General features: G+C 27.3%; 111 protein-coding genes, 1 pseudogene, 1 riboswitch and 2 other annotated features (2 of these 115 only partly in view). Of the genes and pseudogenes, 80 read left to right on the forward strand and 32 right to left on the reverse strand.

All coding sequences use genetic code 11. The annotated features are described in order from the left end of the window. From IC218_RS01890 to IC218_RS02010, 25 genes are all read left to right on the forward strand, one after another. Positions 1-1,138, forward strand: the 3' portion of a protein-coding gene (locus tag IC218_RS01890; RefSeq protein WP_227482299.1) for a UbiD family decarboxylase. The gene continues 254 nt to the left of window position 1, outside the view; 1,138 of the gene's 1,392 nt are visible here — the last part of the coding sequence; its start codon lies off the left edge, out of view; its stop codon occupies positions 1,136-1,138. A 123-nt stretch (positions 1,139-1,261) separates the two neighbouring features. Beyond that, positions 1,262-2,731, forward strand: a complete 1,470-nt coding sequence (locus IC218_RS01895; protein WP_227823707.1) for a VanW family protein — start codon at positions 1,262-1,264, stop codon at positions 2,729-2,731. Between the two features lie 64 nt (positions 2,732-2,795). Further along, on the forward strand, positions 2,796-3,389 hold the full coding sequence (locus IC218_RS01900; RefSeq protein WP_227432784.1) for a GAF domain-containing protein: 594 nt from the start codon (positions 2,796-2,798) through the stop codon (positions 3,387-3,389). A gap of 130 nt (positions 3,390-3,519) precedes the next feature. Further along, the gene (locus IC218_RS01905; protein ID WP_227855086.1) at positions 3,520-4,920 is read left to right on the forward strand and encodes a tetratricopeptide repeat protein; all 1,401 of its coding nucleotides are present in this window, start codon (positions 3,520-3,522) and stop codon (positions 4,918-4,920) included. A gap of 180 nt (positions 4,921-5,100) precedes the next feature. Next, the gene (locus tag IC218_RS01910) at positions 5,101-5,472 is read left to right on the forward strand and encodes a CidA/LrgA family protein (protein ID WP_227432786.1); all 372 of its coding nucleotides are present in this window, start codon (positions 5,101-5,103) and stop codon (positions 5,470-5,472) included. Then, entirely contained in the window at positions 5,465-6,154 is a 690-nt protein-coding gene (locus IC218_RS01915) for an LrgB family protein (RefSeq protein WP_227432787.1), read from the forward strand. Before IC218_RS01910 ends, IC218_RS01915 begins: the two co-directional genes overlap by 8 nt. Before the next feature lie 511 nt (positions 6,155-6,665). Continuing rightward, positions 6,666-7,532: a YitT family protein gene (locus IC218_RS01920; RefSeq protein ID WP_227432788.1), complete on the forward strand. Its 867-nt coding sequence runs from the start codon at positions 6,666-6,668 to the stop codon at positions 7,530-7,532. Positions 7,533-7,777: 245 nt separating this feature from the next. Then, complete coding sequence (locus tag IC218_RS01925) at positions 7,778-8,587, forward strand: MORN repeat-containing protein (protein ID WP_227432790.1); 810 nt, start codon at positions 7,778-7,780, stop codon at positions 8,585-8,587. A 159-nt stretch (positions 8,588-8,746) separates the two neighbouring features. Continuing rightward, entirely contained in the window at positions 8,747-9,811 is a 1,065-nt protein-coding gene (locus IC218_RS01930; protein WP_227823708.1) for a CAP domain-containing protein, read from the forward strand. 27 nt (positions 9,812-9,838) lie between these two features. Continuing rightward, a complete protein-coding gene (locus IC218_RS01935; protein ID WP_227432793.1) occupies positions 9,839-10,558 on the forward strand; it encodes a polysaccharide deacetylase family protein in 720 nt (239 codons plus the stop codon). Positions 10,559-10,582: 24 nt separating this feature from the next. Continuing rightward, positions 10,583-11,167 (forward strand): anthranilate synthase component II, encoded by a 585-nt coding sequence (locus tag IC218_RS01940; protein WP_227432795.1) that lies wholly within the window; start codon positions 10,583-10,585, stop codon positions 11,165-11,167. A gap of 1 nt (position 11,168) precedes the next feature. Then, on the forward strand, positions 11,169-12,518 hold the full coding sequence (pabB, locus tag IC218_RS01945) for an aminodeoxychorismate synthase component I (protein ID WP_227823709.1): 1,350 nt from the start codon (positions 11,169-11,171) through the stop codon (positions 12,516-12,518). Further along, entirely contained in the window at positions 12,508-13,248 is a 741-nt protein-coding gene (locus tag IC218_RS01950; RefSeq protein ID WP_227432799.1) for an aminotransferase class IV, read from the forward strand. Before pabB ends, IC218_RS01950 begins: the two co-directional genes overlap by 11 nt. A 36-nt stretch (positions 13,249-13,284) precedes the next feature. Continuing rightward, on the forward strand, positions 13,285-13,986 hold the full coding sequence (locus tag IC218_RS01955) for a hypothetical protein (protein ID WP_227432800.1): 702 nt from the start codon (positions 13,285-13,287) through the stop codon (positions 13,984-13,986). Between the two features lie 25 nt (positions 13,987-14,011). Beyond that, positions 14,012-14,584, forward strand: coding sequence for a GTP cyclohydrolase I FolE (gene folE / locus IC218_RS01960; RefSeq protein WP_003429416.1), 573 nt, complete (start codon positions 14,012-14,014; stop codon positions 14,582-14,584). A gap of 66 nt (positions 14,585-14,650) precedes the next feature. Next, on the forward strand, positions 14,651-15,442 hold the full coding sequence (folP, locus tag IC218_RS01965; protein ID WP_227823710.1) for a dihydropteroate synthase: 792 nt from the start codon (positions 14,651-14,653) through the stop codon (positions 15,440-15,442). A gap of 10 nt (positions 15,443-15,452) precedes the next feature. Further along, complete coding sequence (gene folB, locus IC218_RS01970; protein WP_227432804.1) at positions 15,453-15,818, forward strand: dihydroneopterin aldolase; 366 nt, start codon at positions 15,453-15,455, stop codon at positions 15,816-15,818. Then, positions 15,811-16,317, forward strand: coding sequence for a 2-amino-4-hydroxy-6-hydroxymethyldihydropteridine diphosphokinase (folK, locus tag IC218_RS01975; RefSeq protein ID WP_227823711.1), 507 nt, complete (start codon positions 15,811-15,813; stop codon positions 16,315-16,317). Before folB ends, folK begins: the two co-directional genes overlap by 8 nt. After that, a complete protein-coding gene (gene aroF, locus IC218_RS01980; protein WP_227432807.1) occupies positions 16,298-17,083 on the forward strand; it encodes a 3-deoxy-7-phosphoheptulonate synthase in 786 nt (261 codons plus the stop codon). Before folK ends, aroF begins: the two co-directional genes overlap by 20 nt. 263 nt (positions 17,084-17,346) lie before the next feature. Further along, positions 17,347-19,137 carry a DNA primase gene (dnaG, locus tag IC218_RS01985; protein WP_227823712.1) on the forward strand — a complete coding sequence of 597 codons (1,791 nt, stop codon included), beginning with the start codon at positions 17,347-17,349 and terminating at the stop codon, positions 19,135-19,137. A gap of 17 nt (positions 19,138-19,154) precedes the next feature. After that, entirely contained in the window at positions 19,155-20,321 is a 1,167-nt protein-coding gene (rpoD, locus tag IC218_RS01990) for an RNA polymerase sigma factor RpoD (RefSeq protein ID WP_227432810.1), read from the forward strand. A 148-nt stretch (positions 20,322-20,469) separates the two neighbouring features. Continuing rightward, a complete protein-coding gene (locus IC218_RS01995) occupies positions 20,470-21,159 on the forward strand; it encodes a tRNA (adenine(22)-N(1))-methyltransferase (protein ID WP_227823713.1) in 690 nt (229 codons plus the stop codon). Positions 21,160-21,172: 13 nt separating this feature from the next. Continuing rightward, on the forward strand, positions 21,173-22,270 hold the full coding sequence (locus IC218_RS02000; protein WP_227823714.1) for a Nif3-like dinuclear metal center hexameric protein: 1,098 nt from the start codon (positions 21,173-21,175) through the stop codon (positions 22,268-22,270). Between the two features lie 62 nt (positions 22,271-22,332). Next, entirely contained in the window at positions 22,333-22,914 is a 582-nt protein-coding gene (locus IC218_RS02005; protein ID WP_227432814.1) for a flavodoxin family protein, read from the forward strand. A 142-nt stretch (positions 22,915-23,056) separates the two neighbouring features. Next, positions 23,057-23,578, forward strand: coding sequence for a GNAT family N-acetyltransferase (locus tag IC218_RS02010; protein WP_227823715.1), 522 nt, complete (start codon positions 23,057-23,059; stop codon positions 23,576-23,578). A 342-nt stretch (positions 23,579-23,920) separates the two neighbouring features. Here the strand turns inward: IC218_RS02010 and IC218_RS02015 are convergent, their stop codons facing one another. From IC218_RS02015 to IC218_RS02025, 3 genes are all read right to left on the reverse strand, one after another. Further along, positions 23,921-24,523 carry a TetR/AcrR family transcriptional regulator gene (locus tag IC218_RS02015; protein ID WP_227432817.1) on the reverse strand — a complete coding sequence of 201 codons (603 nt, stop codon included), beginning with the start codon at positions 24,521-24,523 and terminating at the stop codon, positions 23,921-23,923. Positions 24,524-24,767: 244 nt separating this feature from the next. Continuing rightward, positions 24,768-25,487, reverse strand: a complete 720-nt coding sequence (locus tag IC218_RS02020) for a hypothetical protein (RefSeq protein WP_227432818.1) — start codon at positions 25,485-25,487, stop codon at positions 24,768-24,770. Between the two features lie 298 nt (positions 25,488-25,785). Then, on the reverse strand, positions 25,786-26,253 hold the full coding sequence (locus IC218_RS02025) for a pyridoxamine 5'-phosphate oxidase family protein (protein WP_227432820.1): 468 nt from the start codon (positions 26,251-26,253) through the stop codon (positions 25,786-25,788). 146 nt (positions 26,254-26,399) lie between these two features. Then, positions 26,400-26,666, forward strand: a binding site (T-box leader). A 170-nt stretch (positions 26,667-26,836) separates the two neighbouring features. Here IC218_RS02025 and IC218_RS02030 point away from each other — a divergent pair. Then, positions 26,837-27,388, forward strand: coding sequence for a tryptophan transporter (locus tag IC218_RS02030; RefSeq protein WP_227432821.1), 552 nt, complete (start codon positions 26,837-26,839; stop codon positions 27,386-27,388). Positions 27,389-27,506: 118 nt separating this feature from the next. Here IC218_RS02030 and IC218_RS02035 read toward each other — a convergent pair whose 3' ends face one another. The 3 genes from IC218_RS02035 to IC218_RS02045 form a co-directional block, all read right to left on the reverse strand. Then, positions 27,507-27,983 carry an HD domain-containing protein gene (locus tag IC218_RS02035; RefSeq protein ID WP_227432822.1) on the reverse strand — a complete coding sequence of 159 codons (477 nt, stop codon included), beginning with the start codon at positions 27,981-27,983 and terminating at the stop codon, positions 27,507-27,509. A gap of 118 nt (positions 27,984-28,101) precedes the next feature. Further along, positions 28,102-29,199, reverse strand: a complete 1,098-nt coding sequence (locus IC218_RS02040) for a DUF5808 domain-containing protein (RefSeq protein ID WP_227482312.1) — start codon at positions 29,197-29,199, stop codon at positions 28,102-28,104. Then, on the reverse strand, positions 29,192-29,581 hold the full coding sequence (locus tag IC218_RS02045; protein WP_227432825.1) for a GntR family transcriptional regulator: 390 nt from the start codon (positions 29,579-29,581) through the stop codon (positions 29,192-29,194). The genes IC218_RS02040 and IC218_RS02045 overlap by 8 nt, the downstream gene beginning before the upstream one ends. Before the next feature lie 206 nt (positions 29,582-29,787). Between IC218_RS02045 and IC218_RS02050 the strand changes: the two genes are divergently transcribed. From IC218_RS02050 to IC218_RS02075, 6 genes are all read left to right on the forward strand, one after another. Then, positions 29,788-30,243 (forward strand): hypothetical protein, encoded by a 456-nt coding sequence (locus IC218_RS02050; RefSeq protein WP_227823716.1) that lies wholly within the window; start codon positions 29,788-29,790, stop codon positions 30,241-30,243. A gap of 268 nt (positions 30,244-30,511) precedes the next feature. Next, positions 30,512-31,216, forward strand: a complete 705-nt coding sequence (locus IC218_RS02055; RefSeq protein ID WP_227823717.1) for a response regulator transcription factor — start codon at positions 30,512-30,514, stop codon at positions 31,214-31,216. Continuing rightward, complete coding sequence (locus IC218_RS02060) at positions 31,203-32,453, forward strand: sensor histidine kinase (protein ID WP_227823718.1); 1,251 nt, start codon at positions 31,203-31,205, stop codon at positions 32,451-32,453. The genes IC218_RS02055 and IC218_RS02060 overlap by 14 nt, the downstream gene beginning before the upstream one ends. A 79-nt stretch (positions 32,454-32,532) precedes the next feature. After that, positions 32,533-33,210 carry an ABC transporter ATP-binding protein gene (locus IC218_RS02065; RefSeq protein ID WP_227432830.1) on the forward strand — a complete coding sequence of 226 codons (678 nt, stop codon included), beginning with the start codon at positions 32,533-32,535 and terminating at the stop codon, positions 33,208-33,210. Continuing rightward, entirely contained in the window at positions 33,211-35,775 is a 2,565-nt protein-coding gene (locus IC218_RS02070) for an ABC transporter permease (protein WP_227432832.1), read from the forward strand. A gap of 224 nt (positions 35,776-35,999) precedes the next feature. Next, a complete protein-coding gene (locus tag IC218_RS02075; RefSeq protein WP_227482316.1) occupies positions 36,000-37,274 on the forward strand; it encodes a 4Fe-4S dicluster-binding protein in 1,275 nt (424 codons plus the stop codon). Positions 37,275-37,349: 75 nt separating this feature from the next. Here the strand turns inward: IC218_RS02075 and IC218_RS02080 are convergent, their stop codons facing one another. After that, positions 37,350-40,394 carry a serine hydrolase gene (locus IC218_RS02080; RefSeq protein WP_227823719.1) on the reverse strand — a complete coding sequence of 1,015 codons (3,045 nt, stop codon included), beginning with the start codon at positions 40,392-40,394 and terminating at the stop codon, positions 37,350-37,352. 207 nt (positions 40,395-40,601) lie between these two features. On the opposite strand from IC218_RS02080, the gene IC218_RS02085 reads away from it, so the two are divergent. Then, positions 40,602-40,901 carry a rhodanese-like domain-containing protein gene (locus IC218_RS02085; protein ID WP_227823720.1) on the forward strand — a complete coding sequence of 100 codons (300 nt, stop codon included), beginning with the start codon at positions 40,602-40,604 and terminating at the stop codon, positions 40,899-40,901. Between the two features lie 299 nt (positions 40,902-41,200). On the opposite strand, the gene IC218_RS02090 is transcribed toward IC218_RS02085, so the two are convergent. Continuing rightward, positions 41,201-41,770 carry a TetR/AcrR family transcriptional regulator gene (locus IC218_RS02090; RefSeq protein ID WP_227823721.1) on the reverse strand — a complete coding sequence of 190 codons (570 nt, stop codon included), beginning with the start codon at positions 41,768-41,770 and terminating at the stop codon, positions 41,201-41,203. A gap of 200 nt (positions 41,771-41,970) precedes the next feature. After that, positions 41,971-44,199, reverse strand: a complete 2,229-nt coding sequence (locus tag IC218_RS02095) for a YhgE/Pip domain-containing protein (RefSeq protein ID WP_227432838.1) — start codon at positions 44,197-44,199, stop codon at positions 41,971-41,973. Positions 44,200-44,490: 291 nt separating this feature from the next. On the opposite strand from IC218_RS02095, the gene IC218_RS02100 reads away from it, so the two are divergent. The 12 genes from IC218_RS02100 to IC218_RS02155 all read left to right on the forward strand — a co-directional run bounded on the left by IC218_RS02100 (position 44,491) and on the right by IC218_RS02155 (position 56,397). Next, on the forward strand, positions 44,491-46,266 hold the full coding sequence (locus IC218_RS02100; RefSeq protein ID WP_227432840.1) for an ABC transporter ATP-binding protein: 1,776 nt from the start codon (positions 44,491-44,493) through the stop codon (positions 46,264-46,266). 12 nt (positions 46,267-46,278) lie between these two features. Next, on the forward strand, positions 46,279-48,102 hold the full coding sequence (locus tag IC218_RS02105) for an ABC transporter ATP-binding protein (protein ID WP_227432841.1): 1,824 nt from the start codon (positions 46,279-46,281) through the stop codon (positions 48,100-48,102). A gap of 118 nt (positions 48,103-48,220) precedes the next feature. After that, on the forward strand, positions 48,221-48,766 hold the full coding sequence (locus tag IC218_RS02110) for an NADH peroxidase (RefSeq protein ID WP_107594844.1): 546 nt from the start codon (positions 48,221-48,223) through the stop codon (positions 48,764-48,766). A gap of 164 nt (positions 48,767-48,930) precedes the next feature. Continuing rightward, the gene (locus IC218_RS02115) at positions 48,931-49,539 is read left to right on the forward strand and encodes a dienelactone hydrolase family protein (protein WP_227823722.1); all 609 of its coding nucleotides are present in this window, start codon (positions 48,931-48,933) and stop codon (positions 49,537-49,539) included. A 510-nt stretch (positions 49,540-50,049) separates the two neighbouring features. After that, the gene (locus tag IC218_RS02120; RefSeq protein WP_227432843.1) at positions 50,050-50,259 is read left to right on the forward strand and encodes a FeoA family protein; all 210 of its coding nucleotides are present in this window, start codon (positions 50,050-50,052) and stop codon (positions 50,257-50,259) included. Between the two features lie 12 nt (positions 50,260-50,271). After that, positions 50,272-50,493 carry a FeoA family protein gene (locus IC218_RS02125; protein ID WP_227432844.1) on the forward strand — a complete coding sequence of 74 codons (222 nt, stop codon included), beginning with the start codon at positions 50,272-50,274 and terminating at the stop codon, positions 50,491-50,493. Between the two features lie 99 nt (positions 50,494-50,592). Then, entirely contained in the window at positions 50,593-52,749 is a 2,157-nt protein-coding gene (gene feoB, locus IC218_RS02130; protein WP_227432845.1) for a ferrous iron transport protein B, read from the forward strand. Between the two features lie 25 nt (positions 52,750-52,774). Continuing rightward, positions 52,775-52,927 carry a FeoB-associated Cys-rich membrane protein gene (locus IC218_RS02135; protein ID WP_227432846.1) on the forward strand — a complete coding sequence of 51 codons (153 nt, stop codon included), beginning with the start codon at positions 52,775-52,777 and terminating at the stop codon, positions 52,925-52,927. 180 nt (positions 52,928-53,107) lie between these two features. Continuing rightward, positions 53,108-53,818 carry an AIM24 family protein gene (locus IC218_RS02140; protein WP_227432847.1) on the forward strand — a complete coding sequence of 237 codons (711 nt, stop codon included), beginning with the start codon at positions 53,108-53,110 and terminating at the stop codon, positions 53,816-53,818. An 88-nt stretch (positions 53,819-53,906) separates the two neighbouring features. Then, positions 53,907-54,677 carry an ABC transporter permease gene (locus tag IC218_RS02145; RefSeq protein ID WP_227482321.1) on the forward strand — a complete coding sequence of 257 codons (771 nt, stop codon included), beginning with the start codon at positions 53,907-53,909 and terminating at the stop codon, positions 54,675-54,677. Next, complete coding sequence (locus tag IC218_RS02150; RefSeq protein WP_227432849.1) at positions 54,670-55,401, forward strand: ABC transporter ATP-binding protein; 732 nt, start codon at positions 54,670-54,672, stop codon at positions 55,399-55,401. The genes IC218_RS02145 and IC218_RS02150 overlap by 8 nt, the downstream gene beginning before the upstream one ends. Positions 55,402-55,434: 33 nt before the next feature. Beyond that, positions 55,435-56,397, forward strand: coding sequence for an NrtA/SsuA/CpmA family ABC transporter substrate-binding protein (locus IC218_RS02155; protein ID WP_255612921.1), 963 nt, complete (start codon positions 55,435-55,437; stop codon positions 56,395-56,397). Between the two features lie 115 nt (positions 56,398-56,512). Here IC218_RS02155 and IC218_RS02160 read toward each other — a convergent pair whose 3' ends face one another. Next, positions 56,513-57,109: a DUF3793 family protein gene (locus IC218_RS02160; RefSeq protein ID WP_227432851.1), complete on the reverse strand. Its 597-nt coding sequence runs from the start codon at positions 57,107-57,109 to the stop codon at positions 56,513-56,515. 244 nt (positions 57,110-57,353) lie between these two features. Between IC218_RS02160 and IC218_RS02165 the strand changes: the two genes are divergently transcribed. After that, complete coding sequence (locus IC218_RS02165; protein WP_227432853.1) at positions 57,354-57,953, forward strand: hypothetical protein; 600 nt, start codon at positions 57,354-57,356, stop codon at positions 57,951-57,953. 179 nt (positions 57,954-58,132) lie between these two features. Here IC218_RS02165 and IC218_RS22130 read toward each other — a convergent pair whose 3' ends face one another. The 3 genes from IC218_RS22130 to IC218_RS02180 are packed head-to-tail and all read right to left on the reverse strand — an operon-like array spanning position 58,133 to position 59,619. Continuing rightward, the gene (locus IC218_RS22130; RefSeq protein WP_227824255.1) at positions 58,133-58,204 is read right to left on the reverse strand and encodes a cysteine-rich KTR domain-containing protein; all 72 of its coding nucleotides are present in this window, start codon (positions 58,202-58,204) and stop codon (positions 58,133-58,135) included. Positions 58,205-58,230: 26 nt separating this feature from the next. Then, positions 58,231-59,037, reverse strand: coding sequence for an alpha/beta fold hydrolase (locus tag IC218_RS02175; RefSeq protein ID WP_227823724.1), 807 nt, complete (start codon positions 59,035-59,037; stop codon positions 58,231-58,233). 15 nt (positions 59,038-59,052) lie between these two features. Further along, a complete protein-coding gene (locus IC218_RS02180; RefSeq protein ID WP_255630965.1) occupies positions 59,053-59,619 on the reverse strand; it encodes a TetR/AcrR family transcriptional regulator in 567 nt (188 codons plus the stop codon). A 658-nt stretch (positions 59,620-60,277) separates the two neighbouring features. Further along, positions 60,278-60,384, forward strand: a riboswitch (SAM riboswitch). 118 nt (positions 60,385-60,502) lie between these two features. Between IC218_RS02180 and IC218_RS02185 the strand changes: the two genes are divergently transcribed. From IC218_RS02185 to proC, 7 genes are all read left to right on the forward strand, one after another. Then, the gene (locus tag IC218_RS02185) at positions 60,503-61,468 is read left to right on the forward strand and encodes a methionine ABC transporter ATP-binding protein (protein WP_227432855.1); all 966 of its coding nucleotides are present in this window, start codon (positions 60,503-60,505) and stop codon (positions 61,466-61,468) included. Continuing rightward, positions 61,461-62,117, forward strand: a complete 657-nt coding sequence (locus IC218_RS02190; protein WP_227432857.1) for a methionine ABC transporter permease — start codon at positions 61,461-61,463, stop codon at positions 62,115-62,117. The genes IC218_RS02185 and IC218_RS02190 overlap by 8 nt, the downstream gene beginning before the upstream one ends. Positions 62,118-62,154: 37 nt before the next feature. Continuing rightward, positions 62,155-62,946: a MetQ/NlpA family ABC transporter substrate-binding protein gene (locus IC218_RS02195; protein WP_227432859.1), complete on the forward strand. Its 792-nt coding sequence runs from the start codon at positions 62,155-62,157 to the stop codon at positions 62,944-62,946. 148 nt (positions 62,947-63,094) lie between these two features. Continuing rightward, entirely contained in the window at positions 63,095-65,833 is a 2,739-nt protein-coding gene (locus IC218_RS02200) for a PAS domain-containing sensor histidine kinase (RefSeq protein WP_227823726.1), read from the forward strand. 114 nt (positions 65,834-65,947) lie between these two features. Further along, positions 65,948-66,556 (forward strand): DNA-3-methyladenine glycosylase, encoded by a 609-nt coding sequence (locus IC218_RS02205; RefSeq protein ID WP_227823727.1) that lies wholly within the window; start codon positions 65,948-65,950, stop codon positions 66,554-66,556. Positions 66,557-67,645: 1,089 nt separating this feature from the next. After that, a complete protein-coding gene (locus IC218_RS02210) occupies positions 67,646-68,236 on the forward strand; it encodes a helix-turn-helix domain-containing protein (RefSeq protein ID WP_413840640.1) in 591 nt (196 codons plus the stop codon). Between the two features lie 36 nt (positions 68,237-68,272). After that, complete coding sequence (gene proC, locus IC218_RS02215) at positions 68,273-69,076, forward strand: pyrroline-5-carboxylate reductase (protein WP_227432864.1); 804 nt, start codon at positions 68,273-68,275, stop codon at positions 69,074-69,076. 79 nt (positions 69,077-69,155) lie between these two features. Here proC and IC218_RS02220 read toward each other — a convergent pair whose 3' ends face one another. After that, positions 69,156-70,346, reverse strand: coding sequence for a DUF1002 domain-containing protein (locus IC218_RS02220; RefSeq protein WP_227482326.1), 1,191 nt, complete (start codon positions 70,344-70,346; stop codon positions 69,156-69,158). 267 nt (positions 70,347-70,613) lie between these two features. On the opposite strand from IC218_RS02220, the gene IC218_RS02225 reads away from it, so the two are divergent. The 7 genes from IC218_RS02225 to IC218_RS02255 all read left to right on the forward strand — a co-directional run bounded on the left by IC218_RS02225 (position 70,614) and on the right by IC218_RS02255 (position 77,428). Next, positions 70,614-71,090 (forward strand): type I restriction enzyme HsdR N-terminal domain-containing protein, encoded by a 477-nt coding sequence (locus IC218_RS02225; RefSeq protein ID WP_227432867.1) that lies wholly within the window; start codon positions 70,614-70,616, stop codon positions 71,088-71,090. A 290-nt stretch (positions 71,091-71,380) separates the two neighbouring features. Next, positions 71,381-72,265, forward strand: a complete 885-nt coding sequence (locus IC218_RS02230) for an RNA polymerase sigma factor RpoD/SigA (RefSeq protein ID WP_227823728.1) — start codon at positions 71,381-71,383, stop codon at positions 72,263-72,265. Positions 72,266-72,961: 696 nt separating this feature from the next. After that, positions 72,962-74,506: a murein biosynthesis integral membrane protein MurJ gene (murJ, locus tag IC218_RS02235; protein ID WP_227823729.1), complete on the forward strand. Its 1,545-nt coding sequence runs from the start codon at positions 72,962-72,964 to the stop codon at positions 74,504-74,506. Positions 74,507-74,541: 35 nt separating this feature from the next. After that, on the forward strand, positions 74,542-75,201 hold the full coding sequence (gene deoC, locus IC218_RS02240) for a deoxyribose-phosphate aldolase (RefSeq protein ID WP_227482328.1): 660 nt from the start codon (positions 74,542-74,544) through the stop codon (positions 75,199-75,201). Positions 75,202-75,388: 187 nt separating this feature from the next. After that, positions 75,389-75,757: a GntR family transcriptional regulator gene (locus IC218_RS02245; RefSeq protein ID WP_227432872.1), complete on the forward strand. Its 369-nt coding sequence runs from the start codon at positions 75,389-75,391 to the stop codon at positions 75,755-75,757. Between the two features lie 3 nt (positions 75,758-75,760). Then, positions 75,761-76,636, forward strand: a complete 876-nt coding sequence (locus IC218_RS02250; protein ID WP_227823730.1) for an ATP-binding cassette domain-containing protein — start codon at positions 75,761-75,763, stop codon at positions 76,634-76,636. Then, complete coding sequence (locus tag IC218_RS02255) at positions 76,637-77,428, forward strand: ABC transporter permease (RefSeq protein WP_227823731.1); 792 nt, start codon at positions 76,637-76,639, stop codon at positions 77,426-77,428. Between the two features lie 177 nt (positions 77,429-77,605). On the opposite strand, the gene IC218_RS02260 is transcribed toward IC218_RS02255, so the two are convergent. Further along, complete coding sequence (locus tag IC218_RS02260; protein WP_227823732.1) at positions 77,606-78,931, reverse strand: MATE family efflux transporter; 1,326 nt, start codon at positions 78,929-78,931, stop codon at positions 77,606-77,608. A 421-nt stretch (positions 78,932-79,352) separates the two neighbouring features. On the opposite strand from IC218_RS02260, the gene IC218_RS02265 reads away from it, so the two are divergent. The 3 genes and pseudogenes from IC218_RS02265 to IC218_RS02275 all read left to right on the forward strand — a co-directional run. After that, positions 79,353-79,937 (forward strand): TlpA family protein disulfide reductase, encoded by a 585-nt coding sequence (locus IC218_RS02265; RefSeq protein WP_227823733.1) that lies wholly within the window; start codon positions 79,353-79,355, stop codon positions 79,935-79,937. Continuing rightward, the gene (locus IC218_RS02270) at positions 79,930-80,079 is read left to right on the forward strand and encodes a CD1871A family CXXC motif-containing protein (protein WP_227432878.1); all 150 of its coding nucleotides are present in this window, start codon (positions 79,930-79,932) and stop codon (positions 80,077-80,079) included. The genes IC218_RS02265 and IC218_RS02270 overlap by 8 nt, the downstream gene beginning before the upstream one ends. Positions 80,080-80,089: 10 nt before the next feature. Then, a pseudogene (locus IC218_RS02275) lies at positions 80,090-80,941 on the forward strand (4Fe-4S binding protein); the annotation flags it as partial. A 917-nt stretch (positions 80,942-81,858) separates the two neighbouring features. On the opposite strand, the gene IC218_RS02280 reads toward IC218_RS02275, so the two are convergent. From IC218_RS02280 to IC218_RS02295, 4 genes are all read right to left on the reverse strand, one after another. Next, entirely contained in the window at positions 81,859-82,701 is an 843-nt protein-coding gene (locus IC218_RS02280; RefSeq protein WP_227432879.1) for a creatininase family protein, read from the reverse strand. Between the two features lie 563 nt (positions 82,702-83,264). After that, a complete protein-coding gene (locus tag IC218_RS02285; protein WP_227432881.1) occupies positions 83,265-83,912 on the reverse strand; it encodes a lactate utilization protein in 648 nt (215 codons plus the stop codon). Positions 83,913-84,357: 445 nt separating this feature from the next. Further along, complete coding sequence (locus IC218_RS02290) at positions 84,358-85,272, reverse strand: DUF2935 domain-containing protein (RefSeq protein WP_227432882.1); 915 nt, start codon at positions 85,270-85,272, stop codon at positions 84,358-84,360. A 232-nt stretch (positions 85,273-85,504) separates the two neighbouring features. After that, complete coding sequence (locus IC218_RS02295) at positions 85,505-85,687, reverse strand: hypothetical protein (RefSeq protein ID WP_227432883.1); 183 nt, start codon at positions 85,685-85,687, stop codon at positions 85,505-85,507. 421 nt (positions 85,688-86,108) lie between these two features. Here IC218_RS02295 and IC218_RS02300 point away from each other — a divergent pair, with 421 nt between their 5' ends. From IC218_RS02300 to IC218_RS02320, 5 genes are all read left to right on the forward strand, one after another. After that, on the forward strand, positions 86,109-88,211 hold the full coding sequence (locus IC218_RS02300) for a bifunctional diguanylate cyclase/phosphodiesterase (protein WP_227823734.1): 2,103 nt from the start codon (positions 86,109-86,111) through the stop codon (positions 88,209-88,211). A 234-nt stretch (positions 88,212-88,445) separates the two neighbouring features. After that, positions 88,446-88,595 carry a hypothetical protein gene (locus tag IC218_RS02305; RefSeq protein ID WP_227432886.1) on the forward strand — a complete coding sequence of 50 codons (150 nt, stop codon included), beginning with the start codon at positions 88,446-88,448 and terminating at the stop codon, positions 88,593-88,595. A 644-nt stretch (positions 88,596-89,239) separates the two neighbouring features. After that, complete coding sequence (locus IC218_RS02310) at positions 89,240-89,458, forward strand: hypothetical protein (RefSeq protein ID WP_227432888.1); 219 nt, start codon at positions 89,240-89,242, stop codon at positions 89,456-89,458. Positions 89,459-89,526: 68 nt separating this feature from the next. After that, complete coding sequence (locus tag IC218_RS02315; protein WP_227823735.1) at positions 89,527-89,754, forward strand: DUF2829 domain-containing protein; 228 nt, start codon at positions 89,527-89,529, stop codon at positions 89,752-89,754. Between the two features lie 6 nt (positions 89,755-89,760). Beyond that, positions 89,761-89,928, forward strand: a complete 168-nt coding sequence (locus tag IC218_RS02320) for a hypothetical protein (RefSeq protein WP_227823736.1) — start codon at positions 89,761-89,763, stop codon at positions 89,926-89,928. Positions 89,929-89,987: 59 nt separating this feature from the next. Here the strand turns inward: IC218_RS02320 and IC218_RS02325 are convergent, their stop codons facing one another. The 4 genes from IC218_RS02325 to IC218_RS02340 all read right to left on the reverse strand — a co-directional run bounded on the left by IC218_RS02325 (position 89,988) and on the right by IC218_RS02340 (position 91,604). Next, on the reverse strand, positions 89,988-90,305 hold the full coding sequence (locus tag IC218_RS02325; RefSeq protein ID WP_227432892.1) for a hypothetical protein: 318 nt from the start codon (positions 90,303-90,305) through the stop codon (positions 89,988-89,990). Between the two features lie 378 nt (positions 90,306-90,683). Beyond that, positions 90,684-90,884: a hypothetical protein gene (locus IC218_RS02330; RefSeq protein ID WP_227823737.1), complete on the reverse strand. Its 201-nt coding sequence runs from the start codon at positions 90,882-90,884 to the stop codon at positions 90,684-90,686. Positions 90,885-90,973: 89 nt separating this feature from the next. After that, positions 90,974-91,387 (reverse strand): hypothetical protein, encoded by a 414-nt coding sequence (locus tag IC218_RS02335; protein ID WP_227432894.1) that lies wholly within the window; start codon positions 91,385-91,387, stop codon positions 90,974-90,976. Next, a complete protein-coding gene (locus tag IC218_RS02340; RefSeq protein ID WP_227823738.1) occupies positions 91,371-91,604 on the reverse strand; it encodes a helix-turn-helix transcriptional regulator in 234 nt (77 codons plus the stop codon). Before IC218_RS02340 ends, IC218_RS02335 begins: the two co-directional genes overlap by 17 nt. A 252-nt stretch (positions 91,605-91,856) precedes the next feature. Between IC218_RS02340 and IC218_RS02345 the strand changes: the two genes are divergently transcribed. Further along, the gene (locus IC218_RS02345) at positions 91,857-92,081 is read left to right on the forward strand and encodes a BlaI/MecI/CopY family transcriptional regulator (RefSeq protein ID WP_227823739.1); all 225 of its coding nucleotides are present in this window, start codon (positions 91,857-91,859) and stop codon (positions 92,079-92,081) included. Positions 92,082-92,427: 346 nt separating this feature from the next. Then, on the forward strand, positions 92,428-93,246 hold the full coding sequence (locus IC218_RS02350) for a MerR family transcriptional regulator (protein WP_227432899.1): 819 nt from the start codon (positions 92,428-92,430) through the stop codon (positions 93,244-93,246). A 141-nt stretch (positions 93,247-93,387) separates the two neighbouring features. On the opposite strand, the gene feoB (IC218_RS02355) is transcribed toward IC218_RS02350, so the two are convergent. The 3 genes from feoB (IC218_RS02355) to IC218_RS02365 all read right to left on the reverse strand — a co-directional run bounded on the left by feoB (IC218_RS02355) (position 93,388) and on the right by IC218_RS02365 (position 96,528). Beyond that, a complete protein-coding gene (feoB, locus tag IC218_RS02355) occupies positions 93,388-95,508 on the reverse strand; it encodes a ferrous iron transport protein B (RefSeq protein ID WP_227432901.1) in 2,121 nt (706 codons plus the stop codon). A gap of 25 nt (positions 95,509-95,533) precedes the next feature. Continuing rightward, a complete protein-coding gene (locus tag IC218_RS02360) occupies positions 95,534-95,761 on the reverse strand; it encodes a FeoA family protein (RefSeq protein WP_227432903.1) in 228 nt (75 codons plus the stop codon). 326 nt (positions 95,762-96,087) lie between these two features. Next, positions 96,088-96,528 (reverse strand): GNAT family N-acetyltransferase, encoded by a 441-nt coding sequence (locus IC218_RS02365; protein ID WP_227432904.1) that lies wholly within the window; start codon positions 96,526-96,528, stop codon positions 96,088-96,090. 180 nt (positions 96,529-96,708) lie between these two features. Between IC218_RS02365 and IC218_RS02370 the strand changes: the two genes are divergently transcribed. Further along, positions 96,709-97,677, forward strand: a complete 969-nt coding sequence (locus tag IC218_RS02370; protein WP_227482336.1) for a DUF2232 domain-containing protein — start codon at positions 96,709-96,711, stop codon at positions 97,675-97,677. 151 nt (positions 97,678-97,828) lie between these two features. Further along, positions 97,829-98,081, forward strand: a binding site (T-box leader). Between the two features lie 71 nt (positions 98,082-98,152). Then, a complete protein-coding gene (tyrS, locus tag IC218_RS02375; protein ID WP_227823740.1) occupies positions 98,153-99,361 on the forward strand; it encodes a tyrosine--tRNA ligase in 1,209 nt (402 codons plus the stop codon). A gap of 56 nt (positions 99,362-99,417) precedes the next feature. On the opposite strand, the gene IC218_RS02380 is transcribed toward tyrS, so the two are convergent. Further along, entirely contained in the window at positions 99,418-100,299 is an 882-nt protein-coding gene (locus IC218_RS02380) for a polysaccharide deacetylase family protein (RefSeq protein ID WP_227482337.1), read from the reverse strand. Between the two features lie 370 nt (positions 100,300-100,669). Between IC218_RS02380 and IC218_RS02385 the strand changes: the two genes are divergently transcribed. The 5 genes from IC218_RS02385 (at position 100,670) to IC218_RS22135 (ending at position 105,973) form a co-directional block, all read left to right on the forward strand. Beyond that, the gene (locus IC218_RS02385; RefSeq protein WP_227432908.1) at positions 100,670-101,614 is read left to right on the forward strand and encodes a DMT family transporter; all 945 of its coding nucleotides are present in this window, start codon (positions 100,670-100,672) and stop codon (positions 101,612-101,614) included. Positions 101,615-101,837: 223 nt separating this feature from the next. Further along, entirely contained in the window at positions 101,838-102,383 is a 546-nt protein-coding gene (locus IC218_RS02390; protein WP_009889371.1) for an NADH peroxidase, read from the forward strand. Positions 102,384-102,483: 100 nt separating this feature from the next. Further along, positions 102,484-103,632 carry a DUF362 domain-containing protein gene (locus IC218_RS02395; protein WP_227432909.1) on the forward strand — a complete coding sequence of 383 codons (1,149 nt, stop codon included), beginning with the start codon at positions 102,484-102,486 and terminating at the stop codon, positions 103,630-103,632. A gap of 52 nt (positions 103,633-103,684) precedes the next feature. Then, complete coding sequence (locus IC218_RS02400) at positions 103,685-104,950, forward strand: dihydroorotase (protein WP_227432910.1); 1,266 nt, start codon at positions 103,685-103,687, stop codon at positions 104,948-104,950. A 27-nt stretch (positions 104,951-104,977) separates the two neighbouring features. Beyond that, positions 104,978-105,973 (forward strand): GNAT family N-acetyltransferase, encoded by a 996-nt coding sequence (locus IC218_RS22135; protein ID WP_227432911.1) that lies wholly within the window; start codon positions 104,978-104,980, stop codon positions 105,971-105,973. 179 nt (positions 105,974-106,152) lie between these two features. Here IC218_RS22135 and IC218_RS02410 read toward each other — a convergent pair whose 3' ends face one another. The 5 genes from IC218_RS02410 to IC218_RS02430 all read right to left on the reverse strand — a co-directional run bounded on the left by IC218_RS02410 (position 106,153) and on the right by IC218_RS02430 (position 111,124). Next, a complete protein-coding gene (locus tag IC218_RS02410; protein ID WP_227432912.1) occupies positions 106,153-107,388 on the reverse strand; it encodes an ABC transporter permease in 1,236 nt (411 codons plus the stop codon). A 2-nt stretch (positions 107,389-107,390) separates the two neighbouring features. Then, on the reverse strand, positions 107,391-108,065 hold the full coding sequence (locus IC218_RS02415) for an ABC transporter ATP-binding protein (protein WP_227482338.1): 675 nt from the start codon (positions 108,063-108,065) through the stop codon (positions 107,391-107,393). A gap of 7 nt (positions 108,066-108,072) precedes the next feature. Further along, positions 108,073-109,305, reverse strand: coding sequence for an efflux RND transporter periplasmic adaptor subunit (locus IC218_RS02420; RefSeq protein WP_227823741.1), 1,233 nt, complete (start codon positions 109,303-109,305; stop codon positions 108,073-108,075). Positions 109,306-109,421: 116 nt separating this feature from the next. After that, entirely contained in the window at positions 109,422-110,426 is a 1,005-nt protein-coding gene (locus tag IC218_RS02425; protein WP_227432915.1) for a HAMP domain-containing histidine kinase, read from the reverse strand. Positions 110,427-110,449: 23 nt separating this feature from the next. Next, positions 110,450-111,124 carry a response regulator transcription factor gene (locus IC218_RS02430; protein WP_227432916.1) on the reverse strand — a complete coding sequence of 225 codons (675 nt, stop codon included), beginning with the start codon at positions 111,122-111,124 and terminating at the stop codon, positions 110,450-110,452. Positions 111,125-111,411: 287 nt separating this feature from the next. Here IC218_RS02430 and IC218_RS02435 point away from each other — a divergent pair, with 287 nt between their 5' ends. The 3 genes from IC218_RS02435 to ggt all read left to right on the forward strand — a co-directional run. Further along, the gene (locus IC218_RS02435) at positions 111,412-112,179 is read left to right on the forward strand and encodes an ABC transporter ATP-binding protein (RefSeq protein ID WP_227432917.1); all 768 of its coding nucleotides are present in this window, start codon (positions 111,412-111,414) and stop codon (positions 112,177-112,179) included. Next, positions 112,166-114,097, forward strand: a complete 1,932-nt coding sequence (locus IC218_RS02440) for an ABC transporter permease (RefSeq protein WP_227823742.1) — start codon at positions 112,166-112,168, stop codon at positions 114,095-114,097. The genes IC218_RS02435 and IC218_RS02440 overlap by 14 nt, the downstream gene beginning before the upstream one ends. A gap of 194 nt (positions 114,098-114,291) precedes the next feature. Beyond that, positions 114,292-115,343, forward strand: partial view of a gamma-glutamyltransferase gene (gene ggt / locus IC218_RS02445; RefSeq protein WP_227432919.1) — the 5' portion only. 562 nt of this gene lie beyond the right edge of the window; the window shows 1,052 of its 1,614 coding nt (coding positions 1-1,052); its start codon is at positions 114,292-114,294; the stop codon falls past the right edge of the window.

The following is a 115,343-nucleotide window of genomic DNA, read 5'->3' on the forward strand; positions in this document are numbered from 1 at the left end:
TAATAAATCCATTTCTAAAAAAATAAATAAATTATTATTAAATAGTGGTGACAAATATTTAGATGGAGATATAAGTCAAGAAAGTTTTATTGGATTAATAAATACAGTAAAATCATTAGATAAAATAAATATAAATGTAGATGATTTAATAACTCAAGCTAATAGAGTTGGAGAAATGTATAAAGAAGAAAATATTACTTACAATGTGGCAATTTCTTACATAAATACTATTTCAATTTTAAATGGTATAGGTGGCAACTTAGATGTATACAAGCAAAATGTAGAAACAATTAAAGAATCTAGAGATGTTTATGACTCTGCAGTAAAAGACCAAAAAGTATATAAATATTATGATGCTATTGAAAAATATAATAAAGTATTAAAAGAAGACGAAAAATATTATAACCTAGCTCAAAATGCTAAAAAACAATGTGTTGAAGAAATGTATGATTACTATATAAGTAAAGCAGAAGAAGCAAACACTTCTGGTGATTATGAGAAAGCATTACAGTATATAGACTATCTAAAAGAAGACTATTCAGACGATGAAAAGGTACAAAGTTTAGAGAAGAAATATAAAAAGAATTTATCATTGTATACTTTAACATCTGATGACATTATAAATATAATCTCTAAAAAAAGTGGGAAAGAAAAGGCAAATCTATCTATAAACTCACTTCCACAAATGGTAAAAAACGATAAATACTATTATGCTGAGGTATATGAGTATGATAAATTAATAAATGAAGTTTTAATAAGTGCAAAAACTAAAGATTTATATTCATATAAAGATGGTAAAAAAGATTATAAGGTGGACTATGGAGAAGGATATTTTAGAATACTAGAAGATGGAAGCTATCAATTTGGTATTACTAAAGATAAAGCTAAATTTGTGTTGACTAATACTCTTGATGAAAAAGAAAATAAATATAAAAAGATTGATATATTGGATATAGAAAAAGCTGATAAATATGTAAAAAGTAAAAAAAGTTTAGAAGAATTATTTGGAAAACAAAAAAATATTTATTATTATGCTGTAGTAAACAAAGGTTTATTTAGAGGAAAAGAAGTTTATGCTATCAACATATACAATGAAAAAATATATTCTATATCAGAAAAAGGATTGAGTGAATATTAGTTATTTATATTGATAATGTTAAATTATTATATAATTAAAAAATTTTTAGGTTTTTAAGGCACATTATGTAGTAATATAATAGTAGGTGTATATAAATAATTTTATTGTAAGGAGAAGTAAGGGATGATTAATGTGAACAAAAAGCTAGTTATAGCTATTGGAGCTGTAGCATTATTATTAGTAATATTTGTAGGTATAATGTGTATACAGTTTAAAGGGGAGAAAATAGCAAAAAACACATATGTTAATGGCATAAGTGTTGGAGGATTAACTAAATCTCAGGCTAAGCAGGAATTAGCTAAAAAATACAATTTAGATAATGTTGAATTTAATTACAACGATAGAAATTGGAAAGTTAAAAGTCAAGACCTAAATTTATCTGCTGATTTGGATAAAACTGTAGAAAATGCATATAATTTAAATAGAAAGAATGGTTTCTTTAGCAACCTATCAAAAACTATTTCAGCAAATTTTGGTAAAAAGAGTGATTTAGTAGTAGTAACAAATTATGATAAAAATAAGTTAAAAACAGAAATGGAAAAAATAGCTAAAGAAATAGATGTAGAGGTAAAAGAGGCAACAATTGATATAAGTAGTGATAAGGTGAAGGTTGTACCAGATTCTGATGGTCTTAAAATGGATATTTCTAAGAGTATGAATAGTTTTGACAGTCAGATTAAAAAAGGAAAGTATACAAATAAGTTAGTAGTAAAAGCTACTTCAGCAAAAATAAAAAAAGAGCAACTTGCTAATATAGACACAAATTTAGGTAAATATGCAACAACATTTAAAACTTCTCAGGTAAATAGAAGTATAAATATAAAATTAGCAACAGATAGTATAAGTAATATTTTACTTATGCCAGGAGAAACTTTTTCGTTTAATGAACATACAGGAAAAAGAAGCAAAGCGAATGGCTACAAAAGTGCTCCTGTTATAGTAGAGGGAGAAATGGAAGAGGATTATGGTGGAGGAGTTTGTCAAGTTTCATCAACTCTATATAATTCTGTTTTATATGCAGGCTTAGAAATTACTAATGTAAAAAATCATACTATACCATCAAGTTATGTTCCAAAAGGAAGAGATGCCACTGTTGCAGACAGCGGAATAGATTTCTTATTTAAAAACAATCTTAAGCATCCAATTTACATAAAAAATTACGTTTCAGGAAATCAAATTGTTTGCAATATATATGGAAGCGCAGAGGATAAACAAAATATAACAATATCAACAAAATTAGATGGAGTTTCACAAACTACAATGAAGAGGGTCAATGATTCTTCAATGCCTAAAGGAAAAGAAAAAGTAGATAAGAGTGGAAGAAATGCATACTCTGTATCAACATATAGAACATTTAATGATGCAAATGGCAAGAAAATTAAAACTGAAAAAATAGCTAATTCATATTATCCTAAGAAGGAAGGTATTATATTAGTTGGAACTATGGAACCAAAACCAGAAGAAAAGCCAAAGACAGATGAAAATAAAGATAATCAAAATACAAATAATCAAAATACAGATAATAAACCAAAACCAGAAACACCACCAACTGATAATAAACCTAGTGAGACACAACCACAACCACAAGCTTAAAGTTCTCAAGAATAGGATTTATGTAGAGTATTAAAAAATATAAATCTAAATAGGAGGGATTACTTTGAATTTAAATAATATAACTAATTACGTTCAAAGTATTTGCGAGAATATTTCTAATGTGTTAGATGTAGATGTTACTTTAGTTACAAAAGATTTGACTAGGATAGCAGGAACAGGAATATTCAGAGGTAAAATAGGAGAAACAATATCAGAGAAATCTGTGTATTCTCTTGTTTTAAAAGATGGAAAATCCTATGTTATAAATAAGGAAATAGAAGAGAACTGTAATAAGTGTGCAAATAGAGAAAACTGTAAAGAGTTAGCAGATATCTGTACTCCTGTTAAAATGGGAGAACATATACTTGGAATATTGGGTATAGCTGCATTTAATGAAGAGCAAAAAGAAAAGATACTTTCAAAAGATAAGGAATTAACTGCTTTTGTAAGGAGTATGTCTGATTTAATATCTTTTAAATTGGATGAACTATACAAACAAGAGGTTAAGACTATGGATGACCTTGAAAGAGAAGCTATAGAAAATGCTATCAAAAAATATGGCAGTAATACAGAAGGAATGAAAAAAGTAGCAGAAGCATTGAATATAGGTATAGCTACTCTTTATAGAAAAGTAAAAAAATTCAACATTAAAAGTTAGTAATATTGTAAAAAAGGTAACCTTTTCATAAAAAGAATTGGATTACCTTTTTTATTGTGAGAATAATGGCAAAAAATGTATAGTTTTGACTTGACATATTAAATATGTTATCTTAAATATATATTTTGAAGTGGAGGTGATTATTATTTTAGTAAAAGATATAAAACAAGATATAGAAAACATGCCTAGAAAAATTTTAGATATATCTTTGATAGAAGAAAATAAAAGCGATTTAACTTTTTTTAACATAGAAGAAGAAGATGGTGATGAGACACTAAAAGCATTAAAACAAAGCTATGTGACTACTAATTATAAAGAAGAGACTCTTTTAAATTTACAAGGAGCTTTGAAGTCAAAGTCAGACACAACATCAAAGGAGTTGAAATTAGAATCATATAAGAGGTACAATAATGCATTGGACTTAGCGTATAAAGACTATATAACTAGTGCTGTTAATATGGTAAATAAAGCTTTAGAAATAAATCCTAAAGATATTGATATATTAAATCTTAGAGGGCTTCTAAAGTTATTAAAATGCGATTTTGCTAAATCATTTGAAAGTTTTTATACTGCTCTATGTTATGAAAATAATCATATATCAAGAAAATATGTTAATTTAATTTCATCTGAAGATTTCAAAACATTTTTAGGCAGATACAATCATTCTATAAGGTTTATAAATGAAGAAATGAATTATGAGTCAATACATATTTTGGAGAATATAGTAGAGGAAGAACCACAACTAATAGAACCATATGTAATCTTATCTTTATTGTATGATAAACTAGGTAATGTAAAAAAGAGAGAAGGATATTTGGATAGACTCAAAGAGATAGATAAAGATAATCCAGTATTTGAAAAAGAAGAAGAGAAACCAGAAGATACAAGTAAAAAAGAAGAGGAAAAACGAGTTAAAAAGAAGAAGAAAAATAGCTTACCATATATTATATTTGCTTGTATTGTAATTGCAATGGGTGTATATTTTATTCAAAGTAAAAAGAGAATAGAAACCTTGAATAATCAGATAAGTAAGAAAGATGAGAAGTTAACTGAAACTGATAAAAAACTGGGTGAAACAAATAAAGAATTAGAAAAAACAAATAAAGAGTTAGATGAAGCTAAAAATAAAGAACCAGAAAAAGAAATCACTGTAGCTAATGAGGAAGACTTATACTATAAGGCTTTAGATTTAAAGAAAAATAAAGAGTATGAAAAAGCGATAGATAGTTTCAAAAGTATAGTTTCCTCAGGAAAAACTAAAAAATACATTTCTGAATCAATATATCAATTAGCAATAACAAATAAAGCATTGAAAAATAAGGATGAAGCTATAAAGTATTATAAGAAGTATATAAATACGTATACTAAAAATGACCAGTACTATGATGATTCATACTATGAGTTAGGCATGCTATATTATGATAATGGAGATTTAGAAAATGCAAAAAAAACTTTTTATAGTTTAAGAAGTGAAGTTCCAGATAGTATGTATAACAATTCAAAAATAAAAGAAATTTTAAGCAAAAAATAGATTTATATAATTAAGTTTTTTGAAACAACCAAGTATGTATTTTATTAAATTAAAATAAAAATAAATTTAAAGAGAGATTGTATTAAATCATAACTTTCTATTTGAAGAAAGATATTTGCTTGTTTATAAGACTACAAATATATGGTTTGAAACAATCTCTTTAGTTTTTGGAGGTGGAAAATGAAAGTTTTCAATCAATTAGTAATAATTTTATGTATATGGGTAATAGGAGAGTATATAAGTTCATTTATACAAAGTGTTATACTTATTCCTGGGAGTATAGTTGGTATGCTATTATTATTCCTATTGCTACAATTTAAAGTGTTGGATTTAAGCAGTATAGAAAATATAAGTGGATTTTTCCTTGATAATATGGCTGTATTTTTTATACCAGCGGGAGTGTCTCTTATAAAATCACTAGACCTAATAAAAGAAAATGTATTAGTACTTTTACTAGTTATATGTCTAAGTACATTAGTAGTAATGTACACCACTGGAATTATAGTGGAAAAAATGATAAAAAAGAAGGAAGAAGGACAAAAGAATGTATAATGTATTACAAACACCAGTATTTGGTATAATAGTAACAATCGTGTTTTTTAATTTAGGGAGATACATTCAGCGAAAAACAAATAATCCTATATGTAACCCTATGTTAATTGCTATTGTAGGAATCATATTATTTCTAAGCATAACAAAAATTCCGTATGAAAATTACAAGATAGGAGCAGATAGCATAAATTTCTTTTTAGGACCTGTTACAGTAGTGCTTGCAGTTCCACTTTATAAACAGTTTGAATTATTTAAAAAGCATATGCTTGAGATTGTTATAGGAATAGGTTGTGGTATAATAATTTCTTTTGCATCTGTATTAATAATTGGTAAAATAGCTAATTCAGATGTAAGTATAATAAACTCACTTATTCCAAAATCTATAACAACACCAATGGGAATATCTTTAGCAAATTCTTTAAATGGTGTAGAGTCAATAACAGTAGTAGCTATAATTTTTACAGGTATTTTTGGTGGGATGGTTGCTTCAACTGTATTTAAACTTGGAAATATAAATCATCCAGTTGCTAAAGGAATTGCACTTGGGACATCAGCACATGCTCTGGGAACAACTAAAGCTTTTGAACTTGGAGAAGTAGAAGGAGCAATGAGTGGAGTTTCTATTGGGGTTTCTGGTACGATTACAGTAATATTAATCCCAATTATAATGAATTTTATGTAAAAATATAAAGTAACAATAGGCGTCTTTGAATACTTAAAACAAAATAAAATAAAAAAATTTTAAAGTAAAAACTGAATGAAAAAATTGCAAATAATGAAATAAAAAAATCATGTACTGAAATTATAAAAATAAAAATTTCATTTAAAACTTAATTATGAATAAAGAATTATATGGTTAAGTTTACTAAAATACTATAAAAATAAATATTTAAGAAAAAATACTATAAATTTACTATATTGCAAGTTGCATAATATATAGTATCATATTGTGCTAGAAGAATTTTAATTTGGAGCATAAATGAGAGAATTTAAGTACTTTGAAATTTTGGAATATAAAAAAATGCACTAGACATATATATAAAAGATACTATAATAGATGATGTAATAGATGACAGTTCAAGAAACTCTATGAAAAAATTTGCTTGAAATATTATCTATTACATCAGTAATAATATATATAAAAGTAAGTTTTTAAAATTCTAAAGATTTATAAGAATTGAAGGGAGAAAGAAATGAGTGAAGTTAAGAATACCCTACAAAAACATCCAGCTTTAAGATATTCAACAATGCTACTGGGGATGTTGATGACATCTATAGGAATAAATGGGTTCTTAAGACCAGCACATCTATTAAGTGGAGGTGCTACAGGTATAGCAACATCTATAAACTATTTGACAAATATCAATGTGGGTCTATTAACATTTTTAATCAATATTCCAATATTTATTTTAGGTTTTATATACCTAGAAAAAGAATTTTGTATTTCAAGTTTATTAAATATGATTGTATTTTCATTATTATTAGGTGCAACTCAGGAAGTAAGTAATATCATACCTATCAATGATATATTACTTCAAAGTGTGTATGGAGGTATATTATCTGGTTTAGGAGTTGGTATTGTATTTAGAACTAGGTCTTCTCAAGGTGGTACAGACATTATAGCTGCAATACTAAAAATTAAGAAAAATATAGAAATGAAAGATACTGCTTTAGCAATAAATGGTTTGATAGTACTTACAGGAAGCTTTTTATTTGGTTTAGATTTAGCATTATATACTCTCATAGGATTATTTCTAAATGCATATTCAATGACTTTTATTAAAGATGCAATGAATTATCAAAAATCTGTTATGGTAATGTCAACTGAAGTCGATTTGATAGCAGAAGACATAATGAGAAGTTTAGTTAGAGGTGTAACTTTCTTGGATGCAGAGGGTGCATACACTCATCAAAAAAAGAAGATTATATATACAATAGTTGCATCAAGTGAGATACCAAAGATAAAGGATATAGCTTTAAAATATGATAAAAAAGCATTTATATCTGTAAATGATGTTACAGAGGTAAAAGGAAGAGGATTTAAAGCAAAAGACTTATAAACTATAAAAATATAAGCTGAGGGTTTGTAATATGTAAATTTATATATTATAGTCCTCAGCTTCTTTTATTTAAAAATATAATAAATATGGTTTATTTACTATTTGTGTATCACTTTAAAAGAGGTTATTTTAAAATTAAAATTGAAAAAATTACTCAATGTGTAGAAAACATGACCAGTATTAGGATATAATAAATTTAATAGATTTAATAAAATATCTATGAATAACGTTGGAGGAATGGCATTATGAATTTATCTAAAGAATATGTTGATTTGTATGATAATTATTTAAAATATATAAATGAAGTAAATAAAGAGATTAAGAGCATAAAAAATATGAAAAAACGTGTTTTAAAAAAGGGTGATTTTGCATCAGAAAGTGAAGTCTTGGAATTAGAAGGAAAAACAATTCGTGATATAGATGATGTCGATACAAAAAAGCCAAAAAACAAAATATATAAATTTTCTAATGGAGATGTATATGTAGGAAAGTTTTTAGAAGGAAAGATGGAAGGTCAAGGTTCATATACTTTTTTTGTTGATGAAGGAACTGATATGGAGTACATAGGAGAATTTAAACAAGATAAAAAAAATGGAAAAGGAAATTTTGTATTTTCAAACGGTAATGAGTATATAGGTTATTTTGAGGAAGACATGATGAATGGCATTGGGAATATGCTCTATAACAGTAAAGATGAATATATTGGAACTTGGAAGAATGGCAAAAAAGATGGAAAAGGTATTTATAAATGGAATGATGGATGTATATATGCAGGAGAATTTAAAGGTGGAAAGATGGAGGGATATGGTATTTGTTATAATAGTGAAGGAGAAATACTTTATGAAGGAGAATGGAAAAATAATTTGATTCATGGAAAAGGAACTTACATATGGTCAAAAGGAAAGAAGTATGTAGGAGAGTTTATGCATGGTAAAAAACATGGTCAAGGTACTTTTTATCTAAATAATGAATTAGTTTATGAAGGAACTTGGAAATTTGATAAGCCATCTATCTTTGATAGAACTTTAGATGAAATATTTTCATTAAGATTGTAGCTTTATCTATTAATAGGTAAAGCTTTTTTATAATACTTATTAAATAAAAAACATATAAAGAGATGTTAATAGGATTTAATTAGTATATATTATCAGTATTAATACATGATAATGTATATATTAGAAATTTTTAGTGAAGCTTTTTAAAGGAGGAATATATTGAAAAAATTAATTGCTTTAGTATTAGTAATACTTATTGTTTTATTTTATAGTCCTGAATTATTGAGAGAAGTAGATGATTTGAAGGAAAAATTTTTTCAAAGCGAAATATGGAATGAGTTTTTAGACAAAATAAACTTAAGTGATAATTCAAAGAAAAAGGAAGATGAGAAAAATCAAAGCTCACAACTAAATAATAATGGAGAGAATAATTTAAACGAGACTAATATAAAAAATTTTGAAAAACTAAATTTAGGAGAAAACTTAAATCAAGTTTTAGCTAATATTGGAAAGCCTGGTAGAATTGATACTAGTGAATATGGATTTGACTGGTATGTATATAATCAATATGGAAAAGATTTTGCAATGGTTGGTGTTGAAAATGATGAGGTAGTTGCACTTTACAGTAACTCTATGAACTCATGTGAAAATCAAGATATAAAAATAAATCAAGATAGACAAACAGTAAGAAACAAGATTACTCCATTAAAATATAAGAAAAAAGGAAATACTAGATATATAATAAATTCAGAAAATCAATATGATATAATAAATAAGGAAGGTAAATATATTACAATTTTCTACGATATTCATGAAAAAAATAGAGTTTGTTCATATTTAATAATTGATAAAAGTACAGAAGATGAGTTCAAAGAATTATATCCAACTGATAAAGAAGAACTTAAAAAATGCTTTGAATTTGAAATTATAGACCTTGTAAATAGTGTTAGAAATCAAAGAGGATTGAATTCACTAAGATACAGTGAGCAAGCCACTTTAAGTTCAAGAAAACACAGTGAAGATATGAGAGATAATAATTTTTTTGACCATATAAACAAAAACGATGAAACTCCTTTTGATAGAATGAAAAGAGAAGGAATAATATATACTTCAGCAGGAGAAAACATAGCAGCAGGACAGATTAATGCAATATATGCACATGAAGCTTGGATGAATTCAGAAGGACATAGAAAAAATATTTTGGGGAATTATAATAATATTGGAGTTGGAGTAATATTTGGAGGAAGTTATAAAACGTACTACACTCAAAATTTTTATAAATAACTAAAATATTTGAAAGGAAGTTTAAAAATGACACCAGGGAAAAAAAAGACAATATTTAAGAGTTTAATAGCAGTAGTCTTGTTTTGTGGAATAATACTAATAGCCAATTTTAGTAAAGTTTCTGCTTTAATGATGGAAACGAATGAAAATATTTTAATTAAACATGGTTCAAGGGAAAAGAAACTAATAGCAATTACCTTTGATGATGGACCTCATCCTAAAGAAACTGATCAAGTTTTAGATGTGTTAAAGAAGTATAATGTAAAGGCTACATTTTTTATAGCTGGAAAACATGCACAGTGGTATAAAGAACCACTGGTAAGAGCAAGTAAAGAAGGGCATGAAATAGGAAATCATACTTTTAATCATCCTGATATAAGCAATTTAACTTCTAGTCAAATTGAAGAGGAGATTGTTAAGTGTGAAGAAATTTTAAAGAAAGTTACTGGAAAGAAACCTACATTATTTAGACCCCCATTTGGGAGTTACAGAGAAAAGGATTTAGTAGAAATTGCAAAAAAGCATGATTACAAAGTAGTTTTATGGACAGGCGTAGATGTGAGGGATTGGAAAAATCCTGGAGCTAATAGTATCGCAGATAAAATAATTAATAAAGTACAAAATGGAGATATAATACTTTTACATGACTATGCAACTGATGATACAGTCAAAGCTTTGGATATATTTATTCCAAAGATGATAGAAAAAGGTTTTAAGTTTGTTACAGTTTCTGAATTAATTAAATAATTTTTTGGGGGGGAGATTTATAGTATGATTCTCATGATAGACAATTATGATTCTTTTGTGTATAACTTAGTACAATACATAGAAGAATTGGGGGAAACAGTTATAGTAAAAAGAAATAATGAAATAACATTAAGAGATATTGAAGAACTAAATCCAGAGATAATTGTGTTATCTCCAGGTCCATGTTCTCCAAAAGAAGCTGGGGTTTGTATAGATATTGTTGAATATTTCAAAGATAAAAAGCCTATACTAGGAATTTGTTTAGGTCACCAAACTATTGGACATGTTTTTGGTGGTAACATAATAAAAGCACAACAACCTGTTCATGGAAAAGTATACAGTATAAACCATAGTAATAAGGGAGTTTTTAGTAGTCTTAAAAATCCTTTAAATGTTACTAGGTATCATTCGCTTATAATTGATTCTGATACAGTTCCAGATGAACTTGAAGTTACAGCAACAACAAGTAAAGGTGAAATAATGGGAATTAGACATAAGAAGTATTTAATAGAAGGAGTACAATTTCATCCAGAAGCTATTTTATCAGAGTATGGTCATGAAATGCTGAAAAACTTTATAAAAGAAGCTAGGGAAAGGATACATAGATAAAATGATAAGAGAAATAAAAACTAAATTAAATTCTTTTGAGATATTTACTATTTTTAGAAATGAAAATGATAGTTTTATATTAGATAGTGCTATGGACAAAGAAAAGTTAGGAAGATATTCTTTTATAAGTAGCCAGCCATTTAAAGTGTTAAGATATAAAAATACTGATGAAAATCCATTAGAAAATTTGAAAAAAGAATTAGATAAATATAAAGTTGTAAATAAAACTGACTTACCGTTTATAGGTGGAGCTGTAGGATATTTGTCTTATGATTTGGGAAATTATATAGAAAAATTACCTAGAACTGCTATAGATGATATTGAGATGCCTGATATGTATTTTGGATTTTATAACCATGTTATAGTAATAGACCATTTGAAGGGAAAAACTTACATAGCCACTCCAGATATAGATATAAAAGTAGAAGAAAAAATAATAGCTGATATAGAAGAAAAAATATTAACAGGAGAGAAAAAAGGAATAGATAGTATATGCTATCAGGAAAAAGATGTAAAACCTATTCAACTTAAATCTAACTTTACAAAGGAAGAATTTAAAAATGCAGTTGGAAATGTTAGAGAGTACATAAGACAAGGTGACATATATCAAGCTAATTTGACACAAAGGTTTAGTGGGGAAACAGAATTGACAAGTTTTGAGTTATATAGAGATTTAAGAAGATTTAGTCCAGCACCATTTGGAGCATTTTTAAATTTTGAAGAAGCACATATCTTATCAAATTCTCCAGAGAGATTTATAAGATGTATTGATAAAAAAATAGAGGCAAGACCAATAAAAGGCACTCGACCAAGAGGTAAAAATAAGGAAGAAGATTTAAAGCTTCAAGAGGAACTTAAAAATAGCGAAAAAGATAGAGCAGAGTTACTTATGATAGTGGATTTAGAAAGAAATGATATTGGTAGAATATCCAAAACTGGAAGTGTCAAAGTTCCAGAGTTGTTTGTAATTGAACCTTATGCAAATGTAAATCATCTGGTTTCAACAGTTGTAGGTGAACTAAAAGATGATAAGGATGCTACTGATATAATAAAAGCAACTTTTCCAGGTGGTTCTATAACAGGAGCACCTAAAATTAGAGCAATGGAAATCATAGACGAACTGGAACCAACACAGAGAAATGTATATACTGGTTCAATTGGATATATAGGTTTTAATGGTGATATGGATTTTAATATAGCAATTAGAACTATAATAAAAAAAGAGAAAAAAGTATACTTCCAAGTTGGAGGAGGCATGACTTGGGATTCTGACCCAGATGAAGAATACCAAGAAACACTAGATAAAGCAAAATCTATAATGAAAGCCTTGAGGGGATATTATGAAGAATAATTTAAGCTTTAATAGTAGCTTGAGTAAATTTGGAATTGGGTTATTTGAGACTATTAAAGTTAAAGATGGTATAGCTATAGATTTAAATACACATATAGATAGGATGCTCAATTCGATAACATGTTTGGATTTGAATATAAATTATGAAAAGCGATTTCTAATAGATGAAATTATTAAATACATAAAAAAAGAAAATATTATTAATAAAGCACTTAGGATTACCGTTTTTGATGAAGGTTACAATATATCTATTAGAGAAATTCCATATAATAAAGAAGCATATAATAAAGGTTTTAAATTGACTATATCTCCTATAGTTAGGGGAGATAGCCTAATTTATAGACATAAGACTACTAATTATTTTGAAAATATATATACTAAAAATATTGCAAATAAGAATGGATACAATGATGGTATATTTATAAATTCAGATGGTGTGATTTTAGAATGTTCTATGAGTAATATATTCTTTATAAGAGGAAGTAAAGTATATACACCCAGTAGTAAATTACCAATTTTAAATGGAACAATAAAAAAAAGGATTATAAAGATTTGTGACGAATTACATATAGAGTTGATGGAAAATGAAATTAACATATCAGAAATTAGTAGTTTTGATTTTGTTTTTGTCACAAATAGTCTTATGGGAGCAATGAAAGTTACAGAAATTGACAAGACAGAATTTGGCAAAGAAAATATTATTTTTAATAAAATAATAGAGTGTTTGTAATAAATTAAAATATTAACAATTTATTGGAGATAAGAGATGGCAAGTCATACTTATAAAGTATATAGTGAAAATATTAAAAAAATAATAGACAATCCAAATACATTAGCAGTATTTCTAGTGGGTTCTAGTAAAGATGTAGATTTTAGTTTTTATAATGTAGAAGTTAATGATATTGATGTATTCGTTTTTGTAAAAGAAGGGGAAAAACAAGAGCGAGTACTGTTTGAACAAAAGGGAATAGAATTTGATATAAATTATTTTTCAAAAGATGGTGTAAAAAAATTATTGTCAGATAGAGAGTACTTCTTTGTGAAAGAGATGAAGGATGCTAAAGTACTATTTGATATGGAGAATATATCCAATACTATAAAAGATATGAGCAGAGATATTTACTTAAAAGGTCCTAGCAAATTGTCTTTAGAAGAAAAGTCTTTTTTAAAACAAGATATTGAAACAAAAATATCAAAGTTGAAAAATAAAGAAAAATTTGATGTTTTTGAATATCATTTTTTGACGAATTTATATTTAAAAGATATAATAATTGGGTACTTTAATATAAATGATAAATGGGTACCAAAAGATAAAAAATTGCTAAAAGTTTTGAAAAAAGAAAATAAGGAACTTTTTAACCTAGTATCAAAGGTAAGTGAAAGTTATGACTATCAAAAACTTTTAGATGTTTATAATTATATTTTTAAAGAAATTGAGACAAAAAAGATTATAAAATTAATCTTCTAGTCACGAGTCAATGGGGGGAGTTTAAATGAATAAAGTAGATAAAGAAAAAATACAACATGCAGTAAGAGAAATATTAGAAGCAATTGGTGAAGACCCAGATAGAGAAGGTCTAATAGAGACTCCAAATAGAGTTGCTAGAATGTATGAAGAGATATTCTCTGGTCTTAGTGAAGAACCAAGAGACCACTTAAAAGTTCTTTTTGCAGATGAAAAGCATGAAGAACTAGTACTAGTAAAAGATATTCCATTTTATTCATGCTGTGAGCATCATTTGGTTCCTTTTTTTGGAAAGGCACATATCGCTTATTTACCAAAAGGTGGAAGACTTACAGGGCTTTCTAAGCTTGCTAGAGTAATAGACACATTAGCAAAAAGACCTCAATTACAAGAAAGAATTACTAAAAATGCAGCAGACATAATAATGGAAGAGCTACAGCCATATGGTGTTTTAGTAGTAGTGGAAGCTGAACATATGTGTATGACAATGAGAGGTGTAAAAAAGCCTGGTTCAAAAACTGTTACATCAGCAGTTAGAGGTATATTTGAAAAAGATATTGCATCAAGAGCTGAGGCTATGAGTTTAATTACTATGAAGTAGTAAATTATTGTAGATAAAAATCGTTTGATAAGATATAAATTTTAATTTAAGGGAGTGTCATTAACTGTGTTTGATTATGGTAAAAGAACTTATATAATGGGTATATTAAATGTAACTCCAGATAGTTTTTCTGATGGAGGAGACTTTAGTAATTTAGACATAGCAATAAAACATGCAAAAGAAATGGTTGAACAAGGTGCTGATATAATTGACTTAGGTGGTGAATCTACACGTCCAGGTCATAGCTATGTAGATTCAGAGGAAGAACTAAGAAGAGTAATCCCTGTGATAAAAAAACTTAAAAAAGAATTAGATATACCAATATCAATAGATACTTACAAGGCAGATGTTGCAGAAGAAGCTCTAAAATTAGGTGTCACTATGGTAAATGATGTTTGGGGGCTTAGAAGAGATAAGAATATGGCTTCTGTGGTAGGAAAATATGATGCAGAAGTATGTATAATGCATAATCAAGATGGGACAAACTATGACAAAGATATAATGGAGTCAATAAAGGACTTCTTTAAAGAGAGCATAAAAATGGCAATAAACTGTGGTGTAAAAAAAGAAAAAATAGTTCTTGATCCAGGGATAGGGTTTGGGAAGACATTTGAGCAAAATATAGAAGTATTAAGAAGATTAAATGAATTGAAAGAATTAGACTATCCTATTTTACTTGGAACATCTCGAAAATCAGTAATAGGAAAAGTACTTCCAGTTGAACCTAAAAAGAGATTGGAAGGAACAATAGCTACTACTGTACTTGGAATAAGAGATGGTGTAGATATAGTTAGAGTGCATGATGTTTATGAAAATTTAATGGCAGCTAAAATGACTGATGCAATATATAGAAAGTAGGTGTAGTATAATGGATAAAATATTACTTAGTAATCTAGGATTCTATGGATATCATGGTGTGCTTAAAGAAGAAAATTTTCTAGGTCAGAAATTTTTTGTCGATATGGAACTTTATGTTGATTCAAGAGAAGCAGGACTTAGTGATGATATAAATAAATCTGTAAACTATGCTGAAGTTTATAGTGTTGTTAAGGATATTACAGAAAATAAACAATTTAATCTTTTGGAGGCTTTGGCAGAGAATATTGCTGAAGAAGTCTTAAATAAATTTAACCTTGTAAATGGAGTTATGGTTAGAGTTAGAAAGCCAGAAGCTCCTGTAAATGGAATTTATGACTACTTTGGTGTTGAGATAAGGAGAACAAGAGATGAATAAGGCTTATTTGGGAATAGGGACGAATATGGGCAATAGATTTGATAATCTATCAAAAGCATGTGAACTTTTGAGAGATAGTGATTCTATATATGAAGTAAAAGAATCAAAATTATATGAAACAAAGCCATGGGGATATACAGAACAAGCAGATTTTCTAAATATGTGTGTAGAGATAGAAACAGAGTTTGAACCTTATGAGTTGTTAGAATATTGTCAAAAAATAGAAGAAGAATTGCATAGAGAGAGAATGGTACATTGGGGTCCAAGAACTATTGATGTAGATATACTATTTTTTAATGATGTAGTTTCAACTGATGAAAGATTACTAATACCACATCCAAGGATTCAAGATAGAGCTTTTGTTTTGATACCACTTATGGATTTGAATGAGGAACTTTTAATAAATAAAAAATCAATAAAAGAATATTTAAATCTCCTATCTGCTAAAGAAATAGAAGAAGTAAAGGAGCTTGTAGGTTATGAGAAAAAACCTATTTAATGATAATTCAAAGATAGTGATAAATACAAATAATAAAGAAATAACTGTAAAAGAAGATAAACTTGTAATAGCTGGGCCATGTGCAATAGAAAGTTATGAGCAACTTTTAAAGACTGCTAAATTTGTAAAAAGTCATGGTGCAAATATTTTAAGAGGAGGAGCATATAAGCCAAGAACATCACCAAACTCATTTCAGGGATTAAAAAAAGAAGGTCTTGAAATATTAAAAGCAGTTAAAGAAGAGGTTGGGATAGCTGTTATTACAGAACTTATGGATATAAGAGATATGGATGAATTATATAGTATCAGTGATATAATTCAAATTGGCTCAAGAAATATGCAAAACTTTACTCTTTTAAGTGAAATCGGAAAACAAAATAAGCCTGTTATGTTAAAAAGAGGAATCGCATCAACAATTACTGAATGGATAGGTGCAGCAGAATATATAGCAATAGAAGGAAATAGTAACATTATAATGTGTGAGAGAGGTATAAGAACATACAATGATTATACTAGAAATACATTAGACTTAGCGGCTGTACCGATTATTCAAAAAGAAACGGGACTTCCTGTTGTAGTAGACCCAAGTCATGCTACTGGAGTTAGATATTTAGTAAAACCTATGTCAATGGCATCACTTGCATGTGGAGCAGATGGAATAATGGTAGAAGTTCATCCAGACCCAGAAAATGCTCTATCAGATGGGATTCAATCTCTCTGCTTTGATGAATTTGAAGATTTGATGAAATCAATTAGTGTTTATTAAAAAGAGGCAAGAGCCTCTTTTTTATTCGTGATAGTTTTGATGTAAATTTATAAGATAATAGATATATAATTTAATAGTTAGATTATTTGACATAAATAAAAATCTAATATTGATGTAATTAACATAAAAAATAAAAATTTTTTGATTAATAAGAAGGATATCAATAAAAAAAGTCGAATTCTGTATATTGAGTGATTGACAAATTTAGAATATAGTGTAGAATAGAAATGTTAACACAAAAAATTACACCAGAAGGTGATAATATGAATGATATAAAAGACGTTATCGAAGAAATAAAAGCTAGATGTGATATAGCAAGTATAATATCTGAATATATGAATATAAAACAATCTGGAGCTAATTATAAAGGATTATGTCCATTTCATGGAGAAAAAACTCCATCTTTTTATATAAATACATCAAAACAAATTTATAAGTGTTTTGGCTGTGGTGAAGGTGGAGATGTGATAAATTTTGTCATGAAAATGGAAAATTTAGATTTTATGGATGCTGTAAAAATTTTAGCAAATAAATGTGGTATAGAAATTAATACCAACATGAATGAAGAAACTAGAATGAAAATAGAGAAATCTAAAAAGTTTCAAGATATTCATACAGAAGCTGCTAGATTTTATCTTTCAAACTTATTGGGAAGTAAAAATCTTGGGTATGAATATTTAAGGATTAGAGGATTAGATGATAAAATAATTAAAAAATTTGGTCTAGGATTTTCTTTGGATTCATGGAATTCTCTTATGAATGCTCTTATTAATAAAGGGTATACAAAACAAGATTTATTGGAGTGCGGTCTAATTGCAAGAAATAGAGATGGAACTAATTGCTATGATAAATTTAGAAATAGAGTTATGTTTCCTATATTTGATTATAGAGGAAATATAATTGGATTTGGAGGAAGAGTACTAGATGATTCTTTACCAAAATACTTAAATTCTCCAGACACATTAATTTTTAATAAAAAACAAAACTTATATGGACTAAACTTTGCTAGAAAAAATTTAGATAATAAAACTATAGTCTTAGTTGAAGGATATATGGATTTAATTTCACTTTATCAGTATGGTATAAGAAATGTAGTAGCAACCCTTGGAACAGCCTTGACTGAACAACAAGGTATTTTAATAAAAAGATATGCGGATACTGCTATTATATCTTATGACTCTGATGAAGCTGGAATAAAAGCGACTTTAAGAGCTATAGATATACTTATTAAATTAGGTATTACTGTAAAAGTTTTGGATTTGAAAGACTCTAAAGACCCAGATGAATTTGTAAGAAAGTACGGACTTAGTGATTATAAAAAGGCAATGGATGTTTCTACTCACTACATAAAATATAAAATAGATCATCTTAAAAAAGAATTCAATATTCAAAAAGATGAAGAACGAGTGAAGTTTGCAAAAGAAGCTTCTAAGATTATAAAACAATTGACAAGTCCTGTAGAAATTGATTTTTATACAAAATATCTAAGTAATCAAATAGATATTAATGTCGAGTCTATAAAAAGGGAAGTGTATGGTAAAAACTACAATAAGCCATATAATAATAAAAACCAGAAAAAGATAGAAGAAAAAGTAATTGAAAAAGTCGAAGTTAGACAAGATGGAAAACAATTAGTTGAAGAAACTCTAATAAAAATAATGTTAGAAGACAAAAAAATTAGAGAAATAGCTCTACTTAAAGTAGAAGAAAGTGATTTTTTATTGAATGAAAGTAAAGAAATTTTAAATTACATGATTAAAAATCAAGAATTGGACAAAATAACTATTGACAAATTGAAAAGTTTAAACATATCCGAAGAATACTTAAAAGAATTAAATTCAATTTCTTTGAATAGTATAAACTTAGAGAACACAAAAGAAATAGAAGGAATAATAACAAATATCAGAAAGAACTCATTAGAAGAACAAATTAATAACTTGTTGAAAGAACAACAGGAATTAGAAAATAATAATGATATGAAAGAGGTAGATGGTAAAGTTATGGAAATTGCTTTAAAAATAGTTGAGATAAATAAAATTTTAAAAAGCTTGTAGAGAAAGGAGGTTTGAGTGTGGAAAATAAGTCGAATAAAAAAGAGTTAAAAAAAGTTACCGCTAAGACACTAATAGAAAAAGGAAAAAAGCAAGGTTCATTGACGCTTGCAGAAATAATGGAAGCTTTTTCTGAAACTGAACTTGATAAGGATCAGGTAGAAAATCTTTATGAAACTTTAGGTAATTTGGGAATAGAAATAACAGAAACAAAGAACTATAAAGCTGATATAGACTTTTCGGCTACTGATGACGATTTAAATATGAGCCACATAGATGAAGATGCAGAAGTAATTTCACATGAGGACTCTTCTGCAATAGAAATAGAAACTGTGGATTTATCTTTACCAAAAGGGATAAGTATAGACGACCCTGTTAGAATGTACTTAAAAGAAATAGGAAAAATTCCTCTACTTAAGCCACATGAAGAGGTAGAATTTGCTAGAAGAATGCATGAAGGTGATGAGATAGCAAAGCAAAGATTAGTTGAAGCGAACTTAAGACTAGTTGTAAGTATAGCAAAAAGATATGTAGGTAGAGGTATGCTTTTCTTAGACTTAATACAAGAAGGAAATTTAGGTCTTATAAAAGCTGTTGAAAAATTTGACTATACAAAGGGCTATAAGTTTAGTACTTATGCAACATGGTGGATAAGACAAGCTATAACACGTGCTATAGCAGACCAAGCGAGAACTATAAGAATACCAGTGCATATGGTAGAGACTATAAATAAATTAATAAGAGTATCAAGACAACTACTTCAAGAACTTGGAAGAGACCCAAAACCAGAAGAAATTGCAAAAGAAATGGAAATGACAGAAGATAAAGTAAGAGAGATAATGAAAATAGCTCAAGACCCAGTGTCTTTAGAAACTCCAATAGGAGAAGAAGAGGACAGTCATTTAGGAGATTTTATTCCAGATGATGATGCACCAGCTCCAGCTGAGGCAGCAGCATATTCTTTACTTAAAGAACAAATAGAAGATGTACTTGGATCATTAAATGATAGAGAGCAAAAGGTATTAAAGCTTAGATTTGGTCTTGAGGATGGAAGAGCTAGAACTCTTGAAGAAGTTGGAAAAGAGTTTGATGTAACTAGAGAAAGAATAAGACAAATAGAAGCAAAAGCACTAAGAAAATTAAGACATCCAAGTAGATCAAAAAAACTTAGAGATTATTTAGATTAAAAAGATACATCATTAATGTTTTTGCAATAAAGGCCATGGGATAAGTGATATCTCATGGCTATTTTGTGGTAGAGATTTTATATTATTTTTTATCTTGGTTTTAGTTTAAAATCAAGAACAAATAAAAAGATTGAAAGGAGATATATCTTTGAAACTAACAGATAGATTATTAAAAATAGCATCATTGGTGTCAGATGGTAAAAAGATAGCTGATATAGGAACGGACCATGGATACATACCAGTTTATTTGCTAAAGGAGGAAAGAGTTCCATTTGCAGTGTTGGCAGATGTTAATAAAGGACCTCTTGACAATGCACGAAAAGAGGTCATACAGAACAATCTTTTAGAGAAAGTCGATTTACGATTGGGTTCTGGCATAGAGGTACTAGAAATAGGTGAAGTTGAAGAAGTAATAATTGCTGGTATGGGAGGTATATTGATAAGTGAGCTTCTAGAAGCTAAAAAAGAAGTAGCACATAGTATAGAAAAATTGATATTACAGCCTATGCAGGCACAAGAAGAGCTTAGACGCTATCTTCTGAATAACGGATATGAAATTTTAACAGAGGTTTTAGTGAGAGAAGATTTTAGGATATATGAAATAATAGTTGCCAAATATACAGGTAAAAATACTATAATAGAAGATGAGATACAGTTTGAAGTTGGAATAAAACTTTTAGAAAATAAAGATTCTCTTTTTTATGACTTTGTAGAAAAAAAAATAAAAACATATAGTGCTATAGTTAATCAACTAGAAGATAAACATGGAGAAGAAATAGATAGGAAGAGAGAAGAAAGTAAGATAGCAATAAGAAAACTTGAAAATTTAATAAAATAAATAGGAGGTAAATATGTTACTGAAGAGTCTTACTAGAAAAATTGAAAAAAAGTATCCTCTAAGCTTAGCTGAAGATTGGGATAATGTAGGTCTTATAGTTGGAGATTTTGATATGGATGTAAAGAAGATTCTGGTATCCTTAGAAGCCAATGAAAATGTAATCAATGAAGCTATATCTCAAAATGTTGATTTAATTGTTACACATCATCCTTTTATATTTGGAAAAATTAATAAGATTAATAGCGCGGACTTAAAAGGTAGACTTATACAAAAACTCATTAAAAATGATATAGCCCTTTATTCTATGCATACCAATTTTGACATAGCATTTGATGGTCTAAATGATTATTTCATGGAAATTATGGAATTTAATAACTCAAAAGTTTTAGATGTCACTGAAAATGAGACTTTATACAAACTTGCAGTATATGTTCCATGTAATTATTCAGAAGTGTTGAGAAAGGCACTAAGTAATTCAGGAGCAGGCCATATAGGAAATTATAGTAACTGTACATTTTCGATAGAAGGAGAAGGTCAATTTAAGCCATTAAAAGGCTCAAATCCGTTTCTTGGAAGTATAAATGATATAGAAAGTGTAAATGAGGTTAAAATTGAAACTGTAGTACCACAGAAGCGTTTAGGTGGAGTGATAAGTTCTATGATAGATGCACATCCTTATGAAGAAGTTGCTTATGATTTGTACAAGCTAGAAAACAAAGGAAAAACATTTGGATTAGGTAGAATAAGTAAACTTGATGAAAGTACAACATTAGAAAATCTTTCTAATAAAATAAAAGAAAAATTAAATATGAAGCATATAAGGGTAGTTGGAAGTCTTAATACCGAGATAACAAAAATTGCTGTTGTAACAGGAGCTGGTTCTGAGTTTGTGAAAAAGGCTAAGAGACAAGGCGCAGATGTTCTAATAACTGGTGATGTAAAATATCATGAGGCACAAGATGCACTTGATATGGGAATATGTATAGTAGATTGTGGACATTTTGATACAGAAGATATATTTAAACATGTTATGAAGAGATTTTTGGATGAATTTGAAGAGATTGAAACAATAAAAAGTAATGTATATTTAAATCCATTTAGTATCATTTAATGGTACTTGATAATAAAAGCACTATATAGAAAATAAATTTGATTTTGATTAGGGGGATAAAAATGAAAGTAGCAGTGATTTTTCATAGCGTTTGTGGAAGTACATATTTATTAGCAAGGGAGTATAAAAAGGTACTTGAAGAAATGAATATAGAGGTAGATATATTTAAAGTAAGTGATGAGGTTGCAAAAACACTTCCTCAGTACTATTTGATAAATTCAAAGGAACATAAAGATGAATTTGAAAGTATAAATGTAATTAAATCTGGAAAAGAATTACTAGATTATGATGCAATATTTATGGGTTCACCAACATATTATGGAAATGTATCTGGTCAAATGAAGATGTTTATGGACAGTTTTTCTGATGTATGGGTAGGAGCACCTTTAAGTGGAAAAATATTTGGTTGTTTTGCTACTGCAGGTTCACAACATGGAGGAGGAGAACTAGCTTTACAATCAATGAATATATTTGCTCAACATATGGGGATGACGCTTTTATCAGTTCCATGTACAGTAAGAGGAGGTCATCCAGCATATGGAATACTTCATATAGCAGGAGATAACTCTGATATAAGACCAAGTGATGATGTTAAGTTTGGTATAAGAGATTATCTAAACAGTCTTAGTATATATAAAAAATAGATATATTTTCAGCAATGGTTTAACCTTACAATTCATTTTATACTTGGACAGATATTATAATCTAAATAAGAGCTAATTAGAGTTTCATTAGACTAAAAAGATGTGGTGCGAAGGTTGTTTTATATAATAGGAGGATAGCAAAATGCGCTTTGAGAGGCTAAGAACATATGAAGATAAATTGTATTTAGAGGCAATAAAGTTATACAATGTAAGTTTTCCTTTTCATGAACAGAGAAACCCATCTTTACAAGCAGAAATTATGGGTCATGAAGAATATCAATTTAACTTAATTTATGATGAAAACGACATGGTTGGTATCATTTTATGCTGGGAAACAGAGAATTTTATTTACGTGGAACATTTCTGTATCAATCCTGAAATGCGCAATAAAAAGTATGGAAAAAGAGCTTTGGAGCTGTTAAACCAGCGAGGCAAAACTGTTATTCTAGAAATCGACCCTCCCATTAATAAAATTTCCATCAAGCGACAAGGTTTTTATGAGAGGGTTGGATATAAGGTAAATGATTTTGAATATATTCACCCACCATACCATGAAGAATGCAATGGACATCAGTTAATTTTGATGTCTTATCCAGAAACATTGACAAAAGTTGAGTATGGTAATTTCAATCAGTATTTAAGAAGAACAGTAATGGGGTTATGATTCAGAGTAGGTATAATTTATATGTGCCTTATTGAGATATTTTACGAAACATCATTTTTGCTGTTTTTAAAAATGGCAAGCATGAAAGAGTGGTATATACCAGCCCATTCTTGCCAATCATATTTTCATGCAAGTCAAGAATAAGGAAAACACCAAAACTCGTATAAACACTACATTTTTATGAGTTGTTGGTGTTTTCTATATTTTTAACTCAGTTTTCTTTGCTTACTCATAATAACGAGTGCCAAATCTTATATCAGTTTTTAATGCCATTTTCTCTCAGATATACTTTTGATGTCATTGTTCAATTTTAATACATAGATGTTCATTGTCGATATTCTCTTATTCTTCAAACAAGCTATATGGAACTTGTAAAGTTCTGCATAGTAAATTTATAATTAAAAGCATCTGTTTTTCTTTGCTTAATTCAGCAAATGATTTATCATGTAATAATCCACTGATACCTTTTAGTACAAATGGCGCAAGCCATTTAGACTCACTTAAGTCTTTTTTATCTGCTAATCTGAGTATTTCAATAATCATTGTCCTAAAAGAGGGCAGAATTGCTTCTAAGGTTAAGCTGTGAATAGATGATAAAACTGACCAATGAATAGCTCCATCAGATAATTTCGAAAATTCATCCATTCCGCTGTCATAGCATTCTATAAGTTGTTCCAATCTCATTCGTGGGGAAATCTTATCGGATTTCTGACTCATCAGTTTAGAAGTTCGCTCTCCTTGCATTTTCATGAAGAGTCTTAAGGCTTCATCAAATAATTCTTGTTTGGAAGAAAAGTAATGGTAGAACATTCCAACTTCTCCACCAACCTCATTTAATATCATGCGAATAGAGGTGCTTTCATAACCGTTTTTTAGAAACAACTGTAAAGCGCATTTAAGTATTTCTTCTCTTTTACCACCTTCTAAAATAGGTTTTCGTGCCATTTATTTAATCCTCCCTTAAACAGAATGGTGTTTTGCTTAAAGAATATCACAATGTATAAATAACGTCAATAATAAAAAGAATAATGTTCTTATAATTATTATTTGTGGATGAGTAATATGTTCAATTTTACCTAGTGCTATGATATATGTACTCATATCCAAAAGGAAAAATAAACAATAAAATATAAATATGAATACAGAAAGTCAAAGAAAAAGAAGGCTAAAGTCTTCAATTTTTTATGTTTTAATCTCTAAAATCAACATTAGTAAATCCTGTTAGCGAAATGTCAATTTGATTTTTTCTCGTACCATTCTTATATTCAAATCCTTTATTCATCTTAGTAAAATAGTCTGGATAATTAATTAGACCATATTTAAGAAATTCTTTATCTGTTGCGGATAGAGAAATAGTGCTATTTTTGTATTGATTTTTTGAAGTAAATTCTATACTTGAATCTTTTGAAGTAACATTTATTGCATCAATACAATTTTCGGGTAAATCATAACTAAAGCTACCATCAAGCACATTTACATCCATATTGCATTTTATATTTGGAATATGGAGTTGAACATAGCTAGAATTGCCCATTTTAGCTGTTTTTCCTGATATAGATACAACCCATTTTCCGTTTTGTTCTATCATTTTAATATTGTAGTATTGGTTGTTGTAATTTGCTATTATTTTGTTGGATGAGGTTGGTAGTATTTCTACTCCTCCATTGCAGATGTCTAAAGAAACATTAAGGTTTTGTGCATTGTGAGGTAAGCTATCACTGCTTTTTTGTGAGTCTGCACCTACCTTGGAATTAGCAGAGGTATTGAAATTTCCTCTATTGCTGATATCACTATCACCATGTACTTGTGATGATGTATGGATTTCTAAAGCTGTTGCTCCTGTTGATAATATAGTTATTATTAAAAATGTAATGAGGAGTAAAAACTTTGGTTTTTTCTTGAATTTCATAATTATTTTCAACCTCTCTTTCAATAATTACTTACTTTTTTTGATAGTTTTAATGGCAAAAAAATTCTGTAATTTATGTTGATATTTGACATATATGACTGTATTATTTTCAAGTTTTTATATGGGTATGGAAAAATTTATGTCAGCTTGGATACAAGTAACTTTGTGTTGTATCTACATAGGTATTGAGGAAGTTTCTTAAAGTGTTTTGAGCATTTTCAATTAATAAAAATAATGATAAATAAATATATTTAAAGTGACCATACATATAGCCACTTTATTATATCGTATTAGATTATTATAAACGAGAAGCTTTACCAGAAATATGGTCTATTTCTATTTTAACTACAGTTGTCAAATTTATATCTTTTTCTATGTACTTCATACCTTCTTCAATAAAGCCCTTAGAATATTTTTTTATTATTTCTATAAGAGCATTTTTCTTTTCCTCATTGTCTACTGTTGAAGCTTTTCCAAATACTACAGCGCTAGCATATGTAGTACTAAATTTATCTGGAAGAACACTTTCATTAGCTACTACTAAGAAAGAAACCTTGTTATTTGCTGAGATATTATCTAATTTATGTCCACTTCTTGCACAATGAAAATATACAGAATCATTAAAGTATACATAATTTACAGCAACTCCATAAGGATAGCCATTTTCACTTATAGTAGAAAAAGTACCAAATTCACCATTTTTTAATACTTCTATAGTATCTTCTTTTGTCATTTCTCTCTTTTTTAATCTCATTTCTCTAAACATAATATCATCCTTCCTAATTCAATATTTAAATAAAAGTTTAAAGCATTTATAAAAATTATTCTACACTTTTTGTAAATTTTAAATAAAATAAAAAATACAGTTGACAATTATAAAAATTTAGAATATTATAATAGCAACAGCAAATTAAAAATCCTATGACAAGGAAGAGTAATTATGTTTAGCTTCAACATAGAGAGCTGAGGATGGTGGAATCTTAGCAAGAAGGAATATAGTGAATGGACCTTAGAGGAATAAATTGAAATCATATTTTTATGAGAGTAGACTTTATCGTCAGTCGCACGTTACAGCGAATAGGGTATGTAAGTACTTGATAATGAGATATATAAGAATTAAGTTTTAAGCTTATTTTTTATATAATTTAGGTGGCAACGCGGATAATCTCCGTCCTATTGATTTAGGACGGAGTTTTTTATTTTGCAAAAACTATTAATAAAGAAATTATATAATTTAAAATAAAAGGTGGTGAGAGAGATGTTATGAACTTCTAAAGCTAAAGAGAATGATATGGAAAATTGGAACGAAAATGAAATAAATATTAAACAAATTAGGGGGAAATATTACAATGAAAACAAATACAAAAAAATTAACTTTAAATGCAATACTTTTAGCTATGGGATTATTGATACATCAACTTACACCTGCTATAGGACTTCCAATGCAACCAGATATATCACTAGCAATGATGTTTATAATAATGATACTAAATAAGGATGATTATAAGATTTGTTTGGTAGCAGGAATTGTAACAGGAATATTTGCAGCATTAACAACTAAATTCCCAGGTGGTCAGATTCCAAATATACTTGATAAAACTATTACAATAAATATAATGTTCATGATAATGTATATAATTTATAAATTACCATTTATGAAAAAATTGAACAGTAAAAAACAAGATTTAATAGCTGCAACAATAATATTCCCAGTAGGTACAGTTATAAGTGGAACTCTATTTTTACTAGTTGCTCAAGCTATAGTAGGTCTTCCTGGAGGTTCATTCACAGCGTTATTTATGGTAGCAGTGGTACCAGCAATATTGATAAACTTAATAGCTGGTATGTTATTATTTAAAGTAGTAAGTATCTCTATAAGAAGAATAAGTTATCAAGGATAAGATTATATTTTATAAGCATATGACAAAAATAAATAATAAATTAATAAAGAGGTATTAAGTTAAATGTAATCTTAATACCTCTTTTTAAATTAAATTATAACAATATCAAAGACCTATTTTATATGTGGTAAGGAGAGAGTAGTGAGTGTATCCTTAGAGTCTCAACTAGACAACAAAATTTATCTAATAAGCAAACAATTAATGCTTCTTTGTATCTAGGAGGTCTAACAGTAAGTGGCCACATATGTTTTAAAATAATGTCTGTTTCTTTTTCATTTATTTGAAAGAATAAATTTGCGTTTTTTAGTGCTTCTTTAGGATGAGTAAAACCATGTAATCCCTTTCTATCACCTTTATAATGCCAGTCATAAAGAAAAAAATCATGCAGTAGAGCCCCTCTAATAACGCTTTGAATTTCAACATTTAAATGCAATTTTTTACATAATAGATAACTATAATATGCTACTGATAAACTATGTTCAAGACATGAAACATTGCCATGATGAGGAAATGTTCTCATAAGTTGTACTTTTTCAGATGAAAGTATCTCAGAAGCGCAATCATTAAAGTATTTAATTTCAGTTTTTGACAACATTATGCAAATCTCCATTCCTAGTAATATATAAATACTATATTTCAATGATAATATGAAATATTTCTTATCTTACAAAATATAATACCCAATAATACAAGTAAGATACCTTTTATGGTATTTAAAGTAAAAGAGATTTTATAACACTAAAAAGTGAAAAAATTAAAAATATAGCTATAAGAATATATAATATCTTTCCAATCGGATTTCCCAAATTTATAGTCCATCCTATGCCAAATCTTTTATCAACCATAAATGATGGGTCGTTTGGATTATTATATATAATACCTCCTATCCAGTACTTTTCATCATTATCTGGAGTATAAGAAGAATTGGATTTTAAATTTGGAGAATTAATATATGTTACCATTAAATAAATTATAACTAAAAGCATTATTATATTTATAACAGTTAATAAATTTGGATTTGTTTTTAATGATAAAAAAACGATAAAGAATTGTACTATCATCATAATCATCAATATAAAAAACAAATAACCAATTTTATTTAGATATTTAATGTTTTTAGTTTTACTTTCTTCAATTTTATTTGTATCTACTTTAATTCTCGCTTTTATAGCTCCAATAGAAGTTATATATAATAAAATCATTATACAAAACTCAAGACCTATTAATTTAAACACACCAAGATAGGATTTTTTCATAAATCCATCAGGTTTTCCTGTTATAGTAGAGTGCGTAGTAATTAAATCTGGTAATTGATTATAGTTAAGCAATATAAAAATACTTATTCCAAAAGTAAGTAATACTGGTATTAAATACAATATCTTAAATTTTTTTATTATTTTATTTTTTTCATTTATAAAATCCATATCTATTACCAATTTTGAGTCTGCACTTATCTGACTTAATTCAGTGAAAAACTTGGATTTAGTCATTTTAACTTCTTTATGAATATAGATATATAATATACTTTCATATAGTAAAAACCCTATAATACTAATAGAATAAGAAAATTCTATTTTATCAAACATAAAAACTAGAGCTAAAACTAAAATAAAAATCACAATGAATCCTATAGATAAAAGTTTTTTAAATTTTTTATCAAGTATTATAAAATCAGGATAGTTTCTATGTTCTTGGTTTATAGAAACACCATAAATGTGATTTTTGCCAATAAGATGTGGCATAAAATAAAAAGTAGCATACATCAAAATTAAGGTTGAAAATATTGTAAATAAACATTCAATCTTATTCATAGTATTTCACCTCATACTTATCAAATAGATTTTTACTTAACGTCAAGAACTCTTCTTTATTGATACCTGATAAATAAGATTTTGCTACTAAAAGTTCTAAATCAATTCTATTTTTTTGGCGAGTTGAATTTTCTGTTTCCATTGGAAGTTGAGCTACAATTGCACCTTTTCGCCTATCAATATTTAAAAATCCTTCTTCTTTTAGTTCATTATAAGACTTATTTACAGTATGTAGATTTACACCAATATTTTCAGCCATACTTCTTACAGATGGAAGTGATTCATTTATTTTTAATTCTCCTGAAGCTATAGCTTTAGTTATCTCTTCTTTAATTTGTACATAAATAGACTTATCACTATTAAAATCTAAATTTAAAATCATAAAAAACCTCCATAATATCGTTATAAATAAAAATACTTGTTATATATATAGTATAACACAAAAAACATTATCAAGTACAAAATATAAATTTATATTCTACAAGATGATTTATATTATTTGTAAAAATTGTAATTTAAAAATAACATAATTTTTATCAAAATAATACAGATACTATCTATAAATAGAAATCAGAAAGGAGAAAAAATATGTTAACATATTTAATTAAAAGACAAATGAATAAAAAAGATGATGGAATGAGTAAGCCAATGATGTTTGCAGGAGCCGTGATTACAGGAGTGGGTGCATATGCAACTTATAGGATGATAAAAAACATTAAATCTAAATCTCAAATGTCTCAAATGATTGATACAGAGTATTATGGAAATAATCAATACAATGACTATAAATATGATGAGTTTGGTTATGAATGTGATTGTAGTGATAAAAAACAAGATTATGAATATGAAGAATTAAAAAAAAAAGTAAGAGAATTTAATTCAAGAAGAATAAATTGTGAAAATTGTCCACATGTTTCTCAAGAAGAAATGATGCATTATGTAAATAGTGTTAAAAATAATAAAAAAGACATTGATTTACATGAAGATGACAAAAAAAATAATATTTATAAAGAAGAAGAATATAAAAAATATGAGGAAGAATAAAGTAAGCTTTAAATAGTTAAACAGATGAGAATACCAGTTTATATAAAATTAAATATCTAAAATGTGAGTTGTAGCTTAACTTGAGAAAAATCTATACTATTTTCAAAATAGTTAAGTGTCAACTTGCATTTTTATTTTTATGTTTTTTAGTAATTGTTTGTGACTATTTTGTAATTCTAAATATATTTTAGTATCTAAAACAATTGTGTATAATAAAAGTTGTATATGTAAATAGTTTAAAATTAAAATGTTAAGAAGGGAAATAGTTATGTTAAAGTTATTGATAGTTGAGGATGACAGTACTATCTCTTTTGGAATAAAGTATGCATTGGAGCAAGAGGGATTTAGTGTAGATATATCAAAGGATTTATCAAGTGGAAAAGAAATGATATCTTCTAATGAATATAGTATGGTACTACTGGATGTAATGTTACCAGATGGAACAGGATATGAATTTTGTGAGTATGTAAGAAAGTTTTCTCAGATTCCTATAATATTTTTAACTGCTTATGATGAAGAAGTAAACATTGTACTGGGTCTTGATATAGGTGGAGATGACTATATAACAAAACCTTTTAGAATTAGAGAATTAATATCGAGAATAAAAGCTGTTTTAAGAAGAAAAGGTGACGCTACAGAAGAAAATAAAAAGATACTTAAATATAGAGATTTAAATATATATACATTAGAAGCTAGAGTATATAAAAATAACAAAGAAATATTTCTGACATCTGTTGAATATAAGCTTCTTTTAATTCTTATACAGAATAAAAATACAGTTTTGAGTAGAACTCAAATACTAGAAAAGCTTTGGGATGTAACTTATGATTTTGTTAGTGATAATACTTTAACTGTTTATATAAAAAGACTTAGAGAAAAAATAGGAGATGACTTATGTAAACCAATTTACATAGAAACTGTAAGAGGACTAGGTTATAAATGGATAGGAAGTGAAAATAATGTTTCTATATAATCCTGAAGTAAAGAATTTTTTTAGTAAATATATTATTTTAATGTTGATGATAATTCTTATATCAACTGGATTTAGTGTAATCAATATAAATACAACTAAAAATATGATTGTAAAAAATAATCAAGCTATAATAGGAACCTTAGTTAACAAGTATCCAAAACTAGAAAGTGATATCGTAGATATAATAACACAAGGAAAGTCCATGCAAAATGTAGAATTTGGTGAGAAAATATTAAGTAAGTATAACTATGACAAAACTATTAGAATAAATTCTGAGCCTCTTACTTCCAAATTACTTTCAAACACTATAAAAATAAATATAATCTTAGTTTGTATAATTTTTATGATGATATTTATGTTGATACTTAAATATTTTAGAACTATGTATAATGATTTATCAGATATGACTAAGTATGTTTACTATAGTTCAGAAGGAAAAGAATTTGATATGAAAAATAGAAATCAAGAAGGGCAGATAGGTCTTTTAAAAACAGAGCTATTGAAGATGACAACAATTCTTAATGAAAAAGTTGAACTTTTAAATTCAGAAAAAATATTTTTAAATAATACAATTTCAGATATATCACATCAGTTAAAAACTCCTATGACTTCCTTAATCATACTAAGCGATTTATTATATAATGATGTACCATATGAAGTGAAAATAGATTTTTTAGACAAGATAAAAAATCAACTAAATCGTATGGACTGGTTGATTAAAAGTATGCTTAAATTATCAAAAGTAGAAGCTAAAGTTATAAAGTTTAAGAGAGAAAAAATAAAGTTTAGTGAACTTATACATAGAGCAATCCAACCAATGAAAATACCTATGGAGATTAAAAACCAAAAGTTAAGTATAGAAGGCAATGGTAATGTATCTTATGTTGGTGATATTGATTGGTCAGTTGAGGCTTTAGTAAATATAATAAAAAATTGTATAGAACATACTCCTGAGTTTGGAAATATAAGTATAATTTACAAAGAAAATCCATTATTTTCAGAGTTAATAATAAAAGATGATGGTGAAGGTATAGATAAAAAAGATATACCACATATTTTTAAACGTTTCTATAGAGGGAAAAGTAGTTCAAAAGAGGATAGTGTAGGTATAGGGCTTGCAATGGCAAAATCCATAATAGAAAGCCAAAATGGAGATATTTATGTAAATAGTGAAAAAGGTAAAGGAACTGAATTTCATATAGCATTTCATAAGATATATGATGATAATAGTGACTAATCTGTAATATTTAATTCACTTTATAGTAATAGCTTGAGTCTAATATATGAAGTATAGAATATAAATATTGGAGGTAGTTATGGAAATTTTAAGAGTAGAAAATCTGACTAAAAGTTATGGTAAAAATGAAACAAAAGTCGATGCAATAAAAAATGTAAGCTTGTCTATAGAAAAAGGTGAGTTTATAGCAATAACAGGTCCAAGCGGAAGTGGAAAGAGTACATTATTACATTTATTAGGAGGTGTTGATAGACCTACTAGTGGTAAGGTTTATATAAATGATGTAGATATATATAATCTAAAAACTAAGGATTTGGCAATCTTTAGAAGAAGAAATATAGGTCTTATATATCAATTCTATAATCTGATTCCAGTTTTAAATGTCAAAGAAAATATATTACTTCCAGCAGAGCTTGATAATAGAAAGATTGATAAAGAATACTTGAATGATTTGATGAAAACATTGGGTCTAAGCAATAGAGAAAATCATCTTCCTAATCAATTATCAGGAGGTCAACAACAAAGAACATCTATAGGACGTGCCTTAATTAATAGACCATCTATAGTATTAGCAGATGAACCAACAGGTAATCTAGATAGCAAAAACTCAAAAGAAATACTAGAGTTATTAAAATTATCAGTGAAAAAATATAATCAAACATTAATAATGATAACTCATGACAAAAATATAGCACTTCAGGCGGATAGAATTATAGGCATAGAAGATGGAATTATAAAAAGTGATGAGGTGATATAAATGAATCTATATACATCTCTAACTGTTAGATATTTAAAACAAAATAAAAGACGAACTATTGTAACTATAATTGGAATAATACTTTCCACTGCTCTAATTTGTGGTATAGGTAACATATTTGAAAGTTTTATGGATTATCAAATAAGAGAAACCATAAAAAATGATGGGAGTTTTCATGCTAAATTCTACAATGTAAACAAAAAAAATATAGACTATGCAACAAAATCGGCTGAAATAAAAAGTTATGCACTTACTAATCAACTTGGATACTCTAGAATAGAAGATACTGTAAATGGTATATTAAGCGTTAAGCAATATGATAAAAATGCTATGGAAGGATATAGAGTTTCTATAAAAGAAGGTAGATTTCCAGATAAAGATGGAGAAATTATTTTAAGTGAAAACATAGTTAATCTTATGGAGAAAAAGCTAAAAATAGGAGATAAGATAACCTTAAAAGTAGGTGATATGTTTGATAGTAATAACAAAAAAATTGATGATATGAGTGTATTTCATGAAGGTGATTATATTGCCAATGAAAAAGAAAAGACATTTAAAATTGTAGGTATAATCAAAAGGCCAGGATTTGAACTCACTGACCAAGTTGCTACTGGTTTAACTTACTTTAATCCTATAGATAATAATAAAGAGACAGTGAATATATCAATAACAGCAAAAAATCCTAAAGATATATATGAAATAACAAGAAAAATAAGTAATAATATATATACAAATAAAGATAAAGCATCAAACTCTGAAATGATAAAATACAATGAACATTTATTGAGATTACAAGGAGCTAGTAAGTATGCAAATATAAATAGTTCTATAAAAGCTATAATTACTATGGTAACTATTTTAGTAATTATATGTACAATTGCTACAGTATATAATTCTTTTAGTATTTCTATAACTGAACGAAAAAAGCAGTTTGGAATATTAAATTCTATAGGAGCTACTACTAATCAAATTAAAAGATTAGTTTTTATTGAAGGTATTATAATTAGCTGTATTGGAATACCAATAGGACTATTGTCTGGAACAGTAGCTATAGATTTAGTATTTAAAGCTATAAATAAATATCTTACAGAATCAGTTGTATCACAGATGGGTTTACAAATAGTATATAATCCATTAATAATAATTATCAGTATAATAATTGTTTTACTTACAATTTTTATATCAATTCTCCTACCTGCAATAACAGCCTCTAATATTTCTCCTCTTAGTGTAATAAGGAGTAGTGGAGATTACAAAGTAGGTAAGGTTAAAAATTCGAAACTTATTAAATTAGTTTTTGGAACAGAAGGTGTACTTGCATATAAAAGTGTAAGAAGAAATAGAAAGAAATTTATTGTGACACTTTTTTCTTTAATAGTAAGTATAGTAATATTTATATCTTTTAGCGGATTTATGGCGAATTTCTTAAAAGGTGAAGAAATCAGAAATTCTCAAAGAAACTACGATTTATATTTAAGTTCAAGACAAATATCTAAGTCTATGGATGATACTATAAATAAACTAAAAAATATATCTGGAATAAAAAACTTTGAAGTAGCTGTAGGAGAGTATATTTCTATAGGAGTAGATAAGGATAAAATAAATAAATCTAAAGAAAATCTAATTAAGGATTATTATCAACAACGTAAGGTTGGAGATAGTTATGTATATGAGTTTAACAACAACGAACTAATTTTTCCTGGAGAAACTGCAATACAAAATAAAACAAAAAACTTAATAAAAGGCTCTTTTGATAAAGAAAGAGCGATTAAAGAAAATGGAGTGATATTTGTTAGAAAAAGTTACTTTGAATCAAAGGGTAAGAAAGGCGTAATAGAGTTAACTAATTACAAAGTTGGAGATACTGTAACTTGTGAATATACTGGCGAAAATGATTCAAAGAAAAAAGTAAACATAAAAATTCTTGGTATAACAGATGAAAAACGTCTAGGAATGGGTTATCAAAATATGGGATTGCAATTTTTAACTTATGATGAGGTTGCTGAAAATATGGATTTAAAGTTAGAGAAAGGTATTGTCTTTATTGACTCAGGGGGAAGTGCTCAGACTAGGAAGAGTATAGAGTCTTTGGCTAAGAAAAATAATGTCAATTTTCATGATGAAAATACAAGTGACAAAAGTGAAAAGCAAAATTTAAAAGCTATTAAAGTTTTTGTATATGGGTTTATAGTAGTGATATCTCTAGTAAGTGTTACAAATATACTAAATACAATAAGTACAAGTATAAATCTAAGAAAAAGAGAACTAGCAATAATACAATCAATAGGTGTTACTCCTGTAGGTTTTAGAAAAATGATATACTTAGAAAGTTTTATCTATGGTATTTTATCTTTATTGTTTGGCGTACCAATTGGTATTGGGTTGATATTAATTATGAATAAATTAGTTTCAGGTGTAATTGAGTTTTCTACAGTTATACCATGGACAGCAATTGGCATATGCATAGTTAGTGTTTTTATAATAACCTTTATAGCAGCATATATACCTATGAATAAATTAAATAAGGAGAATATAATAGATAATATAAGAAAGGAAAGTATATAAAATACTATAAAAATAATTTATAGATATGTAAAATATTATTAAAATCGTTTAATTGGTATAAACTATAATTATGCTGATTAAACGGTTTTTATTTATATAAGAAATCTAATAAATAAATTGCTAGAGGTATTTAATTATTTAGAAAGAATTGGTATTATATAAAGTAGGAGTTTAGATAATAAAGAAAGATATTTGATTATATTGGAAAACAAAAGAAAAAGAAGGTGATTACTATTTCTCATATAACTGCTAAAAACATGTATAAAAGCTTAGAGGAAAGAATAAATAAATTTCCACAGGGTGCTCCACCCTCCGATACATTATATAAAATACTAAATGTACTTTTTACAGAACAAGAGGCAAAATTAGTGGCACAACTTCCAATAAAGCCTTTTAGAGTAAAAACAGCAGCTAAAATTTGGAGTATAAGTGAAAGTGAAGCATATAGGGTGCTAGATAAGCTAGCTAGCAGGGCACTAATACTAGATATAGAAGATAAAAAAGGTAAAAAATATATAATGCCTCCTCCAATGGCTGGTTTTTTTGAGTTTGCCATGATGAGAACAAGACACGATATAGACCAAAAACTTTTATCAGAACTTTACTATCAGTATATGAATGTAGAAGAAGATTTTATTAAAGATTTATTTTATTCAACAGAAACAAAACTTGGAAGAGTTTACGTTCAAGAAGAAGTATTGACTAATGATAATGAAGTAAGTATTTTAGATTATGAAAGAGCTACTCATATAATTGATGAATCGACTCATATAGGTATAAGCATGTGTTATTGTAGACATAGAATGCAACACGTTGGAAAAGCCTGTGATGCTCCTATGGATATATGTATGACATTTGACAATGTAGCTAATTCTTTAATAAACAATAAATTTGCAAGACGTGTAGATAAAGTAGAATGTAAGGAATTACTTCATCAAGCATATGAACATAATTTAGTTCAATGTGGAGAAAATGTTCGAAAAGGAGTTACATTTATATGTAATTGTTGTGGTTGCTGTTGTGAGGCGCTAGTAGCAGCAAAAAGATTTGGAAATCTTCACCCAGTACAAACAACTAGTTTTATACCAAATATAAACCATGAAAGTTGTGTAAAGTGTGGTAAATGTATATCTGCATGTCCAATAGATGCAATAAGTAAAGTAAAAGAAAATGATAAAGAATATATAAAAGTTGATGAGGATAGATGTCTAGGTTGTGGCGTTTGTGTTAGAAATTGTCACAAAAATAGTATTATGCTATTAAAGAGAGATGAAAAAATAATAACTCCTGCAAATTCAGTACATAGAGCAGTTCTCATGGCAATCGAGAAAGGGCAATTACAAAATCTAATTTTTGATAATAATGCCTTAGCTAGTCATAGAGCTATGGGAGCGATACTATCAGCTATATTAAAACTTGAACCAGCTAAAAAAGCTTTGGCTAGTAAGCAGCTAAAGTCAGTATACTTAGATAAATTACTAAGTATGAATGATAAATAAAGATTAATTTTATAATTGTAATAAAAACGGGCTATATTCAAATAAAATTATTTGAATATAGCCCGTTTTAAAATATTAAGCTATTTCTTTAATTTGTTTAAATGAATTTTCATTTCCATTTCCACCAATTTGTGTTACTGATTTAAATCTCATAGTTTTAAATAGTTCTTTTTGACTATAGTCTAGTAAATTTCCTACTAGTATTACAGGAGATTTAGTTTTTCCAGCTAAAACCCCAACAGATAAACCATCTATTAAATCATCTTGTTTATTGATTCCATTTTTAGCTACATATAGGTTATTTATATTAGAATCCTTGTAGAACTCTTTTATTACTTTTGCATTTGTTTCATTTCTAGTACTACCTGATATTCTTTGTGGATTTTTAAGTTTGTTTTCTATATTTTTAGAAACTGTGTATTCTCCACCTATTATATAAGATTTATCTATTTTTTTATCTTTGAATAAATTATTTATTTCAGTTATATTACTATTTTCATTAGTAAGTATTATAGGCATATCATTTTGAGCTGATGCTGCACCAATACTTACTGCATCTGCTAATCCTTTTTCACCGTTAACTACTGATATTTTTGATACATTACTAATTCCTTTTAATTCTTTAGCAAGATTTAGAGAAGTCTCATATCTATCATTTCCTGAAATTCTAGATACAGACATATTATCTGACTTTATAGTATCTAAAGATTTTTCGTTTACAGAAGCTTCACCACCGATTACATATACATTTTTAACTTTTAATCTCTTTAATTCAGCTAAAGTTTTTTCATTTATTTGAGAGCTTCCAGTTAGCAATATAGGAGCATCTTTTTTATATGCAAATGGTGTTGCAGCTAAAGCATCTGCAATTGCAGAATCATTTATTAAAACGGCATTTTCAGCATTTTCCCAACCTGCTTGGCTTATCTTAATAGAAGTTTCATATCTATCAGTTCCTGTTAATGCATTTGCATTTACTTCATCTTGGTATGTAACTTCAAATTTGGCATTTGGACTTCCTAAGAAAGCTATTACGCCTCCTTTTGGCAATCTAACTCTATTATTCTTTGTCACTAAAGAGTAATTTACAGGAGTTCCTTTATCATCATAAACTGCAAAAGATGAATTTTGAGGAAGATTAACTTCTATTTTTTTATTTGCTATATCATCGCCAATTTTGTACCATTTTGCATACCCCTTTGAATCTATTTGATATGTAAAAGATTTTTCTGATGATAAATTAGTTAGGGAATCTTCACTTACATATGTTTGTGTTGCAAATTTTAGGTATTCTGTACCATTTTCTTTATACAGTTTGATATCACTCAAATCACGACCCATTACACCAGGTATTTCTATAAAAGCATTTGAATTATTCTCATCTATTATTTTAGTATTAGCTAAAAAACCTGGAGTTTTATCAGAAACACCAAGAATTGCTTTAACAGAACCAAGCATATAGTGTTGAGAACTATATTTTTCATCCACTATATAGTAGCCTTTTTCACCTCTTTTTTCCCATGCTTCTTTGACACTATCTGATATATCATTGTCATCTACCTTTTGAGCTACGTAGTATAAACTTGCTGTCTGACCTAATCCAGGAACATCATCATAAGAGCTCATATTTAAATATGTGATATTATTTTTTTCTTTTACAAATTTTAGGCAACTATTACCTTTTTCAGATACAAATCTATCTTGACCTATGTATACATATTTATCTTCAGGTCCATTTTCTATGTATGGAGAAGATACTGTTAGAGTACCATTATCATTAACATCGATTTTTAGCATATTTGAAGAAGCATAAAGTCCACTATTTTCTTTTAAGTAACTTGGCATTTTGACTTGTTGTGGCTTACTAAATGTTTTATCAGGTTTTATTTCTTTAATTTTACCTTTTTCTTTTAATGCAGATAGTAAAAGTTCTTGACCGATTACTTCGTTAAGTTGACTACTTCCACCAGAAGAAACAACTGCAACTGCCATATTTTCATCTGGAAGCACTGTAAGATTACTATGGAATAATAAAGAATCTCCACCTTTTGTAAGTGCTTTTAGATTATATTGATTAAATGGATAAGTGTTGACACAATCCCATCCTAAACCATATCCAAGGATAGAGTCTTCTCCCTCAGGCCATAGACCATTTAAATATTCTTTATTTTCCATAGCTTTTACTGAAGCAGGAGAAAGAATTCCATTTGATTTTTTCATAAATGTTTGTGCAAATGTACATAGATTTTCTGCACTTGAATATAAGCCACCCATACCTATAGTATTAAAGTTATCTTGTGGAACTGCATCTTCCCAATAAGGTACATAGGCTTTTGCAAGTTTTGAACTATCAAAGCTATTTTCTGGAGTTTTTGTGTTTTGTAAGTTAAGTGGATTATTTATGTACTTATCAAGAAAATTAGTAAATGACATACCAGATACTTTCTCTACTAAAATTTCAGCTAAAGTAAATCCATCATTACAATAAACGGAAAAAGCTCCTGGCTTAGCTTTTAATCTTTGTTTCTTTAATTCTTCCAAGAAATTATCATGGCTATAAGAATCATTGTCTCCTAATAAAAGGGCATTTTTTAAACTTCCTCCCATTAACCCTGATGAATGATTTAATAACATTCTTGGAGTAATTTCTTTATATCTATCATCAGCCATCTTAAATTCAGGTATATATTTTACAACAGGAGTATCTAAATTTACTTTTCCCTGTTCAACCAACTTCATAACAGCTGTAGTAGTAAATACTTTACTGATAGAGGCAATATTATACATATTATCCTTAGTTAAATTTTTATTATCTTGTTTGCTGTATACTCCACCATTTCCAGAAATCTCAATTTTACCATTATCAATTAGAGCATATTGAGCGCTTACAGCACCATATTTAGATAGTAAAGTTTGAATTTTCTCTTTAGCAAGAGCTCTAGTTTTTGTGTAAGACTCCGAACCTTTACTATAATCATTTAACTCTATATCAGAGCTTTGATACTTATCAGAGATGTTTTTTGTGTCATTATCAGCAAAAGTAATACTTGGAGTAGCAGTAAATAACATACTAAGTACCAATGTGCTAGATAATAACTTACATAATCTTTGCTTAAACATATTAAATTACCTCTTTTCCCTTTTAATAATTATAATTAGCATAACATTCTTAATTATTTTAATCAACAGATTATTGTTCAAGAAAAGTGTATTTATAATAAGTATACATTTTATATATATGAGAAAAATAAAAATACAATATTTTGTTATCTGATAAAAAATAAAGGGTATAAGTAATATATAAATAAAATGGAGGAATCTTAAATTATGTACAAAACTATAAATAAAAATCAACTTAAGGAAATGATGAAAAATGAAAAAGATGTTTTATTGTTAGATGTAAGAACTAAAGATGAATTTAATGAAAGTAAAATAGAAAATGCGATAAATATATCTTTACAAGAGTTAATTAATAATATAGATGAAATTTATGAATATAAGGATAAAAAGGTAATAGTTTATTGTAGAAGTGGTCACAGAAGTGTTACAGCATGTAATTTATTAGCCGAGGAAGGTTTTAAGCATTTGTATAACTTAAAATCTGGAATAACTGATTATATGAATTAAATACTTAGGTTATGTTAGGTGAAGTAATTTAATATTAAATAAAAATATGCTTTTATAAATTATAAAGGCATATTTTTATTTAAAGAAAATAAAGCTAGAATATATGTAAAAGTTATATTTATTTTTTAGACGAAGAGAATTACAAAGGATTAATGCAACTACAAGTTTATCTAAAGATATGCAGAGTGGTATAAAAAATGTCAATCTGTATATCTTTAGAATAGAAGTAAAAGATGGAATGTAATACAAAATTATATTTGTAAAATATATGTATCTCTGATTGTTGAGTAGGGATATATTTAAATATTCATAAGATGAGTTAGGAAAGAACGAATTCTTTCTATCTTTTCATCATTAGAAATGTCATTACGTAGTAATATACCTTGTTGACCGTATACACAAAAGTATGCTGTTGTATCGGAATCAGGAACATCAATTTCTCCTCGCGAATGAGCTAGTTCAATTTGTTTTTTTACAATTGGCACAAGCTTTTCACAGACTTTTAAAGATAACTGGTCATGAATTTTTTTGTTTTGTTCTCCATGACATATTTTGTAATAAAGATTATCATCAGTTTCTATATCAATAAATGTTGGTACTTCTTCAATTATTTGTTTTAATGTTTTATTTTTATCGTTTAGTATAGATAGCATTTTATCTACTAAAGTTTGTGCATACTGATCTATAGCACTATCAAATAAGATTTCTTTTGATGGAAAATAACGATAACATAAACCTTGTGCAACATTCATATATTTTGCAATATCAGTAATAGAAGTTTTTTCATATCCATTTTCATAAAATAACTTCATTGCAGTATCTAAAATTTCTTGTCTACGCTCATTAGGTTCTTTAGTAATACGTGGCATATAGCACCCTCCTTCTGATTTCAAGTACATAATAGCATATGGGATTTTGAAAGTCAATGAATGAATATCAGTCATTTATAAGTAATTGTGAGGGATAGTCTATTAACTAGAAAAAGGTAGTAACTGAGAAGCTACTACCTTTAATATAAACTTAAACTATAGATTATTTTTATAGGATTTTTAAAGATATAATCAAGTGTTTAATGTCCAGTTAAATTACTATCACCAAATTTTTTGTTAAATGGTTTTATAACTCTATTTATAGGCCCTTTTAAAAGTACATTTAAGCAGATGAACAAAATCATAAATAATAGTAATACTAATACATCCTTAATTAAATTTGGAGGATATATACCACCAACAGCCTCCCTTGTGGCACCTATTGCGTAAGTAAATGGCATTATAGGGTTTATTCTTTGGAAGAATGTAGGTGTAACTTGTATAGGGAATGTACCACCAGAAGAACCAATCTGTACAACTAGTAGTACTATTGCAATTGCCTTTCCTATATTTCCAAACACAGACACTAAAGAGTAAACTATAAAATTAAACACCATACTAGTAAACATGAGTAGAATTATTAGTAAAATTGGATGTTCTGCTGTTACTCCTAATAATAATATATCTCCAGTTCCAATTATAAATCCTTGAACGAGGGCTATACTTAAAAAAGTAAGTCCTCTTCCAAAATAAATCTCATAAGGTTTATAGTTTCCATGTACAGATGTAGATAATAATGCTGAAAGCAGTAATATACCTACCCATGTAGAAAGAACACTATAAAATGGTGTCATTGCAGAACCATAGTTGGCAATTGGATATAATTTTTCTGTCTTTACTTCAACAGGTTCCTTTAAAAAGTTTGATTTTGTCAATATATCACTTTCAAGTAAGTTAACTAATTTTTTCATATCCTCGCCATTGCTAATTTTACTTAAAGTATCAACTAAGTCATCCAACATTCCTTTTGCCAAAGGAAGTTTTTCTCTTATTAATGATATACTTTCTTGTGCATTTCCTGAAAGACTTAAAGAAGTAGTAAGAATTTCTTCAACCTTTGGAAGTTTTGCTTCTGCTTTATCTAAAACAGTAATTATATCATTTGCTACATTTATGCTTTTTTCAAATATACTGTTTATAGGTTTTGATATTTTTGAGTCAAAATTATTCAAAATATTTAAATTAATTCTTCCTATACCATTTGATAAACTTAAAACATTATTTAAGGCACTTATAGATGGCTGTTGCCCAGATATAACCTTATCTTTAATATCATTTAATGTTGATATAGAAGAATCTATTTTATTGCTGGAATCTTCAAGGCTATTTATTACATCATCCAGTCTATTGTTGGATGTAAGCTGATTCAATTTAGTTAAAAAATCTTCTAAAGTATCATTTAAAGATTGTAAGTTAGAAAGCTTTTCTGATAAATTGTCTATCAATTTTGGTACATCTTCACTTCCACTGTTTACAGCATCAATTAAATTTAATGTAAGAGAAGAAGCAGAAGATGAAAGGTCAACCATTAAATTTAAATCAGACTTTATAAGAGGAGAAAGTTCATCTACATTGTTATTTGTATCCTCTAAGAATTTTTTTACATCACTTGATAATAATTTTGTATCATTTAAAGTCTTTTTAATTGTAGGTAAATCAGCCTTAATATCTCTAACTGTACCTGATAATTTTGAAGTAGCATCAGCAGCTAAATCGACCGTTTTATTTATATGGTCAAATCTTTTTTGAAGGTCCATAAGAGAGTTTTCAACTTTTGTTAGTTTTGGAAGACCATGTTCAATTCCTGCACCAACTCCATTTGATACACCAAGAACTATTTCACTCACTGTCTTTATTATTGTTTGATTAACTTGTAACTGTATTGCAGAAGCTCCCTTGTCAGTAATCTTTGGTGCAACTGCATTTATCTTTTCATTTACTGTATAGATAAGTTCACCCTTTTTGACATCATCTGTAATTAGGGAAGTTAAATCTTTTGTGAAATTCTTTGGAATCTTAAGTGATGCATAATAAGTACCTTTTTTAACACCTTCAAGAGCCGTTTTCTCATCTACAAACTGCCAACCTAAACTTTTATTATCTTTAAGCTGTTCAATTAACTGGTCTCCGATATTAATTTTCTGTCCTGCTATCTCATTACCTTTATCTTCATTTGTTACTGCTACAAGCATATTAGCAGTACTCCCATATGGGTCCCAAGATGCTTTTATGTTAAACCAAGCATATAAAGATGGTAAAAAAGCAAGTCCTACAACTATTATAAGTACTGCATAATTTCCACGTATATCTTTTAGGTCATTTTTAAAAATTTCTAATATATTTTTTAAACCCTTTGAAGGTCTTAAATTTTTCATATTATTCCAGTTTAAAATTTCTTTTAAACCATTTGTTTTTTTCAAATCTCTCACCTCCTGAATATTTTAATAGATAAAAAAGTTAGATTTATAATCAATTTTAAATTATATTACTTTTTACACAAATAGTAAAGTTAAAGTTTTGTCTTAATTTTAATACATATATATTATATATAATAGTATGCTATAAATATATATAAATATGGGAAATAAAAACAAATAATTTATAAAATATATAGTATAAAAATTAAGAATAAATCAAATATTTATAATTGATATAATCAATTAAATTATTGATTGTGATATACTTTTAATAGTTAGAAAATGCTATGAAGGGATGGTTGAATGAGGTATTTTAAAAAATATATAAAAAAATATATAGTGTTGTTTTTAACAGCAATATTTTTCTTAACATTGGAAGCTTTTTGTGATTTGGCACAACCAACTATAATGGCTAAAATAATTGATATAGGGGTTTCAAATAAGGACTTAGATTACATATTATCAACGGGAGCATTAATGATAGGTATAACTTTTTTAGGAGCAGTATTTTCAATAATAAGAAGTATAATCTCAGCAAGAGTTTCTCAGTGTTTTTCTTATGATTTAAGACAGGATGTATTTGAAAAGATAAATACATATTCATTGAAGCAAGTAGATAAATTTGGTAGAGCCTCACTAATAACAAGAATTACTAATGATATTAATCAGATACAATTATTTGTTCATGGAATGATGAGAGTTTTTATAAAATCACCAATTATGTGTATAGGAAGTTTAATTATAGCGATAAAATTAAATTTAAAAATGTCAATAATTATTTTAATTGCAGTTTCAATTATATTTATTATAATATTGCTTAACATGAAGATTGGATATAAGTTGTTTAAAAAAGTACAAGAAAGTACAGATAAGATAAACTCAAAATTGAGACAGTTTTTAGGTGGAATAAAGGTAGTTAAATTATTCTGTAGGTATGATTATGAGAATAAACGTTTTGAAGAATTAAATAATGAACTTTTTCAAAATAGTAGAAAAGCCACAACAATGATGTCATTTTTTAGACCAACAATTACAATAATTATTAACATTGCTATAATAATAATATTGCTAATTGGGAGATATTTAATTTATTCTGGAGAAATTAAAATTGGAATTATAGTTGCCTATGTAAACTACATGACTAGAATATTAACATCACTTATAATGATTTCACACGTTTTTAATGTTTTTGTGAGAGCAAAAGCTTCTTATGAAAGAATAAGTGAAGTCCTAATTGATGAGAATGAAGAAGTAATTATCAAAAATACTGATTTAGATGCTAAAGAAAGAGAGTTAGAATTTATAAATGGTGATATAATTTTTGAAAATGTAGATTTTTCGTATAATAAAAATATAGATGAGAAGATATTAAAAGACATATCTTTTAAAATAAAAGAAGGGCAAAATATTGGCGTGATTGGTCAAACTGGTTCAGGAAAGACTTCTTTAGTCAATTTAATCCAAAAACTATATATAGTTGATAAAGGAGATATTAAGATTGGAGAGCATAGCATATACAGTATATCTAAAGATAGTTTAAGAGAAAAAATAGGTGTAGTCTTTCAAAATAGCAGTGTGTTTGGAAAGAGTATATCAGAAAATATAATTATGGGAAGTAAAGATATAAGTAAAGAAGATGTTGTAAAAGCATGCGAAATAGCAAATGCAAATCAATTTATAACAAAACTTGAAAATTCTTATGATGAAGTTTTGTTTCAAAGGGGTAAAAACCTATCAGGAGGACAAAGACAAAGAGTTACAATAGCTAGAGCTATAGCAAAAAAACCACAAATATTAATTCTTGACGATTGTTTTAGTGCGATGGACATCAATACAGAAACAGTTATAAGGAAAAATATAAAAGATTATATAAATAATTTAAGAGAAAATGAAAACAAGAAATGTACTATTATAACTATTTCACAAAAAATTAGTTCTATAATTGACTGTGATAAGATTTTAGTTTTAGATGAGGGAGAGGTGGTTGGATTTGCTGCACATGAAGATTTACTGGTTAGTTCTCCAACTTATAAAAAGATTTTTGAGTTGCAAAATCTAGTAAATGAAGATGTAAATTAAGGAGGAAGTGTATTGAATTTGAGTACTGGAAATCAAAAGGTGAGTAGACTAAAGAAAAAAGCAAAGCCTAAAGATTTTAAAAAAACATTTAAAAGAGTTTTTATGTACTTTAAAAAAGATAAAAAAATTACTAGATTAATTTTTTTACTAGTAATAATTGATTCAATTATATCAACTATAATACCATATACTCTTGGAAAAGTAGTTGACATAATAAATATTGATATATATTCAAAGTCTATTTTCTTAAAAGGAATACTTATTTTACTTTTATTTTATATAATTGAATTTTTAGTTAAGTTGTTCAAGGGGATATTTACAGCTAGATTATCTCAAAGCATAGTTAGAGATATGAGAAGTAATTTATTTCTAAAATTCAGGAATTTACCAATAACTTTCTTTGATAAGAGTCCTACTGGAGATATTATGAGTAGAGTAACAAATGATGTTGATAATATTAGTACAGGTATTTCAACTTCATTAGTACAATTAATTACAGGAATTTTGAACATATTGCTAACTTTCATTATGATGTTTATATTAAGCCCTATTTTAACTTTTTGCAGTATCGTGTTAATACCAATAGTAATGTTTCTAAGCAATTTCATTGCAAAGAGGACTAGAGTTTTTTTTAAGCAACAACAAGTAGAATTAGGAAAACTAAATTCTCATATTGAAGAAATGATATCAAATATAAATGTAGTAAAAGCTTTTAATTATGAGAAAAAATCTGTAGGTGATTTCAAAGCAATCAATGATAGGCTTTTGAGTATTTCACTTAAATCACAGATTTATACATCTCTTTTAATGCCTATTATGAACGTAATTAGTAATATAGGATTTGCAATTATATGTATTATAGGTGGAGTACTTGCGTCTAAAGATGTTATAACTATAGGCGTTATAGCAAGTTTTTTAAGTTATGTAAGACAATTTACAAGACCTTTAAATGAATTAGCTAACTTATTTAATACATTGCTTTCAGCTGTAGCAGGATGTGAAAGAGTCTTTGAAGTTATGGATGAGCAAGAAGAAGAACAAATAAATAGTAACACTAAAAGTGACATTTACAACAATAAAAATAATAATTTAAAAAAATCTTTTATAAATGGAGATATTGAATTTAAAGATGTAAGTTTTTCATATGACTCAAAAAAGAATATTCTAAGTGATATAAACTTAAAAATCAAGGCTGGAACATCAAATGCTATAATAGGAGAAACTGGCAGTGGAAAAACGACAATTATAAATTTGATTACAAATTTCTATCAAGTAGAAAAAGGGAAGATATTTTTAGATGGGAATGATATATATTCAGTTGATAGGAATTGTTTAAGAAATTATTTTGGAGTAGTTCCACAAGAAAGTTATATATTTAATGACACTGTTATGGAAAATATAAGGTATGGAAACCTAACAGCAACTGATGAACAGGTTATATCTGCTAGTAAAATAGCAAATTTACACAAGTTTATAATTAAAATGCATGGAGGATATGAGACTGTTTTATCAGATAGGGGTGAGGATTTAAGTGAGGGGCAAAAACAATTAATTAGTATTGCTAGGGCGGTATTAAAAAATGCACCAATACTTATTTTGGATGAAGCTACGAGTAATATAGATATAGCAACTGAAGCTAAGATTCAAGATGCAATAAATAATGTGACTTATGGAAAGACTAGTATAATTATAGCTCATAGACTAAGTACTATATCAAATTGTAACAATATAATAGTTTTAGAAAATGGACGAATTGTAGAATCTGGAAATCATAAAGAACTAATGAAACTCAAAGGTCATTACTACAGAAATATACTGCTGACAAATCGAAATTAAAAATTAATAAAAAATTTTAAAAAAAATTGTTTGAAGGTATATGACACGGGTATATATAGACTAACTTAGAAAATAAAAAATTAAATTTGATATATAAAATATTAGGAGGAAATTAATTATGAAAAAATTTGTTTGTACAGTATGTGGATATATACATGAAGGGGATGCTGCACCAGCACAATGTCCAGTATGTAAAGTTGGAGCTGATAAGTTTGAAGAAATGAAAGGCGAAAAGAATTGGGCTGATGAGCACAGAATAGGAGTAGCTCAAGGTGTAGATGAGGAAGTAATCGAAGGATTAAGAGCTAACTTTGTTGGTGAGTGTACAGAAGTAGGAATGTATTTAGCAATGAGTAGACAAGCTGATAGAGAAGGATATCCAGAAGTAGGAGAAGCTTATAAGAGAATAGCTTTTGAAGAAGCAGAACATGCTGCTAAATTTGCAGAACTTCTTGGAGAAGTTGTAGTTGCAGATACAAAAGAAAACTTAAGAGTTAGAGTTGACGCTGAATATGGTGCAACTGATGGAAAATTAAAATTAGCTAAAAAAGCTAAAGAATTAGGATTAGATGCTATACATGATACAGTACATGAAATGTGTAAAGATGAAGCTAGACATGGTAAAGCATTCTTAGGATTATTAAATAGATATTTTGGAAAATAAATTTAATATAAATTAAGTAAACTTTTAGGAGTATTTCATTCATGGTTTTTAAAGATTATGAGTGAAATACTCCTTTTTGAGTAAATTAGATTCTAAAACAGTAAATTGACATACATATAGGAATACATTAAACTAAGTATAAAAATATTGACTATTTAATAAAGGTGGTGGATAAACTGATTAAGTATACACATAAAAGTAATATAGCTATTGTAGTGCTACATGAAATTTATGGAGTTAACAATTTTATAAAGGATATTTGTGAAAAATACTATCAAGATGGATATGATGTATTTTGCCCTGAACTTTTGGGTAGCGGGAAAGTTTTTTCTTATTTAAAAGTTCAAGATGCATATAATTTTTTTATAAGTAATATAGGATTTAATGTCTATGAAAAAGTAGAAAAACCTATAAATGATTTAAAATTAAAATATAAGCATGTATTCGTTATTGGATATAGTGTAGGTGCAACAATTGCATGGAGATGCAGTGAAAATTCCTTATGTGATGGAATAATTTGCTGTTATGGTTCTCGAATTAGAGATTATATGGATGTAATTCCAAAATGTCCTGTTTTATTAGTATTTGCAAAATACGATTCATTTGATGTTGAGTTTGTTGCCTCTCAACTTGCCAAAAAACAAAATATTCAAATTGAAATCGCAGATGCAAATCATGGTTTTGTTGATACATACTCAAAAAATTATTCCAATATTCATACACAAACATTTAATCTTCAACAAATAGAATTTCTATCTAAATATTCAAGTTAATAGAGAATATAATTATTTATAATAGAATTTAAACTTTGTTTGTCACACTCTCATACATAGAAGAAGAGAGTATGTCAAAATACATTTGTTTGTTGATATTTTAAAATTAGATAAAGACATTTTTACAGAAAAAGATGAAAGTAATAATGAAAATGTTTCCAAGTAAGAATTAAGTATATAAATAAATATAAAATAGATAAAAAATAAAGATGCTTTTAGATAGTCAAAGATACTATCTAAAAGCATCTTTATTTTATAAAAATTATGTTAAGACAAATAAGATTTGTATGAGGAATAAAATTAATTGAGAGAAAAAATCAAAAGAATACAATAATCACTTGCAAAAACTATACTATTATGATAGACTTAAATCAAAATTAAGAATTGTAAAAAGAAGGAAAAAAATAGGTAATCATTTTAATGAACCACAATTTAAAAATAAGATACTAGAATTTAAATAGAAGGAAAAGTCTACATATAAATTTAAATTAGTATAAGGAGGAATATCGTATGCCATTAGTATTATCAAATATAGGAGAAGAAGTAGTTATAAAGAAGATTTCAGGAAGTGATAAGACAAGAACATTTTTAAATAGCATAGGATTTGTAGTAGGAACAAATGTTAAAATAATTTCTAAGATAGATGGTAATTTAATAATAGATGTAAAGGATACTAGAATTGCATTAGATAAAAAAATGGCAAGTAGAATAATAATATAGGGAGGTAGTAATATGAACAAGCTAAAGGATATTAAGTGTGGGGAAACTGTAAAAGTTAAAAAATTAGAAGGAGAAGGAGCTACACGAAGACGTATAATGGACATGGGAATTACAAGAGGTGTTGATGTATTTGTGAGAAAAGTAGCTCCTCTTGGAGACCCAATTGAAATAACAGTTAGAGATTATGAACTATCAATTCGTAAATCAGATGCAGAAAAAATTATTGTGGAATAATAAAGTTAATTATAGTAGAGTTAATGCAATTATATAGTGAGAATGATTTTCTGTATCAAAAATAATTTATATATCTAAATATTAATGGAGGGAATGGAAATGTCAATAAAAATAGGTCTCATAGGAAATCCTAATTGTGGCAAGACAACAATGTTTAATGGACTTACAGGTTCATCACAATATGTTGGTAACTGGCCAGGAGTAACAGTTGAAAAAAAAGGTGGAAAATTAAAAGGAAATAAAGATGTAGAAATAGTAGATTTACCAGGTATTTATTCTCTATCACCATATACATTAGAGGAAGTTGTTACACGTAATTTTATGCTTGATGATAAACCAGATGCAGTAATAAACATTGTAGATGCATCAAATATAGAGAGAAATTTATATTTAACAACTCAGGTTTTGGAATTAGGTATACCTACTGTTATAGCTCTTAACATGATGGACGTTGTTAAGAAAAATGGAGATAAGATAAATATTAAAAAATTATCAGAGGTTATAGGTTGCCCTGTAGTAGAAGTAACAGCTGTTAAAGGGCAAGGAATTATGGAAGCTGCTCAAAAAGCAATTGAAATTGCAAGTGGTAACAATAAATTAGATTTTAAGTTACCTTTTGTTGATGAAAGCAAAGGAGCAATAGAAAAAATCGAAAAGATAATAGAGGAAAAAACTCCATATATAGATATGGAAACACGTTGGTTAGCTATAAAGTTATTTGAAAGAGATGAAAATGTTATACAAAAGCTTGATATTTCTAAAGTAATATTAAATGACATAGAAGAGATAACTAGAAATTGTGAAGATGAATTGGATGATGATAGTGAAAGTATAATCACAGCAAATCGTTATGAATTTATTAGTTCAATAATTTCAAGCATAATAAAGAAAAATAGAAATGGTAAAGAAACTGTTTCAGATAAAATAGATAAGTTTGTAACAAACCGTATATTAGCACTACCTATTTTTGCACTTATAATGTGGGGAGTTTACTACATAGCAGTAAGTTCATTGGGTGCTATAGCAACTGATTGGACAAATGATGTATTGTTTGGAGAAATTATTCAAGGTAATGTAAGTAATTTCCTAGCTTCCGTAAATGTAGCTGATTGGTTACAAGGTCTTGTAGTTGATGGCTTAATTGGTGGAGTTGGAGCTGTATTAGGATTTGTACCACAAATCATGCTTTTATTTTTGCTATTATCAATACTTGAAGATTGTGGATACATGTCACGTGTGGCTTTTATAATGGATAGAATATTCCGTAAGTTTGGTCTTTCAGGAAAGTCATTTATACCGATGCTTATAAGTTCAGGTTGTGGAGTTCCTGGTGTTATGTCAACTCGTACTATAGAAAATGACAGAGATAGAAAAATGACTATCATGTTAACTACATTTATTCCATGTGGAGCTAAGATTCCAATAATAGCTTTATTTGCAGGAGCACTGTTTGGAGGGGCTTCATGGGTAGCACCATCAATGTATTTCTTAGGAATTGTAATGATAATTGTTTGTGGAATTATATTAAAAAGAACTTCTTTATTTGTTGGAGAACCATCTCCATTTGTTATGGAACTACCTCAATATCATGTTCCTAGTGCAAAAGGAGTTTTAATTCATATGTGGGATAGAGGAAAAGCATTTATAATCAAAGCAGGTACAATTATATTTGTTGCTTGTGGAGTAATATGGTTCTTACAATCATTTAACTGGTCACTACAAATGGTAGATGCAGGAGATAGTATATTGGCTAGTCTAGGAAATATAGTTGCACCAATATTTGCACCTCTTGGATTTGGAAACTGGCAATCATCAGTAGCAACAGTTACAGGTCTAGTAGCAAAAGAGAATGTAGTTGGAACATTTGGCGTTTTATTTGGTATATCAGATGCAACAGAACAAGACCCAACACTTCTTGGTTCAGTTGCAAGTATGTTTACAGTAGTCAGTGCATTTTCATTTATGGCATTTAACATGCTTTGTGCACCTTGTTTTGCAGCTATTGGTGCTATAAAAAGAGAAATGGGTTCATGGAAATGGACATGGATTACATTAGGGTTCCAAACTTTAACAGCTTATATAGTTGCTCTTCTTATCAATCAAGTTGGAAGTGTACTTTTAGGAACTGGTGGAAGTATTGCTGGGGCAATAATATCTATAGTTATAGCAATAGCTGTAGTATTTGGGGTTTTAACTTATTCAAATCGAACAATAAAAAAAGATAAAATTGGTAATTTGAGCTATATGAAAAATTAGTTCATATAAATAAGGAGTGATGATTATGGCTACATTTATTATAGCAGCTATTGTGGTAGTATTAATGGCATTGGCTGTGATGCATATGGTTAATAACAAGAAAAAGAATGGCAGTAGTTGTGGATGTGGTTGTTCTGGATGCTCAAGTAGTAAGAGTTGCCATGATACTAAAAGATAGATAAAATAAGAGTCTGATAATAAAGTAAGTTAAACTTTTTATCAGGCTCTTATTTTATATATAAATAATAAATTTCATATTTGAAGTCAATTAGACTATATTATATTTTTACTGTATAATTATAGACAAATATATGATTAGGAGGGATTATTGCTAAATACAGCAATATAAATGTTTATTATGTTTAAATTTGATGTAACAAATGAACTTATGTGTATAGCAAGAGGAAGTGGTAAATTTTTTGCTAAAAAAGGTGCTATGGTAGCATTTAAAGGAAATTTTAACTTTGAAAAATTAATATTAGGCCCAAATAATGGTGGTGGTTTAGGTAGAGCATTGCTAGGACATGTTCAAAGGTCATTGACAGGAGAACAAATGCCAATAATGGTTGTTGAAGGTGAAGGTGAAATTTACCTAGCGCAAAATGCTTATCATGTAGATGTAATATCAATTGACCCAGGTGACTCGATTTGTGTTGAGAGTGAAAACTTATTAGCATTTTCAGAACAACTAGATTATAGTGTAAAATTAATTGGTTCAGGAGTAATATCTCAAAAAGGACTTTTTACTACACATTTAATAAATAAAACAAGTCAAAATCAAGATATTGCCATAATAACAGATGGGAACCCTCTAATACTTGAAGGGCCTTGTTGTGTCGACCCAGATGCGTTAGTAGCATGGACTGGAAGGGAACCATATCCTAAAGTAGCAAAACTATCATGGAAAACTTTTGTTGGTCAGACTTCAGGGGAATCTTATCATATGGAGTTTGTTGAGCATGGTCAAATTGTTATTATACAACCATCTGAAAGATTGTCTAGCTTGAATACAGATGCAACACCTTCTGACAGAATGAGGTCAGGTGGAGTAAGAATTGGCATAGATTAATTTTTATAGTGAATTTTAATTGTAGCTTAAAATATATTTAAAGAATAAAAAGGGTAGCAGGGGTAGGTATATTAAAAAGGAGTATTAGATGCTGGAGAGAATTCATAGAAAGTTTAAAGGATATTACATTTTCTTACTAATCTTAATTTTATGGAAAATTGTATGTGTTTTAGGTATATGGAGTAGCTATATTTTGCCTCCGCCTGAAAGAGTTTTGGAAACTTTTATAAAAATGATAAATGATGGTTCTATTTTTTTAAATGTTTATGCTAGTGTGAAGAGGATATTTATAGGTTTTTTAATAAGTTCATTGATAGCAATACCACTTGGAATCGTGTTTGGTGTAAATAAAAAAATGTATGAATATTTCAAGCCACTATTTGAATTTATGAGAAGTACACCTCCACTAGCCTTAATACCTATGCTGATTTTATGGTTTGGTATAGGTGAAGAGTCTAAAATTATAATTATAGTTTTAGCATCGTTTTTTCCAATATTTTTAAATACACTAAAAGGGATAAAAAATTGTGACAGTAAATTAATTGAAGTAGGCAAGTCTTTTAATTTATCTAAGAAAAGAATTTTTTGCAAAATAATAATTCCTAATTCTATGTTAGATATTGTTGTTGGACTTAGTTTAGGTCTTGGGTATAGCTTTAGAGCTATAATTGGTGCAGAACTTATTGCGGCTTCTTCAGGTTTAGGATACTTGATTTCTGACGGTAAGGATATGTCAAGAACTGATATTGTACTGGTTGGAATTTTTGTTATTGGTTTTTTAGGTATACTTTCAGATTATCTATTTTCAATGGCAATAGCAAAATTTAGTAAAGGGAAGCAGGTTGATTTAAATGGTTAGAAATGGATTTTTATTAGAGAATATACATAAAAAGTATTTAGTTGATAATAAAGAACATTTAGTGCTTGATGATATATCATTAAGTATATCTAGCGAAGAAATAACGGTTATACTAGGGGAAAGTGGCTGTGGGAAGACAACCTTGCTTAGAATTTTAGCAGGTCTTGAAAGTACTACTAGTGGAAATGTATATTTTTTTAATAATGATAAAAAGTGTATCCCAAAAGTAGGAGTTGTTTTTCAAGAAAGTAGACTAATGCCATGGCTAAATGTAAGTGAAAATATACTTTTACATACTGAAAAAAATAATAGAAATAAAGTTGATTTAGATAGATATTTAAAGATGATGAAACTTGAAAAGTTTAAGAACTCATATCCAAATGAGTTATCAGGAGGAATGGCTCACAGGGTAAGTATTGCAAGAGCTCTTTCTTTTAACCCAGATATTCTATTGATGGATGAGCCATTTGCAGCATTAGATTATTTTACAAGAAGAAAAATGCAAAAAGAAGTAGTAAATATCCATAAAAATACTAAAAAAGGGGTAGTATTTGTAACTCATAATATAGAAGAAGCTATGGAAATAGCAAAGAAAATAATTGTTTTTAGTAAAAATAAAGGGATTAAACAATTTAGTGTCGAAGATGAATATAATAGAGATTTAACTAAAAGCTATTATATAAGCTTAAAAAAAGAAATATTAAGGGAATTGGGGGAGTTTTAAGTGATTAAGAGAAACAAAAAAATTTTAGCAGTAATGACATCTTTAGTAATGGTATTGGTTGGGACTGTGGGATGTTCAACCAAAGAAGAGGGTAATAAAGATGTTCCTACAAAAAAAGAGACTAGTTTACCTAAGGAAATAAATTTAACCTATGTGAAGTCTCCACTTAACGTTCCAAGTATACTGGAAAAGAAAGATGATTCATTTGGTAAGGAATTTAAAAAGGATAATATAAAAGTTAATTTTCATGAACTAACAACAGGCCCAGAACAAACTCAGGCACTAGCTGCTGGAGAATTAGACTTTTTACATGCATTAGGTGGAACATCTGCTATAATAGCAGCATCTAATGGAGTTGGACTTAAAGTTACAAATATCTATAGTAGATCACCAAAAGGATATATGCTTATAACTAACAATGAAAATATCAAATCTATAAAAGATTTAAAAGGTAAGAAAATTGTAGGTCCAAAAGGGACTATACTTCATCAATTATTGATTGCTGCACTTGCTAAGGAAGGTTATACGATAGATGATGTTGAATATGTAAACATGGATATTCCTAGTGCTGCCTCTGCATTAGAAAGTAAAAGCGCAGATGTTGCAATGCTTGCAGGGCCAGTGGCTTTAAAAACAATAAATGCAGGTAGCAAAATGATAGTAAATGGAGAAGGTTTAGTTAGTGGAATAATAGTTACTGCAGTAAGTGATGATTTTGCTCAAAAATATCCTGAATTAGTAAAAAGATTTATGAAAGTTCATGAAGATACTTTAAAATATATGGATGAGAATAAAGATAAGGTAATGGAAGAGGTATCAAAAGAAGTTGGTTTAACTTTAGATGAAACAAAGGAAATGTATTCTTGGTATGATTTTAGTTCTAAGATAACAGATAAGGACATAAAAGAGTTAGAGGATACACAAGAATTCTTGATGTCTAATGGAATGCAAGAAAAGAAAATAAATATTAAAGATATGTTATATAACCAAAATTAGTATATTAAGAAATTAGCATATTAAAATAGAAAATACATCCTTAAGTTATTGTGATAATAACATGATAAAAAAGGATGTATTTTTATTTTTAATTATTTTATAGAATAAAATCTAATTAGAAACAGCTTACTATTTTATCTACACTTATGTAGTCAAGTAATTTTCTCATTTTTTTACGATGAAGCAAGAACTTAGAATATGTGTCTTCTGATTGTTTTGGATCACCATAAACTTTCCAATACCTAATCATAGAAACTTCATAGTTACTATATCCCATAAATCCAATTACATCTTTAAGGGGATATCCTAAAAAAATACCTATTTCATCAGGAAAAGTATCAGTTTTAAGCTTTTCAACTAGATGCTCTAAATAAGCATTTACATTAGTATTTTGTTTGTATCCTAAAAACTTCAAGAAATTTACTGTTTTTTTACATTTTAATCTTTCTGACAATGCTGTTTTATTTACAAATAAAATTTTTAATCCTTTTTTTTCTTTATCAATAACTATAAAATCTATTCTTTTACAATTATATAGATATTTGTAAATATCATTAATTTTTTCCTCTCTATTTACATCAGTAAATGAAATATTTATTATTTCAGCAGGTTTAGAGCCTAAAAAAACTGGACCTAAAACTTCTAAAAGCCATTTTATATATGATGATTCAATTTTATTCTTACAACAAAATTGTGAATTGCAACAATGCATAAAAGATAACCTCCTTCAAATGAAAATTAATATCAATTAATTAAATTATACTATGAATGATAATCAATATCAATAATAAAATTATATTTTTTTTATTAATTACTTATCTATTATAATTTCCCAAAAAATAAATTATAAATTGTTTAATTTTAGTAAATAAAAAATAAAAATATAGAAATACTAAATTGAGAAAGAACTTTATTAAAACTTTTTGTAATATAAAACATCTAGGAGGATAATAAAAATGAAATTAAAAAGAACTTTATTTGTAGGACTAGCGTTAGTATTAGCTATAGGTATGACTGCTTGTACTAAAAAAACTGAAAAACCAAATGAAAATGCAGGAAAAAATCCAAATGAATCAGTAAACAACAATGAAGGTTATATGAATTATTATTCAACAAGCTATAATGATTATATAGCAGGTTTAAATAGATATTCTATTTATGATACTCCAGAAAGTATAAATAATCAATTTAAAGATAAAGAATATCCAGGAAATGAAAAATATTTAAGTGATGTAAAGGCTGCATACAAAGACAGTAGAGACAAAATACAATCATTTGTAACATCTCTTAAAAAAGATGGTAAAACAGAAGATGCTGAATTAAAGAAAATGAATGATGAATTAATAACTGAAGGTGAAAGATTAGTAAAAGATATAGATGCTAGATTAGAGAAATTAGATAAAGTATCTGATGAAGATATGAAAAAAGGTCAAAATGACTTTATGAAACTAGTTCATGGAACAGAAGATGTTGGAAATGATATAGGTAGTGGTTTTAGAAAAATGATAAAAGACATGAATGATAGATTAGGAATAACAGGAAATAATAAAAAATAGTAGAATAACCTGCCAATATCAACAATAAAAATTATTTTATAAAGCGCTGTAAAGCCACACGAACACTATGTTTGTGTGGCTTTATGTGTTTCTATTTTAGTTGCTTAAAAATTCCGTTTTACGCCTATTTGATTTCAATATTCAATGATGGCTTATAAAAACAGTAAAAAAATATAAAACTAGAAATTTTCAGGTATAGTATCTAATCGAATTTTTAGCCTTGTTTTGTTGCCACATACAGGATAGCGTATCTACTCTATTTTTATAATGCTTTACTTTATTTCGATAAATAATTTAGAACACGATTATTAAAATCTTTTGCTTCCTCATACGCAGCATGTCCAAGACCTTTATATATAAATAATTCGCTGTCCTTAATTTTATCAGTTAATTCAACAGAAGAAGTTACACCAACTATCTTATCGTTATCGCCCCCAATTATCAAAGTGGGACATATAATATTATTCAACTCCATATATGCATCATGCTGAATACAAGAGGATGCTTGTATGAGAAACCGTCTAAAATCTTTAGGTTTACCGATTTTCCCAAGCAAGGGGTAAAGAAAACGATATTTTTTTAGATAATTCTCTGAATAAGAATTTTCTGATATGTCAATCATTAGATACTTATATTTTTCTTGCTCTGCCAATGTAATCCAATTCCCAACAACTTCTTGTATGTTTTTATTCTGCTTTGATAGCGTAACTGCCAGTACGAGTTTCTCAATTAAATCGGGATAATCAATAGCAAGGTATTGTGCTATCATTCCACCTTGAGAAATACCTAAAACTTTAGCTTTAGTGATACCAAGTATTTTCATGGCTTTCGCTTGGTCTTTAGCCATATCTCGTGTAGAATAACCTTCTTTTAAATGGTTTTTTCTGCTAAAAACATATACTTTATAGTCTTTGGCGTACATGCGATATGCGATAGCCATTGTAATAGCCATTCTTTTGACTGTGGTTAATCCATCGCCTAGTCCAGGAAGCATGATTAAAATATCACTACCATTTCCAAAAGAGATATAGTCCATATCTGTATCGTCAATGCTGACGCATCCACCTTTTGCCTTCCAAAACATAACTGTATCCTCCTTTTATTTTAAAAGCCCCATTTTTAATATTTCCAGATATTCTGTTAGACTTTTTACATATTCATTTTGTATGTGTTCGAATGAATAGTTATCTATTTGAGTACTTACTAAAAAAGAATCGTTAAAACCTTTTAGAAACCACTTCAAAATGTCGATAGTTTTCTGCTTATGCCAACGAAAATTACTCAAATCAATATCTTTAACTAGATTGTCATATACATCAAATTCCTTAATACTATATCGTTCTATGGTCTTTTGGTAAATCTCAGTATCACTTCTTGTAAATGCACCTATTAACAATTTTGCTTTTTCAGGATTTTGAATATACCAAGAAAATTCTAAAGCAGAATATTCAATTATTCGTTGGAATAACTCTGGTGAAATGGCGATTGTCTTTTTTTCTAAACTTTCAATAAAGTCTGCTGTGACGATATCAAGTATGAAAAAATACAATTCTTCTTTAGTAGAAAAATATTTAAACAAGCTACCTTTACTAATACCAGAGCTTTTAACTATTCTATTGGTGGAACTATTTGTATAACCATATGTTGCAAATTCAGATATTCCCACACTAATAATATTCCTTTGTTTGTCTTCATTAAGCTCAAAAAATAATTTTGTAGGCATGATATCTCCTTATGTAATGACCGACTGGTCATTTCCGTTGTACAATATTAGTGACCATGTGGTCACTGATATTTAGTATACTTATTAGTCACTTACTTGTCAATGAGTTTTTCAAAAAAATGTTACAAGTGGAGATATTATAATGCTTTATTACAATCTTTTCTTACATAGTGACGTATTTGGTTTTTGCCTGCCAACGAGACTGTATTTAAAGTTCCAATAACTCCAGTTCAGATGATTAATATTTTCACAAATATTTAATTCGCATTTTAAAATAGTTCGTTTTTATTTTTTACTCCAAGTTCTTTGCAAATAAGTTCTTTATATGCTTCTACTTTTGCTGGAAAATCACTAACATTCTACTCGAAGAAATCCACATCCAAATAGAAATTAGATAGAACAAGTATCAGTTTTGTCAAAATAATTGAAAGAGTAGTATCTTGATATCCATTTTCTAAACTGATATGAGGTTTTATGAACTTTGTTTTCAATTCAGAATAATAAAAAATAAAAATTTCAAATAAATTTATTGACAAATATTATTAATAAATATATTATATATAACATAGCAAGAAATGATAATCGAATCAAATTAAATAACGTCTTATCAAGAGTGGTGGAGGGACTGGCCCTTTGAAACCCGGCAACCAGTATATTTTATATACATTGGTGCTAAATCCTGCAACTAATATAGTTGATAGATGAGTATAAATAGCTTTCTAAGCCTGAGTTTATACTCAGGCTTTTATTTTGTTAGATACAAATTTAAAATACATAAATAAAAATAAACATACAAATTGAGCAGAATATGTGGGGAGGAAATTTTATGATTAGCATAAAAAATGTTAATAAGTATTATGGAAAGACTCAAGTACTTAAAGATGTAAGTATTGAGATAGAATCTGGAGAAATTTTTGGAATAATAGGTCATAGTGGTGCTGGAAAATCAACACTACTTAGATGTATAAATGGGCTAGAAGAATATCAAGAAGGTAGTGTGCTTGTATCTAATAAGGAAGTAAAGTCATTAAATGAAAAGCAAATGAGGGATTTAAGAAAAGAGTTAGGTATGATTTTTCAACACTTTTCATTACTTGAAAGAAAAACAGTGTTTGATAATGTAGCATTACCTTTAGAGTGCTTTGGATATACAAAGGCAGAAATAAAAAAAAGAGTTTTAGAGTTACTAGAAGTGGTTGGTATATCTGAAAAGAAAAATGATAAACCAAGAAACTTAAGTGGTGGTCAAAAACAGAGAGTTGCAATTGCTAGGGCTTTAGCACTAAACCCACAAGTACTTCTTTGTGATGAAGCAACTTCAGCACTAGACCCAAATACTACAAAATCAATTCTTTCATTACTTGAAGATATAAACAAAAACCTAGGAATAACAATAATAGTTGTAACTCACCAAATGGAAGTTATAAAACAAATTTGTGGAAGAGTGGCAATAATGGAAAATGGAGAGGTATTAGAAATAGGAGATACAGAAGAAATTTTCTTGAGAAATACTAAAGGACTTAGAAAATTAATAGGTGAAGAAAGTATAATTTTACCAAAAGGAACAAATATAAAAATACTATTCCCTAAAGACATTTCTAATGAAGCTATTATTACAACAATGGCAAGAGAGTTAAACATAGATGTATCTATAATATTTGGGAAATTAGAACAATTTAAAGAAGATATTTTAGGTTCACTTATTATAAATGTTTCAGATAAAAGTGGAGATAAAGTAAAACAGTATCTTACAGATAAGGACATAAGATGGGAGGAAATGATAAATGAATAGTCTAATTGATTTTTTAACAACACTATTTCCAAATGCATTACTACAAACTTTATATATGGTCATAGTACCAACTGTAGTGGCAACAATATTAGGATTTATACTAGCAATTATATTAGTGGTGACAAAACCAGATGGATTAAAACCAAATAGTACGATTAATAGTGCACTAGGATTTATAGTAAACATATTTAGAAGTTTCCCATTTATGATACTTATAGTTGCAATGATTCCAATAACAAGATTAATTGTTGGAACAAGTATAGGAGAAACTGCTGCAATAGTACCAATAACTATTGGTGCAGCACCATTTATCGCTAGGATTATAGAAAGTTCATTAAACGAAGTTGATAAGGGACTAATAGAGGCTGCCAAATCTTTTGGAGCTACAAAAAAACAAATAGTATTTAAAGTTATGATAAAAGAAGCAATGCCTTCAATAGTATCTGGAATTACATTATCAGTAATTTCTATACTTGGTTATACAGCTATGGCAGGTGCAGTAGGAGCTGGTGGACTAGGTAATATAGCTCTTATTTACGGATACCAAAGATTTGACACAGCAGTAATGGTTTATACAGTAATAGCACTTGTAATACTAGTTCAAATAATACAAGGTTTAGGAAATCTAGCTTATAAGAAACTAAAATAATTTAATCAATAAAACATTTTTAAAGGGGGAGTAAAAAATGAAATTAAAAAAATTATTATCAGTAGCATTAGTGTCAGCAATAGCAATATCAGCAGTAGGATGTTCAAACAAAGAGGATAAAAAAATATTAGTAGGGGCATCATCAAATCCACATGCAAAAATATTGGAAGTTGCAAAACCTTTATTAAAAGAAAAAGGATATGATTTAGAAGTAAAGATATTTGATGATTATGTGCTTCCAAATACAGCTTTAGATGAGGGTTCTTTGGATGCTAACTTCTTTCAACATATTCCATTTTTAGAGGAGACCGTGAAGGAAAAGGAATATAAACTTACTTATACATCTAAAGTTCATATAGAGCCAATGGGATTCTATTCAGAAAAAGTTAAATCATTAGATGAAGTAAAAGATGGAGCAGTTATAGCTGTACCAAATGATGCGACTAATGGAGCTAGAGCACTTAAATTATTAGCAAAGCATAAATTAATAGAAGTAAAGGATGGCGAACTTATAACTAAAAAAGATATAACTAAAAATCCTAAAAATATACAAATAAAAGAAATGAATGCAGAACAATTACCAACAGTATTAAAAGATGTTGATGGAGCAGTAATAAATTCTAACTATGCTTTAACAGCGAATTTAAATCCTACTAAAGATGCAATAGTAATAGAATCAAGCGATTCTCCATATGTAAATATAATTGCTTGTAGAGAAGATAATAAAGATAGCGATAAGATTAAAGCTTTATCAGAGGCTATGAATAGTAAAGAAGTTAAAAAGTTTATACAAGATGAATATAAAGGAAGTATAGTTCCAGCTTTTTAAATTAAATATACAAAATCTATAAAATGAGTAAAATTTTAAAAACTTTACTCATTTTTTTTTATAACTAGAAAGTGACAAATTTTTTGGGAGAATTGTGGTAACATATTTATAGATAAAACTATATAAAAATGAAGAAGTGGTGGAGAATATGGAATCTAAAGGAACTTTAAGGAAGAATAAGGGCTATATATTGGCTAATGGGTTATTTTTAATTATTGCACTTTTGAATATAAATTTGTATACAGTTTCCATAAATATGTATAGAATAATTTTACTTTGGATATTTGGATATTCTATAGTTTATATAACTAGTTTTGAAAAAGATGAATTTATAAACATACTAAAATTAGGATGCCTTGTATTAGTTTTTGTGGGGATTTTAGGCATAGCAGAATTAGAGATTCAAAAATTCCAAGTTATGATACTCAATTTAAGTATAATTAATATATCTACATTTATATACTTAACAATTTCTAAAATAAAAAAGCTGAGAATAAGTCATTTGTTGATTTTCAACAGTACTTTTGTAATAGTAGATTATCTTCTAAGAAGTATTTTTAATAACTTTTATTTGAATATGATTATTATGGCAATTAATGTTGTCATGTCTTTGTTCAATTTATTGTTTGTATTAAACAAAACTAATAGTGAAACTGAACATTATAGCTTAATAAAAAATTTATCATACTTTGCTTTATTTGCAACTATTATAGGTTTTATAACAACTTGTCAAATTAGTATAGTAGATACAGATAGATTAATAGGAGTAGTGTATTTATTGTTATGTAATTATACTTACTATGTGTATGTATACAGTCTAATTAATAGAGTGGTATATCCATATTATGAATTAAATTCAATAAATAAGAAATTAAGTAAAAAGTCAGAACAATTAAGTAAGATAAATCTAGCAATAGAAAAGGACATGACTATACAGAAAACATTAAAAAATTACATAGATGAAAGAAAAGAGTTATTAAGACAAGCACTTGATACTATACCAAATGTATGGATAATAACAGATTATGATTTTAATATAAGTTATACAAATAATGCATTTAAAGATGAATTTTCAAAGGATATGAAAAACTTTTATCACATATTAAATTTTATAAAGGAAGATGAGCATGTAGCTGAAAAGCTAAAGAAATTTGATACGGATATAAGTATAATTGATAAACAAGTAGAGTTGAATAATAAAATATATTTGTTAAGTTTAAGTAATAATGAAGAAGAAAGTAATTATTTAATAAGCTTAAATAATATTACAAATGAAATAAAAATGGATAAAGAGATAAGGGCTATAAATAAAGATTATGAAAATATAATATTAAATATACCATCTCCTATACTTGTAAGAAGTGCAGAAGGTGGTATAAAGAAGAATAAAGTAATAAGCATAAATAAAAAATATGAAAAGAGTTTTAAATGTACACCAAAAGAGCTAGTTAATATGACATTAGAAAAATATTTTGAAACCTTTAACATAGATTTTTTTGATAATAGAGAGTTTAAAAGATTAAATCTAACAAAAGAAAAGAAAGCTGAAATAGTAAGTTATAATGATACGGCAAATTGTATAATTAATTTTGTAATGTCTGATTCAGAGGGCGAAGAACATGTTGAAGAAGTGAGAGTTGGAGATTATTGGTCAAATAATAAATTATTTAAGTTACTTACATTTAGAGATATAACTAAAGAAATAAATATACTTAGAACAGTAAATGAACAAAAAATAATATATGAAAAATTATTAGATGCTATACCAGAGGCTATTTTTCTTGAAGATTTAAGTACATCAAGAGTACTCTATACGAATAGAGCTTTTAGAGAATTATTTGGAATATCAAGTGATGTACTAGGCGTAACAACACAAAAATATAGAAATATCTTAGTAAAAAAATACATAAACAATTTAAATATAGGTGAAAGAGAAAAAAGTATTCATATAGTAAATGAAAACAATCATATTAAAGAAGTAAAGATGATATCAAGAACCTTATACTTTGGGCAGAAGAGAAGTAGAGTGAGAATAATTAAAGATTTAAGTGTACAAAGAGAGTCTGAGAGACTTAAAAAAGCATTAATAAAACAAAGACAGTATGACCAGATGAAGATGGAGTTCTATGCTAATATATCTCATGAACTTAAGACCCCTTTAAATAATATCTATAGTTCAGTTCAGCTTATCGAGAATCTTTATAAAAAAGGAAAGATAATTGACTGTCAAGATATATTAAGAGAACACATAAAAATAACTAAACAAAACATGTTTAGATTATTAAGATTAATAGATAATATAATAAATATTTCTCAAGTTAAATCAGAAATATATAAGATTAAAGCGGTTAACTTTGATATTATCGATATAACAGAAAGAATAGTTACATCCATTAGCAGTTATGCAAAATCTAAGGGAATAGACTTAGTTTTTGATACAAATGAAGAAACCATGAGAGTAGGACTTGACCCAGAATCTATAGAGAGGATAATATTGAATATATTATCAAATGCTATAAAGTTTACTTTAGAAGGTGGAGAAATACTTGTAGGAATATATAAAGAGGGTGAAAATGTAGAAATACTTATAAAAGATACTGGAATAGGTATAGAAAAGGAGAAATTAAACGACATATTTAATAGATTTAAACAAATTGAAAATAGTGGTATATCAAACGAATTCGGCAGTGGAATAGGATTGTGTCTTGCAAAATCGTTAATTGAAATTCAAAATGGAGAAATTTATATAGATAGTAAATTAGGAGAAGGAACAAAGGTAAAAATAATATTCCCAATTAAAGAAGTAGTTGAAGAAGTCTATGATAAATCAAATTACAACGATAATATTGAAAAATTCGAGATAGAATTTTTTGATATATATAAGTAGTAAATATTGAAATCCATTATTTTATATATTAATATACAATTAAAAGCAGACTAATTTTACTTATGATTTTAGCTGTATTTAACTGACTATAAATAAACTTTATGAGGTGAAATTTTGGAAAAGGATTTTTTTAGGAAAAATGGAATTGATTTAGCTAAATCTATATTAGGTAAATATTTAATAAGAAAATATGAAAATAAAACAATTGTTACCAAGATAGTAGAGACAGAGGCATACATGGGTATAAATGACAAAGGCGCACATGTATATGGTGATAAAAGAACTGAGAGAACTAAGCCTCTCTATTTAGATGGTGGACATATATATGTTTATTTAATTTATGGTATGTACAATTGTCTAAATCTATCAGCAAATACAGAAAATGTACCAGAGTGTGTGTTAATAAGAGGTGTCGAACCAATAACTTCTTTAAATGAGATATCTGTAAATAGATATAATAAACTGTATGATAATTTGAGTAAGTATCAAATAAAAAATATTACTAATGGACCAGGAAAACTTTGTAAGGCTTTAAAAGTAGATAGAAGCTTAAATAGTAAGAGTATAATGGGTGAAGAATTGTATATAAGTGACTTTTATTATGATAATGAAGGAAAAAAAGTATTTAGTGAAGATAAATTGGATATAAAAACTAGTAAACGTATAAATATAGACTATGCAGAAGAAGCAAAAGACTTTTTATGGCGTTTTTATATAGAATAGGTACTGATATCAATAAGATATATATTTATAAAAATTATTTTTTATAAATATATATCTTATTTTTTATAGAATTTTTATTTTAGTATAAATAAATTTATAAAGCAGGAGATGTATTTTCAGTAGATTTTTATAATTATTTTCAATTGTTTTGTTTATACAAACAAAGATATATTTCAACAAAATAAGTATGATAATATTATACTATAAAATAAATGAATATTAACTTTTGGACGCATTTTATTAAGAATAGTCGTGTTTATATATAAAGTTAGTTTATTTTATATTAAACAGATTATTTATTACAACAAATAATTATTTATAAAAAATAGAAAAATTTTGACAAAAAAAGAAAGTATCTTTAGAATAGAGATATATTTAAAATCGTATGATTGAGGTTATAAGGTGATTTCATATGGTTTATTATGAAAATTATTGTTAGACAGAAAATTTAAAAATGGAATTTAAAAAGATGATAAATATTTTGATAACGATTGTTAAATTAGGAAATAACAAGTCTGTATCTGTATAAATATTAGAAAAATATGTATAGTTTTAGACTGTAAAATATAAGATATTGTAGAAATAAAAAAAGGCATTGAATAGATACTATTAAATTGTAAAATTATGTTATAATTATTGTAAAGGATGTAAAAATCTGTAGAAATAGCAATGTAATAAGCTTAATTTTTAATAGTTAAATTCAAATAAACTATATAATGCAATGTACATAAATTAAAGATAGTAATCTGATAAAAATTATACTAATAAGATTTATATATTATGAACTATATAAACAATAAAGTAAATTATAGGAATAACTTAAGTTTTATAATATAGTTTTATAATATAAAAAAAGTCATTATAATCAGATATATTAAAAAATAGAAAAATGATTAATAAATTTTATTAAATTAGGTAGAGAGATATATATAATAAATTATAAATAATGATAAATGTGTAGACAAAAGAAAGTGAATAAATTATATTTATACTAATAAAGTTTTTTTGAGGTGAAATATTATAGATATAATAGCCTATATTTATATTCTTATATTTATATTATGAAAAAATTAAAATTATTTAGGGGTGATGGTTTTGAATAAGGACATAGGAGCAAAAATAAAGCAACTTAGAACTCAAAAACAAATGACACTGAAAGATATGAGTGAGAAAACAAACTTATCAATTGGATTTTTGTCACAGCTTGAAAGAGGATTAACAAGTGTGGCAACAGATTCATTAGGTAAAATAGCAAATGTATTGGATGTAGATTTAACTTACTTTTTTATGAAACCAAAGGAGCATAAGAGACCTGTATTAAGAAGTTATGAAAAAGAAGTTTTTGATGTAGAAAATTCAACATTTATACATTATCATTTATCATCTAATTTAAAAGAAAAAACTATGTTACCAAGATTAATTGAAATTCTTCCAAGTAAAAGTAGTGAAGAAATTTGTTGCTATGTACATAGTGGTGAAGAATTTGTATATGTTTTAGAGGGCACTCTTACAGTGTTTTTGGGTGACGAGCAAATTGAAATGTATCCAGGTGATACAATACACTATAATAGTGAAAAGAACAATCACAATTGGGTTAACTATACTAATAAGATGGTAAGAATTTTAGTGGTAAGTATACCAAATCCATTTGAAAATTCTGATACAGTTAAAGAAGCTTAAAGTTTAGTTATTACTTATTTAAGGAGGAGTATTACAGTGAAAAGAATTGGATTTATAGGTGCAGGGAATATGGCCAGTGCTATGATAGGTGGTATAGTAAATTCAAAATTAGTTGAACCTAATATGGTAACAGCATCAGCATATACTCAAGGAACTCTTGATAGAATACATGCAAATTTTGGTATAAATACTACAAAAGATTCAAAAGAGGTTACTAGAAATTCTGATATAGTAATTGTAGCTGTTAAGCCAGACATATATGATGATATTTTAGAAGAGATAAAAGATTTTGTAGATGATAGTAAGATTATAGTTACAATAGCAGCAGGAAAATCTATAAAAGATATAGAGGCAATTATAGGTGAAAATAAAAAAATAGTTAGAACTATGCCTAATACTCCTGCACTTGTAAATGAGGCTATGTCTTCAATATCTATAAATAAAAATATAAAAGATGAAGATTTAGAAGCAGTGGTAGAAGTATTTAGTTCTTTTGGAAACACTGAAGTCGTACCAGAATATCTTATAGAAGCAGTGATTGGAGCGAGTGGTTCTGCACCAGCCTATGTGTTTTTGTTTATAGAAGCTATTGCAGATGCAGCAGTAATTGCAGGAATGCCAAGACAACAAGCATATAAATTTGCAGCACAAGCAGTTATGGGTTCTGCAAAAATGGTACTTGAAACAGGAAAACATCCTGGTGAACTAAAAGATATGGTATGCTCACCTGGAGGGACTACTATAGAAGCAGTTAAAGTCCTTGAAGAGGAAGGTTTTAGAGCCTCTGTTATAAAAGCTATATGTGCATGTATAGAAAAATCTCAAAAAATGAGCAAGTAATAAGAATTTATTTGAGATAAAAAGAATTGCCTTTTATAGAAAATTTCTATATTAGGCAATTCTTTTATTTACTTAATTTTTAAAATAAACCTGAAAGCCAATTCTTTATTTTTTCAAAGAAACCAACTGAGTCATTAGTATTGGATTGATTTTCAGAATTATTAGTTGTGTTATTTTCACTTGATTGAGTGTTATCATTATTCTCGCTATTATTTTCTGAGTTATCCGTATTATTAGAGTTAGTACTATCTTCTGAGTTATCTGTATTATTAGAGTTAGTATTATCTTGTGGATTTATTTGAACACCTTCTGTAGAGTTTATCACAGCATTTGAGCCAAGAGACTCATCATTAGTGTTATTTAAGATTCCCAAATCTTTTTTATCTCCTCCTGAGAATAAACCAGAGAACCAATCTCCTATTCCACTAAACCATCCACCTATAGTATCTAGTATTCCAGAACCTTTAACACTATCACCTAATTTTTTTAGTTGTTCATTTACATTGTCTGATACATTATCCAATGTATTTTTCATATTATTGTAATCATAATCTTGGTCAGCTATTTTTTTCATTACACCTTGAATTTGTTCTTTTTGTTCTGGTGTAATAGTAATATTGTAATTGTTTACAACATTATTTATCGTATTAGCTATTTGATTAGTATCCTTTGTACCATTTTTTACAATTTCTGTTTTGATATCATTCATCACACCAGTTGCTTTTTCTTGACCTATATCATCTCCTAAATCACCTGTAACCACTAACTCTTCAGAAGCAATTTCCTTTTTTGTTTCGTCAAGTTTTTTTCCTGATGCATCTTCAAATGCTTTCATAATTCCTGTCAATGCACCAGTACCACTTACAGGATATGGAGCAGCAGCAATAACATTTGCATTTTCAAGACCAGCTGTTGTAAGTGTTGAAGCAATCATTGAGCTAGTTACCCAAGTTAAATTTGCTGTTTTAACATTAATTCCATTGCCATTTGTTGTAGGCTCAACATAAGAGCAAGAAATAGTAACTTTACCAAGTTGGCTCTCTGTTGCAACACCTTGTAAATATTGTCTTTCTTCTGCATTTGTTACATCTAAAACTAAGACTTGGTCTTTTTTAACTCCAAAATAATTAAGCATTTGTTGTTTTTGAGATTCTGATAAGTTAGCTCCAAGTGTAACAACATTTGTTCCATCTGCATAAGCAAGGTTTAAACTTCCAAACACAAGCATAGTAGATATAATAATAGAGCTAATTTGTTTTTTAAACTTCATAATAATCCTCCTAGATTTAACATACATTACATTTTCAATATACATTTTTATCAATATACTGAATAAAAATATGTGCTACATTTCTATTATACTAAATATAAACTATTTTTTAAATCAATGCGATTACAAGTTTGTAATAAAAAAGGTAATATAAGGTAAATAATAAAAAAATAATTTTTATAAGAGATTGAAAAAACAATTAATGTAGTATACTATAATATAGAAATGATTATGATAATGTTATAGAATCGGAAGGAGAAAAAATAAATGTCAAAAGAATTAGTAAAAGACAGAGTAATAAAATATTTAATAGAAGATTTATTGGTACCTCAGGACATGATTGATACAAATGTTGAATTAGCAGAATTTGAAGAAGGTGCAGAGGGAACTTTAGATATTATTGTAAATGTTAAAGATGATGAGGATTATTACGCTCCAGTAATGATAGTGCAGTGTTTAGATGAAGATGTAGAATTAGAAGGGGAAGTTTTACAAAAACAAATAGAATTTTTAGAAGAAGTAGATAACATAACTATGTCAGGTAGATTGGTTTTAACTAATGGTGATGCTATGATGTATGCTGATTGGAGAGGCGAAGAATATGATACTGAGGCAGCACTTCCAACTTATGATATAATGGTAAAAGAGTTTAATGAGATGGAACAACAAGTTAAAGATTCAGAAGAAGAACATCATCATCACGATGAAAATTGTGGATGTGGATGCAATCATCATGAAAAGTAAATAACAAGCATATATATTAAAAAAGACTGTTTAATCAACAGTCTTTTTTTAGACATATATCAATCTAAAAACTTAGGATATAACAATATATAATAAAATAAATTATATATATAAGGAGGATATTAGGGTTAGAGGTAGAATAATATTATAGGTATAGTTTTTATAACTTTGTATACATAATATACAAAACAACTTATTTGAAGAAGGGGATATTATGTAGTTGTAGATTATGTAGTTTTAAATTATTTATTTTTGTTTTAGCAAATTCTATGAATAGAAGGGGTTTGATTATGGATACTAAAAAAGAAAATAATTATGAAAATTATATTTGTGTGGGTTCATCAAATGTATCAAATGCGATGAAAATGTATTTAAAGGAAATTGAGGAATACAAAATGTTGTCAGCAGGAGAAGAGGTAGAGCTGGCAAAGGAAATAATCAACTCATCTTCAGTAGCAAAGGAAAAGTTTATAAATTCAAATTATAGGTTGGTAGTGAGCATAGCAAAAAGATATAAAAGAGATAGTATTGATATGCTAGACTTAATTCAAGCGGGAAATATAGGACTCATAAAAGCAGTAGAGAAGTACGATTATAAAAAAGGATACAAATTTAGCACTTATGCTACATGGTGGATAAAACAAAGCATAACAAGATATATTGATGATTGCGAAAATACTATTAGAATACCTATACATCTTCACCAAAGAATAAATTTTGTAAAGAAAAAGAAACAAGAACTTTTAAATGTATTATTAAGAGAACCAACTGTAGATGAGATTGCAGATGCTTGTGGTCTTGAGGTTGAGAAAGTATTGGAATTATTAAAACGAGATAAAAATGTTGTATCTTTGGATACACCATTAAAAGAAGATGAAGATAGTAGTTTAGTTGAATTTATACCATCAGATGCTGATTTTAAAGATGTTGTAATGCATGAAGTGGAACAACATAATTTAAAAGAAAAAATAGAAGAATTACTTACAGGTCTTGGAGAACAAGAACAGCAGGTTTTGAGAATGAGATTTGGCATTGATGATGATGCCCCTAAGACATTAGAGCAAATTGGAAAGGTGTTTGGAGTTACTAGAGAAAGAATAAGACAAATAGAAGCTAAAGCAATAAGAAAATTAAGACATCCAAGTAAATTAAAACAATTAAAGCATTTTTATTAATATTTATAAAGCGAATATAAAAGAAAGTAGGAGAAAGATTCTCCTACTTTTGTTTTTTCTTTTGTCATACTTACACATAATCAATAATGGTTTTTCAATAGGAAAATATGAGATTAATAAAATAAAAATTACCTTTACATTACTTTAACTTGCAGAAAAGTTGAGCTTTTATTAGCTTATTGACGACTATTAATAATCATATTGATGTACTTTATTTAAAATGCACTTATATATCTCTGTTAAGTATTCTTCATTGAGGAGAATACTTTTTTGGATTTTCTTTAAATAAATAGTTATTTAGTAAAAGTGATTAAAATTTTTCAAAATAGATAAAATATGTTAAAATATAACTTAAAAATGATTATATATTTTCCTTATGTTGAGATTATTAAGTTATAAGAAATGAATAAAATGAAATTTAAAGATATTGCTAATATAAGTGTTTTGTTTTACCTAGATTAGAAAATAATAACTCCATTTCTGTGAATTCAATTAAATTTATTCTATTAGATTTAAATTGCGATTATAGAAAATGTTGTATAAATAAAAAACATAAAAAATAATGTTATTTATGATATATTAAAGAATAAACAACTACTATTATCTTCAGAAAATGTAGGAATAATAGATTAAATTATATATAATAGGCTAGCTTTTACTGAACTAAAAGAAGTGTGTTAGAAGTGGAGTGATGAAATGAGCAAAGTGGCTAAAGCAACTTTTTATTTGATGATAGTTACTGTAATATCTAAGATTCTTGGCATGGGTAGAGAATTAGTTTTATCATCAATTTATGGAACAGGTTTGTATACAGAAAGTTATTTGACAGCTATGAATATACCAAATATTATATTTGCAGCAATAGGAACTGCTATAGTTACTACTTTTATACCAATGTATCAAGACATAAGTAGTAAACAAGGTGAAAAACAAGCAGTAAAATTTTTAAACAATGTCTTAAATATAATAGTTGGTATATGCATAATTGTAGCTATACTGGGTGTGATTTTTTCAAAACAACTTGTGAGTATATTTGCTATAGGATTTGAAGGCGAGAGATTTGAGCTTACTGTAAAATTTACTAAAGTACTTATAACAGGAATAATATTTATAGGTATTACTAGTGTTATGTCAGCATTTTTACAAATAAAAGAAAATTTTATCATAGTTGGATTTGGTAGTATACCCTATAATATAGTAATAATTATTTCAATAATGATAAGTACCGTGTTTGGACCATATGTACTTCCAGTTGGTGCGGTAGTTGCTATGATAGTTCAGCTACTTTTTTACATGTTTTTTGTTAAAAAAACAGATTACAAATATTCATTTTACTTAGACTTTAAAGATGATAGTCTTATAAAATTGCTGGTATTACTTTCACCAGTGTTTATAGGTGTTGCTGTTAATCAAGTAAACTCATTAGTTGATACAACTTTAGCATCTACATTAGTTAAAGGTAGTATACCAGCACTTACTTATGCAGATAGGTTAAATGGTTTTGTTACAGGGACATTTACAGCCTCAATAGTGTCTGTTATGTACCCAATGCTGTCAAAATTAAGTGCAGAGAATAATCAAAAAAAATTTACTAGTTCAGTTAAATCTAGTGTCAATATGATAATAATTTCTATGATTCCTATTTCAGTTGGGTCTATTGTTTTTGCAAATCCAGTTGTTAGAATTATATTTGAAAGAGGAGCTTTTGATGCTAGAGCAACTCAAATGACAGCAACTGCTTTAGTTTTCTATGCAGTTGGAATGACTGCATTTGGACTTAGAGATATATTAGGTAAAGTTTTTTATTCATTACAAGATACAAAAACACCTATGGTAAATGGTATTATATCTGTTTGTGTAAATATAGTGCTAGATTTAATTTTAATAAAACCTATGGCTCATGGTGGTCTTGCTCTTGCAACTAGTTCATCATCAATTGCATGTATATTGTTACTTTTCATAAATTTAAGAAGGAAAGTAGGTTATTTTGGACAAGATAAGATAATAAAAGCAACCTTAAAATCATTAGTAGCATCAGTTATTATGGGAATTTTATCATATTTTACGTATAAATTTATATTTGGACTTTTAGGCGTAGGTACACTTAACGAGTTAGTATCATTAACCATTTCAGTAATAGTTGGAGGTGGAATTTATACATTACTAATGACCATTTTTAAAGTTGAAGAAGTTGATATGATATTAAATATTGCAAAAAGAAAGTTACACTTAAAAAACTAGTTTAACTATATTAATTATATATTTAGGAGGATTTTATGAAACACATATTAAAAACAGTAGACCATACTATTTTAAAGGCTACAACGACATGGGAAGATATTAAGATTTTATGTGATGAGGCTATAAACATGAATGTAGCATCAGTTTGTATACCACCATCATATGTAAAAAGAGCAGTAGAATATTTAAATAGTAAAATAAAGGTATGCACAGTAATAGGATTTCCCCTAGGATATCAAACTACTGCAACGAAGGTATTTGAAGCTGAAGATGCAATTAAAAATGGAGCAGATGAAGTTGATATGGTTGTAAATATTTCAGATATTAAAAATGGGGACTATGAGAAGATAGAAAATGAGATAAAAGAAATAAAAGCAATTATTGGAGATAAAATATTAAAAGTTATTATAGAAACATGTTATTTAGAGGAATATGAAAAAGTAAAGATGTGTGAGATAGTAACAGTGTCTGGTGCAGATTTTATAAAGACATCTACTGGAATGGGAACAGGTGGAGCTACTTTAGAAGATATAAAGCTTATGAAAGAGCATGTTGGAGAAACTGTTAAGATAAAGGCTGCTGGAGGTGTTAAATCGATTTCTGATGCAGAAAAATTTATAGAGGCAGGTGCTGAAAGATTAGGTACTAGTTCAATATGTAAAATATTAAAAAATGAAGACATAACAGGTTATTAAAACTATTAATTAATGGATAAAACAATGACAACTAGATATTAGTTTAATTATAAATTTATAGAATAAAAGGCAGAGGGAAATTTCCCTCTGTTTTTTTTATTTAATCTTGACAGAGAAAACTTTATAATATATTATAGTCTTATAGTTAGTTACTTAAGTAATTAACTAACTTAGGAAGGAGGAACCTATGAAATTAATATTAAATAATGAAGAACCCATATTTATTCAGATAGCACGAGCAATTGAAGATGAAATACTATCAGATGGAATAAAAGAAGAAGAGCAGGTTCCATCAACAACTGAACTTTCAAAGCTTTATAAAATTAATCCTGCTACAGTCTTGAAAGGAATAAATACATTAGTTGATAAGAATATTTTATACAAGAAGAGAGGGATAGGAATGTTTGTATCAGAGGGGGCAAGAAGTATAATAAAAGAAGTTAGGAAAGAAAACTTTAAAAATAATTTTATAAAAAATCTACTTCAAGAAGCAGATAAATTAGAGATAAACAGAGAAGAATTAGTTGATATTATAATAAATTTTAAGGGGGAGTAATGTATGAGTAACTCTATCAGGATAAAAAATTTGTCTCATAGCTTCAAAAAACAAAAGATTTTTGATAACATGTCTCTGAATTTTGAAGAAAATAAAATATATGGTTTATTAGGAAAAAATGGTGCTGGGAAAACTACATTATTGAATATAATAGTAAATCAATTAATTCAAAGTGAAGGAGATATAGAAATTTCAGGAAAAAATATAAAAGAAGATTTAAAAGTATTGGAAGATATTTGTATTGTAAGAGAAAAAGAATTTTATAATTCAGACTTTAAAGTAGGTCAAATATTCGAGTTTTCTTCTAGCTTCTATAAAAATTATGATAAGGCATTAGAAGAAAAACTATGTAAATATTTTGATTTAAATATAAAGAAAAAGTATAGAAAATTGTCTAGGGGAATGAAGACTATACTTTCAAATATAATAGGAATTTGTTCCAATTCAGCCATCACTATATTTGATGAACCAACAATTGGTCTAGATGCAGTAAACAGGCAAGAATTTTATAATGTAATCTTAGATAATTATATAAAAAATCCAAGAACGATAATAATATCAACTCATTTAATTGATGAAATAGATGATTTATTAGAGCATGTAATAATATTAAATGAAGGTAAGATTATTATAGATGAAGATATTGATACTATAAAACAAAAAGCTCATTATATTACTGGAAGCAGAGAAGAAGTAGAAAAGTTAGAAGCAATAATAAATGTAAAGCCTAAGAAATCATTTGGAAATACAGTTGCCTACTTTTACTATGGTGACTTTAGTAAAAACGATGAAAATATAATTGAAAATTCAAATATAGATGTAGGATACATAGGATTACAAGATATGTTTGTAAGTATGACTAAAAAGGAGGTTTTGTAATTGAATGAATTAAGACCATATATGAAATTTTTTAATAAAAATACAAAACTATATATAATTTTATTTTTGGTAATGGGTGCTTTTTTAAATGTTTTACCACTTATTATTGTAACTTTTGCTAATTTGCCTAAACAAGACTTATCATCTTTCACAACGACACTTTTAAACTATATAAGTATACTAATATTTGTATATGGAATATCCATAGTAAATAAAGATTTTTCAGGGGCTTTAAGTATAAGGGCAGATAGAAAGAATTGTATAAAAGCTATTATACTAACCTTAATTATTTTGTCCTTTGTTCTTTCTATTATAAGTATAGTTTTAATATTTTTATCAAAGTTATCTATGGAGTTTATAACTGGTTATAAGGTGGATATATTATCTTTACTGAAACAAGATTTACTTTGGATCTCTATACCCACAATAATAGAATCATCAACAGCAAATATGCCACTAGCTTACTTAAATTATTTTATAAATTTATGTATTAGTGAAATATGTATAGGTTTGATAGGCGCTTTATTGGGTGCTTTTACTTATAGGGTTAGAAAAGCTACTAGCTTTACTCTATTGATAGGACTACCAATATTGATATTAATTTATGTAGTTAATTTTGCAATTAAACATATGCAAAAAATGATTACATATTTAGATAAAATTATTATTTTATTTGAAAATACTTCTATTTTATTAGGGTTAAAAGTAGGAACTATATTTGTTTGTGTAGCCTTAATAATATTACTACTTAGAAGAGCTCCAATTAAGGATTATGCAAATGATTTATTATAGTTAAAATATAAATTACCTTAAAAGTAGATTTAAATATTAATAGTAAAAAGCCCTTAAAAACCATTTGTTTTGGATTTTAAGGGCTTTAATTTCATTGCAAATATAAAGTTTCTAAAGAGAAATTTAAATACGGTCACTTTAAGCTAGCTTTACTAATTTTAACAAATATATATTTTACTAATACTTATATTTACTCTTATATTTTTTTATAAACAATATAGATATAAATATAGTTATAATTTCAGCAAATGGAACAGTAAGCCATAATCCATTTAGATGCAATATAGGAGGAAGAATTACAATTCCTATAATTACAAAAACAAAGGCACGACTAAAAGATATAATAGCTGAAATTTTTCCGTTGTGAAATGCTGTGAAAAATCCTGATGCAAATATATTTATACCAACAAATAAAAAAGCAAAAGCAAATATTTTTAGACCTTGTAAAGCTAAACCAAATACTCCATTATCAGGATTTACAAAAACCCTAACAATAAGTGGTGCAAAAACTAAAGCTACAATAAAAACTAAAATAGAAGAAACAAATATAAATTTTAAAGAATGCTTAAATGTTTCTTTTAACTTATCACTATTTTCAGCACCAAAATTATAACTTATCAATGGTGATACTCCAGCAGCAAAACCTAGATAAACCGATGTCATCAAAAAGTGAGCATAAAGTACTATAGTAAGAGCTGCAAGTCCAGTTTCTCCAGCTAATCTTAAAGCAACTATATTAAATAAGAATGTTGTAATTCCTGTAGATAATTCTGTAACCATTTCAGAAGAACCATTTATCATTGTATCTCTTATAAGTCTAAAATCAGTTTTTGGTTTTTTTAATTTTAATGTAGATTTACTTGATAAGAAGTAGGCTATACCTAAAATACAAGTTAAAATGATACCTATAGCAGTTGCAACCGCAGCACCTAGAAGACCCATTCCAAAATATTTAATAAACACATAATCTAATATTATATTTGTTACACCTCCAATTACTGATAGAAATAAACTAAGTTTAGAGTTTCCATCAGTTCTTGTAAAATATTCAAATATAAATTTTAAAATATAAAAAGGTGTACATAAAATCATAACCTTACCATAAGTTATACAATAAGGTAGTAGTTTATCTGTTGCTCCAAGTAAAATAGATATTTCTTTGACAAAAAAATACGAGATTACTGTGAATAAAATTCCAATAATCAATGAAAATAAAACTATAAAAGAAAATGTAGAATTGGCTTCATCTTGTCTATTTCCCCCCATACGTATAGAAACTATAGCTCCTCCACCAGTTGCCATCATTATTCCAAAACCACAAACAAGGTTGATTATGGGTAGTACAATATTTATACTAGCAAGAGCATCTGAGCCAACTAATGTTGACACAAATATACCATCTATTATTGTGTATAAAGATATAAATACCATGGATATAATTGCAGGAGAAACAAATTTTAGAAATTCAAAAGTAGTGAATTTTCTTGTAAATAAATTTTCCATAAATTTTACCTCCTTTTATTACTCTCTATATATAATAAGGTATATAGTAACTATATAGTCAAGAAAAACTTTGTTAATATTATAAATGGCTTTAAATCAATAATAACTTATGTTTCGTAGGATTTATAGAATAGCGATTAATGAACTTTTATTGAAAGAATAACTATACTCTATTGAAAAAGATAATTATATCTTAAGAAAATCTTTAGAAATATAGGTATATAATCTTAAGTTTTACAGCTTATCATATATATAAGATTTTGTTTGATAAGAAGTATATTTTAGTAACTATATATATTCAATATAGTTTTCCTTAGGTTGGCTATTATTTATTAAATATAATAACTATAGTATAGAGAATAGGTTACTTTTATTTCAATCAACAATTTTATATATTATATAGATATTAGGAGTGTGAAGTATGAAAAGGTTTTTTGTATTAGTTTTGGGATGTGTTTTTGCTTTAGGTATACTTTCTGGTTGTAGTAAAAAAGAGTCTAAGCCTATAGACACAAGCGAAAAGAATAGTGAATGGTTTTTTAATCTAGAAACCAAAGATGTAGATGGAAATAAGGTAACAAAGGAGGTGTTTTCAAGTAAAGACCTTACTCTTATTAATGTTTGGACTACCTGGTGTGGTCCATGTGTAGGTGAGATGCCAGAACTTGAAGCTTTATCAAAAGAATATGCAAGTAATAATTCAAATGTAGCTATAAAGGGATTAGTTGTAGAAGTGGATGGAGCTGATATGAAAACTGGTCTTTCGGATGAAGAGAGAGACTTAGTTAAAGATATTATGAAAAAATCAAATGCTACCTATCAACAATTAACAGTATCTGAAGGTTTGAAAAAGACTGATTTTAAAAGAATTATAGAGTTTCCAACAACTTATTTTGTAGACAAGAACGGGAAATTTGTAGGTGACAAAGTTGCAGGTGCAAATAGCAAAGAAGAATGGAAAAAAATTATAGATGAAAGATTAAAGATGGTAAAAAGTAATGAGTAACTTTATTAAAGAAAATAAAAAAGGTATTTCTATTATTGTAATTGGTATTTCATTTATTGTATTGGGCATATATCGTGGAGAAGCAAATATAGTATTAACTAAAGCAATTATGATTTGCCTTGAATGTATTGGTATTGGTTAGGAGAGCAATCATGAAGTTATTATCAAAAATAAACAATAATATAAGAATTATTACTCAGATTGCATTTACAGCATTAACAAATGGATATATAAATGGTTTTTTGCAAGGGACTATTTATGGTGGAGAAAGTAAAAACTTGTGTGTACCTGGATTAAATTGCTATTCTTGTCCAGGGGCACTAGGTGCATGTCCAATGGGTTCACTACAAGCCGTTTTATCAAGTAGGGATTATAAATTTTCATTTTATGTTGTAGGATTTTTAATGGCATTTGGAGCTTTTTTTGGACGCTTTGTTTGTGGATGGCTTTGTCCTTTTGGACTTATTCAAGATTTATTATATAAAATACCATTTCCATTAAAAGTAAAAAAAGTTTATGGTGACAAATATTTAAAATATCTAAAATACATAGTTTTAATAGTTTTTATAATTATTTTACCAATTACTATTGTAAATGTAGCAGGTGGTGGTAATCCTTGGTTTTGCAAGTGGATTTGTCCTTCAGGTACATTATTAGGTGGGGTACCTCTTATTTTAGAAAATGAAAGTTTAAAAGAATCCATAGGATTCTTATTTAGCTGGAAATTAAGTATTTTGATATTGATTTTATTAGTGTCAATAATGATTTATAGACCATTTTGTAGGTACTTATGTCCTTTAGGTGCAATTTATAGTTTCTTTAATCCTATTTCAATATATAGATTTAAAATTGATAAAGATAAATGTACAAATTGTACAGTATGTCAGTCAAAATGTAAGCTTGATATTCCAATATATGAAGATGTAAATAGTTTAGAATGTATTAGATGTGGTGATTGTATAAAAGTGTGCCCTAAAAATGCAATTACTGTAACTTTTTCAAAAAATATAAAGAATAAATCAATATTTAAAAAAAATGTAAGGGGAAATAATTTAATGAAGAAGATTACTATATGTATTATGATGTTTGCAATCTCAGTATTAGTATTAACTGGGTGTAATAATGACAATAAAATAAAAAGTGAAGTAGATAATATGTTTAATGCAATAAAGACTCAAGATTCTGATAAAGTAGATAAATATTTTCCAGAATCAGGGTTAGGTAGTTTTATCTATAGTGACAAAGAAGGATTTAAAATGTATTCTAAAAATATGTCTTGGAAAATCGAAAATATAAAGAAAAAAGACGATAAAGTTATTGTAGATTTAAAAATTAATAATACAGATATGGTTTCTATATTAAAAAAGAATCCTCCTAAATTAGGAGAAATGATGCCTAATCCAACTATGAAGGACATTGATTCTGCAAATAAAAAAGAGTTTACAATTGCTTTAGAAGTCGTTAAGTCTGGGGAAAATTATATATGTAAAGCTAGCCCTGAATTTGCAATGAAACTTTTAAATGTAATTACTGGAGGAGGTACAGATTATCTAGCTGAGTATAATAAAGATTATTTTAAAAAACTTGATGGAGAATAAAAAAACTAAATTTATAGATAAAACATACTCAATAATTTATTAAAATTATGGTCAATATGTAGAAGTTTATTATGTAAAAGTTGTTTCTTATAGAAATAAAGATGCTAATAAAGAACATAATTGGCAATATAAATATTTGCTTGAATTATATAAAAATAATTAAATATGTAACATAAATAGTATAATAAAAGTGGCACTTAATTATAAGTGCCACTTTTATTATACTATTTATGTTATTTATAAGAGTTTATGTAGGTATTTTTTATAGGTTATAAATAGATTATATTGATTTGAAAAATTAAGTATTATAGTAATTATAAGTTTTAAATTTTAAGTTTTAAGTTTGGGACATGATATAAAGGATGATTCATATATTTTTCATAATTAGAACGAAGAATAAAATTATGTGTAGCTATGTATATTTGTTCTCCAATGTCATTGTTTAGTTCAACTCCCAATTCTTCACTTGCCTCTTTAGGAAATCCAATATGACCTTCATTTTTAATTGTATTGATAACTTTTTGGATGTTCATCATTTCGTTATCTTGAATAGATATATCAGGGCGTTCTTGGTAATTATCATTTACTAATTCTGGATAGAGTGATAACATATTAGATGTTTCAATCCAGCCTGCGTGAAAATCATTTGGAAATAATTTGATTTTTTCTTTAATAGAATTAGAAAATTTTCTTAAGATTCCCTTTTGTTCGCAATTAAAAATTGAACCCATAGGTGCAATGGAAATTATGCCATATTCTTTGTTGATTGATTCACAGGCTTGTTCTATAGCAATTGTATGTAGTGGGTCAGCATGAGCAGATATAACAACGATATTTTTAACACCCCATTTGACTATGTTCTTTAATGTACTATAAATTATTTTGTAAATTAATTCACGGCTAATATGAATATTACCTGGGAAAGTTCCCATATCTGCAAAGCCCAAAGGTATTATAGGCAGTTTTCCATAACAATAGCTAGGTAAAATTGAGTCTAGTTTATTAATTGCAAGGTTAATCCATTCATCTGTTTCATAAATATCCACACCTATTGGTAAATGTCTACCATGTTCCTCAATTGGAGCTATACCAACAAATACTACTAGTTTTTCTTTGTCTAAATTCAAAATATCTTCCCATGAAAGAGTAAGTAAGTTATAATTCATAGCCTTGAACCTCCTGAAAATTTATTTTAGTAGTGATATTATTTTCTATATACATAATAATTAACACTAATATGTATATATAGTACTTTATATAAATAGTAATATATATACATATTAGTGTCAAGAAAGAAATAACTCTGATTTTAAAAACAACGACGATTCTTTTAATAATTGTTAAGTGAAAAAGTTAATGCTTATAAATTTATTACAATATTTTTTGGACTAAATATAAAGAGCAAGTATAGTACTATTAAAAAATAGAAGATATTTATTCAAAAAACACCAATCGGAAATTAAAACAAAAAACTTTATGGTATTTATGAAAACTTTATTAGAAATACAATTTAAATTATATATTATAGAAGTTTAAATAATAAAAGTAGTAGATATTTTGATTTCTAAGGGAAATAGTATTTAAGAAAATTGGAATATAGAAATTTGAGGACAAGGTAAAAGTGATAGAGAGAAAATTTTATATAGAATTTTCTCTCTATCACTTATGTAGGTAAACTATGTAACATTATTTTATTATTTATGTAATTATTTTTGTTTACAGATGTATTTTATAGACCAAGATTTTCTCCAACTAATATTACTTTTATCTTATTTGCTGGACGACTGATTCTTGTAGTTACCATATATGCACAAATACTTTCAGGACTTGTGCAATCTATACAACTACCATTAATATAGCAAGGAGTATTAACATCTTGAAAACGCTGTACAACTGCTGGTGCAGCAATTGTTCTAGTTCTTTGTATTGCATCACCAATATTTTTTACAATCTTATTCATGCCAGCAACAACTATAACATTTTTTGGTCCAAAAATCATTGCAGCTACACGATTTCCATTCCCATCAATATTAAAAAGCTGACCATCTTCACTAATAGCATTACTACTCATTAAAAAAGTATCACATAGAAGTGCTTGACGCATAATTTCTGTTCTTTCTTCTGGACTTTTTGCCAAATCCCTATCAATAACTTTATATCCTTTATTTTTAACAGCAATTTGTACACCCATTTCCTTAAGAGTTTCAGAACCTCCCCATGAGACTGTATGGTTTTGAGGAATTAAATCTAAAATTTGTTGTAAAGCATCGTTTTTAGTTTTACAGTAATAAGCATCAAAATAGCGTTTTTTAAGAGCTGTAACGATGTTTGGACCTAACTTATCGTAACGTTTTTCTAATGGTGTTTGTCTTATCATACTAAAATCACTCCTGTATTTAAATTTTAAAGTTGTAACTATTATGCTAATTAAATTTACCTACTAGATAATTGCATAAATAAAGATAAAGAAAAGATTATACAAAATAAGCTTACATAAAACTAATTTTATTATTAACTTTTCCTAAAATTATGAAAATAGTTACAATATAGTTATAACACAAATAAGTTTTTATTATAAGATGTATATTATTAATTTTTAGTAAATAATCAAGTGGAAAAATAGTTCTGTTAAGAGTTCTTATTTTTAAAACTACTATATAAGAATGTTGTAAATTGTAGTTGATTATATGATTTTTTCACAAATATTTATTATAAATAAATGACTTAAGTTCTGTTGAATAATAAAAAAGTAAAGAAACAGTTTAAATGCATCTTTACTTTAATTAATTTTATGTTATATAAATTTGTTTAGAGTTTTTTAATTACATATTTTTGTAGTTTTCCAATATTCTGATATAATGATTGGCTTCTCTTAACACATGGTCTGCTAAAAGTGGCAATATTATAGATTTTATTTTACATTCTTCTATTCCAGATACTCCAGCCTCTTTAAAATCTTTGAATTCAACTGTTTCATCTAGAGTTTTATCTGTCATACTATTTATAGTAGCATCATTCATTTTATTTGCTTCTTCTATTAATTCCTTAAATTTTGCAGCAAATTCGTTTGAAGTATTGATTAGTTCATTTTCAGATGGGTCAAGTAATCCTCTCATAAACAATGCATGCTCCATCATAATTTGGTCCCAAAATAATTCTATCTCTTTAAAATCTTTTGAATCAATATCTATTTTATTTTCTAGGTCAATTACATAGGAACGATATAAGTTAGCTTCATGTATTATATGTTCAATAAGTAGAGGGTAATTTGAGGTAAATAGATTGCATGATAGCACTCCATCTAGAACTCTTTCTTTTAGATTAATAAGTCCATCAAGTAACTTTAGTGAATCTGAGTTAAGCTGAGCTACATAATTTACTAAATCTTGGCTAACCTGTGGATTTACACCACTTTGTAAATTTAATTCTCTTGTGGTTATGTTTTGATTTATTTCTATTCCTGTAAATTCCTCTGTCTTTTTTTCTGCATTCAATGTATGACTAGTGACAATTTCTTCTGAATATAATATATCAGGTCTAATTACACCATTGCTAGCACTAACAGCATATGATAATAATTCCTCAAATTGCTTTTTATAGTGGTCAGCTTCTAGAGCAAGATTGTAATCTTTAGGTGTGAATCCTGCTTCCAAAAAAAGAGAATGCTCTTTCATGATTCTTGAAAAAAATAAGTGTAATTCAAGTGATAAAATAACATATTTTTGATTATCTATCATAACTTCCTCCCTTTAAAAATTATCTTGTTTATAATACTTTATTCTTAAGATTTGATTTTATGTATATTAGAAATAAATTAATTAAATTCTCTTGTTACTAGTTTTAAGATTTATTATTAGATTTTAGTTTTGAATACATAACTTTTGGATAAAACTATTAAAGCTAAAATACATAAAAGTAGGCAAGAAGAATCTTATATAAAATTCTTTTGCCTACTTAATATACTTGACTTTATGCCAAACCACACTCACATAATAAAATCATTATTCTATGGAGACATGACTCCACAGTATCTTCGCCATATTTTTTAATAAAATCATCGATTTGAGTTTCTATAAATGAATAGTATTCTTTTAAATTAGCAATATATGCAGTCATTATATGGACACATTCATCAATTTTATCTTTAAACACAACCAATCCCCCTAAAAAACGAAAAATTAAAATATTCAGTAAATAGCATGTATTATTTCATTTGATAACCTATATAGTATGATATATTGGCTAGAAAAATTTTACAAGTGGGTATGCAAAACTGGTTGTTATAATTGCAAAACTGGATAGCTGTTTTGTTATATGTTCATGAATAAGAAACCAAGTAAGATATTGGGCAAATCCATTATCAAATAGATTTTTTATATATCATTTAAATTGGTAAATAGGATATTGATGTATTTTTTTTTATCAACTATAATTTAGAATATGAAGTGATAAATTTCCCCAGTAAATTAAGCTATTTAATGTGTATATATAAATGATTAAGCAATCCTCTGTAATAAAAAATAATTTTGGAAATGTTGTTATAAGTAATAGTAACAATGAAGGAGGCATGTATATGAACAGACATAACATTGAAATTATATTAAATCAGATAAAGACTAATATATATATTACAGATATTCATACTAATAAAATTATTTTTATGAATGAAAATATGAAAGAAGAATACAGTATTTTAGTTCCAGAAGGAAAAGTCTGTTGGGAAGTATTATATCCCGAAAAAAATATTCCTTGCAGTTGTTGTAAGATTTCAGAATTACTAGCGAGCAATAAAAAAGGAGTATCAATAAAATGGTATGAAAAATGTAATAAGTTAAATAGAGTTTTTGAGAATTATGATAGTTTAATTACATGGTATGATGGGACAACTGTTCATATACATCAATCTATAGATATTACAAACTCTATAGATTTAAACAAACAACTTAAGATTGATGAGTTTTGTCACGTATCAGATAACGATGAAAAAAAAGAGAACTTTGAGTATTTAAATATATCAAGAGATAAATTTGATTATGATTCCACTTTACTTTATGATGCTCTTATTAGAGGTACAGATGAATATATATATATATGTAACTTCAAAACAGGAGTATTTCGATATTCACCATCACAAGTTGAATTATTTGATTTACCAGGAGAAATTGTGGAAAATCCACTTGAATATTGGAAAAAAATTGTACACCCAGAGGACTGGAATCGTTTTTATAAGTCAAATATGGAAATAGGTAAAGATTATATGGATTATCATACAGTTGAATTTAGAGCTAAAAATCGTAGTGGAGAATATATATGGTTAAAGTGTAAAGGCCAATTAATGCGTGATGAATTTGGAGAGCCAAGTATTTTTGCAGGAATTATGACGCAGTTAGGTAAACAAAATAAGATTGACCCATTAACACAGTTATTGAACTACTATGAGTTTATGAGTGTATTTGAAGAAAAACTTTCAAATCCCATGATTGAAAAATTATGCATAATGCTACTAAATATTGATGACTTTAAGAATGTTAATGAGATGTATGATAGAGCCTTTGGAGATAACATAATAAAAACTTTAGCACAATCTATAAAATCTATTTTGCCAGGTAATGCTGAACTTTATAAACTTGATGGTGATGAAATGGGAATTCTTGTTGATAATGTTGAAGAAAATGACATTCGAATTCTATATGAACAAATACAGAATTTGATTATACATCTTCACTTGTGGAGAAAATATGGATTAAATATAACAATTTCTACTGGATGTGCTATATATCCAAAGCATGGAGATACAGTAAAAGAACTTTATAAATATGCTAGCTATTCTTTACAGTATGCTAAAGAACATGGAAAGAATAAACTTGTTTTTTTCTCTGAAAAAATCTTGAAAAATAAAATGCATTCATTGGAAATGATGTGGGAGTTGAAAGCATCAATTAATGATAATTTTCGAGGATTTAGTCTTAGATTTCAGCCACAAGTAGACACGCAAAGTCATAAAATAATAGGTGTAGAAGCACTTTTAAGATGGACTAACCAAAAAGGTGAAGCAATTTCTCCTTTAGAATTTATTCCGATTTTGGAAGAAAATGACATGATAAATGATGTGGGAGCATGGGTACTTCGAATGGCATTACGTACTTGTAGTGATTGGATTGATTATAATCCTCTTTTTACAGTAAGCGTAAATATTTCAGCTGTACAAATATTAGAGGAGACGTTTATTGAGGATGTAATTAAAATTATATCTGAGGAAAGTTTTCCTTATCAAAATCTTGTATTAGAGTTGACAGAAAGTCATACAGTACAAAATATGAGTATTTTACAAGATAAGTTTGAAATTCTACAATGTTTAGGAATTTGTATTGCTATGGATGATTTTGGTACAGGGTACTCTTCTTTAGAGATTTTAAAATTTTCTCCAATAGATATAGTTAAAATTGATAGAGTATTTGTCAAAGACATATTAAAAAGTAAGTTTGATGCTACATTCATACGATTTATTGTTGCAATTTGTCATGATGTAGGCATAAGAGTGTGTTTAGAAGGAGTAGAAACACAGGAGGAGTATGATTTAGTTAAGCAAATGAAACCAGATTACATACAGGGATATTTTTTTGGAAAGCCGCAAACAGCAAGAGAAATTTTAGCTATTTTAAAATTAGATATCTAATACTAATCAAATTTTCAATTTCACATTTACTTATATAATCTAGCAAGTAAATATATTTTAATTTTAACTGACATTTAACCTTAGATAAAAATAAAGAAAAAGTAAAATATAGGTAGATTATGTAAATATATATGCTATAATAGGGTTAACAAGAAGAAGCAGTCTACAATCTAAAGAGTGAGGTTCATGCGTAAAGAATATCCTCCCAACGTTAAGAAGGGAGGTGAATTGTGCATGGATATTTTTTTACGAGGTGTACTAGAACGTTTAGTTGCCAGTTTTATAGTTAACAAACTATTTGGAAAATGTAAAAAACCACTCGAAGCGGCAACTAAGAGTGGTTGGGAATTTGATTTAAAAATCACATTCCGTAAAAATGAGTAATTTTAAATTACGAACTCCACTCTACTGACAATAGATTGTAGTTCTTCTTGTTTTTTATTATACCACAAATTGATACAATTATTCAAAAAAAATATTTATATAATATGATATAATTATATAAATTTTGCAGTAATTTATGTATGTGATAGCTGCTATCAATTGAACTATTTGTAGCTCACTGGAGATTTAACAAAAGGTATAAGCTATGATAGTGTCAAAGCAGGAAAAGCTAATAAAGCTAGTAATATGATTGATGATGCTAGTTCAATTCTAATTGTGTTCAAAATCTATTAATACACTATATTAAGTATTTGAATTGAGATTAAAATCTCATACAATTTTGTATCTTAGTTCAAAGTCTAAAAATCGGGTGGGACTTGGTAACTTCACTCATTATACAGGTACTGGTGTTTAATCTAGGTTCGATTCATAGAACTTGAGACATAATATGTAATTCCACCTTAAAAAGACTAAGTTTGGGTAAGTTTAGTCTTTTTAAATTCTAAAATTCTTCTAATGCAGTTCATATTCAGTACACAAACTTTTGGTAATATATAAGTAAATCAAAGATTGTATAGACACTAAATGAATTCAAATATACATACTTGTACATAAAATATATGATAATTTTGAGAGGTATAAACATGAAATGTCCTAACTGTGCTAGTGAGAAAATTCAAAAAAATATTAAATGGGGAGGAAAAGGAAATGCTGGTAATGTTGGATTAAGATATAGTTTACTAGGAGTAGCAACCGTATATTCTGATTTATGTTTGGATTGTGGTGAAATAGTTAGAACATACATAATGGAAAATACTGATGAGGATTGGCAGATAAAGAGAATAAAGAATATAAAAAAATAGAATAAGTTAAAAGGCTATCTTTGTAGATGGTCTTTTTTTATATAATAGATTGAAAAGGAGAATGAATTATGAAATTTGAAGAAGTATTACCACTAATAAAAAATGAAGAAAAAGCATTTAGATTATGTTGGAATGGGAAAGGAATGTATGTGCAAATGGATAAAGGCGGAAGTTATGAGTTTTCAGAAATTTATCCATTCTTTGTAATAAAAAACACATTGAATTCTTTTAATACATGGGTTCCAAGCGTAAGTGATATATTTGCAGAGGATTGGGAAGCAATAAGAGGAGAATGATAAGGGATGGATAAGATGTTAATAAATGATAAGAGTTTTTATCCAAATAATATTTATCCAGCAATAGACCTTCTCAAGATAAAAAGACAGTTAAAATCAATATACGTTTATGAGATTGAACAGTTATTCAAGTCTCAAGTTGAAAATTTTAGTATATTAAAACTTAAGAATTGATGCTTAAGAAGGTAGCAACTGGAAATAGTTGTTACCTTCTTTTTTAATAAATTTAAAGTTTATAAAACAATATATCTTTTCCTAATTAAATAATAGGATATTATTGTTATGATAGACACTAATATTACTGATATTATTGCAGTATCAAGTCTTCTTGTTAATAAACCCATGATTATATATTCTAAACCTATTAAATAGTGATAAAATATTTCTAGTTTAGTAGCTTTTTCTCTATCTATATTCCCATATTTTAATTCTAATTTATCTAAATATTTTTTCTTACAATAATTAGTTTTACCCTTGATTAAATATCCTACAGTAACTACTATTGTAAATGTTACTCCATAACTTAAAAATATAATGTTCCAAGAATTCATAGTAGAGATACCTCCATTTAGATTTATTTTCTTAATCAAAGTATATCAGTAGTATAAACATAAAGAGTGTCTAAAAAATTACAAATATTAACAAAGGGAATAAAATTATAGTAAAAGTTTTAATAATAAAACGAACAAAAACTATCATACTAAAACATAAGACATGTTATAATTGTATTACAAAGTTTCATTAATTACACTAAAAGCACTTCTGCAAAAGAGTGCTTATTTTTTTTGAATTCATTAATATATATGAACTATTAAGAACATTACTCAACACACTTTAAAATTGATTTAAATAGGTCTTTTTAACAACCTAAATCATATGATATAATAAAAAAATAGAAGTGTACTGCCAATACACTTCTATAGTTATAACTAAGCATTCTCATGTCGGGGAGTGCTTTTTTCATTTTTCCAAACAATATTATTTACTTCATCAATAATTATCAAATCAATCTCATTTTCTTCTAATATTTCTGTTGCAGTAAAAATTAGATTATCTAAGTCAAAACTTCGAGTTATTTCTAGTTGATTGTTGTTTAGAGTTCTTTTTAGTATGTAAGTTTTAAAACGCACTTATATCACCTCTCATATTTATAAAAAAATTAAACATATATTAGCCTCTAAAATAGTTACATTAACTTGTGTTTTTAATAAACTTGTATTTACTCTTTTTTATCTAAAAGTATATTTATAAGCAAATATGCAACAAATAAAAAAATCTCAATGACACATAGTGTTATAGCTATAACTAGAAGTGATTGATTTTTCCATGCACTATAAGCTATGATGAAAAGAAATGTAAAAGCACATAATGTATAATTCATAATTTTAACTAATATATGACTTGTTTTCATTGTTAAGTATAAGTCTCTTTCATCTGCATTATCTTGTAATTCTTCAACAATGCCTTTTTTTGAAAAAGCATTGTAAAAATTAAAGATTGCTATTGTAATTAAAAGGAATGATGAAATTAGGAATCTTTGTTCTTTTAAAATGCAGTAAATAACTATGCTAGCACAGCATAACATAGAAGCTATAACAGCTACTATAAAACCTCGTCTATTCTTTACTTTCATGTTTTTTGTCCTCCATTTCTCTATTTTCTTTTAAACAACATAGTTCTTCAATAGTTGTACCAAACACTTGTGCCATACGATAGGCAAGCATAAGAGAAGGACTATATTGCTCTTTTTCAATAGAAATAATTGTTCTGTTTGATACATGGACTAAATCAGCAAGTTGTTGCTGTGTTAAACTCATATTTGTTCGAAATTCTCGCACTTTTGTTTTCATTCCATACCCTCTCTCTATATGAAGCTAACTTCATGTGAAGTTAGCTTCATAATATCCTAAAAAGAGTAAAATGTCAATTTCTTTTAGAGAAAAGATAAAAATAAACTAAAAAAGTAGAATATATTGTAAATTTTACCTGTAGTTTTTGTATTAAAAAGTTCCTACTATTAGTTTAAGTTAGATTTTATGTTATATAGAAAGAAGGAATATATTATGCTAAATAAAAAATTACCAGATGCAGAATGAAAACTCATGAAATTTATTTGGAATTCGGGATACAAAACTGTAATATCAAAAGATGTTGCAGATGAAATGGATGAAAACTATGGGTGGAAACATACAACTACAATTACAATCTTAGCAAGACTAACTAAAAAAGGTTTTTTAATATCTCAGAGAATTAGAAGACATGTACACTATACAGTATTAGTGAAAGAAAAAGAATATTTGAAATTAGAAAGAAAAAGAATTTTTTGAGGTTTACATAACAATCCTTTATCAGAAATAATTTCAAAGCTACATAAAGAGGAAATAACAGAAGACAAAATAACAGAGATATGAGAATGGATAAAAACTTGGAAAGATGAAGATTAATAGAGTAAAAGGTAGCTACTAATATAAGTGCTACTTTTTTATTGATATGGATAAAATATGGAAAAGTTATATAAAATTGTGGGTAAAATATTTTACTGATATCTAACTGACATTTGACCTTTAAAATTAAAAAAATATTGATTTTATTAAATAATAACTACTTGATTTAGTAAATACTAAAGGATATAGTAACTATATAGACAACAAAGCGAAAAGGAGTGTACAAACCTTGGAAAAACAGTATTTTACTACAGGTGAATTTGCAAAACTATGTGGTGTTTCTAAGCAGACGTTGATTTTTTATGATAAAATAGGGATTTTTTCACCTGAATATAAAGATAAAAACAATTATAGATATTATTCAGTATATCAGTACGATACATTAGATATATTACAATCATTAAGAGAAATAGGCATGAGTTTAGAAGAGATAAAAGAATATATAAAAAATAGAAGCCCTCAACATTGTGTAGAAATGCTTAAAGAAGAAGAAAAAAAGATAAAAGAGAAAATAAAAAAATTAAAACAAATAAGTTCTAAAATACAAAACCGGATAAATACTACAGTTGAAGGTATTTCTAAGATATATAATGAAGAAATTTATATATCCAATAGATGTGAAGAATACTTAGTATTATCAAGTGATTTGAGTAGTATAAATGATGGCAATTTTATGATGGAATTGATTGATTTTACAAATTACTGTAAGTCAAAAAATCTGTATCAGGGGTATGAACTAGGAGCAATAGTAAGTAATGAAAATATAAAAAATGGAGAATATTTAAGTATATCAAGTTTTTATTTAAAAATAGATAAAAAAATAAAAGATAAAAAGCTATATATAAAGCCAGAAGGAATGTATGTGTGTATAAAGCATATTGGGAGATATGAAGACTCATATAAGTCCTATGAAAAATTAAAAAAATATATATACGATAATAACTATAAAATTATTGGTAATTCATATGAAGAAAGTATACTTGACTTTTTTTGCGAAAATAATGAAGAAAATTATATGACTGAGATTTCAATTCAAATATCTATATAAGAATTAAAAATTAAAATAGAGGTATATTCACGTGATAAGTAATTTTACTTATCACCTGAATATACCTCTATTTTAATAATAAAGTATATGAATTTTTAAATAATACTTATAGGATAAAGTTTAATGTTAACTAAATGCTAATTATACAAATAAATTATAAACAAAAGTTGTTAAAAAACAAACAACAAAAGCAAGTACAGTAGGCATTAAAAATCCTAAGGCAGTCCATTTTAAACTTCCAGTTTCTCTTTTTATAGTTAAAAGTGTTGTTGCACAAGGCCAATGAAGTAAGCTAAATAACATAACATTTAAAGCTGTTAAATAAGTCCAACCATGTTCTCTAAGAACTTGACCTAGAGCACTAAAGCTATCTAATTCTATCATAGAACCAGTTGCTAGATAAGCCATTAAAAGTATAGGTACAACTATCTCATTTGCTGGAAAACCAAGAATAAAAGCCATTAATATGAAGCCATCTAGGCCAATTAGCTTAGCTAAAGGGTCTAAAAAGTTTGCAACATGTGATAATATGCTCAAATCTCCTATATAGATATTTGCAAATATCCAAGTTATTACACCAGCAGGTATAGCCACCATTACAGCTCTTCCTAAAACAAATATTGTTCTATCTATTATAGAAGTATATAAAGTTCTACCTATTTGAGGAACTCTATAAGGAGGAAGTTCTAATGTAAATGTAGAAGGAACTCCTTTTAATAATGTTTTGGAAAGAGTATAAGAAACCAACAATGTTATTATAACTCCTAAAATTATTAATAAGGTTATACAAAATGCAGTTGCTATACTAGATACAAAAGAGCTAGTTACAACAGAGCTAAAAAATATTGTAGATATGGCTATTAAAGTAGGAAAACGACCATTACAAGGTACAAAGTTATTTGTAAGTATAGCAATAAGTCTTTCTCTTGGAGAGTCAATTATTCTACAACCAATAACTCCAGCAGCATTACATCCAAATCCCATACACATAGTCAGGCACTGTTTACCATGAGCACATGCTTTTTTAAATAGATGGTCTAAATTAAATGCAACTCTTGGCAAATATCCAAAATCCTCAAGTAATGTGAATAATGGAAAAAAGATTGCCATAGGAGGTAACATTACAGAAATTACCCATGCTAAAGTTCTATATAATCCTAATACTAACATATCATTTAACCACAATGGACAATTAATGCTATTTAATATATTTGAAATACTTGGTTCAAATCCAAGTAATAAATTAGATAATAAAGTGGATGGATAGTTAGCACCTTCTATAGTAATCCACAGTATAGTACCTAATAATAAGAGCATTATTGGAAGTCCAAATATTTTAGATGTTAATATTTTATCTACTTTTTCTTCTCTATCTGTTGGTTTTTTAGCATTATTAGAACAACACTTATCACTTAATTTTTTAGCATAATCATAATTGATTTTAGTAAATTCATCTCTAGTCTTCTGTTTGTTTATATCATTTGGAACTTTTTTCTTTACTTCGTTAATAGCATCTATAGAATCTTTATCTATATAATTACTCATAGATTCAAAAATACTTTCATCGCCATCAATAAGTCTAAGACCCAACCACCTAGAATTTATATTTGGCATGATATCATCTAACTCTGGTTGAATTGATTTTACTGTGTTTTCTATATTTTCGCTGTATTTTACTGGCTTATTATTAAACTTGTATCTATCAAAAGATACATCATTTAAAATTTCTAATAGTTCACCCATACCAGAACCATTTCTTGCAGCAGTTAAAACAACTGGAATTCCAAGAGATTCCTCTAAGAAATCTTTATTAATATTAATACCTTTTTTTCTAGCTTCATCTATCAAATTTATACACAAAATGACTTTATCTGTGAGTTCCATTACTTGAAAAACTAAATTTAAATTTCTTTCAAGACATGTAGCATCACACACTACTATTACTGCATCTGGATTACCAAAGCATATAAAATCACGAGCTACAACCTCTTCTTGTGACAAAGCAAATAGAGAATATGTTCCTGGTAAATCTATTAATGCATACTCTGTATTTTGATATTTGAAATTACCACGAGCTGTAGCTACAGTTTTTCCTGGCCAATTTCCAGTGTGTTGTCTAAGTCCAGTAAGATGATTAAATACAGTACTTTTACCTGTATTTGGATTACCAGCTAGTGCAATTACAAACTGGTCTTCCTTGTTATCTATATCAAACATGTCTTTTAAAGAATTCATTTTAGTTGAGTTGTGTGTTAAACCCATATTAATATCCTCCTGCTAGAAAATTTTAAATGTCAGAAACTAATATTAGTCTACTTTCTTCTTGTCGTAGAGCTATCTTGCTACCTCTGATGTTGTAGACAGTTAAATTATTTTTTGGTCCTTTTCTAACTACATCTATAACAGCTCCTCTAGTAAGACCAAGCGCTAACATTCTCTCTCTTAAATTACCACTAGATAATATATCTTCAACTTTAACAGTTTTTTTCACTTGAATATCATTAAGGTTTTTCATAGTAGCACCTCCATGCATGAAATTTAGCCTGAGCTAATCTTCTTATTTTAAACTATGCACTATGCTATTACCTTGTTACTTTTTGCAAAAAAAAGATAGGCAATATGCCTATCACAAAGTTGGGTATAATTCTTACTTTTGGGGAAAGTAGAATATAGAATAAAAATTAACATTTTGAATCTATATAATTATTGAATTTTGATAATAAAAAAGTCAGAAAGCGCAAAAGCCTTCTGACTTATATAAGGTATTTTCAAATACCTAGATATCAATTCAATATTTAATTTATGATTTAATTATATATTAACAATGTTAGCTTGTCAACACTATAATCTCATTTTAATATGTTCAATACCTGCTTCATCATACACTTCTGAAATTTCTTTAAAACCACAAGATAAGTAAAGATTTTTTATGTAAGCCTGTGCTGATAAGGTTATATTATTTTCATGCAAATTAACCTTTATAAAGTCTATAGCACAGTCCATCATTTTCTTTGCCAAGCCCTTTTTTCGATGAGTAGAAAGAACTAAAACCCTACCAATAGAAACATCATTATAAGAGCTATATTTTTTAGGGATTATTCTGGCATAAGCACAAATCAACCCATTCTCTTCTAAAAATATATGATAAGAGTTTTTGTCTACATCATCATAATCATTTAATGAAAATATCCTCTGTTCGCATGCAAATACTTCATATCTTGACTTTGCTATTTCGTAAAACTCATTTAGACTTAAATCATTAAAGTGTTTTATTTTAAACATAATAATTACCTCCTAAGTATATTAAAACCAAATATTAAGATATATTATACCATTTTATAATTTTTAACAGTAATACTTTTATTAAAATAGGTATGTGTTAAAAATATTTTAAAAAAGTGTTATACTGTATTAAAAACAAAATATTAGTTAGAAAAATTATGGTTTGTGGAGGAAGTTGTTTTGAATACTACCAAAAAATTAACTGAAGCGGCTTTATTGTCGTCTTTATTTATAGTAATAACAATTATAGCTGTAGGGACTGGGTTTGGATATGCCATTTATTTAGATTTTATAGTGCCAATATTTTTTTGTATAATATGTTTAAAGTGTGATTTAAAGTATACTGTTTTATCTGGAGTTATATCTCTTTTAATAATTTCCTTGGTGCTTGGAAATTTGGGAACTGCTATTTGGGCAAGTCAGAGTGTATTACTTGGTATAATATGTGGTTATTTGATAAGTAAATCATCAACAGTTATGGATGATTTAGTATATGGTTCAATTATTGGAGTCATTATAATGGTTTTTATTGATATATATGCTTCAGCATTAATAGGATACAGTTTTATGAGAGAATTTCAGGGATATAGTAAATTGATTTATTTTAATGAATACTCAGATTCTATTTTTTACTTACTGATAGCACTGTTTCCTTTTGGAATGGTTTTTTGTATATACTTTTTAAGTTTGATTATGGGACATAAATTACATATTTTAAACTCTAATGCATTAAAAAAGTTTCTAGTGTTTAAGAGTTTTAGATTTTTAAATCAATTTTTATGTTGCTCAAAGAAAGTTTTTTATATGTGTGTGTTTTATTTAACTATTTTTGAAGTTACAAATATATTAAATATTAAAACTGAGTTAGTTTACTTAAAAACAATTTTTATATCAATTGGATATTTGTGTATGTATTTTGTTATTAGAGATTCCTGTATGTCACTACAAAATTTTATAATAACTAAATTTGGAAAAGTAGCATACGCTAGAATTTCTTTTTTGATAGTAGTTATATCTTTATTTCTAATGTTTAAGATAACTGTTATGGGATTAATAATTATAAATGCATTTTTAAATAAGAAAATGAATATAAGATTGACTCAAATTAATATTGTCGATAAACAAATAAATATTTTAATTGAAAAATAAACTTTATGCATTGGTAAAAAATATAAAAAAGTAGTATAATGTAAAAAAACATGTATATAATAATAAAAAAGGTTGACAAAATGTAAAAATAATAATATATTATGAGTAAGTTAAGAAAAATTTCTTGTAATTGATGAAATAATCTGAATATATAAGTGCTGTGAAGAGAAGAAGTAGAGCTGAATTTTATTTAACAGAGAGTTCCAGTTTGGTGAAATGGAATAAATTGATTTAGTTTGAATACATCTTGGAGCAATATCTCTGAAAGATAACAACCACTAAGAGATATCGGAATAGTACACGTTATAGTACATGAGTAAACAAATTATACTCTACAGAGATTAATATCGTGAGATATTAGTGAACTAAGGTGGTAACACGTAAGCAATGCTTTCGTCCTTTTAATAGGATGAGAGCTTTTTTTATTATAAAAATAAAAATCATAGATTATATAAATATTTTAGGAGGAATGAAAATGAAATCAATAGACGAGCAAATGCGAATCATTATGAAAGGTGTAGACGACTTAATAGACGAAAAAGAGCTAAGAGAAAAACTTATTAAATCAGAAAAAGAAGGAAAACCTATGATAGTAAAATTGGGGTTAGATCCAAGTGCTCCAGATATACACTTAGGTCATACAGTAGTTCTTAGAAAGATGAAACAATTACAAGATTTAGGTCATCAAATAGTAATTATAATTGGAGATTTTACAGGTAAAATTGGAGACCCAACTGGAAAATCTAAAGCTAGAAAAGCTTTAACAACAGAGCAAGTTCTTGAAAATGCAAAAACTTATCAAGAACAAATATTTAAAGTTTTAGATAAAGAAAAAACTATTGTAAGATTTAATAGTGAATGGCTAGCTAAATTAAACTTTGAAGATGTAATAAAATTAGCTGCAACTATTACTGTTGCGAGAATGTTGGAAAGAGAAGATTTTAAGAAGAGATATGAAGGACAAATGCCAATATCAGTGCATGAATTTTTCTATCCATTGATGCAAGCATATGATTCAATAGCATTAGAAGCTGATATAGAGCTTGGTGGAACTGACCAAAGATTTAACTTATTAATGGGAAGATCTTTACAAAGAGAATTTGGTATGGAATCTCAAATAGTAATAATGATGCCTTTAATAGAAGGTTTAGATGGAAAAGAAAAAATGAGTAAGAGTTTAGGTAACTATATTGGAATAGATGAAGAAGCTGGAATAATGTACCAAAAATCTATGGAGATTCCTGATGAACTTATAGTTAAATACTATAATTTAGTAACTGATGTTCATCCTGATGAAGTTAATAAAATTGAAACTCAGTTAAAAGATGGTTCAGTAAATCCAAGAGATATAAAAATGAATCTAGCAAGAGAAATAGTAACTTTATACCATGGAGAAGAAGCTGCTAAAGAAGCTGAGGAAAGGTTTAAATCTGTATTCCAAAAAGGTCAAATACCTGAAGATATACAAACAATTCAAGTTAAACAAGAAGAATTTGATTTAATTGAAGTATTAGTTTCTAATGAGATTGTTAAAAGTAAGAGTGAAGTTAGAAGATTAGCATCTCAAGGTGGAGTAAAAATAAATGGTGAGAAAGTGGAAGATTTGAGTAAAGTTGCTAAAGAAAGCGAACTTGTTGTTCAAATAGGAAAGAAAAAATTTGTAAAAATAGAGTTAGTAAAGTAAAATAAAAGCAAGTTCGTTGGTTATATAAAAGTATAATCAATGAACTTGCTTTTTTATTATATTAAGGTTTTAAATTGGTAACCATTATCTTTAAAATATGTTATAATTTGGTCTAGTGCATTTACTGTTTCTTGCTTTCCATAAGTATCATGCATTAAAAGTACAACTATTTCTTTACCTTCAGAAGATTTCTTTGCATGTTCAAATAACTCTTGAGCATTTTTCTTTTTACCTTCTGCATCAGCATTTAGAGCATTCCAGTCTATTGATGCCATATTTTTTTCTTTTAAGTAGTTACCTAAAGGTTCCATATTTTTCCATGACATATATCCACCTGGGCATCTAACTACATGTGATGAAAAATTCTTTCCTAGAACTTTTTTCATGGCTTCATCTGTTTTATTAAGTTCATTTACAAATGTATCAAGATTTAGGCTTCTGCCAGGGTATAGTTTTTTGTAGTCATGAGAATATGAGTGATGAGCTATTGCATTTCCCTCATCAAATGTTCTTTTTAAAATTTCATTGGCACCTTTTCGTTCAAGAGAATCCCCCTTAATAAAGAAAGTTCCTTTAACATCGTGTCTTTTTAAGATATCTAGGACTTGTGGAGTATTAGTAGTAGATGGTCCATCATCGAATGTAAGGAATACTATTTTTTCTCCATTATTTGAATAGTCGTATTTGTTAAGTTTATCCCAAACTAATTTTGCGTCATATCCATATTCTTTTGCAGCTTCTTTTTTTGCACCAATGATAGGCTCATTTTTTTCTTTTTCAATTCTTTCTTTTTCTAATTTTTCAGCTTTAAGCTTTTCTTGAGTTTCTTTAATTTCTCTTTTCTTGGACATATCCGCCCATGCCATAGAAAAAATACCAATAACTATTACAACAATTATAGTAAGTGCCATAGTTTTCTTTTTTCTTTTTTTTACCATGATTTCAACATTCCCCCTTTTTGTCGAATTGTATCAAAAATATATTATAATTATATCGAAGAAAGTAGAAAAAGTAAACCGACAAAGTTGTAACTAAAATAACTAAAGTGTAACTTATACAACATTATTTGCATAATATTAAAGTATCCTAGATATTGAAATTATCTATAAAAAAATTTAATATAAGTAAAAAAAATATAAAAAAGGTAAAAATTTATTAAAAAGGTGTTTACAAAAAATGATTAATATATTAATGTTAAATAGTGGATATAAATCTAGATTTAAAATACTGAAAAAATTTACTATAACTATATAAATTTATAGTAATGCTTATAGAAAAACTCTCTTGCTGTTTAGGGGGTTTATAATTTTGCAAAAAAATAAAAAGGAGGGGGCTTTATTGAAAAAATACTTTGGAGAAATAGGACTAATATTCATAGCAATTATATGGGGAAGTGGCTTTGTAGCAACCCAATTTGCACTAGACGGTGGGCTTACACCTCTACAAATAATAACTATAAGATTTTTCTTGGCAGCTGTAATTATGAATTTATTATTTTTTAAACAAATTCGTGCCAATATGGGAAAGCATTTATTAAAAGCAGGAGGGCTTTTAGGAATATTTTTATTTTTAGCCTTTACAGTACAAACCATTGGACTTATGTACACTACACCATCTAAAAATGCATTTATAACAGCAGCAAATGTTGTAATAGTTCCATTCATAGGATTTATACTTTATAGAAGAAAACTAGATAAAATAGGATTAATAAGTAGTTTAGTAGCTCTTGTAGGTATAGGTATACTTTCTTTAGAGGCTGATTTCTCTGTTAATTTTGGAGATTTTTTAACACTTATATGTTCATTTGGATTTGCATTTCATATATTCTTTACTAGCGAATTTGCTAAAGATAACAATCCAATGGCATTAACAGCTATTCAATTTACTGTAGCATTTTTACTGTCTTTAGTAGTTCAGACATTTGCAGGACAGTTGAAAATGGAAGCTGAATTGTCTGGATATATGGGAACTATATATTTAGCTATATTTAGTACTTCAATAGGGTTTTTATTCCAAACTATATGTCAAAAGAGAGTTGATGGAACTAGAACAGCCATAATACTATCTACTGAAGCTATATTTGGGACTATATTTTCTATAATAATTTTAAAAGAACCTATTACAGCCAAATTAGTTATTGGTAGTATATTGATATTTGGTGCAATTATAACAGCAGAAACTAAATTATCATTTTTAAAAAGTAAAAAAGTAGAACTTAAAGAGTCAAAAGATTCTTCACTAGAAAGTATTTAAATAGACAATTGTTTCCTAATTAATCAAATAAAGTATATATTATGTAGAAATTTGACATCAAAACTTAGTTGATACCAATGTTTCAAAGTGATAAAATTAATTAGGAAATAAATTTTATTTTTAGTGTTTAAACTATAGTACATGGGGTATATATATTCTTGTAGCAAGTTATTAAACTTTAAAATAAAAATTTAATTAATATAAAATTGGGAGGAATTTAATTATGAAAAAATTTGTTTGTACAGTATGTGGATATATACATGAAGGAGATGCTGCACCAGCACAATGTCCAGTATGTAAAGTTGGAGCTGATAAATTCGAAGAAATGAAAGGTGAAATGGTTTGGGCTGACGAACATAGAATAGGAGTAGCTCAAGGTGTGGATGCAGAAATAATCGAAGGATTAAGAGCTAACTTTACTGGTGAATGTACAGAAGTAGGAATGTATTTAGCAATGAGTAGACAAGCTGATAGAGAAGGATATCCAGAAGTAGCAGAAGCATATAAGAGAATAGCTTTTGAAGAAGCTGAACATGCTGCTAAATTTGCAGAACTTCTTGGAGAAGTTGTAGTTGCAGATACAAAAGAAAACTTAAGAGTTAGAGTTGACGCTGAATATGGTGCAACTGATGGAAAATTAAAATTAGCTAAGAGAGCTAAAGAATTAGGATTAGATGCTATACATGATACAGTACATGAAATGTGTAAAGATGAAGCTAGACATGGTAAAGCATTCTTAGGATTATTAAATAGACATTTTGGAAAATAATAATTAAAAACATAGATTAAAAGGAGAAACTTTGGTTTCTCCTTTTTTAAATTATACAAAAAATATAAAAAAATCTTTGTAATAAAAGGGTGAAGATAATATGAAATCGGTATCTGTTAGAAGCTGTAAAAATTATGAGTATGAAAATGTAAGATTTTCTATTGAAAAAATTTTAGATGACATTGGAGGGCTTAACAAGTTTGTAAAAGAAGGAAGTAAAGTACTTGTAAAACCAAATCTACTGATGAAAAAAAAGCCTGAAGAAGCTACAACTACTCATCCTATGGTAGTAAGGGTTGTATGCGAAAAGCTTTTAGAATTAAACTGTGATGTAGTAGTAGCAGATAGTCCTGGTGGACCATATAATCAAGCCTCTCTTAAAAGTATATATAAGACATCTGGAATTGAAAAGGTAGCAAATGATTTAGGTATCAAATTAAATTATGATGTTTCAGATGTTAAGATACATAGTGAAAAAGCGCATGCTCTTAAATATATGGATATTATTAAACCAGTAATAGATGCTGATTATGTAATAAATCTTTGTAAATTAAAAACACATGTGATGGCAACTTTTACTGGTGGAACAAAAAACTTATATGGATGTATAGCTGGATTAAAAAAAGCAGAAATACATTATAGATTTCCTACAGAGGAATTATTTTGTGAAAATGTACTTTTAGATATTTGTGATTATGTAAATCCGACACTGACAATTATGGATGGAATTGTAGGGATGGAAGGGGATGGTCCTTCAGCAGGAAACCCTAAAGAAATAGGTGTTTTATTAGCATCACAAAATCCATATGCTATAGATGTTGTTGCATGTAAGATTATAGGTTTGCTTCCAAATAAAGTTGCTACAATTAGAGGGGCTATTAAAAGAGAGTATATAAAAGAAGACTTTTTAGATATTGAGATTGTAGGAGAAGATATAAAGGATTTAATTATAAAAGATTATAAGGTACCAATTGTAAGTAAAGATTTAAGGCTATTTTCTGTAAAATTGCCAAAATTTTTAAATGAACCTATTTCAAAACTTATAACACCAAAGCCAGTGGTTAGATTTAAGGATTGTATAAAATGTGGAAAGTGCAAGGAAGCTTGTCCTGCAAATACCATAGAGATAGGGAATAGAGGTGCTCTTATAGATTTAAATAAATGTATAAGATGTTACTGTTGTCATGAACTTTGTCCTAAAAAGGCTATTGATGTCAAACGTAATTTTGTATTTAAGTATGTAAAATAATGTATAATATTATATGAGTCTATATAAATGAAAATTATAAAGGAGAAATAACATGATTTTAATTAAAAATGGTAGAGTGATAGACCCTAAGAGTCAAAGAGATGAGAAAATAGATTTAATTATAAAAGAAAATAAAATCTATAAAATAGGTAATTTTGATGAAAATGATGAATTTGAAAAAATAATAGATGCTAGTGGGAATATAGTTGCACCTGGATTAGTAGATGTACATGTACATTTTAGAGACCCAGGATTTACATATAAAGAAGATATAGATAGTGGAGCTAAATCTGCAGCTAGAGGTGGATTTACAACCGTTATATGTATGGCAAATACTGACCCAATTGTAGATAATGAAGATACTTTTAACTATGTGAAGGAAAAAGCAAAAAATGCATGTATAAATGTTTTACAAGCAGCAGCTATAACAAAAGGTTTTGAAGGTAAAGAGTTAGTGGATATGGAAAATCTTAAAAAGGCTGGAGTTCCAGGATTTACTGATGATGGATTACCTTTAATGGATAGCAGTCTAATTATGGAAGCAATGATTAAGGCAAAAGAGTTAGATGTACCACTTAGTTTTCATGAAGAAGACCCTTCTTTAGTTGGAAATCCTGGCGTAAATGCAGGAAAGATAGCTTCAGAGCTTGGTCTAAAAGGTGCATCGAATGTAGCAGAAGATGTAATGGTTGCTAGAGATTGCATGTTAGCACTAAAAACTGGTGCTAAGATTGATATACAACATATAAGTTCTGGGGTTTCTGTTGATATGGTTAGATTTGCAAAATATCTTGGAGCAAACGTAGTTGCAGAAGCTTCACCACATCACTTTACACTGACTGAGGAAGATGTATTAGAGTTTGGAACAAATGCAAAAATGAATCCGCCTTTAAGAACTAAGTGGGATAGAGATAAGATTATAGAAGGATTAAATGATGGTACTATTGAGATAATAGCAACAGACCATGCACCTCATAGTAAAGAAGAAAAAGATAGAGAGTTTATAAAAGCTCCAAGTGGTATTATAGGGCTTGAAACTTCGTTGTCTCTTGGAATAACAAACTTAGTATATAAAAATCATCTTAGTATGATGCAGTTAATAGAAAAAATGTCTACAAATCCTGCAAAACTATACAATTTAAATGTTGGTTTTATAGAAGAAGGAGCAGTAGCAGATATTGTTATATTTAATCCTGAAGAAGAATGGATAGTTGAAGATTTTGCTTCTAAAGCTGACAATTCCCCATTTAGAGGTAAATCTCTATATGGGAAAGTTAATTATACTATATGTAATGGAGAAGTTGTATACAACGCTTAAGGTTGTGTTTTAAGGGTGGTGAATACAGTGATTGAAAGCAAAAGATTATATATTAGACAAATGAATCATAGTGATTTTAAGGAAATAAGTAAAATGTTACAAGATTCAGAAGTAATGTATGCATGGGAACATGCTTTTTCTGATGAAGAAGTTACAGAATGGATTGATAGAAATATACAGAGATATAATAATGATGGATATGGATATTTTATTGTTATAGATAAGTATATAGATAATGTAGTGGGGCAAATAGGCCTTATAAAACAGGACATAGGGTTAGGAATAGGTTATATAGTAAAAAGAGAATATTGGAATCAAGGTTATGCTACAGAAGGTGCTACTATATGTATAGATTATGCTATTAGAAACTTAAATGTAGATACTTTAGTAGCAGATATCAGACCTGAAAATATAGCATCTATAAATGTGGCAAAAAAACTAGGTATGAAGAAAATATCTGAGTGCGACAAGATTTATAGAGGACAAGTAATGAAACATGATGTCTACCAATTAAAAGTAACAGGATTAACTACAAAAATTGTTGAAATAGTAGATTATAATCCAAATTGGAAGTATGAGTTTGAAAAATTAAAATCTACACTAGAAAAGACTCTAGGTAATTCGATTTTGAAAATAGAACATGTTGGTAGCACATCTGTTGAAGGGCTTTCTGCAAAACCTAGATTAGATGTTGATATAATAATTGGAGACTATAGCTACTTAAATGATGTTGTCAGTAAACTAAAAAAATTAGGGTATAAACATCTAGGCAATTTAGAAGTAGAAGGAAGAGAAGCATTTTCTTATGAGACAACTAGTTTCATGGAGCATAATTTATATGTATGTCCTAAAGATGGGAAAGGATATTTAGAGCATATTAAATTTCGAGAGTATTTGAGACTAAATCCAGATAAGGTTAAAGAATATTCTGACTTAAAAAAGAAGCTAGCAAAACTTTATAGGTATGATGTTAACTCTTATTGTGATAACAAAACAGATTTCATAAGAGGCATAATAGATTAGATATTAATATTAAAAATATTTAAAGCAAATAATTCATTAGTAATTTTGAAAATAACAATGCACTATTATATTTGATTTGAAAAAGATTAAGTTCTTAATCTATCATATATAATAGTGCATTAAATATTTAAGCATGTTTTAGAAAACAATTTAAAAATAATAACTTATTAATGGAAATACTATTTATAAATTGCCTTTATAGGGTCTAGTTTAGAGGCTTTAAAGGCTGGTATTAAACCAAATACAACTCCAGTTAATATAGTAGCCAAAATAGCATAAAGTAAGCTATTTAAGCTAGGAATTGCTTCAAATCCAATGTATTTAGAAACATAGTTAGTAGCAATAAATCCAACTATAGTTCCTAAAATTCCTCCACATACCGTTATAAAAACAGCTTCAACTAAAAATTGAAATAATATAGACCTAGGTTTTGCACCAATAGCACGTCTTATACCAATCTCTCTTTGTCTTTCCATAACTGATACATACATTATATTCATTACACCAATACCACCAACAAACATTGCAACTACAGTTATTATAGATACATATTTATTGACATTAGAATTGATGCTTTCAAGATAAGCTGTTTGTTCAGTTGGGTCTGGTGTAGTATAAGAACCATTGATACCAGGATGCATTTCATATAGTTTAGCTATAATATTGTTTGCAACTTCATTCACATTATATCCTTTAGAACAAACTAAGTCTAACTGATAAATTTCAGTGGAGTAAGAGTTTTGACTCATTAGACTATCAAAAGCTTTTTTAGGTATAAGAGAAGTTATAAATTGCATATCTTGATAACCTCCTAAAAATCCTCCAGCTTGTTGTTGGTTAGAAGAATCATCCAATACTCCAATTATTTCAAATATAGTTCCATTTACATTAATACCATGGCCTAAAGCGTCTTCTGGATTTTCAAAAATTTCACTTGCACTTTGCTGTGTAAGTAGAATTACCTTTCTTTTTTCATCATCCAAGGAAAAATCTCTACCACAGATTAAATTTATTTTTGAATCTTTTTTTACTGGTCCAACTTCCACATAAGTCGTTTTTTTATCAAAAGATGCCTCAGAAGAATAAGTTGAATCAAGATTAAATCCATCTCTTGCAGGAGCAATTCTTTCTACACCTTCAACAAATGATAATTCTTCTAAATCTTTTGCATTGAATGGCTTTAAAAATATACTCATATCATTGGTAAGACCTGTGTTATCAGCTGATTCAAATGAAATAGTAGTTTTATTAGGATTAGCGTTATTTACAGATTTCTTGATTTCTTTTTGAAATCCATTACCTATAGAACTAACAAGTATTACTGAAGTTATTCCTATAATAATCCAAAGTAAAGCTACAAAGACACGAAGCTTGTGCCCCTTTAAATTAGCCAAAGAATTTTTTAATAAGCCCATGATTACACCTCCGAAGTAAACACACCATCTTTAAGTCGTATGACCTTAGTTGCATACTTAGTCAAATCCTGATCATGTGTAACCATTATTATAGTCTTGCCTTGTTCATTAAGTTCTGTCAAAAGTTCCATAATTTCCCTGCTAGTTTCACTATCCAATGCTCCAGTTGGTTCATCAGCAAAGATTATTTGAGGGTCATTTGCCAAACAACGTGCAATAGCTACACGTTGTTGCTGACCACCAGATAATTGAAGAGGTTTTTGTTTGATTTTATCTAAAAGCCCAACAGATTTTAGTTTGCTCTTAACAATTTCTTCTCTTTCAGATTTTTTTAATATTTTATTGTAAATTAGAGGTAGCTCTACATTTTGATATATATTTAAAGTTTCTATTAAATTAAATTGTTGAAAAACAAAACCAATATTGATATTTCTAAAAACAGAACGCTCATTTTCACTGAGATTAGTTACATCTGTGCCATCAAATATATATCTTCCTTCGTCAAACACATCAAGAAAACCTAAGATGTTAAGTAAAGTGGTTTTACCACTACCAGATTTACCCATTATCATGACAAATTCTCCAGATTCAATTTCTAAATTTAAGGATTTTAAAACATGTAATTCATCTTTCCCTACTTTGTAATATTTTTGAATATTTTCTAATTTAATTAACATATGTAAATTAATTCACATCCATATTAACTTCTTTTAAATTTTTGTCTGGAGTAGCATCTCCATTATTATTAGAGCCAGCAGTTACACCATCACCTTGAACTGGGTCTCCTTCTTTCATTTCTTTAGTAGGGTATTTTATTACTATATCACCTTGTTCAAGACCGCCTCTAATTACAGCAAAGTCATTATTTTTACTTGCAACATCTACAATTTGTTTTTTCAAGATTCCATCTAAGTCTTTAAATACATATGAGTGTTTTTTATCCTTAAGTACACAAGATGCTGGTATTTTAAAGCTTGAGTTAGCTACTTCAAGTGATGCTTGAAGATGGAATCCATTTGTCAACCCTTCTTGGTTATCAAATGCTATGTTTATATCATAATAAGATAAAGTACTTTGTTGAGCTCCCATCTCGCTACTTGGAGTAGATGGCTTATCAGATATAAAACTTATTCTACCAGTAAGATTTTGGTCAGTTGAGAAAACTAATATATTAACCATTTGGTCAATTTTCATCTTAGGTAAATCTTGTTCACTTGCTTGCCCCTTCATATAAAACTCTAGACCTTGAATAGTCATAAATGAAGCTGGTTGCTCTGGATTTCCAGTTTGGTCATTTAAGTATACAGTACCATCAAAAGGAGCAGTAGTTCTATCATATGCTTTCTTATCTAAAGAAGCTATCTGAGAGTTTAAAGCTGTTATTTGTGCATTTATAGAAGCTATAGCATCTCTATTTTCATCAATATTTGCAAGTGATATCTTTTGTTTTTTATATTGGCTAAGTTGTGATTTTAGACTATCTATTTCTGCTATTATAGTTGGATTTTTAGCAGTAAAAAGAAGGTCTCCTTGATTTACCTTTTGACCATTTGTAACATTTACATCACTTAACTCATAATCTCCAGAAATATTAAAGTCTTTAGTTTGCTTAGGAACAACCATACCATTTATAAATATTTTTTCGTTTTCTGGAATAGTGTATGTTTCTATGAAGTTTTCATTAGTTTGTAATTCAGTATTTTTTGAATCGACATAAGCAAGTACCCCTAATATTAAAAGTATGATTATCACGATTCCTGCATAGATTTTAAATCTCTTGTTTTTAAAAGGATTATTTTTAAAACCTTTATTTTTAGCTTTGAAATTATTACTTCCAAAGCTAGTATTTTTAAAGCTATTACTCTTAAAGCTACTATTTCTAAATTTTTTATTTTTAAATTTTTTTAGAAAAGACATGTTTTCCTCCTTTGTATAAAAACTACTTATTATATACTGGGATGTACATATAGAATCATTATAAGAAGCATGTTGAATATAAGTCAAATGAAAATAACTTATCAATATATAAGATACTATAGATAATCTTTGAATGTAATAGTAATTTTTGTATATTGATTGTACTCTGAATCTACATCAATTTTATGGCCAAGTTTGTCACAAAGTTCTTTTACTAAATAAAGACCAAGCCCTGTAGATTTAGTGTTATTTCTTCCATTATTACCTGTAAATCCCTTATTGAATATTCGATTTAAATCTTCCTTTTTTATACCACAGCCAGTATCTTCCACCCTTAATTGTAAATAATTTTTGTGGGTTTTGCAATAGATAGATATATTATCTTCTATTGAGGCATATTTTAGGGAATTATTTAATAATTGCTCGAATATGAAGTGAAGCCATTTTTCGTCTGATAAAACTGTATAATTCAAATTATTTAAGTTTAAAATTATTTTTTTTGAGATAAAATATTTTGAATATTTTCTTATAATATCTCTAAGAATATTTTCAATATTTACTTCTTGAATCAAAAAATCTTTATGAAAATCTTCAAGTCTAGATAAATATAAAATTCTTTCAACAGAATTTTCAATTCTAAATATCTCTTTATCAATATCATCTGAAATTTTTTCTTCGATTAAATCTTCGTTTTGTTCAAGTACTAGTTTAATTATTGCTATAGGTATTTTTATATCATGTACCCACATACTCATAATTTCTTTATTTTCTTCAAATTTCTTAGTATTGATATCTATTATATCATCACACTGGTTTTGATAACCTTTAATTATATCCAAATATATTTTTTCTTCATTTGTACATTTAACTAATTCTATATCATTAGTACTAACTTTGAATGTATTATTTTTAATTTTCTCTAAAAATCTATTTTTCTTAATGTAGCCAGTAAGTATATATATAAATGAAAATACTATATTTACAATTAATATGTATACAATAGTATCTACTAAGAGAGCATCAATAGGAGAAAATATAATAACTGCTATCGTAAAAAGTAAGAAACCAAAGTTGTATACTAAAAATTCGAGTTTATCTTTGAGAAAATCTTTAAAACTCATAAATTCACCTACTTAAAACTATTTTAACTGATTATATAACCTAATCCTCTTTTAGTTTCTATAAAGTCTTCCAATCCAATTTCACTTAATTTTGAACGTATTCTGTTTACATTAACAGTGAGAGTATTATCATCTACAAACCAATCATTATCCCATAATTTTTTCATAAGTTTATTTCTACTAACTATTTTACTTTTATTCCTCATAAGTTCATGAAGAATTTTAATTTCATTTTTGGTTAGCTCAATAGTACTATCTTTATAACATATAGTTGCAGTTGATAAATCCAAAGTAACCCCATTATGGACAATTTTATTTGAATTATTATCAACAAAATTATAAGTTCTTCTTAAAAGAGCATTTACTTTAGCTATTAAAACATCTATAGAAAATGGTTTTTGTATATAATCATCTGCGCCTAGATTTACACCCATTATCACATCCATATTAGAATTTCTTGAAGAAATAAATATTATTGGAACTTTGGAAATTCTTCTTATCTCATTACACCAATGAAATCCATCATAAAATGGAAGATTTATATCTAATAAAACCAATTGTGGTTTATAATGCTTAAATTCTTCTATTATGTTTTCAAGATTTTCTATTTGATAGACAATATGTCCCCATTTAGAAAGACAATCTGCTATTTGATGTTTTAATGAAACATCATCTTCAATTACCATTATTTTAAACATTTTTACCTCCTAATCCAGAATAGTTATATTAACATAACTATATTTTACTTGATAAGTTCAAACATTTCTACCTTATAATTTAAAATAATTATATTAATATAACTATATTTTACTTGACAAATTATATTTTAAATATAATTCTAGTAAAAAGGAAGAAATATAATTAATACTTACAGAAATGTAACATTATATTAATATAAGTAAATGGTTAAAAACTACTTTAATATATATAATATATTTATAAGAATTGGAAAATGAGCAATTATGTTGAGGAGTGGTAAGTAATTATGGAAGAAATATTAATTGTTGAAAATATAAAAAAAGAGTATGGTAGAAAAGGCTCAAAATATGAAGCTTTAAAGGGAATAAGTTTTAAAGTTTATAAAGGCGAATTTGTAGGTATTATGGGTTCATCTGGAGCTGGAAAATCAACTCTTTTGAACATTATTTCTACAATAGATTTGCCTTCATCAGGAAATGTTTATATAGAGAATAAGAATATTATTAAAATGAAACAAAATAAATTAGCCGACTTTAGACGTGATAATCTTGGATTTGTATTTCAAGACTCTAACCTTTTAGATACATTAACTATAAAAGAAAATATAATGCTACCTCTTTCTTTAAAAAATGAAAAAGTATCAGTAATAGAAAGTAGAATAAAAGAAGTTTCAAAATCACTAAATATAGAATCAGTATTAGATAAATATCCTAATGAAGTCTCAGGTGGACAAAAACAAAGAGGCGCTGTTTGTAGAGCAATAGTAACAAAACCATCATTAATACTTGCAGACGAGCCTACAGGAGCATTAGATTCTAAATCTGCAAGGGATTTATTAAATTCTCTAGTAAAATTAAATAAAGATAACGATTCAACAATATTAATGGTAACACATGATGCTATAAGTGCAAGTTTTTGTAGTAGAATACTCTTTATAAAGGATGGAATAATCTTTACAGAACTTATAAAAGGAGAAAGCACAAAAGAATTCTATAATAAAATACTAAATACAGTTTCCTTAATTGGAGGAGTTAATAAAAATGAGTTTATTTAAAATTGCTATAAAAAATATAAAAAAGAACTTTTTAAGCTATTTTATGTACTTCGTTTCAATTGTATTTAGTGTATTTATATTCTTTAGTTTCAAGTCAATAGAGTACAATGAAGCCTTAAATTTACTTGGTAGAAAAACTAAAATAGGTATTAATACAAGTTCAATTGTAATAGTGGTATTTGTTTTTTTGTTTATATATTATTCAAATTCATTTTTCTTTAATAGACGTAGGCAAGAGATAGGTACTTATAGCTTGATTGGAATGAGAAAAAATCAGATAGGCAGAATATTTTTATATGAAACTTTTTTGATGGGAATCTTTGCAATATTAATAGGAATATCTTTAGGTTTTTTATTTTCAAAGCTTATGACAATGATTCTTGTAAAATTAATTAAAGAGATTATAGTAGTAAAGATGACTTTAAGTATAAGGGCTTTAATTCAGACATTAGGAATATTTTTAATAATATTTGTAGTAATTGGAATGAGAAATATTATAGTTATTAGGAATAAAAAAATTGTAGAGTTATTTAAGAAGTCACCAGAAAAATATACAAATAAAAGATTTATAAAGCTAAAGGGAACTCTTGGAGTTTTACTGATAGTATTTTCTTATTTAATGTCAGTTAGTCATTTCATTGTTGAAAACATAATGTTTTCAGCTTTTATATTAATTACAATAATACCAGGTACTTTTTTATTTTTTTCATCAATAATGTCGATAATTATAGATGTTGCTAAGAAGAAAAAAAGTTTTTATTACAAGGGAAGAAATCTAATTGCATTTTCAGAACTTGGATTCAAATTAAAGAATAATAGCAGAGTATTGGCAATAATAGCAATATTAATAGCTACAAGTGTAACTATGTTAGGATTTACAATATCAATTTATTACGATATAGATAGAAATATAAATGAAAACTACAAGTATAGTTATACTATAAATGCAGAAAATTCTCTTGTAAATAATGAAATCGATAAGCTGCTATATAAATATAAAGAAGATGATAAGGTGCTTTTTGATAAGACAGTAGAGTTTATAAGTAGAGATGTAAATTTTAAATTGTACTATAAAAAAGGAGGAGTTTATAGAGAAAATACAGTGATTGTAGATTTTATTAAAGAAAGTGATTTTAAGAAATTAAGACAATATCAAAACAGTAATTATGAAGAATTAACTTCAGAAGAGCATGTATATTATGTTTCAGATTCATATAAGAGAATGTTTCTTAAAAGTACTGGTACTCAAAAAATAGATGTATACATTAAAGAAAAAGAGAAGATGAATTTATTTACAGTTCAAAAAAATATTTTAGAGCCAGAAATAAATTTACAATCAACATTTGATTTAATTGTGGTAAAAGATAACATATTTAATAGATTAAAATCAGGAGGAGAATCGAGATTATTAAGATTAATTGATATAAAAAATGAAAAAAAAGAGTTTGATATGTCTTTAAGATTAAAAAATATAGTTGATAAAAATATGGAATCAACTTATCCTTTTAATTTTACATCAAATGTCGAAAACTATAATGATTTAATTAGAGTAAGTGGTCTTATGTTATTTATAGGTATATTTCTATCTGTAGTATTTCTTTTGTGTACAGGAAGTATAATTTTATTTAAGCAATTATCAAATATATATGATGATAAAGAACGATATATTATGCTAAAAAAACTTGGGGCAAATAATCAAGATATTGAGAAAATAATATCAAGACAATTAAAAGTTGTATTTTTGTTGCCATTAATTGTAGGTACAATTCATAATTTATTTGCTATGTCAATTGCTCAAAAATTTATAACTAGGCCATTACTTATACCAATTATTACAACACTAGCCATTTATTATATAGGTTATTTTATATATTATTTTATAACATTAAAATACGCTCAAAATATGATAATAGATTAAGTTGTAGAGTATTTTTTACTTAATAAGAATTAAATACTAAAAACAAGATAGCTTATCTAATCAAAACAAAAAAATATTATAATAATGTAATTAAGTCTTGGAAAAAGTTTGTATTTTGTATCAGTTGTATTAATTAATGTTATATAATAAATTTAAGGAAAATATAAAATAAAAATGACAAGGAGTTGAAAATTATGATGTTTGATGCTCATCAACATAAATATCCATCAATAAGAAATGTTATATATGCTAAAAATGGAGCAGTTGCAACTTCAACGCCATTAGCTTCTCAAGCTGGGCTTGAAATACTAAAAAAAGGTGGAAATGCTGTGGATGCAGCAGTTGCAACTGCTGCTACATTATCTGTAGTTGAACCTACAAGTAATGGAATTGGAGGAGACGCATATGCTCTTGTTTGGATAGAGGAAGAAAAACGATTATATGGACTAAATTCTAGCGGTTTTGCTCCAGAAAGAATGGAATTAAAAAATTACAAGAACATGAAAGAAATGCCAAAGTATGGATTTGGAGCAGTAACTGTACCTGGAATACCTGCAGCTTGGGCAGAATTAAATAAAAAGTATGGAAAACTTAGTCTACTAGAATGTTTATCTCCAGCAATTAAATATGCAAGAGAAGGATATGTTGTTTCTCCTAATGTATCAAAAGTATGGAAAAAATCCTATGAACTATATGAAAAAGAATTTGTTGGAGAAGAATTTAAGTCATGGTTTGAGACGTTTTCTAAGGATGGTAAAGCTCCAGAAGCTGGTGACATATTTGTATGTGAAGAGCATGCTAATACATTAGAAGAAATAGCCAATACACAAGCTGAAAGTTTTTATAGAGGTAGACTAGCAGATAAAATAGATGAGTGTTCTAGAAAGTTTGAGGGAGCTATAAGAAAAAGTGATTTAGCGAGTTTTTATCCAACTTGGGTAGAACCTATAAGCACAGAATACAAAGGATATAAAATATTTGAAATTCCACCGAATGGACATGGAATAACAGTCCTAATGGCATTAAATATATTAAAAGAATTGGACATAAAAGGAGATATAGAAAATGTAGATGACATACATAAGATTATAGAAAGCTTAAAACTGGCTTTTGCAGATTCTAAAACTTATGTAACTGATATAGAACATATGAAAGTAAAGGTTCAGGAATTATTAAGTCAAGATTATGCAAAAAAGAGAAGTTTATTGATTGATAATGAAAAAGCTTTATACCCAAAAGAAGGAGA

Source organism: Clostridioides sp. ES-S-0005-03 (assembly GCF_020658455.1).
In the GTDB taxonomy this organism is placed as follows: Bacteria; Bacillota; Clostridia; order Peptostreptococcales; family Peptostreptococcaceae; genus Clostridioides.

Coding starts and splice junctions, on each gene's coding strand:
- IC218_RS01895 (WP_227823707.1), top strand. CDS start 1,262: ATGATTAATGTGAACAAAAAGCTAGTTATAGCTATTGGAGCTGTAGCA.
- IC218_RS01910 (WP_227432786.1), top strand. CDS start 5,101: ATGAAAGTTTTCAATCAATTAGTAATAATTTTATGTATATGGGTAATA.
- IC218_RS01915 (WP_227432787.1), top strand. CDS start 5,465: ATGTATAATGTATTACAAACACCAGTATTTGGTATAATAGTAACAATC.
- IC218_RS01920 (WP_227432788.1), top strand. CDS start 6,666: ATGAGTGAAGTTAAGAATACCCTACAAAAACATCCAGCTTTAAGATAT.
- IC218_RS01925 (WP_227432790.1), top strand. CDS start 7,778: ATGAATTTATCTAAAGAATATGTTGATTTGTATGATAATTATTTAAAA.
- IC218_RS01935 (WP_227432793.1), top strand. CDS start 9,839: ATGACACCAGGGAAAAAAAAGACAATATTTAAGAGTTTAATAGCAGTA.
- IC218_RS01940 (WP_227432795.1), top strand. CDS start 10,583: ATGATTCTCATGATAGACAATTATGATTCTTTTGTGTATAACTTAGTA.
- pabB (WP_227823709.1), top strand. CDS start 11,169: ATGATAAGAGAAATAAAAACTAAATTAAATTCTTTTGAGATATTTACT.
- IC218_RS01950 (WP_227432799.1), top strand. CDS start 12,508: ATGAAGAATAATTTAAGCTTTAATAGTAGCTTGAGTAAATTTGGAATT.
- IC218_RS01955 (WP_227432800.1), top strand. CDS start 13,285: ATGGCAAGTCATACTTATAAAGTATATAGTGAAAATATTAAAAAAATA.
- folE (WP_003429416.1), top strand. CDS start 14,012: ATGAATAAAGTAGATAAAGAAAAAATACAACATGCAGTAAGAGAAATA.
- folB (WP_227432804.1), top strand. CDS start 15,453: ATGGATAAAATATTACTTAGTAATCTAGGATTCTATGGATATCATGGT.
- folK (WP_227823711.1), top strand. CDS start 15,811: ATGAATAAGGCTTATTTGGGAATAGGGACGAATATGGGCAATAGATTT.
- aroF (WP_227432807.1), top strand. CDS start 16,298: ATGAGAAAAAACCTATTTAATGATAATTCAAAGATAGTGATAAATACA.
- dnaG (WP_227823712.1), top strand. CDS start 17,347: ATGAATGATATAAAAGACGTTATCGAAGAAATAAAAGCTAGATGTGAT.
- IC218_RS02000 (WP_227823714.1), top strand. CDS start 21,173: ATGTTACTGAAGAGTCTTACTAGAAAAATTGAAAAAAAGTATCCTCTA.
- IC218_RS02005 (WP_227432814.1), top strand. CDS start 22,333: ATGAAAGTAGCAGTGATTTTTCATAGCGTTTGTGGAAGTACATATTTA.
- IC218_RS02010 (WP_227823715.1), top strand. CDS start 23,057: ATGCGCTTTGAGAGGCTAAGAACATATGAAGATAAATTGTATTTAGAG.
- IC218_RS02015 (WP_227432817.1), bottom strand. CDS start 24,523: ATGGCACGAAAACCTATTTTAGAAGGTGGTAAAAGAGAAGAAATACTT.
- IC218_RS02020 (WP_227432818.1), bottom strand. CDS start 25,487: ATGAAATTCAAGAAAAAACCAAAGTTTTTACTCCTCATTACATTTTTA.
- IC218_RS02025 (WP_227432820.1), bottom strand. CDS start 26,253: ATGTTTAGAGAAATGAGATTAAAAAAGAGAGAAATGACAAAAGAAGAT.
- IC218_RS02030 (WP_227432821.1), top strand. CDS start 26,837: ATGAAAACAAATACAAAAAAATTAACTTTAAATGCAATACTTTTAGCT.
- IC218_RS02035 (WP_227432822.1), bottom strand. CDS start 27,983: ATGTTGTCAAAAACTGAAATTAAATACTTTAATGATTGCGCTTCTGAG.
- IC218_RS02040 (WP_227482312.1), bottom strand. CDS start 29,199: ATGAATAAGATTGAATGTTTATTTACAATATTTTCAACCTTAATTTTG.
- IC218_RS02045 (WP_227432825.1), bottom strand. CDS start 29,581: ATGATTTTAAATTTAGATTTTAATAGTGATAAGTCTATTTATGTACAA.
- IC218_RS02050 (WP_227823716.1), top strand. CDS start 29,788: ATGTTAACATATTTAATTAAAAGACAAATGAATAAAAAAGATGATGGA.
- IC218_RS02055 (WP_227823717.1), top strand. CDS start 30,512: ATGTTAAAGTTATTGATAGTTGAGGATGACAGTACTATCTCTTTTGGA.
- IC218_RS02060 (WP_227823718.1), top strand. CDS start 31,203: ATGTTTCTATATAATCCTGAAGTAAAGAATTTTTTTAGTAAATATATT.
- IC218_RS02065 (WP_227432830.1), top strand. CDS start 32,533: ATGGAAATTTTAAGAGTAGAAAATCTGACTAAAAGTTATGGTAAAAAT.
- IC218_RS02070 (WP_227432832.1), top strand. CDS start 33,211: ATGAATCTATATACATCTCTAACTGTTAGATATTTAAAACAAAATAAA.
- IC218_RS02080 (WP_227823719.1), bottom strand. CDS start 40,394: ATGTTTAAGCAAAGATTATGTAAGTTATTATCTAGCACATTGGTACTT.
- IC218_RS02085 (WP_227823720.1), top strand. CDS start 40,602: ATGTACAAAACTATAAATAAAAATCAACTTAAGGAAATGATGAAAAAT.
- IC218_RS02090 (WP_227823721.1), bottom strand. CDS start 41,770: ATGCCACGTATTACTAAAGAACCTAATGAGCGTAGACAAGAAATTTTA.
- IC218_RS02100 (WP_227432840.1), top strand. CDS start 44,491: ATGAGGTATTTTAAAAAATATATAAAAAAATATATAGTGTTGTTTTTA.
- IC218_RS02110 (WP_107594844.1), top strand. CDS start 48,221: ATGAAAAAATTTGTTTGTACAGTATGTGGATATATACATGAAGGGGAT.
- IC218_RS02120 (WP_227432843.1), top strand. CDS start 50,050: ATGCCATTAGTATTATCAAATATAGGAGAAGAAGTAGTTATAAAGAAG.
- IC218_RS02125 (WP_227432844.1), top strand. CDS start 50,272: ATGAACAAGCTAAAGGATATTAAGTGTGGGGAAACTGTAAAAGTTAAA.
- feoB (WP_227432845.1), top strand. CDS start 50,593: ATGTCAATAAAAATAGGTCTCATAGGAAATCCTAATTGTGGCAAGACA.
- IC218_RS02135 (WP_227432846.1), top strand. CDS start 52,775: ATGGCTACATTTATTATAGCAGCTATTGTGGTAGTATTAATGGCATTG.
- IC218_RS02140 (WP_227432847.1), top strand. CDS start 53,108: ATGTTTAAATTTGATGTAACAAATGAACTTATGTGTATAGCAAGAGGA.
- IC218_RS02145 (WP_227482321.1), top strand. CDS start 53,907: ATGCTGGAGAGAATTCATAGAAAGTTTAAAGGATATTACATTTTCTTA.
- IC218_RS02150 (WP_227432849.1), top strand. CDS start 54,670: ATGGTTAGAAATGGATTTTTATTAGAGAATATACATAAAAAGTATTTA.
- IC218_RS02155 (WP_255612921.1), top strand. CDS start 55,435: ATGACATCTTTAGTAATGGTATTGGTTGGGACTGTGGGATGTTCAACC.
- IC218_RS02160 (WP_227432851.1), bottom strand. CDS start 57,109: ATGCATTGTTGCAATTCACAATTTTGTTGTAAGAATAAAATTGAATCA.
- IC218_RS02165 (WP_227432853.1), top strand. CDS start 57,354: ATGAAATTAAAAAGAACTTTATTTGTAGGACTAGCGTTAGTATTAGCT.
- IC218_RS02175 (WP_227823724.1), bottom strand. CDS start 59,037: ATGTTTTGGAAGGCAAAAGGTGGATGCGTCAGCATTGACGATACAGAT.
- IC218_RS02185 (WP_227432855.1), top strand. CDS start 60,503: ATGATTAGCATAAAAAATGTTAATAAGTATTATGGAAAGACTCAAGTA.
- IC218_RS02190 (WP_227432857.1), top strand. CDS start 61,461: ATGAATAGTCTAATTGATTTTTTAACAACACTATTTCCAAATGCATTA.
- IC218_RS02195 (WP_227432859.1), top strand. CDS start 62,155: ATGAAATTAAAAAAATTATTATCAGTAGCATTAGTGTCAGCAATAGCA.
- IC218_RS02200 (WP_227823726.1), top strand. CDS start 63,095: ATGGAATCTAAAGGAACTTTAAGGAAGAATAAGGGCTATATATTGGCT.
- IC218_RS02210 (WP_413840640.1), top strand. CDS start 67,646: ATGGTTTTGAATAAGGACATAGGAGCAAAAATAAAGCAACTTAGAACT.
- IC218_RS02220 (WP_227482326.1), bottom strand. CDS start 70,346: ATGAAGTTTAAAAAACAAATTAGCTCTATTATTATATCTACTATGCTT.
- IC218_RS02225 (WP_227432867.1), top strand. CDS start 70,614: ATGTCAAAAGAATTAGTAAAAGACAGAGTAATAAAATATTTAATAGAA.
- IC218_RS02230 (WP_227823728.1), top strand. CDS start 71,381: ATGGATACTAAAAAAGAAAATAATTATGAAAATTATATTTGTGTGGGT.
- murJ (WP_227823729.1), top strand. CDS start 72,962: ATGAGCAAAGTGGCTAAAGCAACTTTTTATTTGATGATAGTTACTGTA.
- deoC (WP_227482328.1), top strand. CDS start 74,542: ATGAAACACATATTAAAAACAGTAGACCATACTATTTTAAAGGCTACA.
- IC218_RS02245 (WP_227432872.1), top strand. CDS start 75,389: ATGAAATTAATATTAAATAATGAAGAACCCATATTTATTCAGATAGCA.
- IC218_RS02250 (WP_227823730.1), top strand. CDS start 75,761: ATGAGTAACTCTATCAGGATAAAAAATTTGTCTCATAGCTTCAAAAAA.
- IC218_RS02260 (WP_227823732.1), bottom strand. CDS start 78,931: ATGGAAAATTTATTTACAAGAAAATTCACTACTTTTGAATTTCTAAAA.
- IC218_RS02265 (WP_227823733.1), top strand. CDS start 79,353: ATGAAAAGGTTTTTTGTATTAGTTTTGGGATGTGTTTTTGCTTTAGGT.
- IC218_RS02270 (WP_227432878.1), top strand. CDS start 79,930: ATGAGTAACTTTATTAAAGAAAATAAAAAAGGTATTTCTATTATTGTA.
- IC218_RS02280 (WP_227432879.1), bottom strand. CDS start 82,701: ATGAATTATAACTTACTTACTCTTTCATGGGAAGATATTTTGAATTTA.
- IC218_RS02285 (WP_227432881.1), bottom strand. CDS start 83,912: ATGATAAGACAAACACCATTAGAAAAACGTTACGATAAGTTAGGTCCA.
- IC218_RS02290 (WP_227432882.1), bottom strand. CDS start 85,272: ATGATAGATAATCAAAAATATGTTATTTTATCACTTGAATTACACTTA.
- IC218_RS02300 (WP_227823734.1), top strand. CDS start 86,109: ATGAACAGACATAACATTGAAATTATATTAAATCAGATAAAGACTAAT.
- IC218_RS02305 (WP_227432886.1), top strand. CDS start 88,446: ATGGATATTTTTTTACGAGGTGTACTAGAACGTTTAGTTGCCAGTTTT.
- IC218_RS02310 (WP_227432888.1), top strand. CDS start 89,240: ATGAAATGTCCTAACTGTGCTAGTGAGAAAATTCAAAAAAATATTAAA.
- IC218_RS02315 (WP_227823735.1), top strand. CDS start 89,527: ATGAAATTTGAAGAAGTATTACCACTAATAAAAAATGAAGAAAAAGCA.
- IC218_RS02320 (WP_227823736.1), top strand. CDS start 89,761: ATGGATAAGATGTTAATAAATGATAAGAGTTTTTATCCAAATAATATT.
- IC218_RS02325 (WP_227432892.1), bottom strand. CDS start 90,305: ATGAATTCTTGGAACATTATATTTTTAAGTTATGGAGTAACATTTACA.
- IC218_RS02335 (WP_227432894.1), bottom strand. CDS start 91,387: ATGAAAGTAAAGAATAGACGAGGTTTTATAGTAGCTGTTATAGCTTCT.
- IC218_RS02340 (WP_227823738.1), bottom strand. CDS start 91,604: ATGAAAACAAAAGTGCGAGAATTTCGAACAAATATGAGTTTAACACAG.
- IC218_RS02345 (WP_227823739.1), top strand. CDS start 91,857: ATGAAATTTATTTGGAATTCGGGATACAAAACTGTAATATCAAAAGAT.
- feoB (WP_227432901.1), bottom strand. CDS start 95,508: ATGGGTTTAACACACAACTCAACTAAAATGAATTCTTTAAAAGACATG.
- IC218_RS02360 (WP_227432903.1), bottom strand. CDS start 95,761: ATGAAAAACCTTAATGATATTCAAGTGAAAAAAACTGTTAAAGTTGAA.
- IC218_RS02365 (WP_227432904.1), bottom strand. CDS start 96,528: ATGTTTAAAATAAAACACTTTAATGATTTAAGTCTAAATGAGTTTTAC.
- tyrS (WP_227823740.1), top strand. CDS start 98,153: ATGAAATCAATAGACGAGCAAATGCGAATCATTATGAAAGGTGTAGAC.
- IC218_RS02380 (WP_227482337.1), bottom strand. CDS start 100,299: ATGGTAAAAAAAAGAAAAAAGAAAACTATGGCACTTACTATAATTGTT.
- IC218_RS02390 (WP_009889371.1), top strand. CDS start 101,838: ATGAAAAAATTTGTTTGTACAGTATGTGGATATATACATGAAGGAGAT.
- IC218_RS02395 (WP_227432909.1), top strand. CDS start 102,484: ATGAAATCGGTATCTGTTAGAAGCTGTAAAAATTATGAGTATGAAAAT.
- IC218_RS02400 (WP_227432910.1), top strand. CDS start 103,685: ATGATTTTAATTAAAAATGGTAGAGTGATAGACCCTAAGAGTCAAAGA.
- IC218_RS02410 (WP_227432912.1), bottom strand. CDS start 107,388: ATGGGCTTATTAAAAAATTCTTTGGCTAATTTAAAGGGGCACAAGCTT.
- IC218_RS02415 (WP_227482338.1), bottom strand. CDS start 108,065: ATGTTAATTAAATTAGAAAATATTCAAAAATATTACAAAGTAGGGAAA.
- IC218_RS02420 (WP_227823741.1), bottom strand. CDS start 109,305: ATGTCTTTTCTAAAAAAATTTAAAAATAAAAAATTTAGAAATAGTAGC.
- IC218_RS02425 (WP_227432915.1), bottom strand. CDS start 110,426: ATGAGTTTTAAAGATTTTCTCAAAGATAAACTCGAATTTTTAGTATAC.
- IC218_RS02430 (WP_227432916.1), bottom strand. CDS start 111,124: ATGTTTAAAATAATGGTAATTGAAGATGATGTTTCATTAAAACATCAA.
- IC218_RS02435 (WP_227432917.1), top strand. CDS start 111,412: ATGGAAGAAATATTAATTGTTGAAAATATAAAAAAAGAGTATGGTAGA.
- IC218_RS02440 (WP_227823742.1), top strand. CDS start 112,166: ATGAGTTTATTTAAAATTGCTATAAAAAATATAAAAAAGAACTTTTTA.